Below are 112591 nucleotides of genomic sequence, written 5' to 3'. Positions count from 1 at the left end.
CGCCCGCGGCCACCGTCAGCTCCGCCCCGGTCCGCCGCGCCACCTCCCGCATCGCGGCGCTCTTCGTCAGCGGCTTCGGCACGGCGTAGAGCTTGCGTCCCTGGAGCGAGACCGTCCAGCCGCGGTTCTCCGCCCACACCGCGAGCCCTTTGACCCATTCCTCGGGCAGCAGCTCGCGCTCGACGACGAGATAGACGAAGAGGTCCTCGGCGACCCGGTGCTTGCGCACCCAGGACGGGTCGGCGGTGGCGGCCAGATGGTCCCTGACCTCGTCCAGCGGCGCGCACTCGTCCGCGAGCCGCGCGGTCACGGACGCGTACCAGTCGGGGTCGGAGACCCCGTCCACCAGCAGATGTCCGCCGTTCGCGCAGATCGCGTACGTGGGGGTGGGCCCCGGCAGATTGATCCGCTGGTACTGCTTGCGGGTCCGGGTCGTCGTCGGCACGAACACCGCCGCGTCGCCCAGCTCGGTGAGCAGGTGCGCCGACGTCTCGGTCAGGTACGACAGCGGCTTGCTCTCGTGCACCTCGACGGTGAGCAGCCGGGGCGCCCGCGCGTCCGGCATGGTCAGCGCGAGCGCGGCGGTCGAGTAGATGAGCGTACGGTCGAGGTCGCTCGCGACGAGCACACGGGGGCCGGGCATCAGACCGTCACCGCCTTGCCGTCGGCGCCGGTCGCGCCCCGGGTGTACTGGGGGTGGATCAGTCCCACGCAGGTGTACGGCAGCTCCGCCACCTCTTCCACCGGTACCCCTCTCTGTTCGGCGAGCAGGCGTACGTGGTCGAGGTCCGCGCCCGCCCCGGCCCGCGCGAGGATCTTCCACGGTACCCGGCGCAGCAGCACCCGGGTGGTCTCCCCGACACCGGGCTTGACCAGGTTGACGTCGTGGATCCCGTACTCCTCGCTGATCCGTTCCACGGCCGCCCAGCCCTCCCACGTGGGGGTGCGGTCGGCGGACAGCAGGTCCTTGGTGCGGGCGTCGACCGTGTCGGCGACGTCGGCGAAGCGGGCCGAGACGACGTCCAGGAACTCCACGGACACGTCGGCGCCGGCCAGCTCGCGGTAGAACTTGGCGCCGTGGAAGTCGTCCGGTCCGACGAGGTCCGCGCGCAGCACGGTCCGCGATATCAGCCCGGAGACGGTGGAGTTGAGGCAGGCCGAGGGGATGAGGAAGTCCTCGCGGGTGCCGTAGGTGCGGACGCAGGAGCCCGGGTCGGCGAGCACCGCGATCTCCGGGTCGAACCCGGTGATGCCCTCGGCCTTCTCGAACTCCTCGATCGCGGCGGCCAGTTCCCGGGTGATGGCGCCCTTGCCGGTCCAGCCGTCGACGAACACGACGTCCGCCGGGTCGTGGTGGGCGGCGAGCCAGCGCAGGGCGTTGGCGTCGATGCCGCGGCCCCGCACGATCGAGACGGCGTAGTGCGGCAGTTCGACGCCGTGCCGCTGCCGCGCCCACCGGCGCATCAGCACGCCCACGGGGGTTCCGGCGCGGGCGAGGGACACGAGGACGGGGCGCGGGGACCGCTCCGCGAGCACGGTCTCGGTCACCACCCCGACGGCCACCGCGATCCGTTCGGCCGAGGCGTCGAGGGCGCTGTGGAAGAGGGCCTGGTACTGCTCACTGGGCTGGTACTCGACCGGCAGCGACTCGGCGTAGTGCGCCCCGCCGCTCTGGATGGCCTCCTCGCGCTCCTCGGTCGGCGCCTCCAGGGTCACCTCGGAGAGGTCCTGCAGCAGCCACCCGACCTCCTCGGCCGCGTAGGAGGAGAAGGCGGGGCCGCGCAGGGGCTCGGGCAGCATGAAGGGCCTTTCGATGATGTCCCGGGTCGACTGCGTGTCCAACGACGGAACGGATGCCGACGGGACGGATGCCGACGGGAGGGATGCCGACGGGACGTAGGACGGTACGACCGCGAGGAGGACGGTCGGGGTGTGGGCGGCCAGGGTCGCCAGGAGGCCGTCGGGCGCGTGGAGCGCGGCCGTGTCGGCGGTGGAGTCCACGACGGCGATCACCGCGTCGAAGCCGCCGCCGGCCACGTTGTACGCGTACCGCTCCACCGGGCCGTCCGCGGGCGCGTCGTGGGCGGGGAAGACGATACGGCTGCGGATCGCGTAGCCGGGGTCGTCGACGGCCAGCACGGGCGACCTCGTCGTGGTGGAGAACCGTATCTCCACCCCGTCCGCCAGCCGCTCCAGCTCCGTCGCCAGCCGCAGCGGCGCGTACATCAGCTCCTCGAAGCCGAGCACGAGCACCCGCCCGGCGCCCTCGGGAAGGGCCCGGGCGAGCCGCGTGGCCATGCCCGGCAGCGCGGCCTCCAGCCGCTCCCGGTGCGCGGGGGCGAACCCGTGCCGCCCGCCGTCGGGCACCCCGTCGGGCCAGCCCAGCTCGACGCGGGCGATCCGCCCGGCGCACACCGGGGCCGCCGGCGCCCCCTCGTGCTCGGTGACCAGCGCCTGCCCCTTCTCCAGCACGCCCTCCGGGAGCCGCACGGTCCCCTTGGCGGTGGTGACCAGGTCGACGCGCGCCCCGATCTCCCGGGCGAACCCGGCGAGCCGCCCCTGGTCCTCGGCGGACCGCATGTCGACCAGGGCCACGACGACGTACCGCTCGCGCGGATACCGCTCGTGCAGCGCGCGGATGGTGTTGAGGACCGTGTTGCCGGTGGAGAACTCGTCGTCGACGAGGATCAGCGGGCCGCTCCCCGCCAGCAGCGCCGGGTCCTCCGGCAGCAGCAGGTGCGACGTCGCGTGGGAGTGGGACTCCTCGAAGCCGCCGGCCTGGGCGACACCGTCGACGGGGCGCCGGGTGGAGTGGAGGTAGGGGGCGTCGCCGAGCCCGTCCGCGACGGAGTGGCCGAGCCCGGTCGCGGTCTCGGCGTATCCGAGGACGACCGAGGCCCGTGCCCCGTCGGCCCCGAGCAGTTCCCGGACCCGGCGGCCGAGGGCGAACCCGTGCCCGTACACCACGGCCGGCGACCGCGGCACGTGCTTGCCGAGCACGTTCGACACCAGCAGATGCGCCCGCTTGGGGTTGCGCCGCAGCGCGAGCCCCAGCAGACCGCTCAGCTCCTCGTCGCCCACCAGCTCGACCCCGAGCCGTTCGGCGACCCAGGTCCCGGACCAGATCGTGTCGTTCACTGCGTTGTTCATCGATTCCTTCGTCGGTTACGACAGGGGCGGGCGGCCACGACGGGTGCCCTCGGCGCGGCGCCTCAGTCGGGCAGCCCCGCGGCCAGCAGGTCCACGAAGCCGATGTCCTCGTTGGCCACCCCGAAGACCTCGGCCCGCTGCAGAACCCTTTCAGCCCAGGCCCGGTGCGGCTTGACCTCGTTCATCTTGTTGCGGGAGGCGGAGCGCAGGACCCCGCCGCCGCCCCGCTCGGGGCGCAGGATGTCCTGGGCGTCGCCGAACTCCTCGTGGCTGACCACGGACAGCGCGTGCACGGGCAGCACATGCGAGGGGTGGATGCAGGTCTTGCCGAGCAGACCGTTGGCCTGGTCGAGCGAGATCTCGCGCAGCAGTCCGTCCAGGGCGTGCTCTATCAGTGTCTCGCGCAGCCGCCCGGCACGGTTCTCCAGGAACGGGCTGGTGCGCAGCTGGGGTTTGAACATGCGCTCCTGCACCCGGAAGTACTCCCACACCGGGCCGGTCACCGTGAACCCGGTGCCGTCCGCCCGTCCCAGCACGTTCACCACGTCCGCGATCACGGAGGCGACGATCTGGACGTCGTACGCGGTCATGTCCGGTGCCCGGCGCAGCGCGTACGAGGAGCAGAAGTCGGTGACGCCGAGGCGCAGGGCGAGGACGCGGTCGCGGTACTTGTCGACGGTGTGGGCGATGCCCTGGAGGGCTTCTACGCGCGTCTCCCGGTACATCAGCTCGGGGGATTCCAGCACGGGCATGGCGAACAGCCGCCGCCCGCCGGCGGCCTCGGCGGCGGTGAGCGCCTCCAGGAAGGCGATGCCGCGTTCCTCGGTGAACTTCGGGAGGACGAATCCGGACAGCAGGCGTACGTCCGGGCCGAGCCGCTCGACGAGGTCGGGTATCTGCTCGGGGAAACGGACCCGGATGAACAGCAGCGGCAGCTCGGTGTCCGGGCGGGCGGCGAGGTCGGCGAACTGGCGGACCAGGTTCTCCTCGGCGCCCGGGACCTCGGCGTCGTCGATGGAGTCCTCCAGGCACAGCACCATGGAGACCACACCGCGCCCGGCCTGCTTGACGATGTCGTCGGCCAGCCGCTCGCGGGTCGCCGGGCTGTAGAGCGTGGCGCCGAGGGCGGCGGCGAGCACACGGGCCGGGGAGTCCGCGGTGAAGACGCCCGGCTCGCGGAAGAAGAGACGCTGACGCTCCTCAGGGGCGATGTGCCCGAAGTGACGCATGGAAAATCCCCCGTGGCTGCTGGGCGGCCGGTCGTGAAGGTGGCCGGTAATAGTACGTACAAATGTGTGTCTTCAGTTCCCTGCGGGCGTGAAGTTCTGGTAACCCGGCCATGTCGGCCACTCGACGACCCGACCGGCGCTTCCTCGCCCCCGCGTTGTCGTGATCAGGACCGAGAGGGCAGGATGAACGGCATGACGCACGCGATGCTGAAGGGGTCGAACGTCCCGATCGAAGCCACGGCGGTCCGCGCCGTGCTGCGCTGGGCGCCCGGACAGGGTGCCCCGGAAGTCGACGCCTCGGCGCTGCTCCTCGGCCCCGACGGACGTGTACGGTCCGACGAGGACTTCGTGTTCTACAACCAGCCACGCCATCCCTCGGGCAAGGTGTGGCGGCTCGGCAAGAAGCGCGTCGCCGAGGGCCTCACGGACACCATCCAGACTGACCTGGCCGGTGTCGAGTCCGCCGTCGGCCAGATTCTCCTGGTCGCCTCCGCCGACGACGTCACCTTCGACCGCGTACGTTCCCTGCGCATCCTGCTGTACGACGCCACGGTCTCCGACGCGGAGCCGTTGGCGTACTTCGACATCAAGCCGGAGACCGGCGAGGAGACCGCCCTGATCTGCGGCGAGCTCTACCGCCGGGGCGGCGGCTGGAAGTTCCGCGCCCTCGGCGAGGGATACACCAACGGACTCCAGGGCCTCGCCACCGACTTCGGCATCTCGGTCGACGAGTCGGAGGCGGCGGCCGCCGCGGCGAACCAGGCGGCCACCACCCAGGCGCCGGCACCCGAGGTCTCGGCCCCGCTCCCCCCGGAGCAGCCGACCACCGGGGTCCCGTCCCAGCCCGCGTACGGCTATCCCCCGGCGGCGCCGACGCAGCCGCCCCAGCCCGGATACGGCTACCCGCACACCCAGCAGGCGCCCGCGACCGCCAACGCCGCGGCCTACGGCTACCCCCAGCCCACCGGCGCGGGCCTGGACCCCGACGTCCGGCTGCCTCCGCAGGGCCCGCAGTTCATCGGCAGGTGAGCGTCCGGGGGCCGGCGGAGGTCCGGCGCGCGGCGCGGGCCGGCGCGGGGGCGGCCGGGGCCCCGGTCAGCGCTCCGCCTTGGTCTTGAAGCCACGCCCCCACTGCAGGCCCCACCCGTACAGGCGGTCGAGTTCCGCCTGGAAGCCGTAGACGAACTTCACCTCGCGGCGCACGACGATCTCCCCCTTGACGTTCTCGATCATCACCACCGCGCACGAGCGGGCCTGCGGATGGCGCTCGTCGAGTCCGATCTCGATCCGGGGGCCGTTGCTCGGGTACAGCGTCACGACGGCGTGCGTACGGTCGAAGGCCGGCGTCTGGTCGTAGATGTAGACGAAGACCAGCATCCGCTTGAAGTCGTCCCGGTGGTCCAGGTTGATGTACATGGTCTCGCCGGACCCCGACCCGAACCGGTCGTCGCCGCTGAGGCGCATGTACGGCGGGTCGTTGATGTCCCCGAGGAAGCCGCCCAGCGGCTGCACGACCCCCTTGGTCCCGTCGGCCAGCTCGTACAGACAGCCCAGGTCGAGGTCGACGTTGACCATGCTCTGGCTGTGCGCCACCACCGCCTCCGGCTTGAGCGCCCGGAAGGGGTGCCGGAGCACGCTCTGCCGCTTGGGCCCGCCTATGTCGGAGGTCCGCATCCGCCAGGAGAGGTTGACGCGCAGATGGCCGGTGGCGGCGCCCTGCTTGCTGAGGGACACCTTCTGGTGCCGTTTGGTCAGCTCGATCGCGTTGGTCGCCGCGTTGCCCGCGTCGAACTCCGAGGCCCGCCCGCGCCAGAGGTTGTCCAGGAAACTCATGCCCGCCCCACAACTGCCGTGTCGTCGCGTCAACCACCGGCGGGGCGGTCGACGAGGACGAGTCCTCGTCGGCCGCCCCGCTCAGAGCGTTCCCTCACCTGGAGGGCAGTCACACTCCGGAACCGGTCACACCGGCCCCGGCTTCCGGCTTCCGGCTTCCGGGCCGCACCCGTCTCCGGGTCAGACGCCGGACGCCACCTCCTCCTTGGAGTCCTCAGCTTTTCCCTCCGCGGCCGCCAGCGCCTTGTTGCGGCGGACCGAGGACCAGAAGGACCAGCCGATCAGGACGACACCGATGAGGCCGGTGATGATCTCGTTGATCTCGTACTGGATGGTGACGAGCAGGATCACGGCGAGGGCGCCGATCGCGTAGTGCGCGCCGTGCTCCAGGTAGACGTAGTCGTCGAGGGTGCCCTGGCGGACCAGGTACACGGTGAGCGACCGGACGTACATCGCGCCGATGCCCAGACCGAGGGCCATCAGGACGATGTCGTTGGTGATCGCGAACGCGCCGATCACACCGTCGAAGGAGAAGGACGCGTCCAGGACCTCCAGGTAGAGGAACATGAAGAACGCGGCCTTGCCGGCGAGGGCGACGGCCGAACGCGGCTTGCCGGTGCGCTCCGCCTCCTCCTCCGCCTCGTGCTCGCGCTCCTCCTCTTCCTCCAGGCGGTTCTCGAAGAAGCTGGAGAGGCCGCCGACGATGAGATAGGTGATGAGGCCCGCGAGACCCGAGATCAGTACGGTCTGCGCCTTGTCGACATGGGTGCCGCCGTGCTGGTGGGCGTGCGTCGCGAAGGTCATCGAGGTGATCAGCAGGACGATCATCGCGATGCACGCGGAGAGCATGTCGATCTTGCCGAGCTTGGACAGCGGGCGCTCCAGCCAGCCCAGCCACTTGATGTCCCGGTCCTCGAAGATGAAGTCGAGGAAGATCATCAGCAGGAACATACCGCCGAAGGCCGCGATCGACGGGTGGGCGTCGGTCACGTACTGCTGGTACTGGTCCTTGTCGGTGAGCGCCAGGTCGACGGCCTCGATCGGCCCCAGCTTGGCGCTGATCGCGACGATCACGACGGGGAACACCAGGCGCATGCCGAAGACGGCGATGAGGATGCCGATGGTGAGGAAGATCTTCTGCCAGAAGGCATTCATCTTCTTCAGGATCCCGGCGTTGACGACCGCGTTGTCGAACGACAACGAGATCTCCAGGATGGACAGGATGGCGACGAGCCCGAGCGCGGTCCATCCGTCGTAGAGAACCGCTGCGACCAAGCCGAGCGCGGTGACCGCGAACGACCAGCCGAAGGTTTTCAGAACCACTGGCTACCCAATCGTGTGTGTACGGGGTTCCCCCGCGCCGCGCGCGGCTTTACCAAACATTGACTCCGAAGCCGAAGTCTAGTCGGGCACCCCTCGTTCCCCACCAGGCCCCAGGTTTTGCGCATATAGCGCTACGACACGTTGACGCCGAAGTCCAGGGCGATACCGCGCAGACCCGACGCGTACCCCTGTCCGACCGCGCGGAACTTCCATTCCCCGCCATAGCGGTAGACCTCGCCGAAGATCATGGCGGTCTCGGTGGAGGCGTCCTCCGAGAGGTCGTAGCGGGCCAGTTCCTGGCCGTCGAGCTGGTTCACGACGCGGATGAAGGCGTTGCTGACCTGTCCGAAGGACTGGCCGCGGTTGTCCGCGTCATGGATGGAGACCGGAAACACGATCTTGTCGACGGCGGCGGGCACCCGGGAGAGGTCGACGATGATCGACTCGTCGTCGCCGTCCCCCTCGCCGGTGAGGTTGTCACCGGTGTGCTCCACCGAGCCGTCGGGGCTCGTCAGGTTGTTGTAGAAGACGAACCACTCGTCCCCCAGCACCCGGCCCCCCTGGCACAGCAGCGCACTGGCGTCGAGATCGAAAGGGGCTCCGGTGGTGGTCCGGACGTCCCAGCCGAGCCCGACCATCACCTGAGTGAGGTTCGGCGCGGCCTTGGAGAGGGAGACATTGCCTCCCTTGGCGAGCGTGACGCCCATGGTGCTGGTCCTCCCCGATGTCGAGCTTCGCGATTGTTCAGTTGTGGTGGCAGGAGCGCGTCCGGCGCCGCGGTCGGTGACGACAGCGGCGCCGGACCCGTGAGCCGGGTGGTTCTTCCCCGGTGGCTCAGACGTTCACACCGAAGTCCTGGGCGATACCGCGCAGGCCCGAGGCGTACCCCTGGCCGATGGCGCGGAACTTCCACTCGGCGCCGTGCCGGTACAGCTCGCCGAAGACCATGGCGGTCTCCGTCGAGGCGTCCTCGGAGAGGTCGTACCGGGCGATCTCGGCGCCGCCGGCCTGGTTCACCACGCGGATGAAGGCGTTGCGCACCTGGCCGAAGGACTGCTGGCGGTTCTCGGCGTCGTAGATCGAGACCGGGAAGACGATCTTCTCGATCTCGGCGGGGACGCCCGCGAGGTTGACCTTGATCTGCTCGTCGTCGCCCTCGCCCTCACCGGTGAGGTTGTCACCGGTGTGCTCCACGGAGCCGTCGGGGCTCTTCAGGTTGTTGAAGAAGACGAAGTTGGCGTCGGTGCCGACCTTGCCCGAGGAGTCCAGCAGCAGCGCGCTGGCGTCCAGGTCGAAGTCGGTGCCGGTCGTGGTGCGGACGTCCCACCCCAGACCGACGATGACCGCGGTCAGGCCCGGGGCCTCCTTGGTCAGCGATACGTTGCCGCCCTTGCTGAGGCTGACTCCCACGAAGTCCTCCCATAGATGTCAGGGGCGGGGAGCCCCGTCGTGCGTTGGTATCGGATCAACGTGTCGATCCTAGTGAGGGGTTCCCGAGAACCGCAGGGCTTGGAGCCGAAGAATCACAGGGTGTCGAGCGCGGCGACGTACTCGTTCAGGTCACGGGCGTCCGGCAGGGCGTTGACGACCGTCCAGCGGACGACGCCCTCCTTGTCGATGATGAACGTCCCGCGCACCGCGCAGCCCTTGTCCGCGTCGAAGACGCCGTAGGCGCGGGAGACCTCGCCGTGCGGCCAGAAGTCCGACAGCAGCGGGTACTCCAGCCGCTCCTGGTCGGCGAAGACCCGCAGGGTGTGGATCGAGTCGTTCGACACGGCCAGCAGCTGGACGTCGTCGTTGACGAACTTCGGCAGGTTGTCCCGCAGCTCGCACAGCTCGCCCGTGCACACCCCGGTGAAGGCGAACGGGTAGAAGAGCAGCACCACGTTCTTCTCACCGCGGAAGTCCGAGAGCTTCACCGTGGCGCCGTGGTTGTCCTTGAGCTCGAAGTCGGGTGCCTTGTCGCCGACCTGGATCGCCATGATTTCCTGCGTCCCTTCGTAGGGCTGTTCGGGTGACCCAGCCTACGCAGGGGCCGTCCGGGGAAAACGGAGCGCCCCTGGACGGACCCCCCGAGGGGGCGCCCGTCCAGGGGCGCGGGGAACTGCGCGACCGGCCACGACGACGCCGGGGCCACCGCGACGCAGCACCCACCGAGTGCTCAGGCGAACGTCACTTCTTGCCGGACTTCGCCGCCTTCGGTGTCACCAGACGGCTTCCGCTCCAGTCCTTGCCGACGCTGACGCTCTTCGACGCGGACAAACCCGCTGTCGTCGCGGCTTCCGAGATGTCACTGGGCTCCACATAGCCGTCCCGCCCGGTCTTGGGCGTCAGCAGCAGGATCGAGCCACCCTCCTCGATGTACGTGGTGGCGTCCACCAGCACATCGGTCAGGTCGCCGTCGTCGTCACGGAACCACAGCACGACGGCATCGGCCACGTCGTCGTAGTCCTCGTCGACGAGATCGCTGCCGATGACTTCCTCGATGGACTCGCGGAGCTCCTGGTCGACATCGTCGTCGTAGCCGATCTCCTGGACCACCTGCTCGGGCTGGAACCCCAGCCTCGCGGCAGGGTTCGTCCGCTCCTCCGCGTGGTCCGCGGTCGCGCTCACGGGTTGCCTCCTGATCATGTTTCGGGTGGGGTCGCCCCCGGGGAATCAGCCACGCGCGTACGCGAAGCGTTGGCCGTAGTCCACACGGGCCGGACGGATCGCGCAAGTACCCAGCCTGCGAGACCGCCGAAACGGTGACGATCCGGGCCGTGTCACCGCAACTCCAGGCATCGATTCCCGATGCCTCGTGACGCACACCACACCATTGTGTCCGGTTTGCGCATTCGGCAACCGCCCGGGGGTACGAGAGTCGCATGCCCTTCCTACTGTGACAGAGGGAGTGACCAGCTTGGTTACCTCTCGGTAGAGATGACGTTTGCGCCCCCGAGGTACACGATGGGGGGCGGTGCAGGCACCCAGAAGAACCCATGAAGAGTGGCCCTCTGACAGCTAAGGAACAGCGTGGCTTCCGGATCCGATCGCAATCCGATCATCATTGGCGGCCTTCCGAGTCAGGTCCCTGACTTCGATCCCGAGGAGACCCAGGAGTGGCTCGACTCGCTCGACGCCGCCGTGGACCAGCGCGGGCGTGAGCGCGCGCGCTACCTGATGCTCCGGCTCATCGAGCGGGCCCGCGAGAAGCGCGTGGCCGTGCCGGAGATGCGCAGCACGGACTACGTCAACACCATCGCCACCAAGGACGAGCCGTTCTTCCCGGGCAACGAGGAGATCGAGCGGAAGATCCTCAACGCCACGCGGTGGAACGCCGCCGTGATGGTGTCCCGGGCCCAGCGCCCGGGCATCGGCGTGGGTGGCCACATCGCGACCTTCGCGTCGTCCGCCTCCCTGTACGACGTGGGCTTCAACCACTTCTTCCGGGGCAAGGAGGAGGGCGACGGCGGCGACCAGATCTTCTTCCAGGGGCACGCCTCCCCCGGCATCTACGCCCGCGCGTTCCTGCTGGACCGGCTCGGCGAGCAGCAGCTCGACGCGTTCCGCCAGGAGAAGTCGAAGGCGCCGTACGGACTGTCCAGCTATCCGCACCCGCGGCTGATGCCGGACTTCTGGGAGTTCCCGACCGTCTCCATGGGTCTCGGGCCGCTCGGCGCGATCTTCCAGGCGCGGATGAACCGCTACATGGAGGCGCGCGGCATCGCGGACACCTCCAAGTCGCATGTGTGGGCGTTCCTCGGCGACGGCGAGATGGACGAGCCGGAGTCCCTGGGCCAGCTCACGCTCGCCGCCCGTGAGGGCCTCGACAACCTGACCTTCGTCGTCAACTGCAACCTCCAGCGCCTCGACGGCCCGGTGCGCGGCAACGGCAAGGTCATCCAGGAGCTGGAGTCGGTCTTCCGGGGCGCCGGCTGGAACGTGATCAAGCTGGTGTGGGACCGCACCTGGGACCCGCTGCTCGCCCAGGACCGCGACGGTGTGCTCGTCAACAAGATGAACACCACCCCGGACGGCCAGTTCCAGACGTACGCGACCGAGACCGGCGCGTACATCCGGGACCACTTCTTCGGCGGCGACCACCGGCTGCGGGCCATGGTCGAGAACATGACCGACGACCAGATCCTGCACCTGGGGCGCGGCGGTCACGACCACCGCAAGATCTACGCCGCGTACAAGGCGGCCGTGGAGCACAAGGGCCAGCCGACGGTCATCCTGGCCAAGACGATCAAGGGCTGGACGCTGGGGCCGAACTTCGAGGGCCGCAACGCCACGCACCAGATGAAGAAGCTGACGGTCGCCGACCTCAAGGGCTTCCGCGACCGGCTGCACCTGCCGATCTCCGACAAGGAGCTGGAGAGCGGGCTTCCGCCGTACTACCACCCCGGGCGGAACTCCGAGGAGATCCAGTACATGCACGACCGCCGCAAGGGGCTCGGCGGTTACGTGCCCACGCGGGTCGTGCGGTCGAAGCCGCTGCCGCTGCCGGACGACAAGACGTACGCGAGTGTGAAGAAGGGCTCCGGCCAGCAGTCGATCGCCACCACCATGGCGTTCGTACGACTGCTGAAGGACCTCATGCGGGACAAGGAGATCGGCAAGCGGTTCGTACTGATCGCGCCCGACGAGTACCGCACCTTCGGTATGGACTCGTTCTTCCCGAGCGCGAAGATCTACAACCCGCTCGGGCAGCAGTACGAGGCGGTCGACCGTGATCTGCTGCTCGCGTACAAGGAGTCCCCGACGGGGCAGATGCTGCACGACGGCATCTCCGAGGCGGGCTGCACGGCGTCGCTGATCGCGGCCGGTTCGGCGTACGCCACGCACGGCGAGCCGCTGATCCCGGTCTACGTCTTCTACTCGATGTTCGGCTTCCAGCGCACCGGCGACCAGTTCTGGCAGATGTCCGACCAGCTGGCGCGCGGCTTCGTCCTCGGGGCGACCGCCGGCCGTACGACGCTGACCGGTGAGGGTCTGCAGCACGCGGACGGGCACTCGCAGCTGCTGGCGTCCACCAACCCCGGCTGTGTCGCCTACGACCCGGCGTTCGGCTACGAGATCGCGCACATCGTGAAGGACGGTCTGCGCCGGATGTACGGCGAGACCGCCGACGGCAGGCCCGGCGAGGACGTCTTCTACTACCTCACGGTCTACAACGAGCCGATCCAGCACCCGGCCGAGCCCGCCGACGTGGACGTGGACGGCATCATCAAGGGCGTCTACCGCTTCAAGGCGGGCGAGTCCGGTGCCGTCCCGGCGCAGATCATCGCCTCCGGTGTCGCAGTGCCGTGGGCGGTCGAGGCGCAGCGCATCCTCGCCGCGGAGTGGAACGTCAGGGCGGACGTCTGGTCGGCGACCTCCTGGAACGAGCTGCGCCGCGAGGCGATCGAGGTGGAGCGGCACAACCTGCTCCACCCCGAGGAGGAGCAGCAGGTCCCGTACGTGACGCGGAAACTGAGCGGCGCCGAGGGTCCGTTCGTGGCCGTCTCCGACTGGATGCGGTCGGTCCCGGACCAGATCGCGCGCTGGGTGCCGGGCACGTACCAGTCGCTCGGCGCGGACGGGTTCGGCTTCGCGGACACGCGGGGCGCGGCCCGGCGGTACTTCCACATCGACGCCCAGTCGATCGTGGTCGCGGTGCTGACCGAGCTGGCGCGTGAGGGCAAGGTCGACCGGTCGGTCCTCAAGCAGGCCATCGACCGCTACCAGCTGCTGGACGTCTCCGCGGCCGACCCCGGCGCCGCCGGCGGCGACGCGTAGCACGGGGCAGACCGTCAAGGGGTGGTGAACCTGCGGGTTCACCACCCCTTCACGTTTCCTACGATGCGCCCATGAAGGAGCGAGTCGCCTCGGCACAGATCCGGTGGGAACAGAAGACGCAGCGGCCGCTGTTCGGCCTGGCCGCGGTGTTCGCCGTCGCGTACGCCGTGCCGATCGTCCGGCCGGACGCGAGCGCGGACGTGAGGTGGTGGTGCGACGTCGCCGAGTGGGCCGTGTGGGGGGCCTTCGCGCTCGACTACGCGATACGGCTCGGCCTCGCCGAGCGGCGGTGGGAGTTCGTGCGGTCGCGCTGGCTGGACCTGTGCGCGGTACTGCTGCCGATGGTCCAGCCGCTGCGGCTGCTCCGGCTGGTGGCGACGCTGCTGCTGGTCGGCCAGCGGGCGCGGATGGCCTCGCAGATAAGGCTCACGACCTATGTCGGCGGGTCGGTGATCGGTCTGCTGATGTTCGGATCGCTGGCCGTGCTGTCCGTGGAGCGGGACTCGCCGGACGGGAACATCGACACGCTGGGCGACGCCGTGTGGTGGTCGTTCACGACGATGACGACCGTGGGGTACGGGGATCACGCACCGACGACCGGGCTGGGGCGGGTGCTGGCGGTCGGGCTGATGCTGTCGGGGATCGCACTGCTGGGTGTGGTCACCGCGAACATCGCCGCGTGGTTCATAGCGCGGTTCGAGAAGGACGACGCGGAGGAGCGGCGGCAGACCGCGGCGATAGCGGAGCTGACCGAGGAGGTGCGGTTGCTGCGGGCCGAGGTGATGGCGCTGCGGTCGGGGCGGACGGTGCCGGAGCAGCGGCGCTGAGCGGGGTGCGGGGGCCGCGCGCCGGGGGCCGTGGGGGTGCGCGAGAGACGCCGAGGGCCGTGAGGGTGCGTCGAGAGACGCCGAGGGCCGTGAGGGTGCGCGAGAGACGCCGAGGGCCGTGAGGGTGCGTCGAGAGACGCCGAGGGCGGTGGGGGTGCGTGTGCTTGGGCGGGTGCGGGTCGCGTCGTGGCCGGTCGCGCAGTTCCCCGCGCCCCTGGGTCTGCATCACCCGCGCCCACTGGAAAAGGGCCCTCGGCTGTCGTTGCCGAGGGCCCCTGCCCTTTCCCCCCACTCCTGCGGGCCGATCTAGAAGAGTCCGGCCCCCGGAGTGGCTGTGCCGGCCAGCCAGAGGATGGCCAGGAGTGTGTCTATGGCACCCAGGACCACCGCGATCAGGGCGGGGACGGGGCGGGCGCCGGACCAGCTGCGGTTCATCGCGAGCCAGCCGCAGACGATCGCGACAGGTCCCAGGATGATCCCCAGGACGAAGAATCCCGCGATCGCGCAGATGACTCCGATGATGCCGAGGGTCGCGCGATCCGGCCCGGTCCGTGACCACGTCCGGCCACGTGAGCGGGGGCTCCTGCGCGTACTGTGTCCGAAACCCGCCATCGTCAACAACTCCCTGAACTCTGCCGTCAGTTCGGGTACGAAGTGGCGGGTACCCCCCGATGGGGGTTGAAACCACGAAGAGTTGACGGACGTGGCCGGGCGCGCCGCCCCCCTCCGGCAGCGCGCCCCCGGCCCCCGGTCCTCCACCGTCGAACACCCATGCCGTGCGGAGGACTTGACTTACTGTGACCTGCGGCGCGCGCCGGGTGGAAGCGATCTTCAGCCTTGTCACCCTGATAGGCGAACGGGGGCGGAAACCCGCGCGTGAAGCTCCAGAGGGGTCAGATGTGCGCCGCCCCGGCGCCCGCCTCCGCGTTCTCACCCCGCTTGGTCAGGAACGCGACCAGCACGGCGACGGCGGCCACCCCGGCGGCGACGAGGGACGCCAGCGCCATGCCCGACATGAACGTGTCGTGCGCGACCGCGGCGATCTTGGCGGCGATCTCCGGCGGGGTTCCCGGCGCGACCGGGGGCACACCGACCTGGACGGCCTCGGACGCCTGGTCGAGCTGGGCGCCCTTGAGCGGCGGGAGACCGGCGTCGGCCCAGTTGCCCGGTAGGTCGCCGTCGACCTTGGAGGCCATCACGGCGCCCAGGACGGCCGTACCGAGGCTGCCGCCGATCTGCATCGCGGCCTGCTGGAGACCGCCGGCGACACCGGACAGCTCCAGGGGCGCGTTGCCGACGATGACCTCGGTGGCGCCGACCATCACCGGGGCGAGGCCGAGGCCGAGGAGCGCGAACCAGAGGGACATCACGGCGCTGCCGGTGTCGGTCTCCAGCGTCGACATGCCGTACATGGCGATCGCGGTGCAGGCCATGCCGCCGGCCAGCGGGATACGCGGTCCGGACTTGGTGATCAGCGCGCCGGCCAGGGGCGAGCCGACGATCATCATGCCGGTGAGCGGCAGGAGGTGCAGCCCGGCGTCGATGGGGCTCATGCCGTGCACGTTCTGGAGGTAGAACGTCACGAAGAACAGGCCGCCCATGAAGGCGATGGCCATCAGGACCATCAGGACCACACCCGCGGACAGCGGTACGGAACGGAAGAGCCCCAGCGGGATCAGGGGCTCCTTCACCCTCGTCTCCCAGAGGGCGAACAGGGCGAACAGGGCGAGGGACGCCGCGACGAACGTCCATGTCAGGGCGTCGCCCCAGCCCCACTCGGGAGCCTTGATGAGCGCCCAGACCAGGCAGAACATGGCTCCGGAGAGCAGGGCTATGCCGAGGACGTCGAAGGAGCGCGGGGCGTTCTCGGCGCGGTGGTCGAGCAGGATCCACACGCCGAGGGCGACGGCGAGGACGCCGACGGGGACGTTGATCCAGAACACCGACTGCCAGCTGACGTTCTCGACGAGGAAGCCGCCGAGGATCGGGCCTCCCGCGGTGGAGGCGCCGATCACCATGCCCCAGATGCCGATCGCCATGTTGAGCTTCTCGGCGGGGAAGGTGGCGCGGAGCAGACCGAGCGCGGCCGGCATGAGCAGCGCGCCGAACAGGCCCTGGAAGACCCGGAAGGTCACCACGAAGGCGACCGAGTTCGACAGGCCGATGGCACCGGAGGCGGCGGCGAAGCCGACGACACCGATGAGGAAGGTCTGGCGGTGGCCGAAGCGGTCGCCCAGCTTGCCCGCGGTGATGAGGGTGACCGCCAGCGCGAGGAAGTACGCGTTGGTGATCCACTGGACCTCGGCGAAGCTCGCCTTGAGGTCGTCCGCGATGGCCGGGTTGGCGATGGCGACGATGGTGCCGTCGAGGGCGACCATCATGACGCCCACGGCAACGGTGAGGAGGGTGAGCCACGGGTGGCCGCGCAGGCCCCGCCCCTGGCTCGGAGCCGGGCCCGACGGGGATGCTGGTGCCTGGTCCCCCGGTCCCGTCTTGTCGACAGCGGTCTGACTAGTCATGCGGGGGAGGCTAGTGACAGCCACTGACAGTTGACAAACGAGTTCACAAGTCGGTAACTGTCACGTCACTCGGAGCACGGACCGGGTGGAGAAGAGGGTTCATGGAGACGGCGGCGGAGGCGACGGCGGCGGAACGGCCGGGGCTGCGCGAGCGGAAGAAGCAGCGCACCCACGACGCGCTGCTGCGGGCCGCCCTCGAACTGTTCACGACCCAGGGGTACGAGGCGACGACGGTCGACCAGATCGCCGAGGCCGTGGACGTCTCGCAGCGCACCTTCTTCCGCTACTTCGCCGGCAAGGAGGAGGCCGCCCTCGCGGTCATCGACCTCAGCCAGGAGCACTTCGTCGCCGCGCTGCGGGCCCGGCCCGCGCACGAGGCTCCGCTGGAGGCCCTGCGCAACGCCGTCCTGGAGGGCTGGGACGCCATCGGCGAGGCCGTCGCCCAGATCGTCCCCGTCGACCTGTTCCTGCGCGGCTACGGGATGATCGAGTCGACGCCCGCGCTGCTCGCCGCGCACCTGCGCCGCTCGGACGCGGTGGCCCGGGAGCTCGAGGCGATCGTCGCCGAGCGCGAAGGGCTCGATGTGCGCACCGACCCCCGGCCCCGGGTGGCGGTGGCGGTCTTCGCCGGGGTCATGCGGGTCACCGAGCGGCTGTGGGCCATGGGCGGCGACCTCAGCATGGAGGCGATGCGGGAACTGACCGCCGCGCATCTGGACGCGGTACGACCCTCACTCGCCGAGAAGTGGCGCACCGGCTGAAACCCCCTCATAACACCACCAGCACGATGTTCTCTGCGCACCATGCGGAACAGGTGTGCTTGAAACGTGATTCCCCTCACTCGGTTAACGCGAGACCCTTCCGTTCTCTTAGTGTGTCCTTTCAGTGACTTCCTTGGACTCTTCTCCGCAACTGAACGTCTGGCGCGCCCTGCTGGCGCTGGCCGTGGTCTTCGTGATGCTGGCGACCACCGGCTGGACGGCGATCCGCAGCCACAGCGGGGAGTCGCCGCTCCAGGCGTCGCTCTCCGCGTGGCGGCACGGACACCTCGACGGGCGGGAACTGCCCGACCCGGCGTCGTCCCCCCACCGGCTGACCGCCTTCTTCTCCTCCCTCTCCGAACGGCAGGAGCGACGGCTCGTCCACCGCTATCCGCTCGCGGTCGGCAACATGAACGGCGCCCCCGTCGAACTGCGCTACCGCGCCAACCGCATCGCGCTCCGGCAGCAGAACGCGCGGGAGCGGGAGCGCACACGGGACGAGCGGCTCTCCCCGAGCGGGCAGTACCAGGCGCTCCGGCGCATGCACCGCTTCGCCAGGCTGGCCGAGGAGGACCGGCAGATCCTCGCCTTCGACCCCGACGGCACCGGCCGGGTCGCCGAGGTCTTCGGCGACCTCGACCGGGCGGAGCGCGTCTCCGTCGTCGTCCCCGGCGTCGACACCAACCTCCTCAACTTCCAGCGCACCAACCGCAGGTACTCGGCGCCCGTCGGCATGGCCGAGGCGCTGTACCGGGCGGAGCGCACCGCGAGCCCCCGGACGCGCACGGCCGTGATCGCCTGGGCCGACTACACCGCGCCCGACGGCCTCGGGCTCGACTCGGCCACCGCGCTGCGCGCCGAGCAGGGCGCGATCCGGTTGAACTCCCTGGTCAGGGCGCTGCCCGGCGGGTCCACCGTCGCTCTGGTGTGCCACAGCTACGGCTCGGTGGTGTGCGGAGTCGCCGCGCGCTCACTGCCGTCGCGGGTGACCGACATCGCGGTCGCCGGCAGCCCTGGCATGCGGGCCGAGAAGGTGTCCTCACTGCGCACCTCGGCCCGGGTGTGGGCCATGCGGGACGCCGACGACTGGGTCCAGGACGTGCCGTACCTGGAGGTCGGCGGGCTCGGCCACGGCACCGACCCGATGTCGGCGGAGTTCGGGGCGCGGCTGCTGTCGGCGTCCAACGCCCAGGGGCACAGCGGCTACTTCGAGCCCGGGACCGTGAGCCTGTACAACTTCGCGGAGATCGGGATCGGCGCCTACGACTTGGTGGAGTGCGCGCGGAAGAACGACGGGTGCCGGGCGGGTCTGCCGGACGCCTCCGCGGCCTGACGCGCGTAGAGGCCGCAAAAGTGCGGTTCGCCACGGGTCGGGACTTCATCGCCCCGCCCGCATACGATGAGCCGCATGGGTGACGTACTGGCCGGATTTCATGCCGCCTGGGAGTTCGAGTCCGACTCCGTGCTCATCCGCTTCGAACGGGGGATCCGCACGCCGAAGCTGTTCCAGGCGCTCGGTGAGCGACGCGTCCCCCTGGAGGCGATCGCGGGGGTGACGCTGACACCGGGGAAGCGGGGCACCGTCGTACTGCGTGCCGTGCCGCGGCCGGGCGCCGACCCGCTGATGGAGGCGGCGGCGGACCAGCTCAAGGAGGGCTCCGATCCGTACCGGCTGGTGCTGCCGGCCGAGCGGGAGACCCTCGCCGAGTACTACGCGGACGAGTTGCGGGCGCGGCTGACCGGGTCGGGGCCGGCGGAGCGGTTCCTGGTGGCCGCGCCCGAGGTGCCGCTGCAGTTCAAGGCGTACGACGGGAAGGCGTCGTTCGACGGGCGGTCGGTGTCGTTCCGGTGGTCCTGGACGGGTGCCTCGTCGGCGAAGTGGAAGGCCGGGGACCAGAGTTTCTCCCTGCGGGACCTGAGCGGGGTCGAGTGGCGGTCGCCTGAGGTCTTCGAGGGGTATCTGCGGTTGCTGCGCCGGGACGCCGCCGGGGAGCGTCCTCCCCAGCCGGATCATGATCCGGCCGCGGTCGTGTTCGGGCTCGGGTACGGGCCGGTGCACGAGTCGTTGCCGTTCGCGGCGGCGGTGCTGGCGGCCGTGCGGGGTGCCGGGCCCGTGGAGGCGCTGCCCGCGGGGGCGCCGCGCCGGGATCCGGCCGACATCGCCGACCGGATCCGGCACCTGGGCGAGCTGCATCGAGCGGGGCTGGTCACGGACGAGGAGTTCAGCGTGAAGAAGGCGGAACTCCTCGCGGAGCTCTGAGACCCTGGTTACTCCCGGCCCGCCGAGGTGAACCTCATGTCCGCGTAGCGGTCGCCCGCCACCTTGGCCGCTATCGGTTCCAGCAGCGCCACGTCCGCCTCGGTCAGGGTGAGCCCCGCCGCCGCGGCGTTCTCCTCCACCCTCGCCGGCCTGCGGGTGCCCGGGATCGGGATCACCGGGAGGTCGTGCACGGACGTCTGGTGGTGGACCCAGGCGAGGGCAACCTGGCCGAGGGAGGCGCCGTGGGCCTCGGCGACCTGGCGGACCGGGTCGAGCAGGGCCGCGTTGGCGGTGGCGTTGTCGCCGGTGAAGCGGGGCTGGTGGCGGCGGAAGTCGTCGGCGGTCAGCTCCTCGGCCCTGGCGAAGGAACCGGTGAGGAAGCCCCGGCCGAGCGGGGAGTACGCCACGAGGGCCACGTCGAGGTCGCGGGCCGCGGGGACCACGGTGTCCTCGATGTCGCGGCTGAAGAGCGACCACTCGGACTGGAGGGCGGCGATGGGGTGCACGGCGTGCGCGGCGCGGAGTTCGGCGGCCGTGACCTCGCTGAGCCCCAGGTGCTTCACCTTGCCCTCGCGGACCAGTTCGGCCATGACGCCGACGGTCTCCTCGATGGGGACGCTCACGTCCCGGCGGTGCATGTAGTAGAGGTCGATCACCTCGACGTCGAGCCGGCGCAGACTGCCCTCGACGGACTCGCGGATGTGCGGGGCGTCGTTGCGGATGATCCGCCTGGTCGGGTCGTCCGGGTGCACGGCGAGGCCGAACTTCGTGGCGATGACGACGTCGTCGCGGTGCGCCTTGAAGAACGGGGAGAGGAACCTCTCGTTCTCCCCCGCCCCGTAGGCGTGGGCCGTGTCGTAGAGGGTGACACCCAGCTCCAGCGCCCGCTCAAGGGTGGCCCGGGACTCCGCCGCGTCCGAGGGGCCGTAGGCGAAGCTCATGCCCATGCAGCCGAGGCCCTGTACGCCGACCTCGGGGCCGTTCGCTCCCAGTCGTGCCTTCGCGATCGTGCGGTTCGAGTCGTTCGAGCCGTTCACGCCGTTCGTCATGAGGCCCTCTCCGACGCCAGGGCCTGCCCGGCGTCCGCGTAGAAATTGATCTTCCGGTCGAGCACGGCCAGGGTGTCCTGGAGCTCGGCGATCCGGGACAGGACGTCGTCCCGGGTCGACTTGAGCAGGTCGAACCGCTCGGCGTAGGTGTGGTCGCCCTCGCGCACCAGCTCCGCGTACCGGACCATGTCGGCGACCGGCATGCCGGTGAGCCGGAGCTTGCCGACGAGGTCGAGCCAGTCGAGGTCCCGGTTGCGGTAGCGGCGCTGGCCGGTGTGCGAGCGGTCGATGTGCGGCATCAGGCCGATCCGCTCGTACCAGCGCAAAGTGTGCGCCGTCAGACCGGTGAGGGTGACGACCTCGCTGATCGTGTACTTGTCCTGCCCGTCCGGCCGCCGGGGTTGCCGGGGCGGACCTGCACAACTGTCGGTACTGGCAGCACTGGTGGCACTCGTGGTCTCCATCACCGTCATGCCCTCCACGCTAAAACCCTGGAGTGCGCTCCAAGCAAGCGAATACGGTGAGAAAACATGAGGACGTGACATGAGCCCGCTGGCTAGCGTGCGGGGCATGGGTCTCGTACGACGTGCCACGGACGGGGACGCGGCGGAAGTGCTCCGGCTGCGTCAGGTGATGATCGACTCCTTGGCCGGGACGCCCGGCGCCACGGACTGGCACGCCGCGTCACTGCCCTCACTGACCGCCGAACTCGCCCGCCCCGACGGCCGGTTCGCCGCGTTCGTCGTCGACTTCCCCGGACGGGCGGGCACGTTGGCCGCGCTGGTCGCCGGGGCGCTGGAGTACCGGATCGGGCGGGCCGGCAATCCGCACGGACTGATCGGGTACGTCTTCAGCGTCGCCACCGACCCGGACGCCCGCCGCCGGGGGTACGCCCGCGCGTGCATGGAGGAGCTGCTGGACTGGTTCCGGGAACGGGGCGCCGGGTATGTCATGCTCACCGCGTCGCCGGACGCCGAGCCGCTCTACGCGTCGATGGGGTTCACCCGGGACACGGACCCCTCGATGCGTCTGCTCCTCGGGCCCGCATAGGCTCATCCGCATGTCCTTGCAGAGCCTCGCCCAGATCGAGAACTGGCCGGTCCCCACGGCCGCCGCGGCCGTCGTCCGGGCGGACGGCACCGTCCTCGGGTCGCACGGCCCCACCGGACACCGTTTCCCCCTGGCCTCGGTCACCAAGCCGCTCGCCGCGTACGCGGTGCTCGTCGCGTACGAGGAGGGGGCGATCGAGCTGGACGAACCGGCCGGGCCCGCGGGGGCGACCGTACGGCATCTGCTGGCGCACACCTCGGGGCTGGCCTTCGACGAGCACCGGGCGATGTCGGCGCCCGGTGAGCGGCGCCTGTACTCCAACGCCGGGTTCGAGGTGCTCGGGGACCATGTGGCGAAGGCGACGGACATCCCGTTCGCCGAGTACCTCCGGCAGGCGGTGCTCGCGCCGCTGGGGATGACCGCGACCACCCTCGACGGGTCACCGGCCAAGGACGGCGTGTCCACCGTCGACGACCTCGTCCGGTTCGCCGCCGAGGTGCAGGCGCCCCGGCTGCTCGACCCGCGCACGGTCGCCGAGGCGATGACCGTGCAGTACCCCGGCACGAAGGGCGTGCTGCCGGGCTACGGACACCAGAACCCCAACGACTGGGGCCTCGGCTTCGAGATCCGGGACTCCAAGTCCCCGCACTGGACCGGGACGGCGTCGTCGCCCGGCACCTTCGGCCACTTCGGTCAGTCGGGCACGTTCCTGTGGATCGACCCGGCGGCGGGCCTGGCCTGCGTCGCCCTGACGGACCGGGCGTTCGGCCCGTGGGCGATCGAGGCGTGGACACCGTTCACGGACGCGGTACTCACGGAGTCGCGGGGCTGAGGTATGCCCCGGCACCGGCGGGACGATTGCGTGATTCACACCACCGAGGCGCGACGCTTCGCTTACGCTCGATCACGCAACGAGACGAACGCCGCGAGGCGTTGGAGGCCGGAGGCACCGTAGTGGCCAACATCCAATCGCTCGATCCCAGCGCTTCCCCACTCGACTACTACGGCTGGGAGCTCCGCCGGCAGCGCGAGGCACACGGCCTCAGGCAAAGCCAGCTCGGCGACATCATCTTCTGCACGGGCTCGCTGATCGGACAGATCGAAACCACGAAGAAGGTGCCCACCCGCGAATTCTCCGAGCGGGTGGACGCGGCACTCGGCACGGACGGCGTCTTCTCCCGGCTCATCGGCCTCGTGCTGCGCAGCCAACTGCCCAGCTGGTTCCAGCCGTACGCGGAGATGGAGGCGAAGGCCACCTACATCTCCACGTACCAGGCGCAGGTGGTGTACGGCCTGTTGCAGACGGAGGAGTACGCGCGGGCGGTACTGGCCACCGGCATGCCGGACGACCTGGACAGCCTGGTCGCGGCCCGGATGGAGCGCCAGCGCATCCTGGAGAGGGAGCAGCCGCCGCTGGCCTGGGCGATCCTCGACGAGGCGGTGCTGCACCGGCCCATCGGTGGCCGCGAGGTCATGCGGGGGCAACTGGCCCGGCTGTTGGAGTTCACCGGGCACCGGTGGATGCGGGTGCAGGTGTTGCCGAACGTGGCGGGTGAACACGCGAGTCTGGACGGGGCGTTCAACCTCCTCCGTTTCGAGGACGACCCGGACATCATCTACACGGAGGACCTCATCTCCGGCCATATGACAGCCGACCCGGCCGCCATCAGGGAGGCCGCACGCCGTTACGCTCATCTCCAGGCCGCCGCTCTGTCCGTTGAGGCTTCGGCGGCGTTGATCACCCGTGTGATGGAGGAGCGTTATGGAGCACAGCCCCGACCTGACGAAAGCACGGTGGCGTAAGTCCAGCTTCAGCGGAAGCACCGGCGGCGACTGCGTCGAGGTGGCCGACGGCTTCCCCGGCGCGGTCCCCGTGCGCGACAGCAAGAACGCCGGTGGCTCCGTCCTGCTCGTCGGCCCGGACGCCTGGCGGACCTTCGTGGACGCGCTGCGCCGGTAGAGCGCACCGGACACGGTGCTCGCCGGGACGCACGATAACTGCGCCCTCCGAGAAGGCTGTTGATCCACTCGGATAACCTCCCCATGCACACACGCCACAGCAGACGCGGAACCTCGGGGGAGACGATGGGCGAGGTACGAGTGGGCGGGCAGTTCCGTCCCCTGGACGACAGCGATCCGAAAACCGTGGCGGGTTACCGGCTCGCCGCCCGCCTCGGCTCGGGCGGCATGGGCACGGTCTATCTGTCGTACACACCCGGCGGGCACCCCATCGCCCTCAAGACGATCCGGCGGGAACTGAGCGAGGATCCCGAATTCCGCCGCCGGTTCCGGCAGGAGGTGCAGGCCGCCCAGCGGGTGCAGGGCCTGTACACCGCTCCGGTCATCGACTACGACACCGAGGGCGACCGGCCGTGGCTGGCCACCGCCTATGTGCCCGGTCCGTCGCTGCACTCCGCCGTCGCCGAGCACGGCGCGCTGCCGGTCACCTCCGTCCTGCTGCTGCTCGCCGGGGTCGCGGAAGCGCTGAAGGTCATCCACACGGCCGGCATCGTCCACCGCGACCTCAAGCCCACCAACGTGCTGCTCACCTCCGACGGCCCCCGGGTCATCGACTTCGGCATCGCGCGTGCCGCCGACGCCACCGCCCTCACCGGCACGGGCGTGTCCATCGGCACCCCGGCGTTCATGTCCCCCGAGCAGGCGGCCGGCAAGCCCATCACGCCCGCGTCGGACGTGTTCGCGCTGGGCCAGGTGGCGGCGTACGCGGGGCGGGGCAGCGGCGCGTACGGCGACGGGCCCTCGCACGCCGTGCTGTACCGCATCGTCCACGAGGCGCCGGACCTCTCCGGACTCCCCGGCGAACTCGGCTTCGTCGAGCGCTGCCTGGCGAAGAACCCCGAGGACCGGCCCTCGCCGGAAGAGGTCATCGCGTTGTGCCAGAAGGCCTCGCCCGAACCGTTGGTCCAGTCCGGCACCTGGCTGCCGGAGGCGATCGACGCCGACATCACGCGCCGGGTCTCGGCGTCGGCGGAGTTGCTGGCGGCGGGGACCACGGCAGCGGAGCCACCGACCCGCGTGCTCCCGCCGGCTCCGCCCACAGCCCCGGTGACCCAGCAGGACGTCGGGGCCGCCGACCGGGCCGCGCCGCCGGTGCACGCGGCGCCGACCATGTACGCCGGGCGTGCCGCCCCGGCGACCCCGCCCGCGCCCCAGCCCATCGCCTATGTCGCGCAGCCGGTGCCGAACCCCATGCCGACACACCGGACGCCGTATCCGCAACAGCCGCAGATGTGGCACCCGCAGCCCCCGCCGCGCCCCCTTCCCCTTCCGCCGCCCAGGAACAGCGTCGGCAAGTGGCTCGCCATCGGCGTCGCGACCCTGTCCGTCCTGATGTGGCTCGGTGGCTGCGCGGCGTTCATCCAGTCGTTCGACGGCTCGTCGGACGACTCCGCGAGCGGCTCCGGAAACACCAGCGCCAAGCCGCTGCCCGACCCGAAGCCGCTTACGTACAAGGGTGTCGACATCCCCAAAGGCTATTTCGTCCGCTTCTCCGACTCGCCTCTCAACCCGTTGGACGGTTCCGGCGACGCGTGGGCGAATGACGCCAGCGACATCTTCTACGACGACAAGTGGTACGTGTCCGAAGACGAGTCAGCAGTCCTGGGTAGTAGTGGTGAGAAGATCGTCCTGCTGAACAATGCGCAACAGGGCTCGCTCAAGACCTGCCGCAACGAGACGAGGTATGCCAAGAACGTCTCACTCTCACAGATCACCGAGGGTTCCCAGATGTGCGTGCACTCCCGTTCAGGGCATATCGCCCTGATTACGTTCAAAGGCCTGGCGCCGGAGTCCGACCCCAGCGACTACGTCACGCTGAACATCACGCTGTGGCGCAACGCAGAGGAACCGAGCAGCGACAGCTGACCGCTTTCATTCCGCCAGTTCCCACACGAGCACCTCGACGGTGGCAGTGACGGCGACCAGCTCCAGCCCCTTCTCGTCCTCCGCCCGTACCGAGTCGCCGGGCCCCAGTTCATGCGGCCCGAGGCGGACCGCGCCGCGGATGACGTGGACATATGTGCGAGGCGCGTCCGGTACGGCGGTGCGCTCGCCCGGTTCGGTCAGGCGCCGTACGTGGAGCATGGCGGCGGCCTCCGGGACGGCGTACGGGGTGGAGTCGGCGATGCCGCGGACGATCTCGTAGGCGGGGTCGCCGCCGGGGTCGAGCGGGGCCAGCCACATCTGCACGAAGGTCACGGGGCCGGTGCCGTCGTTGCGTTCCACGTGGCGTACGCCGCCCGCCGAGCTGAGGCGCTGGACGTCGCCGGGGCGCACCACCGTCTCGTGGCCGGTGGTGTCGCGGTGGGTCAGCTCGCCCTCGACGACCCAGGTGACGATCTCGGTGTGGCTGTGCGGGTGCTCGTCGAACCCGGCGCCCGGCGCGAGCCGCTCCTCGTTGCACGCGATGACCGCCCCGAACCGGAGATTGTCCGGGTCGTAGTGCGCCCCGAACGAGAACGCGTGGAAGGAGGAGATACCCGCCGAGGGGTCTCCGCCCGGGTAGCGCTCGTCGGCGCGCCTTACGTCCATCACGCCCCCACGGTAGCCCCGGCCGGCGGCGCGGGGGCCCCAGGGCGCGGCCCCCGCTGACGCGCACCCCCAGCTCACGCACCCTACGACGCAAGCGGGCGCGGCGATAAGGCACTCTTGGTCCCGTGCCCGAACCAGAAGCCAGGAAGTCCGAGACCGCACCGTACGTCCACGCGCACTCCGCGACGTTGAAGCGGCTGGAGAAGTCGTCCGGAAGCCTCGCCGCGCAGGCCATCGCTCGGATGGACGAGACGCTGCCCTGGTACCGGGCGATGCCGCCCGAGAACCGGTCGTGGATCGGGCTGGTCGCCCAGGCGGGTATCGCGGCGTTCACGGAATGGTTCCGGCACCCGGACGCCCCCCAGGCGATCTCGACGGACGTGTTCGGGACCGCGCCGCGCGAGCTGACCCGGGCCATCACGCTCCGTCAGACCGTCGAGATGGTGCGGACGACCATCGAGGTCATGGAGTCCGCGATCGACGAGGTCGCGGCCCCCGGCGACGAGAGCGTGCTGCGCGAGGCGCTGCTCGTGTACGCGCGGGAGATCGCCTTCGCCACCGCCCAGGTGTACGCGCAGGCCGCCGAGGCCCGGGGCGCGTGGGACGCCCGCCTGGAGTCCCTGGTCGTGAACGCGGTGCTCAGCGGCGAGGCCGACGAGGGCGCGGTGAGCCGGGCCGCCGCCCTCGGCTGGAACTCGCCGGAGCATGTGTGCGTGGTCCTCGGCACGGCCCCCGACGGCGACAGCGAGCTGACCGTGGAGGCCATCCGCCGGGCGGCCCGGCACGCCAAGCTCCAGGTGCTGACGGGTGTGCTCGGCGACCGGCTCGTGGTGATCGCCGGCGGCAGCAACGACCCCTTGCAGGTGGCGAGGTCGCTGATCGGCCCGTACGCGGCGGGCCCGGTCGTGGCGGGGCCGATCGTGCCCGACCTGCTGGCCGCGACGCGGTCCGCGCAGGCGGCGGCCGCGGGGCTCAAGGCATGCTCCGCCTGGCAGGACGCGCCCCGGCCCGTGCTGGCGGACGATCTGCTGCCGGAGCGCGCGATCGCGGGCGACCCCAGTGCGCGCGAGCAGTTGGTGGAGGAGATCTACAGACCGCTGGAGGAGGCCGGCTCCGCGCTCCTGGAGACACTCAGCGTCTATCTCGAACAGGCGTCCAGTTTGGAGGGTGCGGCGCGGATGCTGTTCGTCCATCCCAACACCGTGCGCTACCGGCTTCGACGTGTGACTGACGTCACCGGCTGGTCGCCCTCCGATGTACGCTCTGCGTTCACGTTGCGGATCGCGTTGATCCTGGGGCGTCTGGTCGATGGGGATCACCAGCTCTAGGGTTTTGTCGAAGGGCTACAAAAGGCCCTGCTGTTCTTCGTCCCTGTCCTCACGGGCGGCCTCGGCCGTCCCCAAGAGAGAGTGTGAGAGTGCTCGTACTCGTCGCTCCCGGCCAGGGCGCCCAGACGCCCGGCTTCCTGAACCCCTGGCTCGAACTCCCCGGTGCCGCCGACCGCCTCGCCGCGTGGTCGGACGCCATCGGGCTCGACCTCGCCCACTACGGGACGCAGGCCGACGCCGACGACATCCGGGACACCGCCGTCGCCCAGCCGCTGCTGGTCGCCGCCGGACTGCTGTCCGCCGCCGCCCTCGGGGACGTCTCCCCCGGCGCGGTCGCGGGCCACAGCGTCGGTGAGATCACCGCCGCCGCCTTCGCCGGTGTCCTCGACGACACGGCCGCGCTGACCCTCGTGCGCAAGCGGGGTCTGGCGATGGCCGAGGCCGCCGCGATCACCGAGACCGGGATGTCCGCGCTGCTCGGCGGCGACCCCGAGACGACCGTGCCGCACCTGGAGAAGCTGGGGCTGACCCCGGCCAACATGAACGGCGCGGGCCAGATCGTGGCCGCGGGCACCCTGGAGCAGCTGGCCGCCCTGGCGGAGGACAAGCCCGAGGGCGTCCGCAAGGTCGTGGCGCTCAAGGTCGCCGGCGCCTTCCACACGCACCACATGGCCCCGGCCGTGGACACCCTGGCCAAGGCCGCCGAGGCCCTGACGCCCGGGGACCCGACCGTCACGTACGTCTCCAACAAGGACGGCCGGGCCGTCGCGACGGGCGCCGAGGTGCTCTCGCGGCTGGTCGGCCAGGTCGCCAACCCGGTCCGCTGGGACCTGTGCATGGAGACCTTCAAGGAGCTGGGCGTGACCGGTCTGATCGAGGTCTGCCCCGGCGGTACGCTCACCGGTCTCGCCAAGCGCGCGCTGCCCGGCGTGAAGACGGTGGCCCTGAAGACCCCCGACGACCTCGACGCCGCTCGTGAGCTCATCGCCGAGACATCGACACCTGCCGCTGACGCGGCGGGCGCCTGAGACCTTAGGAGCCAGACAGCAATGTCGAAGATCAGGCCGAGCAAGGGCGCCCCGTACGCACGCATCCTCGGCGTCGGCGGCTACCGCCCGGTCCGTGTGGTGCCCAACGACGTGATCCTGGAGCGGATCGACTCCTCCGACGAGTGGATCCGCTCCCGCTCCGGCATCGAGACCCGGCACTGGGCGAACGACGAGGAGACCGTCGCCGCCATGTCGATCGAGGCGTCCGGCAAGGCCATCGCGGACGCCGGCATCACCGCCGAGCAGATCGGCGCCGTGGTCGTCTCCACCGTCTCGCACTTCAGCCAGACCCCGGCCGTCGCCACGGAGATCGCCGACAAGCTCGGCACGGCGAAGGCCGCCGCCTTCGACATCTCCGCGGGCTGCGCGGGCTTCGGCTACGGCCTGACCCTCGCCAAGGGCATGGTCGTCGAGGGCTCCGCGGAGTACGTCCTCGTCATCGGCGTGGAGCGGCTGTCGGACCTCACCGACCTGGAGGACCGGGCCACCGCGTTCCTCTTCGGTGACGGCGCCGGCGCGGTCGTCGTCGGCCCCTCCCAGGAGCCGCACATCGGCCCCACGGTCTGGGGCTCCGAGGGCGACAAGGCCGGAACGATCAAGCAGACGGTGCCGTGGAACGAGTACCGGATCGGCGACGTCGCCCAGCTCCCGGTGGACAGCGAGGGCAACGTCAAGTTCCCCGCGATCACCCAGGAGGGCCAGGCGGTGTTCCGCTGGGCCGTGTTCGAGATGGCGAAGGTCGCCCAGCAGGCGCTGGACGCGGCCGGGATCAGCCCGGACGACCTGGACGTCTTCATCCCCCACCAGGCCAACGAGCGGATCATCGACTCGATGGTGAAGACACTCAAGCTGCCGGAGCACGTCACGGTCGCCCGTGATGTGCGCACCACCGGCAACACCTCGGCCGCCTCGATCCCGCTCGCGATGGAGCGGCTCCTGGCGACCGGAGAGGCGAAGAGCGGCGACACCGCGCTCGTCATCGGCTTCGGGGCGGGTCTCGTGTACGCAGCGACGGTCGTTACCCTCCCCTAGGCAACCGTTCCGGATCTTGCGATCCGGTGCGGTACAGCAACACCTGCCGCTGACGCGGCGGACGCCAACCCTCTGGATATCTACGAAGGAGCGCCTGACATGGCCGCCACTCAGGAAGAGATCGTCGCCGGTCTCGCCGACATCGTGAACGAGATCGCCGGCATCCCGGTCGAGGACGTCCAGCTGGACAAGTCCTTCACCGACGACCTGGACGTCGACTCCCTGTCCATGGTCGAGGTCGTCGTCGCCGCCGAAGAGCGCTTCGACGTCAAGATCCCGGACGACGACGTCAAGAACCTCAAGACCGTCGGCGACGCGACCGACTACATCCTCAAGCACCAGGCCTGATCCGCCGGGATCGGGCCGGTCGCTCCGGCCGCCCGATCCCCGGAACCAGTCCGACTGCCCCGCCACCCGGCGGTGGCGCCGCTGAATCCTCGTAACCGTTGGAGAACATTCCCGTGAATTCGACCAATCGCACCGTGGTCGTCACCGGTATCGGCGCAACCACACCGCTGGGTGGCGACGCGACTTCCACCTGGGAGGGACTGATCGCCGGCAGGTCCGGCGTCCGTCCCCTGGAGCAGGACTGGGCCGCCGAGCAGGCGGTCCGCATCGCGGCACAGATCGCCGTCGAGCCGATCGAGGTCATCCCCCGGCCGCAGGCCCGCAAGCTGGACCGCTCGGCGCAGTTCGCGCTGATCGCGGCCAAGGAGGCGTGGGCCGACGCCGGTTACACCGAGACCTCCACCGACGACGGCACCGTCGACGCCGACCGGGTCGGCGCGGTCATCGCCTCCGGCATCGGCGGCGTGACGACGCTGCTCGACCAGTACGACGTGCTGAAGGACAAGGGCGTACGCCGCGTCTCCCCGCACACCGTGCCCATGCTGATGCCCAACGGCCCGTCCGCCAACGTCGGTCTGTACGTGGGTGCCCGTGCCGGTGTGCACACCCCCGTCTCCGCCTGCGCGTCGGGCGCCGAGGCCATCGGCTACGCCATCGAGATGATCCGTACCGGCCGTGCCGACGTCGTGGTCGCCGGCGGTACCGAGGCGGCGATCCACCCGCTGCCCATCGCCGCGTTCGGCAACATGATGGCGATGTCCAAGAACAACGAGAACCCCGAGGCCGCGTCGCGTCCGTACGACACCGCCCGGGACGGCTTCGTCCTCGGTGAGGGCGCCGGCGTCGTGGTCCTGGAGTCCGCGGAGCACGCCGCCGCGCGCGGGGCCCGGGTCTACGCGGAGGCGGTCGGGCAGGGCATCTCCGCCGACGGCCACGACATCGTGCAGCCCGAGCCGGAGGGCCGGGGCATCGCCCACGCCCTGCAGAACCTGCTGGACCGCACCGACCTGGACCCGGCGGAGATCGTGCACGTCAACGCGCACGCCACGTCGACGCCGGCCGGTGACATCGCCGAGCTGAAGGCGCTGCGCAAGGTGTTCGGCGACCACGCCGACCACATGGCCGTCTCCGGTACGAAGTCCATGACCGGGCATCTGCTGGGCGGCGCCGGTGGTGTGGAGACCGTCGCGACGGTCCTCGCGCTGTACCACCGGGTGGCTCCGCCGACGATCAACGTCGACGACCTGGACCCGGAGGCCGAGGCCAACGCGGACGTGGTGCGCGGTGAGGCCCGCAAGCTGCCCGTGGAGGGCCGGATCGCCGCGCTGAACGACTCGTTCGGCTTCGGTGGCCACAACGTGGTGCTGGCGTTCAGGACGATCTGACACCCTCGTCAACGGCGAATGGCCCGGACTCTGCGAAGAGTTCGGGCCATTCGGCGTCAGTGGCCGCGTCTCGGCGTCTAGACGACCTGGTGGAGCCAGCGGACCGGGGCGCCCTCGCCCGCGTAGCGGAACGGTTCCAGCTCGTCGTCCCAGGGCTTGCCGAGGAGCCTGGCGATCTCCGCCTCCAGGTCCGTCTCGCCGTGCTGGGATCTCGTCAGGGCCGCGCGCAGGCGGTCCTCCGGGATGAGGATGTCGCCGTGGATGCCGGTGACGGCGTGGAAGATGCCCAGGTCGGGGGTGCAGCTGTAGCGCTCGCCCTCGGCGGTGGGGCAGGGCTCGGCGGTGACCTCGAAGCGGAGCAGGTGCCAGCCGCGCAGCGCGGAGGCGAGTTGGGAGGCGGTGCCGGCCCGGCCCTGCCAGGAGAACTCCGAGCGCCAGGTGCCCGGCGCGGCCGGCTGGCGGATCCAGTCGAGGTTCACCCGGGTGCCCAGGACGCCCGCGACGGCCCACTCGACGTGCGGGCACAGCGCGCGCGGCGCGGAGTGCACGTACAGAACTCCACGTGTCGTCACCGGGGCCTCCACAGAGCGGGACGTCTTGCAGTTTGACGGAACGGCGGTGGCGGAGCGGCCACGGGCCGAGGCTACCGTGCGCCGGGGCGGGGAGTGTGACGTACCGTCGGAGCCGGCGCCGGGAAGCGGCGCGGTTTCACCCGGCGGGACGCGTGTCCGACCCTTCGGCTGGGCCGTTGGGGGGTGGGCCCCCGTAAGACTCCAGCCATCTGAGGGGACGTCCGGAATGGCTGGATCAGTTGCGTCGTCCGTCACATCCGCCACGGCCGCCCTCCGTGTCGGGAACCCCGGCGCGTTGTCATGGGTGGGAACTTGCATGGGGATGACCGAAGAGGGGACCAGGGGATGCGGAAGCGACGCCACCGTTCGAGGGCGGTGTCCGGTGCCGTGCTGGCGGCCGCGCTGCTGGCGGTGACCGGCTGCGACGCCACCGGTGGCAGCTCCCCCGGCCCCGAGGGCACCGGCGCGAAGGCCCGGCCCTCCGCGTCGCCGACCCCCGCGTGGGACAGCACCCCTCGGTCGCTGGTGGCCGTCGGGGACTCCATCACCCGTGGCTTCGACGCGTGCAAGGTGCTGTCGGACTGCCCCGAGGTGTCCTGGGCGACCGGCAGCGACGCCTCGGTGGACAGTCTCGCCGTACGGCTGCTCGGCCGGACCGGAGCGGCCGAGCACAGCTGGAACTACGCGGTCACCGGGGCCCGCATGGCCGACCTGCCGAGCCAGGTGGCGCGGGCGGTGACCCGGAAGCCGGAGCTGGTCACGGTCATGATCGGCGCGAACGACGCGTGCCGGGCGACCGCCGACGAGATGACGCCGGTCGAGGACTTCCGCGCGGACTTCGAGGACGCGATGGCCACGCTGCGCGACAGCCTGCCGAAGGCGCAGGTGTTCGTGGCGAGCGTGCCCGATCTGAAGCGGCTGTGGTCCGAGGGCCGGACGAACCCGCTCGGCAAACAGGTCTGGAAGCTCGGCATCTGCCCGTCCATGCTGGCCGACCCCGATGTCCTCACCACGGCGGCGTCCGAGCGGCGGGAGGCCGTGCAGAACCGCGTGGAGGCGTACAACGGCGTGCTGCGGGAGGTGTGCGCCGACGACCGTTACTGCCGGTACGACGGGGACGCGGTCTTCGACTACCGCTTCGGACAGGCCCAGCTCAGCCAGTGGGACTGGTTCCACCCCAGTGTCGACGGCCAGGCACGGCTGGCGGAGATCGCCTACCGGATCGTCAGTGCGAAAGAGCGGTGACCTAGGGTTCCGCTCATGGGTGAACTTTTCGGCACACTTTCCGACGGCACGCCGGTGCACCGCTGGACGCTGGAGCGGGGCGGCATCCGGGTGCGGGTCCTGACGTACGGCGGTGTCGTGCAGTCCGTGGAGGTCCCGGACCGGGACGGGCGGGCGGCGGACGTGGTGCTGGGGTTCGCGGACCTCGACGGGTACCTGCGGAACCAGGGGCCCTTCTTCGGGGCGCTGATCGGGCGGTACGCCAACCGGATCGCCCGGGGACGGTTCGTGCTGGACGGCCGGGAGTACCGGCTGGCGCGCAACAACGAGCCGAACTCCCTGCACGGCGGCCCCCTCGGCTTCGACAAGCGCGTGTGGGACGCGGAGGCGGTCGCGGGCGGGGTGCGGCTGTCGCGGGTCAGCCCGGACGGGGAGGAGGGCTTCCCGGGGCGGCTGGAGGTGTCCGTCACGTACACACTGGAGGACGACGGCGACGGCGGTGGCGCGCTGCGGATCGCCTACGAGGCGGTGACCGACGCGCCGACCGTCGTGAACCTCACCAACCACTCGTACTGGAACCTGGCCGGCGCGGCCTCCGGGAACGCGGGCGGGCACGAGCTGCGGATCGACGCGGGCCGGGTGACGCCGGTGGACGCGGACCTGATACCGGCCGGTGAGCCGGCCGACGTGGCGGGGACGCGGTTCGACTTCCGGGCGGCCCGGACGGTGGGCGCCGGGTACGACCACAACTTCGTGCTGGACAAGGGGGTCACCGCGACGGCGGAGGCGGTGGCGGAGCTGTGCGATCCGGGGTCGGGGCGGGTGCTGACCGTGGCGACGACCGAGCCGGGGATGCAGCTCTACACGGCGGACCATCTTCAGGGGCCGTTCGGGCCCGGTAACGGGATCGCCCTGGAGACACAGCACTTCCCCGACTCGCCGAACCGGCCGCGGTTCCCGAGTACGGAACTGCGGCCGGGTGACGTCTACCGCTCGGAGACGGTCTACGGGTTCGGGGTGCGCGCGTAAGAGCTCCGGGTGACGCCTCGATCCTCGCGCCGACGCGGTGGTCCCCGATCGAGCGGGCCAGGCTGCGGTACCAGGGGCTGCGGGACCCGGGCGGCGTCGACATGCCGGGCGCGTTCCGCGACTTCCTGACCCTGCTCGGGGAGACCGGGGAGAACGGGGAGCACAGGGCGGGCGGGGAGGAGCGGAGGGCCGAGAACCGGTCGGCCCGTACGGCACGCGGCATGGCGTGCGTCCCTTCCGTCACGCGATACTGCCGCGGTCCGGGCCACACCCCCCCGCGGCGCGCTCGCGCCGCAGCTACGGAAGGACGCGAACTCCCTTGCATTCCACAGGACTTCTTTCGACGGGACTCGGTTTCAGGTCGGGGCGGCGCGGCAGGGCCGGTGCGCGGGGAGCGGTGGGGCTGGTGGCCCTGCTCGCGGGGCTCGGCCTTCCCGGCTCCGCCTCGGCCTCGGCTCCCGACCCGGTTCCGGCGGCGCTCACCGTCGAGGAGCAGCGGCTCAACCGCGCGGTGCCCCAGGAGATTCTGCGGCGGTCCGGATTCGACGGTGTGGCAGCCGAGCTGGAGAGGGACCTGGCGGGGGCACGGTCGTACGCGCAGGCCGAGCGGATCGTCGTACGGCACGGGTCGCGGCTGTGGACACGGGCGGTGGACCGGGCGCAGGGGCGGGGGCCGGCGGGCGGCGACCTCAGCCGGGACGACGACCGGCCGCTGTACTGGGCCCGGTTGGGGATGACACGGGAAGTGCGGGAGTGGGCACCGGCGTTCGGGCTGAGCGAGGCCCGACGGGCCTCGCTGCTGGGGCGGCTGGAGCAGGCATCGCGGGGCCAGGACGCGATCAGTTATCCCCGCTCCCCGGACGGGAAGGCGCCGAAGCGGATCCTCGTCACCGGGTTCGATCCGTTCACGCTGGACCGGGACATCCGGATCTCCAACCCCTCCGGGGCGACGGCTCTCGCGCTCGACGGCACGGTGATCCGGACCGCCGACGGCCCGGCGCGCATCGAGACCGCCGTCTTCCCCGTCCGTTGGCAGGACTTCGCCGAGGGGACGGTGGAGCGCGCCCTGCGGCGGCAGTTGCCCCGGGTGGACCTCTTCGCCACCGTCAGCCAGGGCCGGGTCGGGCGTTTCGACGTCGAGCGGACCAACGGGGCCTGGCGGGGCGGCTTCCCGGACAACGACAACGTCGCGCGCACCGGGACCATCCCGGTGACAGACCCCGCCACCCAGCCGCAGTGGACGTCGACGACCCTGCCGTACGCGGACATCGTCGCCGCGAGCACGGGGCGTTTCCCGGTGTACGACAACACGAGCGTGACGGAGATACCGGCGGGCGGCACGACGGCGGTCGTACGGCCGCAGGGGCCGACCGCGGGCTCGACCGCCAGGGCCGGGGGCGGCGGTGACTACCTCTCCAACGAGATCGCCTACCGGGCGACGCTGCTGCGGGACCGGTTGGGCCTGCGCGACTCGCTGCCGGGCGGGCATGTGCACACGCCGGTGCTGCAGTTCGGGACGGGGAACACCGATCCGGCGACCGGGGCGGTCACCGACCCCGTGTTCGTGCGGAACCGGCTGGACATCATCGCGCAGGTACGGGCCATCGTGGGGGTGGCCGCGGACGCGTCGTGAACCGCGCCGGCGGTCACCGCGCCCGGGGCTTGGTCCAGGGGTCCGCCGACCGGGGCCGGGGCGCCTGGCCGCCGCCGGGGCCGCCGGCGCTCCGGCCGTCGTTGTCGTCGTGGTCGCCGTCGCCGTCGGTCGTCTCCTCGCCCAGGAGGTCGCGGGCCATCAGGGTCGCGCCCGCGACCGCGCCCGGCATGAGGAAGACGGCGACGAACGGGACGAGGAAGGCGAGGGCGAGCGGGGTGCCGAAGCCCCAGACCAGGGTCCTGCGGGAGCGGAGCAGCCGGAGGCGGTCGCGGACCTCGACACGGCGGCGCTGGAGGGCGACGGCCGTCAGCTCCTCGGTGAGGAAGAAGCCGGTCACGAACACACCGATGACGGGGACGACCGTCTGCCCGATGAACGGGACGAAGCCCAGGGCGAAGAGCAGGACGCCCCACAGGGCCGCCCTGACGACGATGCGGAGGCTGTCCCGGGCCGAGATCCACAGTTCCCGCCAGAACGGCAGGCCGGACTCCGGCGCGGTGCCGTCGGGCGAGACGTCCCGGTCGACCTTCTCGGAGAGGTTCTCGTAGAAGGGCTGGCCGATGAGGAGGGTCATGGCCGTGAACGTCACGACGGAGAGGAGGAGCGCGAGCGCGAGCAGGACGGCGGTGAGGAGGCCGCGGAAGAGGCCGGACCAGGGGCTGGACCAGTCGTCGGCGAACGGGGTGGCCCAGGCGACGAAGTCCGGGCCCCACACGGCAAGTGCGGTGAGGGCGGCCAGGTAGAGGACCAGGGTGATCAGGCCGGGGATCAGTCCGAAGCCGTACTGCCTGCCGTGCCGGGCCACCCACTTCTGGCCCTGGACGAGATACTGGAAACCCACCCCTAGATCGCGCATGGGGGCACTTTATCCATGGGGTGGGCGGGGTCGGCCAGGGGGCTGCGGCCCTTCAGGGTCCGAAGGGGCTCTTCGCCGCGAAGGGACCCTCCTCCGCGAAGGCACGGGCGGCGAAGCGGTGGGCGATGAGCTCCTGGGTGCGGGCGTCCGGGTGGAGGTCGTCGGGCAGGGGGTGGGCCTCGGTGTCGGTCTCGCCGTAGAGGTCCCGGCCGTCCAGGTGGTGGAGGTGCGGGTCGCTCTTCGCCCGGTCGGCGACCAGGCGGGCGAGTTCGGCCCGGATCACCTGGAGGTTCAGCTTGCCCAGGGGCACTTCCCCGGGGTCGCCCAAGGCGCGGAAGCGTAGGTGGCCCTCGCCGATGCCGGTGAAGTCGGGGGCGCAGGGGCCGGGGGTCGTCTCGTGGATGGGGCACAGGATGGGCGAGACGACGAGGAGGGGCGTCGTGGGGTGGCCGTCGCGGATGGTGTCGAGGAAGCCGTGGACGGCGGGGGCGAAGGCCCGCAGGCGCATGAGGTCGTGGTTGACGATGTTGATGCCGATCTTGAGGCTGATCAGGTCGGCGGGGGTGTCACGGATGGTGCGGGCGGTGAACGGGTCCAGCAGGGCGCCGCCGCTGAAGCCCAGGTTGAGGAGTTCGACATCGCCGAGGGCGGCGGCGAGCGCGGGCCAGATGCCGGTGGGGCCGGTGGCGTCGGAGCCGTGGCTGATCGAGCTGCCGTGGTGCAGCCAGGTCCGGCGGCCGGGGTCCGGGGCGGGTTCCACGGGGGCGTCGGTGCGCAGCGCGACGAGTTCGGTGGTCTCGTTGTGCGGGAGCCAGATCTCGACGGTCTTGTCGGTGTCGGGGAGGTCCGTGAAGCGGACGGTGCCCGGGGCGCCCGGTTCGCTCTCGGTGGTGCCGGCCGTCATGTCGATGGTGAACGTGTGGCCCGAGGTGACGCTCCCCCGGTCCGTCAGGACACCGTCGACCAGCAGCTCGTAGACGCCGTCCGGGCGGGGCGGGGCCCCGACGTAGTTCCGTTTGGTGGGCAGGGTGTCGAGCTCGACGGTGGTCGCGCGGGTGCGGAACGCCAGGCGCACACCGGAGGGCTGGGCCTCCGCCATGGCCAGTTGGGGGTCGGCGCACTGGGCGCGGGCTTGGGCGGGGAGCCGGTGCGGGAGCACGCCGTGCTCGGTGCGCTCCAGGTCGAGGGCGCCGCGCAGGAGATCGGCCGTGAGGGGGGTGCTGATCCAGTGGTCGTCGGGGTGCATGCCTCACCTGGGGTCGAGGGGCGGAACCTGGGGGTCAAGGGGCGGAGGGCGCGGGCCAGTTGCGCAGCAGGGCGTCGAGGGCGTCCAGCAGCCGGGTCCAGGTCTCCTCGGAGTCGGGCAGGCTGTGGCTGAACCCGCCGCTGAGTTCGAGGCTGACGTAGCCGTGGAAGAAGCTGCCGAGCAGCCGGACGGCGTGGGTCTGGTCCGGTTCCTCCAGGTCGTAGCCGCGCAGGATGGCCCGGGTCATCCGGGCGTGCCGGACGCCCGCGCTCGCGGCGGCCGTCTCGGGGTCGAGCCGCATCCGGGCGGCGGCGGCGCGACCGGGGTGTTCTCGGGCGTAGTCGCGGTACACGTTCGCCATGGCGGCCAGCGCGTCCTTCCCGGCCCGTCCGGCGAGCGCGGCGGCGCCCCGGTCGGCGAGTTCCTCCAGGGCGAGCAGGGCGATACGGGTCCGCAGGTCATGGGAGTTGCGCACGTGCGAGTACAGGCTGGCCACCTTGACGTCGAACCGCCGGGCCAGCGCCGAGACGGTCACCTCGTCGAAGCCGACCTCGTCGGCCAGCTCCGCGCCCGCCCGGACGAGGCGTTCCGGGGTGAGCCCCACGCGCGCCATGTCCTTCCTTCCGTTCACTGTGATCGATTATGGATTTGCCTAAAGGTATTAGGCAAGCAGGCATGACCCCTAGGCGGGGTCTCCGGATGGGGCTTCCAGCAGGCCGCGGAGGAGGTCGGTGACGGCGCCGGCATGGTCGTTGAGGAAGAAGTGACCGCCCTCGAACACCTGGGTGCGGAAGTCCCCGGAGGTCTGCTCGCCCCAGGCCCGGACCTCCTCCACGGTGGCCGCCGGGTCCCGGTCGCCGACCAGGGCGATCACGGGGCAGGTCAGGGGGCGGCCGGGGGTGTCCTCGTAGGAGGCGAGGGCCCGGTAGTCGCCGCGGAGCGCCGGGAGGACCAGTTCCAGTAGTTCGGCGTCGTCGAGGACCATGGCGTCCGTGCCGCCCAACGCCTTGATCCTCCGGACCAGTTCGGCGTCTGTCGTGGGCCAGTCGCGGTCGCGGCCGCGGGCTGCGGACGGTCCCCGGCGGGCCGACACGACGAGCAGGCTCGGCTCGCCGCCGGGCCGCCGGGCGAGCCGTACGGCCACCTCATAGGCCAGGGAGGCCCCCATGCTGTGCCCGAGCAGCGCCCGGGGCCGGTCGCCGGGCGGGCCCAGCGCCTCGGCGATCAGGTCGGCCAGCAGGTGCAGATCCTCGACGGGGGCCTCGCGCAGCCGGTCGAGCCGTCCGGGGTACTGCACGGCCACCACGTCCACGGCCGGGGCGAGGGCGACGGCCAGGGGCCGCCAGTAGGCGGCGGAGCCACCCGCGTGCGGGAAACAGACCAGTTCGCACCGCGCGCCGGTGACAGCGCCGGGGCCGGAGCCCGTGCCCTTTGCGGTGACCGTGACGTTTGCGGCGACCGCGCCCTTGCCGGTGACCGTGCCCGGGCCGGTCGGTGCGTTTCCCGCCTGCGGGAAACGGCGGAGCCAGAGGTCTTCCGGGCGGCTCACCACGGCCCGTGCTCCGTCCGCCCGGCCAACGACCGTGTCACGGCGTCCACTTCGCGGTGCGTCCGCGTCTCACCAGACATCCAGGTACCTCTCGAACGGTTTCGTGCGTCGTGCGGCACCCGCATCGTCGCATCCCCGTCCCGCACCCCTAACACGCCCACGCCACCCGCCTGTTGGAGACGTCCGTGACGTGGGGGCCCTCTTGTTGCGCGCGAGTCGAACAGGTAGACCACCTGTGGTCGCCACCCGCTCACCGGCCGTCAAGGATCCCCCACTCCAGGAGGTAGTGTGCGTCCACCCCGACCCGGTCCGAGATCCACGCTGTCCAGTGCCGCCGCCGTCGCCGTCACCGCCGGCGCGCTGCTCATCGCCCCGCATCCCGCGGGCGCCGACCCCCGGCCGACCGTGCGGGAGGGCGCCCCGCTCCCGAGGGGCGCGGCCGACGCCCCCGCGAGCGCGGCCCGACGGGCCCTCACCGCACCCGAGACCGACCTGGCCGACGACGCGGGCAGCGCCGTCCGCGGCTACCCCCGCGAGCAGGTCCTCGCCCCGGACCCGGAGAACCCCGCCGACAAATCCATCAAGCTGGGCCTCACCCCGTACCACGCCATCGCCCCCAAGCTGAACGCCCTGCAGGCGCTCGGCGACCGGGTGAGCGTGGAGATCGCGGGGCGCTCGGCCGGCGGCCACCGCCTCTACCTGGTCACCGTGACCGCCCCGGAGACCGCCCGGCAGGCCCGCGCCCAGGCCAGGATGCGGGAACTCATCGAGAACGCCCCGCGGTCGGCGGCGAAGGACCGGACGCTCAAGAGGACGTACAAGACGCCCGTCTTCTTCAACAGCAACATCCACGGCAACGAGTGGGAGGGCACCGACGCGGCGCTGCGGCTCATCGAGCGGCTCGCGACGGCGAAGGACACGCGGACGAAGGACCTGCTGGCCCACAGCAGGCTGTACTTCAACATCACGGCGAACCCGGACGGCCGGATCGCCGGCACCCGGACCAACGCGAGCGGCTTCGACATGAACCGCGACTTCGTGACCGCCTCGCAGCCCGAGGTGCGCGCGATGCGCCGCATCCAGATCGACAAGCAGCCGGCCGTCATGCTCGACCTGCACGGCTACGTCAACGGCACCCTCATCGAGCCGACCACTCCCCCGCACGGCGAGAACTACGAGTACGACCTCTTCCTGAAGAACACCTACGCCAACGCCCTGCGCATGGAGGCCGCCGTCAACGGCCTCGGCTACACCCACGACAAGGACGGCGTGGACCCCGCCCAGATCCCCTTCCGCGACGCGGAGGAGGGCTGGGACGACTGGCCGCCGGTCTTCACCCCGCAGTACGCGGCCTTCCACGGGACGGTCGCCGCGCACACCGTGGAGATCCCGCTCCAGGTCAACAACGCGGCGTACGAGTCGCTGCCGGTCGCCGAGCTGCGCCGCCGGTCCGCGATCAACGTGGACGTGGCGGGCGCGGCCATGGAGGCCACCCTCGGCTTCGTGCGGGAGAAGCGGTCCTCGCTCCTCGCCGACCAGATCGAGGTGTTCCGCCGCGGTGCCGCGGGCGCCGCCCAGGTGCCGGTCTCCGCGCAGACCGTCCCCGGTGTGCCCGGCATCGGCCCGGAGGACGTGTACACGGCCGACTTCCCCCGCGCGTACGTCGTTCCGGCGGGTCGCACCCAGCGCTCCGCGACGGCCGCCGCGCGCCTCGTCGACCATCTGATCGCCAACGACATACGCGTCACCCGTGCCAGGGCCGGCTTCCGGCTCGGCGGACGGACGTACCCGAAGGGGTCCTACGTCGTCGACATGCGCCAGGCCAAGCGCGGTCTCGCGAACGCGCTGCTGGCGGACGGGCGGGACATCAGCGACAAGGTGTCGGTGATGTACGACATCTCCGGCTGGAGTCTCGGCAGGCTGTGGGGCGCGACCGTCGTGGCGGCGGAGAGCGGCCGGGTGTCGGCGCTGCCCGTGCGCCCGGTGCGGTCCGCGGCCCCCGTCGGCCGGGTGGCCCCGCGCGGGACGCTCCGTCTGCGTCTCGACTCCCCGCAGGAAATCGCCGCCCTCAACTCCCTGCTGAGGGACGGCGTGCGGGTGCGGCAGGCGGCCGACGGCAGTGCCCTCGTGCCGTCCTCGGCCCGCCGGAAGGCAACGGCGCTCGCCCGGTCGTACGACGTGGTGTTCGAGGCGACCAGGGCGACCGGCGGCACTCCGCTCCGCCCGGTCCGGGTGGCCGCGGCCGTCTCAGCGGGCGAGCTGTTCGCGCTGCGGGAGATGGGCTTCGACGTGGTCCCGGTGTCGACGGCGGTCCTCAACGCCGGCTTCGACTGGTCGCGGGCCGATGTGCTGTTCGTGTCGTCGGGCCTCTCCTACGGCGGGCTGAACGCGTCCGCGCGCACCGCGCTGACCGGGTTCCTCACCCGCCACGGCCTCGTCGGCGGCGGCACGGCCGGTGCCGCGCTGAGCGAGGCCACCGGGCTGCTGGAGGTCACGGCCGTCGAGGGCAACGGGGACGCCAACGGTGTGGTGCGCGTGGACAACGCGGGCGGACCGGTGACGGGCGGCGCGCCCGGCCACACCTTCGTCTACACGCCCGTATGGTTCACGGGCCTCGGCCCCGACGTCACCGTCGAGCAGTCGTACGCCGGCGGCGACCCGCTGGTGTCCGGGCACTGGCGGCCGCAGGGCGACGGGGCCGGCGGGCCGGCAGCGGCGGCGGGGCAGGCGTCCGTGATCCGCGGCCCGCACGCGGTCCTCTTCGGCACCGAGCCGCTCTTCCGCGCCCACCCGAAGGGGGAATTCGCGCAGGTGGGGCGGGCGTTGCTGACGGTGTCCTGACCGGGAGCGCCGCACCACGACGGAGTCCGCACCCCACGTCCAGGGGTGCGGACTCCGTCGTGTGCAACGAACGCGACCGGGGCGCGTCACGGGGCCCGCTCCCGGTTTCGGGACTCGCCGTGCTCGCGGAGTTCCCGCGGTGTACAGCCTTCACCCGCGGTGGTCCGTCTCCCGTTGCGTCACACACGTTCCGCACAGGAGGCACAGTGCCCCGCCGCACTCTCACCGCCGCTATCGCCGTCACCGCGCTCGCGGCCCCCTTCGCGCTCTTCGCCACCTCCAGTACGGCGTCGGCCGCGCCCGTGCCGCCTCGCACGCCGATGACCGACTTCAACCACGACGGACACCCCGACCTCGCGGTCGCGGCGCCCTTCGGCACCGTCGACGGTGTGGAGAAGGCGGGTTACGTCTCGGTCGTGTACGGCACGGCCTCCGGGCCCGGAACGGCTCGCCACCAGATGATCAGCCGGGCCACTCCCGGCGTCCCCGGCGACCTCCAGGGCACCTTCGCCTTCGGTGTCCAGACGCTCCCCGGTGACCTCGACGGCGACTCGTACACCGACCTGCTCGTGACGAGCGGCGGCGACGGCGGCGAGCCGACCGTGCTCTGGGGCTCCAAGGACGGCCTCACCGGCCAGAACACCGTTCTGCCGTACCAGTACTCCGAGTTCGCCCTCGGTGACTTCAACGGCGACGGCGAGCGCGACCTCGTCGTGAACTCCGACCCGAGCGACGACCCGGACGTCTCCGGGATGACGATCCACTACGGCCCGTTCACCCGCGACGGCAGGACGCGCACCCAGGACAGCATCACCACGGATGACGGTCCCTCCGGTCTGCGCTCCTTCGTCACCGGTGACCTCACGGGCGACGGTGTCGACGACATCGTCACCACGCACGGCTTCGAGGAGATGCAGCACGAGGCCCGCTTCTGGAAGGGGTCGAGGACCGGCGTCGGCCACACCTCCAAGGCCCTCGGCACGGCGTACAGCGGCACCGTCGGCGATGTCGACGGCGACGGCTACGGCGACCTGATCACCCGCGACATCGGCTCCGTCACCGAGGTCATCGACTCCGCCCCGGGGAGCATCACCATCCAGTACGGCGGCTCCACCGGGCCGAGCGACACGCGCAAGAAGGTCATCACCCAGGCCACCGCGGGGGTGCCCGGGGCGAGTGAGGCGGACGACGCCTTCGGCGCGTCCCTCAGCGCCGGTGACGTGAACGGCGACGGCAAGGCGGAGGTCGCGGTCGGCGTTCCCGGCGAGAGCCTCGGCGCCTCCACCGGGACCGGCGCGGTGATCCTGCTCAAGGGCGCGTCCAAGGCCGCCGGCGGCATGACCGGCAAGGGCGCGATCGCCTACAACCAGTCCACCGCCGGCGTGCCGGGCGTCTCCGAGTCGGGCGACGACTTCGGCCGCCGGGTGAGCCTCTCCGACCTGAACAAGGACGGCAGGGCGGACCTGACCGCGACGGCCCCCGGCGAGGACGGTGCCTTCGCCGACTCGGGCGCCCTGTGGAACCTCTACGGCTCCGCGAGCGGCCTGACCACGACGGGCGCCGGCACGCTCAGCCCCGTGAAACTCGGCGCCCCCGAGAAGGACGCCGAGTTCGGCCACACGCTCGGCGGCTGACCGGTCGTCCGGCGCCAGGGCGAGACAGACCGCTGTCCTGCCCGGCTCGTCCGTGCGGAGCGGAACGGAGCGTCGGTGGGATCGCGACGCCGAGATCAGAGCTTGACGATCATCTTGCCCGTGTTGTCGCCCCGCAGGACGCCCAGGAACGCCTCCAGGTTGTTCTCGATGCCCTCGACGACGGTCTCGCGGTACTTGAGGGCGCCCGAGGCGACCCAGGGGCCGACCTCCTGGACGAACTGCGGCTGGAGGTCGTAGTGGTCGCCGACGAGGAAGCCCTGGATGCGGCCGCGGGTCTGGATGAGGCGGGCGAGGTTCTTCGGGCCGGGGGCGGGCTCGGTGTTGTTGTAGACGGAGATCATGCCGCAGACGGCGATCCGGCCGTCGCGGTTGAGCTGCCCGATGGCGGCCTCCAGGTGGTCGCCGCCCACGTTGTCGAAGTACACGTCGACCCCGTCGGGCGCGGCCTCGCGCAGCTGCTCGGCGACGGGGCCGCTCTTGTAGTTGAAGGCCGCGTCGAAGCCGTACTCCTCGACGAGGAGCTTGACCTTCTCGTCGGAGCCGGCCGAGCCGATGACGCGGGAGGCGCCCTTGAGCTTGGCGATCTGGCCGACCTGGCTGCCGACGGCACCGGCGGCGCCGGAGACGAAGACGGAGTCGCCCTCCTTGAAGGAGGCGGTGCGCAGGAGGCCGGCGTAGGCGGTGAGGCCGGTCATGCCGAGGACACCGAGATAGGTGGACAGGGGCGCGGCGTCGGCGTCGACCTTGACGGCCTGCTTGGCGTCGAAGGTGGCGTACTCGCGCCAGCCGCCGAAGTGCAGCACGTGGTCGCCGACGGCGATGCCGTCCGCGGCGGAGGCGACGACCTCGCCGACGGCGCCGCCCTGCATGGCCTTGCCCAGCTCGAAGGGGGCGACGTACGACTTGGCGGCGCTCATGCGGCCGCGCATGTACGGGTCCACGGAGAGGAACTTGTTCCTCACCAGGACCTCACCGGCGGCGGGCTGCCGGATCTCCGCCTCGACCAGGGCGAAGTCCTCGGACTTCGGCCAGCCGACGGGGCGGCTGAGCAGGTGCCATTCGCGGCTGGTGGCGGGGAGGGCGGAGGTGTCGGACATGGGGGGCCTTCCTACGGGTGTGTGCTCGTACGGTTCGTTCGTCGTACACGCCGTGTACATACCGTGCGGTTACTTCAGTACCTGAAACAACCATGCTCCTGAATATTTCATGCTGTCAAGTAAAGGGGTAACCTGGAGAGCATGGCCACACAGAGGACGACCCCGCGCGCCGACCCGCTGACCCTCGAGGTCGTCGAACTCATCGGCACCGTCGTGGCCCGCTACCACGCGGAGTACGAGGACGCCGCCGCCGAGCACGCCCTCACCGGAGCGCAGGCCCGCCTCCTCGGCCTCCTTTCCCTCGAACCGCTCCCCATGCGTCAGCTCGCCCACAAGCTGCGCTGCGAGCCGTCGAACGTGACGGGCATAGTCGACCGGCTGGAGGCGCGGGGTCTGGTCGAGCGGCGCCCCGACCCCAAGGACCGCCGGGTGAAGCTGGCCGCGGCGACGGCGGAGGGCCGCCAGGTCGCCCGCGGTCTGCGCGAGTCCCTGCACTTCGCCCGCGAGCCCCTGTCGGCCCTGTCCACCGAGGAGCGGGAGTCCCTGCGGGACCTGCTGCGCCGCATGCTGGAGGCGTGACAGGCCCATGGACGCACGAAGCGGTCCGGCACACGGGAGCGTGTGCCGGACCGCTTCGTCTTGCGTGCGCCTGACCTGTGGTCAGGTCTTCTTGCGTGCCGTCATCGCGCGCTGGATCAGGATGAACGCGCACAGCAGGACACCCGTGGCGATCTTCGTCCACCAGGAGCTGAGGGTGCCCTCGAACTGAATGATGCTCTTGATGAGGCCCAGCACGAGGACGCCGAACAGCGTGCCGATGACGTAGCCGGATCCGCCGGTCAGCAGGATTCCGCCGATGACGGTCGCGGCGATCGCGTCGAGTTCCATACCGATGGCGTGCAGCGGGTCACCGGACTGGATGTACAGCATGAACAGCAGGCCGGCCAGGGCCGAGCAGAAGCCGCTCACCGTGTACACGGCGATCTTGGTGCGGCCCTTCGGGAGACCCATCAGCATGGCCGACTGCTCGTTGCCGCCGATGGCGTACACGCGGCGTCCGAAGGTCGTGTAGTGCAGCACGTAGAACGCGACGCCGATGATCACCAGGGCCGCGATCGCGCCGATCGACAGCTCCCCCAGGCCGAGCGACACCCGCGTCTGGGCCAGGGTGCTCACCGAGGCGTCGCTGATCGAGATCGCCTCCTCGGTGATGACCAGGCACAGTCCGCGGAAGAGGAAGAGCCCGGCGAGGGTCACGATGAAGGGCTGGATCTCGAAGTTCTCGATCACGTAGCCCATCAGGAAGCCGCCGAACGCTCCGACGCCCAGGGCCAGGAGGACGGCGAGCACCAGCGGCACCCCCTGGCGCTCCACCATCCAGGCCGTGAACATCGTCGTGAAGGCGATGACGGAGCCCACGGACAGGTCGATGCCGCCGGACAGGATGACGAAGGTCGCGCCGACGGCGGCCACCAGCAGATAGCCGTTGTCGATGAACAGGTTCAGGAAGACCTGCGGTTCGCCGAAGCCGTAGTTCTGGTAGCGGCTCAGGCCCGCGATGTACATCGCGAGGAACAGCGTGGCGGTCACCAGGACCGGCAGCCGGCGGTCGCCCAGCAGCGTGGCGAGCTTGGACGGCGGCGTCGTACGGCTGTCCGGCGCCGTCGGGGTCTGGGTGGTCGCGCTCATCACGACACCTCCATCTTGGGGGCGGCCTCGGCGGTCGTGACGGTCTTCGCCGGCCCGGCGGCGGCACTGCCGCCGCTCGCCGCACCGGACTTGGGCCCGAACTTGGCGCCGAAGACCTTCGCGCGGAACTTCGGGGACTGGAGCAGGCAGACGATGATGACGACCACGGCCTTGAAGACCAGGTTCATCTGGGCCGGGACGCCGATCGTGTAGATCGTGGTCGTCAGGGTCTGGATGATCAGCGCGCCGATCACCGTTCCGCCGATGGAGAACCGGCCACCCAGCAGCGACGTGCCGCCGATGACGACCGCGAGGATGGCGTCCAGCTCGATCCACAGACCGGCGTTGTTGCCGTCCGCGGCCGAGGTGTTGGAGCTGATCATCAGACCGGCGATGCCCGCGCACAGGGCGCAGAACATGTACACCATGATCTTGATGCGCATGGACCTGATGCCGACCAGGCGGCTGGCCTCGGCGTTGCCGCCGACCGACTCGACGAGCAGGCCGAGCGCCGTACGGCGGGTCAGGGCGACGGTGACGGCCACGACGGCGGCGACGATGAAGATGGAGAAGGGCAGGGTCAGCCAGTAGCCGCCGCCGATGAGCTTGTACGGCTCGCTGTTGATGGTGATGATCTGGCCGTCGGTGATCAGCTGGGCGACACCGCGTCCGGCGACCATGATGATCAGCGTGGCGATGATGGGCTGGATGCCCATACGGGCGACCAGGAAGCCGTTCCACAGACCGCAGACCACCGCCGCGACGAGGCCGACGCCCATGGCCAGGAACACCGCCGACAGCGCGTTCTGGTCTGCTTGGTCGCTGATGTAAGAGCAGGTCAGGGCGCCGGTGATGGCGACGACCGCGCCCACGGAGAGGTCGATGCCGCCGGTGGCGATCACCAGGGTCATACCGACCGCCACCAGGATCAGTGGCGAGCCGAACAGCACGATCGAGACGAGGCTGCCGTAGAGGTGGCCTTCCGTCATCTTGATCGAGAAGAAGTCGGGGGTGAAGGGGACGTTGACGAGCAGCAGGGCCACCAGGAAAGCGACCGGCCAGAACAGCTGGTGCTGCGTCAGCGCCCGCCAGCGGGGCGTCGTGGCTGCGGATGGGGTGCTCACTGGTGTTCTCCGCTCGCGATGGTCTCCAGGATCTTGCTGGTGGTGATCTCCGGCCCGTTGGTCAGGCGCGCCACCAGCTTGCGGTCGCGCAGCACGCCGATGGTGTGGCTGAGGCGGAGGACCTCTTCCAGCTCGGCCGCGATGTAGAGCACGGACATGCCGTCCTCGGAGAGGGACACCACGAGCTTCTGGATCTCCGCCTTGGCACCGATGTCGATGCCGCGCGTGGGCTCGTCGAGGATCAGCAGCCTGGGCTGGGTGATCAGCCAGCGGGCCAGCAGCACCTTCTGCTGGTTGCCGCCGCTGAGCAGGCCGACGCGGGCCTCCGGGTTGGCGGGGCGGATGTCGAGGGCCTTGATGTACTTGGCCACGAGTTCGTCGCGCTGGGCGGCCGGGATGGGCCGGGTCCAGCCGCGGGCCGCCTGGAGGGCGAGGATGATGTTCTCCCGCACCGTCAGGTCCGGTACCAGGCCCTCGGCCTTGCGGTTCTCCGAGCAGAACGCGACCCCGGCGCCGATGGCGTCGTTGGGGGCGTTCATCGGGACCTGCTTGTCACCCACGGTGACCTTGCCGCTGTCGGGCTGGTCGGCGCCGAACAGCAGCCGGGCCAGTTCGGTGCGGCCGGAGCCGAGCAGTCCGGCGAGGCCGACGACCTCGCCCTTCTTGATCTCCAGGTCGAACGGGGCGATACCACCGGTGCGGCCGAGTCCCTCGGCGTGCAGCAGGGTCTCGCCGACATCCGCGCGCAGCTGGTGCTCGTGCAGCTCCTCCAGCTTGTCCAGCTCCTTGCCGATCATGAGCTGGATGAGTCCGACCTGGTCGAGGTCGCTCACCATGTGCTCGCCGACGAGGGTGCCGTTGCGCAGGATGGTCATGCGGTCGCAGATCTCGTAGATCTGGTCGAGGAAGTGGGAGACGAACAGGATCGCCACGCCCTCGTCCTTCAACCGCCGCATGAGGCGGAAGAGTTCGAGGACCTCGTCGCGGTCGAGGCTGGACGTGGGCTCGTCGAGGACGAGCACCTTGGTGCCCTGGCCCTCACCGTCGCCGCTGCTCACCGACCGTACGATCGCGACCAGTTGCTGCACCGCCAGGGGGTAGGCGGACAGCGGCGCGCTGACGTCGATGTCGAGGCCGAGCCGGTCGACCAGCTCCGCGGCCTCCTTGCGCATCCGCTTCCACTGGATGCGGCCGAAGCGGGTGGGCTCCCGGCCGATGAAGATGTTCTCCGCCACCGACAGGTTGGGGCAGAGGTTGACCTCCTGGTAGACCGTGTTGATCCCGCCCTGCTGCGCCTGGAGGGGGCTGGCGAACCGTACGGACTTCCCGTCGAGGGTGATCGTGCCGCCGTCCAGCGAGTAGACCCCGGTCAGGACTTTGATCAGGGTGGACTTGCCGGCGCCGTTCTCGCCCATCAGCGCGTGGATCTCACCGGGGAAGAGCCGGAAGTCGACGCCCGACAGAGCCCTTACCCCCGGAAACTCCTTGACTATGCCCGTCATCTCCAGGACGGGCCGTGGCTCTGCCATGGCAGCGCTCCTCTTGGATTTCAAATCAGGCCCGCAGGGAGCCCCGGGACCGAGGGGATCGGTCGGCCGGAGGCTCCCTGCCGGAAGGTGCGGGTCAGTACTTGCGGGTGGGGAGGGCTTCCTTGGCCTGGTCCTGCATGAAGTCGCTCTCCTTGGTCTTGATCCGGCGCTCGACCGAGCCGCCTTCGTGGACCGTCTTGACGATGTCCATCAGCTGGGGGCCGAGCAGCGGGTTGCACTCGACGATGGCGTTGATCTTGCCCTCGGACATCGCGACGAAGCCGTCCTTCACGCCGTCGACCGTGACGATCAGGATGTCCTTGCCGGGCTTCTTGCCGGCCGCCTCGATGGCCTGGATGGCACCGAGACCCATGTCGTCGTTGTGCGCGAACAGCACGTCGATGTCCGGGTTGGACTGCAGGAAGGCCGCCATGACCTGCTTGCCGCCGGCACGGGTGAAGTCGCCGGTCTGGCTGACGACGATCTCCCAGTCGTCCTTGTGCTCGGCGTCCATGACCTCCTTGAAGCCCTTGGCGCGCTCGATCGCGGGGTCGGAGGCGGGCGTGCCCTCGAGCTGCGCGATCTTCACCTTCCCCTTGTGTCCGGCCTTCTCCAGGACCTTCTCCAGCATCTTGGCCGCGCGCCGGCCCTCGTCCGTGAAGTCGGAGCCCACCAGGGTCACGAACAGGGACTCGTCCTTGGTCTTCACGCCGCGGTCGGTGAGGATGACCGGGATCTTCGCGGCCTTGGCCTCCTGGAGCACCGCGTCCCAGCCGGTGACCTTCGCCGGCGAGAAGGCGATGACGTCCACCTTCTGCGCGATGTAGCCGCGGATCGCGGAGATCTGGTTCTCCTGCTTCTGCTGCGCGTCGGAGAACTTCAGGTTGATGCCCGCCTCGGAGGCCGCCGACTTGATCGACTCGGTGTTGGCGGTGCGCCAGCCGCTCTCGGACCCGACCTGGGCGAAGCCGAGGGTGATCTTCTTGCCGCCGCCGGAGCCACCGGAACCACCGGAGCCGCTGGAGCCGCCGTCGTCCTTGGCGCAGGCCGCCAGGCCCGTCGCTGCCGCCACGCCGACCGCCGCGGTGAGGAAGTTCCTTCTGTTGAGCATGTGTCTTCTCCTTTGAAGAGCCGGTCCGGGTGGACCTGCTGGTACTGGGTGGACCGGCCACATGACGTCCAGCCTGTCGATCATCGTTCGAAATGTCGGCCGTACTGAGGGGTCCTGAGGGATGTTCAGTTCGAGGTGGGGGGCGCCGGGTCAGCTGGGGGCGGTCCCGGACGGTGAGGCGTACGGGTAGGTGCTGGCCCGTACGACGAGTTGGGGTTCGATGGCGATGCGGGTCGGACCCGCGGGAGCCCGGCCCTCGATCAGGTCCAGGAGCAAGGTGATGCTCCGTTGGCCCACCGCGGAGAAGTCCTGTCGGACCGTGGTGAGCGGCGGTGCGAAGAACTCCGACTCCGGGATGTCGTCGTAGCCGACCACCGCGACGTCCTGGGGAGTGCGTACCCCTGCTTCACGCAGGGCCCGCAACACACCCAGTGCCATCTGGTCGTTGGCCACGAAGACGGCGGTCAGACCGCGTCCCACCCAGCCGGCGAGTTCCTGGCCCGCACGGTAACCCGAGAGCGGGCTCCAGTCACCCCTCAGAGGCATCGGCGGTTCCACGCCGGCCTCTTCGAGGGTCTCCCGCCAGCCGGCGACCCGGTCCGCGGCCTCCTGCCAGTCCTCGGGTCCGGCGAGGTGCCAGACCGTGCGGTGGCCGGCGGCCAGCAGATGACCGGTGGCGAGCCGGGCACCGAGGTACTGGTCGACGTTGGCGCTGGGGACCGAGGAGGCGGACCCCGTGCCGACGGCCACCACCGGGAAGGGGTGGCGGAGTTCGGCGAGGGCCTCGACCGCCGACCGCTGCGGGGCGATGGCGATCACACCCTCCACCCCGCCGTCGCTGAGGTGGTCCAGAGCCTCGGAGAGCGTCTCCACAGTGAGCTTGCGCACACTGACCGTCGAGACCAGGTACCCCTCGGCCCGGGCCGCCTCCTCCAGCGCGAACAGGGTGCTGGCCGGTCCGTAGAGCGTGGTGTTGGAAGCCACCACGCCCAGGGTCCGGGTGCGCCGGGTGGCCAGCGCCCTCGCCGAGGAGTTGCGACGGTAGCCCATCTCCTCGATCGCGCGCTGCACCCTGGCTCGGGTCTCGTCCCGCACGTTGGGGTGGTCCCCCAGGACCCGGGAGACGGTCTGGTGGGACACCCCCGCGAGGCGGGCGACGTCCGCCATGGTGGGCGGCCGGAGCGGTGAGTGTGTCACGGCCGCACCTCCTTGGCGGTCGTCTGCCGATAAGACCTGTGCTGCGGGTAAGACCTGCGCTGCGGGCGGAGCGCTCCGCGTTGCCGGCTTCACGCCGGGGTTCCGGACGTTCCCAGGGCACCGGTGGGGAAAGGGGGTTGACGCACTGCTGGCACGACGCTCGTACCTCCTCGGGTGCCGTCGGGAACCGACTGGTGAATGCGGAGGTCATTGTGAGCGCTAACAATTCCCGCGGGTCAAGGGGGCTGCGGCAGGGAAGTCGTCACGGTTGAGTAACGCGGGGTCCCGTCGGGGCCGCCGGGGACCCCCTCCGGGGCGCACGTTACGTCCACGAAAAAGCCCCAGGTCCTGCGGTGTTGACATCCCCGGCCCCCCGTTTCCCGCCCCCTCGATCCGCGCCGCGGACCCTCGCTGTGGACGATCACCACGAAGGTGTTCGCGGCGCACATCGGCGCGACCACGAGGGCCGCGGGGGAGCGTCACCAGGTGCCTCCGAGGGCCGCCGAGAGGAACGCCATCCGGCACGCGCCGGGCACCCGTGGGCGGCCCCGGCGCCACCCGGTCACCCGGTACCGGCAACCCGGCAAGCCAGCAGCCCCGCCGTCGCGCCCCGCCCCGCAGGAATCCCCGCTCTCCGGGCAACGCACCGCAAGAAAACCCGTCTTCACCTACGGGCTCGCGAGAATCACCGCTCTCCGCATGCCGCCCCACAGGCAGCCCACGCCCCCACGGCCGCCCCCCGGTGAAGGCTTCCCGCCGCCCCCGGTGAAGGGTTCCTCGGGGTTACGAGCACCACCACAGGATGCGGGTGCAGGTTTCCGAGGGGGAGGGGGTTGGGGTGGGTTTGTCCGTGTCGGGGGGCGGGTTGGGAGTGTCGGGCTTCTCGGGGGCCGCCGTCTCGGCGGGGGGTGCCGCGCTCGGGCGGACCGAGGCGTTCGAGGCGGAACGGTCCTTGGGTCCGTCCTCGCCCTCGACCCCCTCGCCGTCCTCGGACTTCCCGGACTTCGAGGCGGAGGGCGAGGGGGACTCCTTCGGCGACTTTCCGTCCGCGCCGTTCGCGCCGTCCGCCCCCTCCGCCGCGTCGCCGCCGCCCTGGGCGCCGTCCGCCGAGTCGGCCGGCGACGGCGTGACCGCGTCGTCCACGGACGCCGCGTTGGGGAGCGACGGCGGCGCCTCCATGCCGAGTTCGGCGAGGCTCAGCCCGCCCGCGGCGAGCACCAGCCCGGCCCCCACCAGCACCACCCGCTTGCGCCGCCGGCGGTGCGCGGCCGCCCGCCGGTCCCGTCGGCCCGCGCGGTCGCCGCGCCCGCCGCCGGACCGGGAGCGGGCGGTCGCGCGGTCCTCGGCGTCCGCTTCGGCGTCGCCCTCGGACGTTTCGTCGCGTTCGTCCGCGGCGATGTCGTCCGGTTCGGGCGACATGTCCGCGTACGCCCGGCCCGATTCGGCCGGTGCGCCGCACCCGGGACAGGCCAGGGCGCCGTTGAGGTGCCGTTGGCACGGGTGGCAGTAGTCCATGACGCCGGAAGATTATTTGGCGCGCCGGTGACCTTGACAGACGCCCCTGTGAAGGTTCTGTAGGAACCTCGTGTACTGGCGGGTCAGGATGGCTTAATGCCTGATCATCGCCCACCTTCGGGACCTTCGCGACAGACCGTTGTGCGTTCGACCCATTGACACTCCGACCGGGTCGTCCTTACTGTCGCGCCAGCATTTCGAACGAGCTTCGAAATTTCGAACAGACCGATAAAGGACAGGGAGCACCGTGCGCATCACGGGAATCAGCACACACGTGGTCGGAACGCCGTGGCGGAACCTGACCTACGTCCAGGTGCACACCGACGAGGGGCTCACCGGAGTCGGCGAGACCCGCATGCTGGGCCACACCGACGCCCTGCTCGGCTACCTGCGTGAGGCAGAGGTCAACCACATTCTCGGGTCCGACCCGTTCGCTGTCGAGGATCTCGTCAAGCGAATGAAGTACGGCGACTACGGCCGGGCCGGCGAGATCGTGATGTCCGGCATCGCCGTCATCGAGATGGCCTGCTGGGACATCAAGGGCAAGGCCCTCGGCGTCCCGGTGTGGCAGCTGCTCGGCGGCAAGGTCACCGACAAGGTCAAGGCGTACGCCAACGGTTGGTACACCACGGAGCGCACGCCCGAGGCGTACCACAAGGCCGCGAAGGGAGTCATGGAGCGCGGCTACCGGGCGCTCAAGATCGACCCCTTCGGCACCGGCCACTTCGAGCTGGACCACGAGCAGAGCCTGTACGCCGTCTCGCTGATCGAGGCTGTCCGGGACGCCATCGGGCCGGACGCCGAGCTGATGCTGGAGATGCACGGCCGGTTCTCCCCGTCCACCGCGGTCCGACTGGCCAAGGAACTGGCCCCCTTCAAGCCCGCGTGGCTGGAGGAGCCGGTGCCGCCGGAGAACTTGAAGGCGCTGGAGAAGGTCGCCGCCAAGGTGGACATGCCGATCGCCACGGGCGAGCGCATCCACGACCGGATCGAGTTCCGGGAGCTCTTCGAGAGCCAGGCCGTCGACATCATCCAGCCGGACCTCGGCCACATCGGCGGCATCTGGGAGACCCGCAAGCTGGCCGCGACCGCCGAGACCCACTACATGCTGGTCGCGCCGCACAACGTGGGCGGCCCGGTGCTGACCGCCGCCTCGCTCCAGGTCGGCTTCACCGCGCCGAACTTCAAGATCCTGGAGCACTTCAACGACTTCGCGGACGCGGACATCAAGAAGGTCATCAAGGGCGCCCCGCAGGTCGACCCCGAGACGGGCTGCTTCCACCTCTCCAACGAACCGGGCCTGGGCGTCGAACTGGACGTGGACGCGGCGGCGGAGTTCCCGCAGCAGCAGGCCCGGTTCGACCTGTGGGCCGAGGGCTGGGAGCAGCGCAAGCCCAAGGGGACCCAGTGACCACCTCGCCCGACGCGGCCACCGCTGTCGTCATCGAGGCTCCGGGCGAGCACCGGCTCGTCCCGCACGAGCCCCGGCAGCCCGCGGCGGGCGAGGCACTGGTCCGTGTCCACGCCTCCGGGATCTGCGGCAGCGACCGCGAGGTGTACCAGGGCAACAGGCCCGAGGGGTACGTCCGTTACCCCCTCGTCCCGGGTCATGAGTGGTCCGGGACGGTGGTCTCCGTCGGCGACGGTGTGCCTTCGAGTCTCGTAGGCCGCAAGGTCGTCGGCGAGGGCTTCCGTAACTGCCAGGTGTGCGACCGCTGCCACTCGGGCGAGACCACGCTGTGTTCGGCGGGGTACGAGGAGACCGGCTTCACCCAGCCGGGCGCCATGGCCACCACGCTGACGCTCCCCGCCCGCTTGCTGCACGTTCTCCCGGACGACTGCGATCTGACGGCGGCTGCGCTGCTGGAGCCGGCGGCGTGCATCGCGGCGGCCGCGCTCAAGGCCAACGCGGTCCCCGGGGAGCGGGTGGCCGTCGTGGGCACCGGCACCCTCGGAATGTTCGCCATTCAGTTCTTGAAGGCGGCCTCGCCGGCGGAGCTGCTCGTCGTGGGCACCCGCCCGGACCGTGCGGAACTGGCCAGGCGGTTCGGCGCCTCGGACTTCCGCACGAAGAGCGAGGAGCTGCCCGGCGACTTCGACGTCGTCATCGAGACCGCCGGTTCCGCGGACGCGGCGGTCACCGCCGCCGCCCTGCTGCGGCGCGGCGGGCGGCTGGTCCTGACGGGCATCCCGGCCGCGGGCGCGGACGGACTCGACCCGACAGACCTCGTCGTACGGCAACTGGAGGTGCACACCGTGTTCGGGGCACCGCCGGACGCCTGGGCGCACACGGTGCGGGTCTTCGGAGCCGGGCTCCTCGATCCGCTGCCGCTCGTCACGCACGAACTGCCGCTGCGCGAGTTCCCGGAGGCCATCGAGTTGGTGGGGTCCGGCGACCCGAAGGTCGGAAAGGTCCTCCTGCGGCCGTGACACACCCCTGAGTCGTACGCCGGTACGGATGTACCTGACTACTCCGTACCGGCGTACCCCCAAGATCTCTGTGCGAAGAGCCGCGAACTCCGTCCGAAATATCGAACATGAAGGACAGCTTGTGACCGACACCAACGCTCCGGCGCCCCGCCGGCCCGGCGAGCAGGCGCTCGCCGCACTCGGCCTGGACGCACCCGCTCTCGACCCCGCCGACGCCTCCCCGCACTCCTTCCCGGGCGGCGGCCGCTGGCGCACCGAGGTGCCCTCCGTGGAGGGCCCGGAGGCACTCGGCGTGGTCCTCAAGGAGGCCTCGCGGCTCGACGTGCCGATCCACCGGATCAGCCAGGGCAGCGGTGTCTGGATGCTCACCGACGCCGAGATCACCGAGATGGTGGAGGCGACGGCCGAGCGGGACATCGAGCTCTGCCTGTTCACGGGCCCGCGTGGCACGTGGGACATCGGCGGCTCCACCCGTACCGACTCCAAGGGCGGCGGGCTGCGCGCCCGGGGCCACGACGCGGTCGCCGGCTGTGTCGAGGACGCCGTGCGCGCGACCGAGCTGGGCGTGAAGTGCCTGCTCGTCGCCGACGAGGGTGTGCTCTGGACGCTGCACCGCGCCCGTGAGGCGGGCATCCTGCCGGCCGACACCACCTTCAAGGTCTCGGCGCTCATCGGCCCGGTGAACCCGACCGCGTACGCCGTGTACGAGAACCTCGGCGGCGACTCGATCAATGTGCCGAGCGATCTGACGCTGGATCACCTCACCGAGATCCGACGGGTGTCGGCCGCTCCGATGGACATGTACATCGAGGCGCCCGACGACCTCGGCGGCTACGTGCGGATGTACGAGGTCGCCGAGCTGATCCGGCGCGGCGCGCCGATCTACCTGAAGTTCGGCCTGTCGAAGGCGCCCGGGATCTACCCCTACGGGCACCACATGCGCGACCTGACGCTGTCCACCGCCAAGGAGCGGGTGCGGCGCGGTCGGCTCGCTCTGGATCTTCTGGCGCGGCACGGGGCGGACGGCGACATGGCGCCGCTCGGCACGCGCCTGCCGGGAGACCTGAAGCGATTTAGTAATCCCGCATAACGAACTGGCTAACTGTCTTCACAGAAGAAGACGCAGTCACACACAATCCCCCACATCTTCTTCTGGCGTCCTCTCGGCTCCTCCCTCGCTCGCGAAAGCGCCGTCCTCATCGCCAGAACGTTCCAGGCACCGAAAAACATCAAGGATGATGATCATGCGCACTCGTCGAGCCGCTCTCGCCGCGATAGCCTCCGCCGCCTCCCTCGCCCTGACCCTGTCCGCCTGTGGCCAGAGCAGTGAGGGCGGCAGCAAGGAGGAGGGTGGCAGCACCAAGGGCGCCACCATCGGCATCGCGATGCCGACCAAGTCCTCCGAGCGCTGGATCGCCGACGGCAACAACGTCGTCGCCAACCTGGAGAAGATGGGCTACAAGACCAAGCTGGTCTACGGCGAGGACGACCCCGACCAGCAGGTCGGCCAGATCGAGAACCTGATCACCCAGGGTGTGAAGGCCCTCATCGTGGCCGCCATCGACAACAAGTCGATGAACAACGTGCTCCAGCAGGCCAAGGACGCGAACATCCCGGTCATCTCCTACGACCGCCTGATCCTCGGCACGCCGAACGTCGACTACTACGCCTCCTTCGACAACGAGAAGGTCGGCGAGCTCCAGGGCGACTACATCGTCAGCAAGCTGGGTCTGAAGGACGGCTCCAAGAAGGGCCCGTTCAACGTCGAGCTGTTCGCCGGCTCCAACGACGACAACAACACCCGCTACTTCTTCCAGGGCGCCATGAACGTCCTGCAGCCCTACATCGACAAGAAGCAGCTCGTCGTCAAGTCCGGACAGACCAAGCTCACCCAGGTCACCACCCTGCGCTGGGACGGCGGCACCGCCCAGAAGCGCATGGACGACATCCTGACGTCCACGTACAAGAGCGCCCGGGTCGACGCGGTCCTCTCCCCCTACGACGGCATCTCCATCGGCATCCTCTCGGCGCTGAAGTCGGACGACTACGGCTCCAAGAGCAAGCCGCTGCCGATCGTCACCGGCCAGGACGCCGAGGTCGCCTCGGTGAAGTCGATCATCGCCGACGAGCAGTCGATGACCGTCTACAAGGACACCCGCGAGCTGGCCAAGGTCGCCTCGAACATGGTCGACGCGCTGCTGAACAAGAAGAAGCCCGAGGTCAACGACACCAAGACCTACGACAACGGGTCCAAGGTCGTCCCGGCGTACCTGCTGGAGCCGGTCAGCGTGGACAAGGCCAACTACAAGGAGACCGTCGTCGACTCCGGCTACATCAAGGAGAGCGACCTCAAGTAATCCGGCGGAACCCGAACCACTGATTGGAAGGCACGACCATGGCGGGACCCGTCCTGGAAATGCGCTCGATCGTCAAGACCTTTCCCGGCGTCAAAGCGCTGTCGGACGTCACCCTGACCGTCCAGCAGGGCGAGGTCCATGCCATCTGCGGCGAGAACGGCGCCGGCAAGTCGACCCTCATGAAGGTCCTCTCCGGCGTCCACCCGCACGGCAGCTACGAGGGGGACATCCTCTTCGAGGGCGAGACCTGCGAGTTCAAGGACATCAGGGCCAGCGAGCAGCGCGGCATCGTGATCATTCACCAGGAGCTGGCCCTGGTGCCCTACCTCTCCATCGCGGAGAACATCTTCCTCGGCAACGAACACGCCTCGCGCGGGTTCATCAGCTGGACCGCGACGCTGAAGCACGCGACGGAGCTGCTGCGCCGTGTCGGCCTCGACGAGCACCCGGACACCCGGGTCGCCGACATCGGGGTGGGCAAGCAGCAGCTCGTCGAGATCGCCAAGGCGCTGTCGAAGGAGGTGAAGCTTCTCATCCTGGACGAGCCGACCGCCGCCCTGAACGACGAGGACAGCGGCAAGCTCCTGGATCTGATCCTGGAGCTGAAGAAGCAGGGCATCACCTCGATCATCATCTCGCACAAGCTGAACGAGATCCGCAAGGTCGCGGACTCGGTGACGATCATCCGGGACGGGCAGACCATCGAGACCCTCGATGTGAAGTCACCGGAGACCACCGAGGACCGGATCATCAGCGGGATGGTCGGCCGGGACCTGGAGCACCGCTTCCCGGAGCGCACGCCGCACGAGCCCGAGGAGGGCGCGGCCCCCGCGCTGGAGATCCGCAACTGGACCGTCCACCATCCGATCGACCAGCAGCGCAAGGTGGTCGACGACGTGTCGCTCCAGGTGCGGCGCGGCGAGATCGTCGGTATCGCCGGGCTCATGGGCGCCGGCCGCACCGAACTCGCGATGAGCGTCTTCGGCCGGACGTACGGCCGGTACGCGGGCGGCACGGTCCTCAAGGACGGCCGGGAGATCCGGACGAAGACCGTCCCCGAGGCCGTGAAGAACGGCATCGCCTACGTCACCGAGGACCGCAAGCACTACGGCCTCAACCTCATCGACACCATCAACCGGAACATCTCGCTCAGCGCGCTGGGCAAGGTCGCCAAGGGCGGTGTGGTCGACGAGCACGGGGAGCGGCAGGTCGCCGAGGGCTTCCGCAAGTCCATGAACATCAAGGCGCCGACCGTCTTCGAGCCGGTGGGCAAGCTGTCCGGCGGCAACCAGCAGAAGGTCGTCCTCAGCAAGTGGATCTTCGCGGGGCCGGATGTGCTGATCCTTGACGAGCCGACGCGCGGTATCGACGTCGGCGCCAAGTACGAGATCTACACGGTCATCGACAAACTGGCCGCCGAGGGCAAAGCGGTCGTCTTCATCTCCTCCGAGCTGCCGGAACTGCTCGGGATGTGCGACCGCATCTACACCATGGCCGCAGGGCGGCTGACAGGTGAGTTCCCGCGTGCGGAGGCCACGCAGGAGTCGCTGATGCGTCAGATGACTAAGGACAAAGAGGTAACCCGATGAGCACGGAAGTGACCGCCAAGAGCCCGGCCCCCGCGCCGCCCGGCAAGACCGGGGCGGCGGCGGGCGGGGGTCTGCTCCAGCTGATGCTGGACGGCATGCGCCGCAACATGCGCCAGTACGGCATGCTGATCGCCCTCGGCCTGATCGTGGCGCTGTTCGCGGTGTGGACCGAGGGTGACCTGCTGCTGCCGCGCAACGTCTCGAACCTGGTGCTGCAGAACAGCTACATCCTGATCCTCGCGATCGGCATGATGCTGGTCATCATCTCCGGGCACATCGATCTCTCCGTGGGTTCGCTGACCGCGTTCGTCGGGTCGATCGCCGCCGTGTTCATGGTCAACAACGACATACCGTGGCCGCTGGCGGTGGTGCTGTGTCTGGCCGTGGGCGCCGTCGCGGGTGCCGCGCAAGGGTTCTTCATCGCGTATCTCGGGATACCGTCGTTCATCGTGACCCTGGCGGGCATGCTCGTCTTCCGTGGTCTCACCGAGATCTTCCTGGAGGGCCAGACCCTCGGCCCGTTCCCCGAGGGCCTGCAGAAGGTCGCCAACGGCTTCCTCCCGGAGGTCGGCCCGGAGACGAACTACCACAACCTGACGCTGCTGATGGGCTTCGCCGTCATCGCGTTCGTGGTGATCCAGGAGTTCCGGGACCGGCGCCGGCAGCAGGAGTTCGCGCTCGACGTGCCGCCGATGAACCTGTTCGTCCTCAAGCTCGTCGCGATCGCCGCCGCCCTGCTCGTCGTCACCATGCTGCTCGCCAGCTACAAGGGCGCCCCGATCGTGCTGCTGATCCTCGGCGTGCTGGTCGTCGGCTTCGGCTACGTGATGCGCAACGCGATCATCGGCCGCCACATCTACGCCATCGGCGGCAACCTGCCCGCGGCGAAGCTGTCCGGTGTGAAGGACAAGAAGGTCGTCTTCCTGATCTTCCTCAACATGGGCATGCTGGCGGCCCTCGCGGGTCTGGTCTTCGCCGCCCGCTTCAACGCCGCCTCGCCGAAGGCGGGCCTCAACTTCGAGCTGGAGGCGATCGCGGCCTCGTTCATCGGCGGCGCGTCGATGAGCGGCGGTGTCGGCACCGTCCTCGGCGCGATCATCGGTGGCGTCGTCCTCGGTGTGCTCAACAACGGCATGAACCTGGTCGGCATCGGCACCGACTGGCAGCAGGTCATCAAGGGCATGGTGCTGCTGGCGGCGGTCGGGTTCGACGTGTGGAACAAGCGCAAGGGCGGTTCCTGACGGAACCCGCAAGGGGGGCCTCGCCTGCGGGCGGGGCCCCCCTTTCCCATGAGAGGAGCATCCGGTGCAGGAGAAGCATCCGGTGAAGGACGTCTTCGGCAAGCTCGCCGACGGCACCGAGATCCACCGCTGGTCACTGGAGAACGGCGGCACCCGGCTGCGGGTCCTGTCCTACGGCGGGATCGTGCAGTCCCTGGAGGTCCCGGACCGCGAGGGCCGGCACGCGAACGTCTCCCTCGGCTTCGACACCCTTGAGGAGTACGTCGCCGACTCCCCCTACTTCGGCGCCCTGATCGGCCGGTTCGGCAACCGCGTCGGCGGGGGCCGGTTCACCCTCGACGGCACGGCGTACGAGCTGTCCGTGAACGACGGTGACAACAGCCTGCACGGCGGTGCCGGCGGCTTCGACAAGTCGGTGTGGGACGTCGAACCCTTCGTTCAAGGCTCGAACGTGGGTCTGCGTCTCTCCCTGACCAGCCCCGACGGTGAGATGGGCTACCCCGGCACCCTGCGGACCGCGGTCACCTACACCCTCACCGACGGGGGCGACTGGCGTATCGACTACGAGGCCACCACCGACCGGCCGACCGTCGTCAACCTCACCAGCCATGTCTACTGGAACCTCGCGGGCGAGGGCAGCGGCTCCGCCCACGACCACGAGCTGGAGATCGCCGCCTCCCGCTACACGCCCGTCGACGCCGGCCTCATCCCCACCGGTGAGCCGGCCGAGGTGGCGGGCACGCCGTTCGACTTCCGCCGCGCCAAGCAGATCGGCGCGGACGTCCGCACGCGGGACCAGCAGCTTCTGTACGCCAAGGGGTTCGACCACAACTGGGTCCTGGACAAGGGGAGGACGGCCGAGCCGGAGTGGGCGGCGACGCTGCGCGACCCGTCCTCCGGCCGGACGCTGACGCTCTCCACCACCGAGCCGGGGCTCCAGTTCTACTCCGGGAACTTCCTCGACGGCACGCTCGCCGGACCGTCGGGGCGGATCTACCGGCAGGGCGACGCCGTGTGCCTGGAGACCCAGCACTTCCCGGACTCGCCGAACAAGCCGTCGTACCCGTCGACGGTGCTCCGGCCGGGGCAGACGTACCGCTCGACGACGGTCCACTCGTTCGGGGCGTGAACACGGCGGCACACAGAACATTCACGCTTTCCGGCCAACTTCACAGTGGTTGAACGGCGTCACTCCGCTCTCCGTATGTAGGGGCGGCCCGCGCTCCCCCGCGCGGGCCGCCCTTAGTCGTCGGACCCGGTCGTGCCCCACGGGTCCGCCCCCTACGGAGGTTCCATGGCCGACAACGTCACCTCGTTGTTCCGCAGCACGACGGCGCACAGCCCTTCGATGGCGGCGCTGACGCGTGAGGGCGGCGAGGGGGTCGGCCCGGTGGACTTCTGCATACCGTGCAACCCCTACTTCCCCACCCCGGCGATGTTCGACGAGATGGCGGGCAAGCTGCGGGACATCATCACGTACTACCCGAGCAGCGCCGACACCATCACCGCCGAGCTGTGCAATCTGCTCCAACTGCCGCCGCAGTGCGTGGCGATGGGCAACGGCTCGACCGAACTCATCACCTGGATCGACCATCTGCTGGTCAGGGAGTCCCTCGCCGTCCCCGTCCCCACCTTCGGCCGCTGGACCGACCAGCCGATGGAGACCGGCAAGCGCGTCGACATGTTCCCGCTCCAGGAGTCCAGCGGTTTCGCCCTGGACCTCGCGCAGTACGCCGAGTTCATCCGGGCGCGCGGCACGAGGGTCGCCGTCGTCTGCAACCCGAACAACCCCGACGGCGGCTTCCTGCACCGGCACGCGCTGGTGCAGTTCATGGACGCGATGGCCGACCTGGACCTGATCGTCATCGACGAGTCGTTCCTGGAGTTCGCCGACGCCGAGTCCGAGCCGAGCACCGTCCAGGACGCGGTGATGCGGCCCAACGTGGTCGTGCTGCGCTCGCTCGGCAAGAACTTCGGGCTGCACGGCATCCGCTTCGGCTATCTGGTCGCCAACCCGGCACTCGCCGGGAAGGTCCGCTCGATGCTGCCGAAGTGGAACCTCAACTCCTTCGCGGAGCACGTGGTGTTCATGCTGAAGAACCACGGCCCCGAGTACATGGAGAGCCTGCACCAGGTGCGGCGCGACCGCCTGGACATGGCCCGTCAGCTCTCCGCCCTCCCCGGTCTGACGGTGTACCCGTCGCAGGGGAACTTCCTCTTCGTGCGCCTGCCCGTGGGCGCCGAGGGCACCGTGGTCCGCGACCGGCTGCTCACCGAGCACCGGATCCTGGTCCGCGAGTGCGGCAACAAGGTCGGCTCGTCCAGTCGCTTCCTGCGACTCGTGGTCCGGCCCCAGGTGGATGTGCGTCGCCTGGTGTCCGGCCTGGAGTCGGTTCTCTACGGGTCCAGGAGGGGAGCCGCCGTACCCGAGTTGGGCACCGGGACCAGCTACAGCTCGGGTACGGCGGCCGTGGACCGGTTGATGAGCGAGACCAACGGCGCCGGCATGGCGGGCCTCGCCGCGCAGGCCACCGGCCCCGTGGGCATGCCGGGCATGTCCCCGATGCCGACCCCGGCCCCAATGCCGGCCCCGGTCCCGATGCCGGCCCCGGCCGCCGCCCAGATGCCGACGCCGGTCCCCGCGCCGGCGCCCGCTCCCGCGCCGGCGCCGGCGCCCATGCCGACCCCGATGCCGGCCCCCGTTCCGGCCGCCGCCGCGCCCATGCCCCAGGGGCCGTCGATCCCCTCCATGCCCAACGTGGCCTCCATGCCGGGCCTCCCGGGCATGGCGCCCGCCCCCGCCACCGGGCTGGAGCCGGTCGCCCAGACAGGCATGCCCGGCATGGCCACCGCGGCCGCCAACCGCCGCGCGATGGGTGCCGCCCAGGGCCTCACCGCCGCCCAAGTACGTGGCCGTACGGCCCCCGAGGAGCAGCCGGAGCCGCTGGGCTGGCCGGCGGCGGGGGCGGTCTACAACCAGGTGGGCTGACCCGCCACCCGTGAACCCCATGGGGCGACGCCCCCGGCAGACCCTCGTGGCCTGTCGGGGGCGTCGCCCTGTGTGTCGGTTGTCGCCCTGTGTCTCAGTCGGCGCCCTGTGTCTCAGTTCTGGTGGACCCTGTCGCGGCCCGGGCCGCCGGAGAGGGTGTCCCTGCCGGCGCCCCCGTACAGCGTGTCGTCGCCGCTGTTGCCGTACAGCCTGTCGTCGCCCTGGTCGCCGTACAGCCGGTCGTGGCCCTTGCCGCCGTGGAGGACGTCGTCGCCGGCCCTGCCGCGCAGGACGTCGTTCCCGGAGTCGCCGAACAGGGTGTTCCGGTCGAGGTCCTCGCTCGGCGCGCCGGTGAGGGTGTCGTCGTCGGCCCCGCCGTGGCACTCGTACGCGCACCCGGTGAGGACGTCGTCGCCCCGCCCGCCGAACGACCCGAGGCCCCACACTCCCCCGCCGCCGTGGATGCGGTCGTCGCCGTTCTCCCCGTGCAGCACGACCGAGCCGTTGCCGCGCAGGACGTCCTTGCCGTTCCCGCCGAAGACCGAGGCGTACGCGGAGTTGTCGGCGGCGATCGTGACGGTGTCGTCGCCGTCGCCCACGCCGACGTCGTAGATGTCGGAGTCGTCGGACCCCATCGGGACGGGCACCGCGCACTCGGCGACGGTACGGTCCCCCGGCTTCGGGTACGCGCACTCGCGGGCGCCGAGGGTGATCTCGTACCGGTCGTCGAAGGTCAGCACGTAGTCCGCCTCCCATTCCGACCGCGGCACGATCCGCGCGGACACGGTCAGCCGATTGGCCTGCCCGGGCGCCGCCTTGAACCACAGCTCCCCCTTGTCGTGGACCAGCGAGGCGGCCGGCTTCGGGGCGGCGTGGGCGGCGGGCGCGGCGAGCAGGGCGCCGCCGAGGGTGAGGGCGAGGGCGAGAGCCGTGGAGACGGCGACGGTCCTTGCGGGCGCGGGCGCGGGCGCGGGTGCGGGCGCGGGTGCGGGTGCGGGCGCGGGTGCGGGTGCGGGTGCGGGTTTGAGTTTGGGCGCGGGCGCGGGCGCGGATGTGGGCGAGGTGCTGCGGTGCGCGAACATGCGGAGTACCCCCCGGGCGGGATGAGCGAGGTCGTGCTGCGGTCGATCGGTACGACCGCGGACCGATGGCGCGGGTTGTGCGCGAAAGCCCGGCCCGGCGGGTCCCGGACGGGGTTTCATCCCCGAGCCCCTCCCGGGCGTCCGGGAGTTCACCGCGCGTTCAGGTCAGGCGGACCGCCAGGGTCACCTCGGTGCCCGCTCGCGTCGTGTCGGTGGTGACCGTCAGGCGGTCGGTGACCAGATGGGCCAGCCAGAGGCCGCGGCCCCGGCAGCCCTCGGTGAGGCCGGGGAGGAGTTCGGGGATGGCCGGGACGAAGCCGGGGCCGTCGTCGGTGATCCGGCACTCCAGCTCGCCCGGGAGCCGGCGCAGCTCCAGCCGGCCGCGGCCCCCGGCGTGCTCCACGGCGTTGGCGGCGATCTCGCTGACGGCGAGGGTGAACTCGCCGAGCCGTACGCCGCCGAGGCCCGCGGCGGCCGCCGTGTCCTCGACCAGGGCCCGCACCTGGGGCAGGTTCTCCCCGGTGAAGTGCCGTTTCAGCAAGAGTGCTTCCCGGCGGTGCGGCGGGCCGGCGGAGGGGCCGCCCGGACTGCTCATCGCGCCGGTCGCTCTGGTCGCTCTGGTCGCGCCGCTTGTCTTCCCGCCCGGCATCGCGGCCGCCTCCTCTCGATGGGGGTCGAAGGGCCCGGGCACGGGGCGCTGGGCGTCAAAGGCGAACTGCCGCACGCCGCCCACGCTAACCGTGCTCGCCCGATGAGTACCCAGGAGATCGAGAGGGCATTGTGCCTGGTCGGAACCGTACGAATACGACCGAAGCGTGATCGTTTCCGCTCGACCTCGGCTGATCGGTTTCCGTCCGCCGATCAGGGCGGCGGAGGAGCCGGGCCGGGAGGCCAGGCCGGGCCGGGAGGCGGGGCGAGGGGCCGGGCCGGGGAGCGGGGCGGGGCGGGGCGGGGCCGTGGCCTACTCGGCGGTCTTGGTGACCGTCGCTATCGACTCCAGTACCGTCCGCGGGTTGCCGTTCGCCTTCACCGCCCCGCCGATCCGCTGGCGGATGGCCGCCGCCACCTTGGACCAGTTGGTCTCGGCGACGGGGTAGAGCCGCAGGTTCTGCAGGGTGTCCAGGCCGCTCCACAGGGCCTTGTGGCGCTTGTCCGCGCGCATCGCGTCGGCGGCGGTCGTGGTGACGGGCAGCAGCTCGTACTCGGCTGCCTGCTCGGTCACGTACTTGTCGCCGTAGAGGAAGTCGAGGAACTGCCCCATCGCCTCGCGGTGGTCGTCGTTCTTGAAGGCGACGATCCAGTCCGCGGTGCCCATGGCCGGCGTGGCCCTGCCGTCGCGGCTAGGGAGCGGGACCGACCCGTAGGGCACGGAGTCGGAGGAGTCCTCGATCTGGCGGATCAGCGACAGCGGGCCGTTGACCATGGCCGCGTCGCCGCGCAGGAATGCCTGGACGGCGTCGTCGCGGTTCAGCTCCCCGGGCGCGACCGGGCCGGTGAGACCCTCGCCGACCAGTTCGTCCTTGAGCCAGGTCAGGGTCCGCACATTGGCCGGGGAGGCGATGTCGTAGCTGTTGGAGTCGTCGGTGTAGCCGCCGTCGCCGGCCAGCAGCCACATCAGCGTCTCGGCCTCGGCCTCCTCCGGGCCGAGCGGCACGGCGATCGGGTACTCCACGCCCTGGGCCTTGAGCGCGCGCGCCGCCGTCAGCAGGCCGTCCCAGCTCTTCGGGGGCTCCAGGCCCGCCCGGGCGAACAGGTCCTTGTTGTAGTAGAGCAGCCGGGTGCTCGCGGTGAACGGCAGCCCGTACTGGACCCGGTCCATCTCGCCGGCGTCCGTGAGGCTCGGTACGAAGGATGCCTGCACCGGCACCGACAGCACTTCGTCGGCGCTGTAGAGCAGGCCCTGGGCGGCGTACTGCGAGTAGCCGTCGGTCTGCACGATGTCGGGTGCCTCGCCCCGCTCGACCAGTTCGGCGACCTTCTCGTCGACCTCGTCCGGGTCGTACACCTCGACGTTCACGTCGATGTCGGGATGCTCGGCGTTGAAGGCGAGGACGAGCCGGTCCCAGTAGCCCTCGGAGTTCTTGTGCACGTTGTCGCCGTAGTTGGTCGCGACGACGGTGAGGGAGACCCGACCGGAATCGGCGTCCGCGTCCCCGCCGCAGCCGGACAGCCCGGCCGAGAGCGTCAGCACGGCCGTGGCCGCCACGATCATCCGGGCCTTGTGGCGCACGGTTCCCCCACTTCCAGCACTTCCGGCACTTCCGGCACTTCTCGCGGTTCCAGCACGCGGGACGCGTCTGTACGTATATACGGACCTCGCCCGCACGTGCTCACGTTCGGGCTTGATCGTATGGTGCGTGCCGGCGCCGCACGGGCCGGGGGCGTTGCGTTTTGATTCCAAGGCTGTGACGCGCGGGCCCCTGGCGATCCGGCGGGGCGAGCCGTTCGCCGACGTCGACACGCCGGTTACGGGTTCTCCCAGGCCGCCGGTTCCGCGGCCAGGGACGTCACCGGGGCGGGCAGGGTGCCGGTGGCGAGGTCGGCGATCGTGACGCCTTCCAGGATGCGGCGGACGTTGGCGCGCAGGGCGATCCACAGGGGCAGCAGCGGCTCGGCCGAGCCGGTGTAGGTGAGGCCGGTGGGTCGCTCGCCGCGTACGGACACGATCGGTCCGTCCACCGCGCGGATGACATCGGCGACGGTGATCGCGGCCGGGTCCCGGGCGAGCCGGTAGCCGCCGCTGCCGCCGCGGCGGCTCGTCACGAGCCCGCCGCGGCGCAGGTCGCCGAGGATGCCTTCGAGGAACTTGTGCGGGATCTCCTGCACGGTCGCGATGACCTCGGCCTTCACCGGGTCGTCGTCCCGCCGTACGGCGAGCTCCAGTACCGCGCGTACGGCGTAGTCCGCCCGTGCAGAGATCCTCATGGCCACATTGTCGGCCACGCGGAGCACGCCGGGGGACCCGCCTCGACGCCCGCCGGAAGCCTCCGCGAGCCCTCTGGGTGCTCCCGGCGCTCAGCCGAGGCGGATCATGTTCCAGGACAGCGGTTCGAGGGCGGTCCGGAGGACGCCGCCCTCGATGGTCGTCCCCCCGCCCGTGTGCGGAACGACCCGCTCGGGGTCCGTGAGCGTGTTCCGGGCGTCGGGGTCGGCGTCCGCCAGCACGCTGTGCTCCACCACCCGCGTCAGGTCCAGCCCGTTCAGCGCCACCTCCAGCGGCAGCGCCTCCGTACGGCTGCGGTTGACCGCGAACACGGTCACCGACCCGTCCTCGGCCCGCACCGCCGTCGCGTGCAGCAGGTCCGCCTCCCCGTACTTCTTCGTCTCGTACGTCGGCGAGTCCACCCGTACGTCGAGGACCCGGCCGCGGCCGTACTGCGCGGCCTGGGCGAACGGGAAGAAGGTCGTCTGCCGCCAGGCGGGCCCGCCGGGCTCGGTCATGATCGGGGCGATCACGTTGACGAGCTGGGCGAGGCAGGCGACAGTGACGCGGTCGGCGTGCCGGAGCAGCGCGATCAGGAGGGAGCCGAAGACGACGGCGTCCAGGACGCTGTAGTTGTCCTCCAGGAGGCGGGGCGCCTCCGCCCAGTCCCGGGTCTCGGAGTTCTCGATCTCGTGCCACTTCGAGATGTACCAGACGTTCCACTCGTCGAAGGAGAGGTCGATCCTCTTCTTCGACTTGAGCTTCGCGCCCACGTGGTCGGCGGTGGCGATCACGTTCTCGATGAAGGACTCCATGTCCACGGCGGAGGCCAGGAAGGAGTCGACGTCGCCGTCCTCGGGCTGGTAGTAGGCGTGCAGGGAGATGTAGTCGACGAGGTCGTACGTCTCCTCCAGGACCGTCGCCTCCCACTCGGCGAAGGTCGGCATGGACTGGCTGGAGGAGCCGCAGGCCACGAGTTCGACGCCCGGGTCGATCTGGCGCATCGCGCGGGCGGTCTCGGCGGCGATCCGGCCGTACTCGGTGGCGGTCTTGTGGCCGGTCTGCCAGGGGCCGTCCATCTCGTTGCCGAGGCACCAGAGCCTGATGCCGAAGGGGTCCTTGTCGCCGTGCGAGACGCGGAGGTCCGACAGGGCGGTGCCGGCGGGGTGGTTGGCGTACTCCTGGAGTTCGAGGGCCTCGGCGACGCCCCGGGTGCCGAGGTTGAGGGCCATCATGGGCTCGGCCTGCGGGCCGACCTTCTTCAGGAAGGCGATGTACTCGGAGAGGCCGAAGCGGTTGGTCTCCGTGGAGCGCCAGGCGAGGTCGAGGCGGCGGGGGCGGTCCTCGACCGGGCCGACGGAGTCCTCCCACTTGTAGCCCGAGACGAAGTTGCCGCCGGGGTAGCGGATCGTGGTGACGCCCAGCTCGCGGACCAGCTCCAGGACGTCGGTACGCAGGCCCGCCTCGTCCGCCGCCGGGTGGTCCGGCTCGAAGATCCCGGTGTACACGCAGCGGCCGAGGTGCTCGACGAAGGAACCGAAGAGCCGGGGACTGACCTCGCCGATCTGGAAGGCGGGGTCGAGGGTGAAGCGGGCTGTGCGGGCCATGGACGTCCTTCACGTTCGACATGACGAATGCTGATCGTTGATCCGAACGGGACGTTATGTTCGGCGATGGGCAGAGTCAATGGGGGGTCCACGCGGCGGGCGGGCGGGAGTGCGGGAGTGCGGGCGGGGAGCACACTCGCCCGCACGCCCGTTGCCTGCACGCCCGTAGCCCGTCGTCCGTCGCCCGCACGCCCGTCGTCCCTCGAACGATCGTTGGGCCGTTTTCAACGATCGTTGGATTTCCGTGGTGTTCGCCCCATCGGGCACGTAGGGTCTGGCCGTGCCCGACCTCCCCGTACCGCTGCCCCGGACCCTCGCCCGCCTCGACGCCCTGGCCGCCCGGACCGGCACCGATCGGGGGCGGTTCCTCGATGTGCCCGCCCTCTCGGAGCGCACCGCGCTCGGCGAGGACGTGGTGCGGACCCTGATCGACGGGGGCGAACCACCGGGCGACCGGATCGACGACCGGGTGCGCGGACGGGTGCGGGCGCTGCACACCGCGCACCTCGCGCGCAGCGGCAAACGCACCGTCGACGTGTGCAAGGAGGTCGCCGAGCGGCTGTCGATCAGCCCGGAGTGGGCCCGGCAGCTGCTGCTCGGCAAGAAGATGCCGAACGTCCCGGACCTCACCGAACTGGCCGCGTTCTTCGGGGTCGAGGAGGGCGTCCGGTTCTTCACCGACCCGGCCGCCGCCGTCCTGGACCGGGAACTGCGCCGGGTGCTGGAGGGCATGGAGGGCACCGAGGGCCTGGAGGGGGGCGGGGACGAGGGGCCGCTCGTCGAGTTCTCCACCCGGCACGGAGTCGTCACCCTCGCGCTGCGCGGCGGGCGGATGACTCTGACCCGCCGCAAGCAGGAGGCCCTCGCGGTGATGCTCGAAGGGTTGCTCGGCGTCGACGAGGAGGAGCCCGGCACATGAGCCGTCGTGAACCGGGCGGCGCACGGCCGCGCGGGTCGACCGGGGCCGCCCCCGCGCCGACGGGCGTCCTCGGCCGGGTGCGGGCCGCCTTGCTGCCCGCCCGGCCCGCCGCCGAGCGGCGCAGGCTGACCGCCGGGCTCGCCAAGGCCGTCCGGGCGCGGCTGGACGGCCCGGTGGGCGTACGGGAGCTGGGGGCGGCGCTGTGCGCGGAGATGAGCGCGCGGCGCGGCGGGCGGCCGGTGGAGCTGCGGTTCGAGCGGTTCCCGGACGAGATCGAGGTGACGGGACTGTGGATGGAGTTCCCCGACTTCGACCTGGTGATCGTCGAGGAGCGGGCCGCCCCGGTGCAGCAACTGGTGATCCTGGGACATGAGTTGTGGCATCTGTATGTGGGGCACAGCCATCACCGGGTGCCGGGCACGGACGCCGCCGCGCCCTCGCCGCCCGCTGGAAGGGGCGGACCGGACGGGCCGGGCGGACCGGGGGGACCCGGCGGACCGGGCGGACCGGGGGGACCCGGCGGACCGGGCGGGCCGGGGGGACCCGGTGGGTCGGGCTGGCTCGGGTCCGCCCTCACGGTCGCCGCCCGCAACGGCTCCCACGCCTCGGCCGAGCAGGAGGCCGAGGACTTCGGCCACCGGCTCGCCACCGTTCTCCGCCCCTGGGTGGACACCGGGCAGGACGACCCCGTCGGTCCCGCTCCCGGCCGCCCGCGGCAGGGCGGCCCGGCTCCCGGCGCCCCCTCCCCCGACGGGCCGGCCGGCCGGGCGGACGCGGACCCGGTGCGGCAGGCCATCCAGGCGTCCCTCGGCTATCGCGGGCGGCGCGGATGAGGGGGGCCGCCGTGGCCGCGACGACGACCGGCGCCATGAGCCCCGCCGACTTCTTCGGCGGGCTGTACATCTCGTTCTGGATCCCCACGGCCGTCCTGACCGCCGCGCTGGTGATCAAGCTGCCCAGCATCGTGAAGCTGTGGAAGGACCCGCTGCTGCGGGCGGTCGGCGGGCTGCTGCTGCTCGCGTGCAGCGTGTTCCTGTTCGCGGTGCCGTCGGTCATCGCCTGGACCAACCGGGTCGTGGGCGTGCCGAACATCGCCGCGCCCTGGGTGTACTCCCTGATCACCGCGTACTGCGCGGCCTGTCTGCTGCTGATCGTCACCTGGCGCCACGGCCCGCCCGACCGCTCCGCGACCACCCGCCGCGCCACGCGCTGGGTCGTCACCGTGTACGCGGCGGTGATCGTCGTCCTGTGGGTGCTGTTCGCGCTGGCGGACGTCCCCCGGGAACGGCTGCGCGACCTCGACACGTACTACGCCACCACGCCCTTCATGCGCGAGGAAATCCTCCTCTATCTCGCCGCGCACACCGCGGCCTGTCTGATCACCTGCCATCTGATCCGCAGCTGGGTCCGCACCGCCGGCCTGGACCTGTGGCTGCGCGGCGGTCTGAAGGCGCTCGGGATCGGCTACGCGCTCAACCTGGTGTACGACGCCTCGAAGCTCACGGCGCTGGTCGCCCGCTGGACGGGGCACGACCTGGACTGGCTGAGCACCCATGTGGCGCCGCCGGTGGTGGCCGTGGCGGCGATCTTCATCGCGGTCGGCTTCATCCTGCCGCACGGCGGCCAGTATCTGCACGAGCGCTGGCGGGTGCGGGTGGGCCACTGGCGGCTGCGGCCGCTGTACCTGCTGACGCGGACCGTCAACGACTCCGGTGTGCCCTTCGCGCTGCGCGCCACGGCGGAGCTGCGCCTCACCCGCCGCGAGACCTTCATCCGCGACGCCCTGCTCCAGCTCGCCCGCCACGTCGACGACGATCTGCGCCGCCGCGCCTACGCCGGGGCCCTCGCCCTCGGCCACGCTCCGGGCCGGGCGCGGGCGCTGGCCGCCGCGGTGACGATCCAGCAGGCGGTGGCCGCGCGGAAGGCGTCGCCCGATCCCGGGCCGCCGGCGGTGTCCCTGGCCTCCGGGCCGCTGATCTTCCCCGGTATCACGGCCGCCCCGGACCACCCGGTCTACCCCGAGTTCACCGTCTCCTCCGACCTCACCGAGCTCCTCCAGGACATCGACGCGGTCTCCTGGGCGCTGCGCCGCCCCGCGGAGCTCGACGCGGTCCGCACCCTCGCGACCCGCCCGGCCGGCGCGACCGGCCCCACCGCCCCCGCGGACCCGACCGGCCCGACCGGCCCCGCGGCCTCCGCCGCGGAGAACAGCGTGTCCGCGCACGAGTGACGGCCCGCCGGCCCACCGGGGTACAGGTGGGTCGGCGGGCCGTCGGCGAAGTCGGTCGCCGGGGCGCTCAGCCCGCGAAGGCGGGTTGAGCGAGGCCCTTGCCCGCGCCCGGCACCACCAGCAGCGAACCCGACAGCGGATGCGGGTTGTCGGTGCCGACGCGGGCCGTGGTGATGTACAGGTCGGTCAGGTCGGCGCCGCCGAACGCGCAGGCCGTGGGCCGGGGCGTGGGCAGGTGCACGACCCGGTCCAGTTCGCCGGACGGGGTGTAGCGGCGGACGGCGCCGCCCTCCCACAGGGCGACCCAGACACAGCCCTCGGCGTCGACGGTGAGACCGTCGGGGAAGCCGTCGCCCTCCTCGATGGTGACGAACGGCCGCCGGTCGACGGGAAGCCGGACGCCGTCGGTCTCCACGTAGTCGAAGACGTCGATGCGCCGGGTCGGCGAGTCGATGTAGTACATCAGCCGCCCGTCCGGGCTCCAGCCGATGCCGTTGCTGACGGCGACGTCGTCGAGGACGGGCTGCGCGAGGCCGTCGGCGGTGAACCGGGCGAGGGTGCCGCCGCCCGGGGCCTCGTCGTAGCGCATGGTGCCGGCGAAGAGGGAGCCGTCGGGGGCCACCGCGGCGTCGTTGGCGCGGCGGTCGGGGACCGGCTCGTGGTGCAGCCAGCGGAAGCCGCCGTCGGTGTCGCGCAGCCCTACGCCGTCCCGCAGGTTCAGGACGAGGCCGCCGCCGGCGCGGGGCTTGGCCGCGCCGACGTGCTGCTCGGTGACCAGGATGGTGCGGCGCCCGGAGACCGGGTCGAAGGTGTAGACCCGGGAGCGGAGGATGTCGATCCAGATCAGCCGCTGGGCGTCGGCGTCCCAGGTGGGACCCTCGCCGAGGGTGGCGTACTCGCGTACGGCGATGTCGTACGTGCTCATGCCACGCTCCGGTACCCGAGGCGCTCGGACAGATCCGCGGCGCCCTTGGCGGCCAGCTGCTCCAGCTCGCCGCGGCGGTCCTCGCTCCAGCGGATCATGGGAACCGAGATGGAGATCGCGGCGACGACCTTGCCGGTGCGGTCGCGGACCGGGGCGGCCACGCAGGAGACGTCCGGGTTGGACTCGCGGTTCTCCACGGCGAGACCCCGCTCACGGATCCGGGCCAGGGTCTCGCGCAGCGCGGCCGGGTCGGTGATGCTGTTGGGCGTCATGGCGACCAGGTCGGCGTCGTCCGGGATCCGGGCGTTCAGCTCGGCCTCGGGAAGGGAGGCGAGGAGCATCTTGCCGACGGAGGTGCAGTGCGCCGGGAGGCGGCGGCCCGCGGCCGAGACCATCCGGACGGCGTGCGTGGAGTCGACCTTGGCGATGTAGATGACGTCCGTGTACTCCAGGATCGCCACGTGCACCGTCTCGTCGCAGGTCTCGGCGACGGAACGGGCGACCTGCTGGCCCTCGGCGGCCAGGTCCAGCTGCTCGGCGTAACGGCTGCCGAGCTGGTACGGACGGACCCCGAGGCGGTAGCGTCCGGGCTGGCCCTGGACGGACACGATGTAGCCACGGGCGGCGAGCGTGGTCACCAGCTCGTGCACGGTGGTGCGCGGCAGCTGGAGCTTGCGCACGATGTCGGGGGCGGAGAGTGTTCCGTCCCCGTCCAGGAAGAGCTCCAATATGTCGAGCGCCCGGGTCACGGCAGGTACTAGGCGTCCCACGGTCGGCCCCCTCCCTTGTCTCTTCGTTCTCTGTAGCGGCTGTGTTCGAAATTTCAACAGTCGATCGGCATGACGAACACAGGCTAATCAACGCCGTGCGGGCGGGCAATGGCCGAGAACACCCGGCGTTTCCCGGGATGTACGGCAGGGCAGGGCCTTTCCACACGAAGGGGACAGGCAGGGACGCCCTGGCGCGGGTCATCCGCAGCCGGGCGGGGCCGTCGGCCACAGCCGGGCCGGGCCCTCGGCCACAGCCGGGCGGGGCCGGCCGCAGTCGGGCAGGGCCCTCGGCCACAGCCGGGCGGGGTCGGCCACAGCCGGGCGGGGGTCTCAGCGTCTGGCGCGCTCCGTCAGCGTCGGCCGCGCGGGTCGCCCAGCTCACCCCGGAGCCGTTGCGCCCTGAGGACCAGCTCCAGTTCGAAGCGGCGGTCGGGGTCGTCGATCTCGTCGCCCCACAGTTCCCGGATCTGGCGGAGGCGGTAGCGGACGGTCTGGGGGTGGACGCCGAGCCGGGTGGCGACCTCGGGGGCGCCGCCCCGGGTCTCCAGCCAGGCCAGGAGGGTCTCGGCGAGGCGGCGCCCGTGGGTGGGGCCGCAGTGGGCGAGGGGCGCCAGGCACCGTAACGCCAGGTCGTCGATGAGTTCCTCCGGCTGGAGGAGGACCAGGGCCTCGGTGTGCTCGGTGCAGTGCAGCACCTCCCCGGCGGGCAGCAGCCGCCGTTCCATGAGGCGCACCGCGGCCTCCGCCCAGCGCAGTGACTTCGCCGCCTCCGCGAGCGGCACCGGCGGCCCGATCGCGCCGGACCATCCGGTGAGGGCCCGGTGGAGGAGTTCGGGGCGCCCGGCGGCGTCCGGTTCGGGCACGACCATGCGGGGCTGCTCGTACTCCATGTCGAGCAGGACGCCCTGGCCCACGGCCGGGGCCATGGCCTCGCGGGCGGGCCGCAGCAGGACGCCGACGGCGACCTTCTCGGGCAGGGGCCAGCCGATCCGGGCGGCGCGTTCGGTGAGCGCGTCCGCGGGGTCGCCCCGGTGGTGCTCGACGAGGAGCAGCTCCATGAGGCGCCGCTGGAGCCTGAGCCGTTCGCCGGCCTGCCGGGCCGCCGCCTCCGCGTAGCCGCGCACCGACTGGTCCACCAGCCCGTCGAGGTACTCGTATCCGGCGTCGACCAGCTCGTACATCGCGGGCGGCGGGATCTCCACGCGCTGGCCGATCTCGGCGAAGCGGCGCCAGGCGAGGCGCACGCCGAGGCGGTAGATCGCCTGGAGGGAGTCCAGGCTGCGGCCGTGCAGACCCTCGCCCCGGCCGAACTCCTGGAACACGCCGGGAGGCACCCGCGGGCGGCCCTCCGCCGTCTGGAGGTGCTGGACGAAGACCTCGATGGCGCGGCGGATGCCGATGAGCGCCATCGGCTCGCCGGAGTCGTCGAGGACGACCGGCAGATGGGGGTACTCGCGGCGGATCTCGCCCAGGATCTCCTCGGCGAGGGCGGGCGCCTCGGCCATGGCGATCGCGGCGAACTCCCGCACCTGGTCACGAGGTACGTCGTGCCAGGCGGAGCGGACTGAGACGGTTCCCGGGCGCCCGGTCACGCCTCAGCGCTCCTGACCGGCGTTCTCGTAGGTGATGAGCGGGGTGTTCGGCTGGTCCGGGGTCGCCTCCAGCAGCGCGACGACGCCGAACGCGGCGCCCACGGCGAGCGCGGCGGCGGCCACCATGGTGAGCGCGGCGGCCAGCGCGCGGCGCGGAAGTCCCGCCGTCCACCCGGAGGGCGGGCCCGGCGGCGTCTGGTGCGTGGTCTCGGCGTGCGGCATCGCAGGGTCAGCCTCTCGGTCGAAAGGTCGGCCCCACCCAGGGCACCCCGCACCCCGGGACCTCCTGACGGCCCCGGACCTCGCCCACCTCGCCGGGGCGTGCTGACGGCCCCTCGGCCGGTCGTCCGTGGCGGACGACGGCTCCGGCCCAGTGTCAGCAATGCATTGACACTGCGTCAAGACTCCGCCTACGGTTCCCGGCCCATACGTCACGCGCACCTTCCCCCTTGGCGTCGCCCCTTCCGAGACGCCTAGGGGTGTTCTGGAAGTCACGCACCGGACACCGCGGGCACCGCACTGGACTTCCAGAACACCCCCTGCCCGAGTCGCACCTTCCAACGCCCCTGGAGTGCCCGGATGCGCCGTACCGCCTCACCCCTGTCCCTGGTCCTGCTGGGCCTCGGCACCTTTTTGCTGGTCCTCGCGCCCCTGCTGGCCTGGTACGTGGAACCACGGGCCGCGGTGAACCCGATCGACATCGACACGACCGCCGTCTACACCGGCACGGGCAGCGTCTTCGACGTGGAGCAGGTGCGGACCGTGCCGGACCAGAAGATCACCGTGACCCAGCGGGTACGGGGCAATGTGGCCGAAAGCGAACGCAGCGGGGCGGCCGTGTGGGACGTGATCACCAGCGTCGACACGGACAGGTCGCTGCCGGCCGCCGACCCGCACGACGCGCTGGACTTCACCCCGCACCGCTGGGTCAGCGACCGCAGGACCAACCGGCCGGTGCACTGCTGCCAGGAGAAGCCGTACATCGAGGGCGAGGCGTACCTGAAGTTCCCCTTCGACGTCCAGGAGCGCTCCTACCGCTGGTGGGACAACACGCTCGGCGCGACGGTCACACTCCGCTACGAGGGCCGCAAGAAGATCCGGGGCTACGAGGGGCTGCGCTTCACGGCGAAGGTTCCGGCCACCCGGACCGGCACGCGGATGGTCCCCGGCGCCCTCGTCGGCGAGCCGGCCCGGCCGCAGGTGCCGGCCGAGGAGTGGTACGCCAACCACGGGCTCGAACTCGTCGTCGACCAGGCCACCGGCCGTGTCCTGTACGCGCGGACCGGGCCGCGCCGGACCCTGCGGGCGCCGGGCGGGACGGAGGACGCGGTGGTGCTGCTCGACAGCCGGAAGCTGGCGTTCACCGCGAAGACGCAGGAGTTCGCGGTCGAGCAGGCGGAGCGGGACAGCGGACTACTGCGTCTGGTGGGGCGGACGCTGCCGGTCGGTGCCGGTGTGGTGGGGTTCGTCCTCGCCGTGACGGGGGCCGTTTTGGTCATGCGCGGCAGGCGGCGTCCCGATACGTCCGAGTCGCCCCAGGATCCGATCACGATGTGACAGGGCGTCAGTTCAATAAACCCCGGAAATTGTCACGCCGGTGAGTAGCAGCTTCGAAACTCTCGGCGAAAACTATCCACCCCACCCGAGCACAGCACACCCGTACCCCGTTTCCGACCTCGCTCCCGCCCAGCACGACCGGACCCCTCCCCGACCCGGACCGTCCCCCCACATCCCCACGCACCCCCACCCCCACCCCCACCCCCACCCCCACCCCCCACCGGAACAACCCTCGCAGCGAACCTCCTCCTCCCCCGCTGAGTTCCGCACCCCGAGACGAGTTGGAGCACCCATGCCCCAGCACGTGCCGTTCTCGCTGGTCGACGCGTTCCCGCGCGGCGTCCGGCACGCCCCGGCGGGCGCCCCACCGCCACGCCGGATCGTTTTCCTCGCCCGCCGTGACCTCGGTAATCCGGCGGCGGGGGGCTCCGAGCTCCTCGTCCACCGGCTCGCCGAGGGCCTGACCGGACTCGGCCACCAGGTCACCCTGCTCTGCGGGGGGCCGGCGGCCCTGCGCGACTACCGGGTCGTGTCCGCCGGTGGCGACCTGAGCCATCACTTCCGGGCCAGACGCACCCTCGCCCGCCAGGTCGGGGACTGCGACCTGCTCGTCGAGGTGTGCAACGGCATGCCGTACCTGACGCCGCTGTGGCACCGCGGGCCGACACTGTGCCTGGTCAACCATGTGCACACCGATGTGTGGCAGATGCGGTTCGGCGGGGCGCTGGCGCCCGTGGCCCGGCTCGGCAGAAGCCTCGAACACTGGGCGCTGACCGGCGCGCAGCGCGGCAACCTGGTGGTCGCCGTCTCCTCGTCCACGGCGACGGCGCTGCGCGCGATCGGTGTGGACGGCGAACGGATCCGGGTCGTCCACAACGGCGTCGAGGAACCGGGGCCGCGCGCCGAACGGTCGCCCGAGCCGCTGTTCGTGGCCGTCGGACGGCTGGTCGAGTACAAGCGGATCGATCTGCTGCTGCGGCTGTGGGAGCGGGTCAGGCCGGTCACCGGCGGGCGTCTGGTCATCGTCGGCGACGGGCCGGAGCGGCAGCGGCTGGAGGCGATGGCCGGGCCGGGCGTCGAGTTCGCCGGGCATGTCCCCGAGGCCGAGAAGCACCGGCTGCTGTGCGCGGCCTGGCTGCTGCTGCACCCGTCCGCCATGGAGGGGTGGGGGCTCGTCGTCACCGAGGCCGCGGTGCGGCAGACGCCGTCGGTCGCCTTCGACGTGCCGGGGCTGCGGGACTCCGTCGTGGACGGGGAGACCGGGGTGCTGGCCCGGGGCGAGTCGTCGTTCGCCGCGGCCTGGTGCGCGCTCGCGCTGTCGGCGGACCGGCGTTCGCGGATGGGGAAGGCGGCGCGGGAGCGGGCGGCGCACTACCGGTGGGGGCACACGGTGCGGCAGTTCCGGGCGGTGGCCGCGGAGGCGGTGCGGGGTTGGGGCTCTTGAACGCGCGACCCGGTGCCCTGAAGGATCCGTCCCTGCGGCGGTCCCTCGCCCTCTTCCGGGCCTTCATGCGGGAGCAGGACGACCCCGCGTCCTGCTACGCGCTGCTCGCCCGGGACGCCGTCGACCAGGTCGAGGCGTACGGCGGGGAGGTGGCGGGCCGGACCGTCGTCGACGTCGGCGGGGGCAGCGGGTACTTCACCGAGGAGTTCCGGCGGCGCGGTGCCCACGCCTACCTCTTCGAGCCGGACCCCGCCGAGCTGGGCGCCAAGCCGCCCGACGGGGCCGTGGTCGCCGACGGGTACCTGCTGCCCCTGGCCGACGGGGTCGCGGACGTCACGTTCTCCTCCAACGTGCTGGAGCACGTGGCCGATCCGCCGACGTTCCTCAGCGAGCTGGTGCGGGTGACCCGGCCCGACGGGCTGATCTATGTGTCGTTCACCAACTGGCTGTCCCCGTGGGGCGGTCACGAGTGGGCGCCCTGGCACTACCTGGGGGCGGAGCGGGCGCGGGCCCGCTATCGGCGCCGTACCGGGAAGGACGCCAAGCACACGCTCGGCGAGAACCTCTTCGCCGTGCACATCGGACGCACCCTGCGGCAGGTGCGCGCGCGGGACGACGTGACGGTCGTGTCGGCGCGCTCCCGCTACTGGCCGTTCCTCGCGGAGACCGTCGTGAAGGCGCCGGGGCTGCGCGAGTTCGCCACCTGGAACCTCCTTCTCATCCTCCGGCGGTGTCCACCATGACGAGCACGGTCCAGGCTCCACCTCCCGCGCCGGTGCGGCCGGCGGGCACGACGGGGCGGCCTCCCGAGGGGCGTCGGTCGCGCCGCTGGCTCCTGGGGTTCTGGGCCGTGGTGTTCGTCCTGCTGGTCCTCGCGCGGCCGGGGCGGCAGACCTTCGACACCAAGCTCGGGGTGACCACCGACCCCTGGCAGTTCCTGTCCGACCTGGGGCAGCTGTGGCACGACAGGGGCGGGTTCGGCGGGATCCAGGACCAGTACGTCGGCTACGTGTGGCCGATGCTGCCCTACTACGGGGTCAGTGATCTGGTCGGGCTGCCCGTGTGGCTCGCGGAGCGGCTGTGGATGTCGCTGATCGTGTCGGTGGCCTTCTGGGGCGCGCTGCGGCTGGCCGAGCGGCTGAGGATCGGGAGCCCGGCGTCGAGGCTGGTGGCGGCCGCCGCGTACGCGCTGTGGCCGGTGTTCACCACCGTCGTCGGGTCGACGTCGGCGGCGGCGCTGCCGGGGGCGTTCCTGCCGTGGGTGCTGCTGCCGCTGACCGACGAGAAGTACAGCGCGCGGGTGGCCGCGCTGCGGTCGGCGCTGTTCATCCCCTTCATGGGCGGGGTCAACGCCGCCTCCACCCTCGCCTCGCTGCTGCCCGTGGGCCTGTACCTGCTCAGCCGGCCGCCGGGGCCGCGGCGACGGAGACTGATCGTCTGGTGGGTGCCGGGGGTGGTCCTGGCGACCCTGTGGTGGGTGGTCCCGCTGCTGCTCCTCGGCTTCTACGGGGAGAACTTCCTGCCCTATGTGGAGACCTCGCAGACCACGACGGCCACCATGTCCGCCACCGAGGCGCTCAGGGGCGCCGGGAACTGGGTGGGCTATCTGCACTTCGGTGAGGCGTGGCTGCCGGCCGGCTGGTCCGTGGCCGCGTCCGTGCTGGTGATCCTGTCGTCGGCGCTCGCGGCGGGGCTGGGCCTGGCCGGGCTGGCCCGGCGGGACATGCCCGAGCGGCGGTGGTTGGTGCTGACCGTGCTGACGGTCGCGCTGGTCACCCTCGCCGGGTACGCGGGGTCGTTCGGGGCGCCCTTCCACGGGGTGGTCCAGGACCTGCTGAACGGGGCCCTCGTGCCCTTCCGGAACATCTACAAGTTCCAGACGGGCCTGGCGCTCGCCCTGGTCCTCGGGCTGGCCCATCTCGTGGGCGTGGCCGCGCGGGAGCGGGGGGCCCGGCGGGTGCGGGGGCGCCGGTTCGCGCCGCTGGTCGCGGCCGTGGTCGTACTGCCGGGGCTGCTGTGGCCGTACCTCAACGGGTCGGTGCTGCAACCCGGTTCGTTCCAGGAGCTGCCCAAGTACTGGCGGGCCACGGCCGACTGGCTGGAGAAGTACTCGCCGGACTCCCGGGCCCTGGTCGTACCCGCCACCGCGCACGGCATCCACACCTGGGGCTCCACCATCGACCAGCCGCTGGACGTGCTCGCCGGGTCCCGCTGGGCGCAGCGGGACTACGTCCCCTTCGGCACGCCCGGCAACCGGCGCGCGATGGACGCCGTCGAGCAGGCGCTGCTCACGGGCGCCGAAGTGCCGGGTCTGGCCGACTACTTGAGCCGGGCGGGCCTGTACTACGTCGTCGTCCGCAACGACCTGGACCCCGACCAGATCGGCTCCGTGCCCACCGCCACCGTGAAGCGGACGCTGGAGCAGTCCGGGTACGAGCGGGTGAAGGGGCTGGGGCCGGTGATGACCGGCGGGGTGATCGCCGAGAACACCCCGTTGCAGGTGGAGGGGTTGTACGCGCGGCAGCGGGCCGTGGAGATCTACCGGCCCGCCGAGGACGTGCCCCGCCCCGGGCAGGCCGGGCTGAAGGCGATCGCGGACACCGCCGTCGTGTCCGGCGGCCCGGAGTCGCTGCTGCCGCTGGCCGCCGACCCGTCGACGCGGGACCGCGCGGCCGTGCTGACCGGTGACAACCATCCCGGTCTCGGCACCCCGGCCGTGCAGGTGGTCGGCGACGGGATGCGGCGCGCGGACACCCGCTTCGGCCTGGTCAACGCCAACACGTCGTACACCTACACGGCGGACGAACGGAACCCGAGCGGGAGCGTGCAGGACGCGGGCGGGAAACCGCGGCAGATCCTCCCCCTGAAGGGACTCGCCCATCAGACGGTGGCACAGCTGCGCGGCGCGAAGTCCGTCACCGCGTCGACGTCCGGCAACTGGCTGTTCCACCTGCCCCGGTTCGACCCGGTGAACGCCTTCGACGGCGACCCGGCGACGGCCTGGGCGGAGGGTGCGGCCGGCTCGGCGAACGGACAGTGGCTGCGGATCGACTTCGACGGCCCCCGGGACATCCCGTCGACGTTCGAGGTCACCCCGCTGCCCCAGAACGGGGTGCGGTCGGCGCCCACCCGGATCAAGGTGGAGACCGAGCGCGGCTCGCGGTCCACGAACCTCCAGGCCGACGGCTCCACCCAGACCGTCGACGCCCGCCCGGGTGAGACGAAGTGGCTGAAGGTCACGATCCTGGACTCGGCGCGCCGGCACGCCGGGCTGGTCGGCGCGGGCTTCTCCGAGATCGACCTCCCCGGCGTCCGGGTCACCCGTACCCTGCGGCTGCCCACGGACGCCCAGGGCCCCGACAGCACGGGCGCCCCCGCCGAGGTGGTCTCGCTGCGCCGCCCCGCCGACCCCACCGGGCTCTCCCCCACGGGCACCGAACCGGGGCTGCACCGCGTCTTCGGCACGACCACGGCCGGGACGTACCAGGTGAGGGCGAGCGCCGTGCCCGTGCCGGGCGAGGAGCTGGACAAGCTGCTGTACGAAGTGGCCCCGGAGCAGGACAACCGGATCACGGCGACCGCCGACTCCACCGCCTCCCTCGGGGCCGGGCTGTCGCCGCGCAATCTGACCGACGGGGACCTGACCACCGCGTGGATCGCGGGCGACGACCCCACGATCCATCTGCGCTGGGAGGGCAAGCAGCCCATCGGCTCGCTGGTGCTGGCCCCGGCGGGCGGCCTGTCGACCCGGGCGACCGAGGTCGCGATCAGCTCGCCGGACGGCGCGGTGATCGCGGGTGTCGACAAGAACGGCTGGGTCCGCTTCGAGCCCATCACCACCGACCGCCTCGACATCACCGTCACCGGGACGGCCCGGCTGACGGTCCACAACCCCGTCGCCGACGACGATCTGCGCCTCCCGGTCGGCCTGACCGAGGCGTACGTCCCCGCGCTCGACCCGTACCGCACCCCGCAGCCCGCCCCGACCCGCGACGTCGACCTGCCGTGCGGCGAGGGCCCGGTCGTGGAGATCGACGGCAAGCGGTACGAGACCAGCGCGAAGGGGACCGTACGGGACCTCACCGAGCGCCGCCCGGTCGAGCTGACCCTGTGCCAGAACGACCGGGCCGACCCGGCGTTGGAGCTGGGTCCCGACGAGCGCCACACCGTCGACTCCGACGACTCGGGCGCCCTCGCCGTCACCGAGGTCACGCTCACCCGGGGCACGGTCACCGCCCCCGCCGCCACCGGACGCGACCTGCGCGTACGGGACTGGCTGGGCGACCGCCGCGAGGTGACCGTCGGCGACGGCGCGGCCTCCTACCTCACCACGTACGAGAACCACAACGACGGCTGGAAGGCCACCCTGAACGGCCGCGAGCTGACACCGGTGCGGCTCGACGGCTGGCAGCAGGGCTGGCGGATCCCCGGCGGGGCGGGCGGCGCGGTCACGCTGTCGTACGAGCCGTCCGTGACGTACGAGGCCGGGCTGATCGGCGCCGGGGTGGCTCTCGCGGCCCTCGTCGGGCTGGCCCTGTGGCGGCGCCGGGAGCCCAACCCGGACGCGCCGCAGCCGGCACCGCCGGGTCCCGGGCTGTGGCTCGGGCTGGTCGCCCTCACCCTCGTCGGCTTCGTGATCGCGGGCTTCCTCGCGCTCCTCGTCCCGCTGCTGGCACTGCTCGCCCGGAAGCGGCACGCCCTGCTGGTGCCGATCGCCTTCCTCGCGCTCGCCGGGGCCGGGATCGCGGCGGCGACCGGGGCGGGCGAACCGGTTGCGGCGGACCGGGGCGCCTTCGGGCCCGTCGCCCAACTGCTCGCCCTGCTGGGGCTGTTCGCGGCGCTGGTGAGCGTGGGGAGCCGGGGGGAGCCGTCCCCGGACCGGCCCGGCTCCACCCGGGAGTTCCAGGTGCCGCCGGGTGCGGAGGAGCCGACGGAGCGGTTGCCGCGGCGGGCCCGGACCACCGGCCCTGCCGCCGGCCAGACGATCTCCGCGCGCGGCCCCGGGGTGCCGTACCAGGAACCGGACACACCGACCCGCCGCATCCCCCTCACCAAACCGGAGCGGGGGGCCGCCGAACCGAGGGACGGCGGGGGCGGTACGGGCGGCTCCGGGGGCTCCAGGGGCTCCAGGGGTGTGGACGCCTCGCGGGCCGTGGACGACCTTGACGGTGTCGCGGGAAGGGGTGAGCGGACATGACCGCGCTGGACCGTCCGGCCCGTGACGACGCCGACGGGGGCCCCGTCCGCATCCCGTTCCCGGTCGTCGACGAGGTCTCCCGCCACTGCCTCCAGGAGGAGGAACCCGAGACCGTCCACATCGAGGTCCACCTCCCCGGCCGCCTCGACCCCGGCCGCCTGCGCACGGCGTTCACCGAGGCCCTCCACCGGCACCCCCGCATCCTGATGCGCGAGGCCCCGGCGCACTGGTACAGCCGCCGCTACGAGTGGGAGCTGACGCGGGAGCCGGACGTGGAGGTGGTGACCTTCCCGCCACCGGGCCCGGAGGCCCTGCGCGACGCCCGCACGAGGTCCCTCACCCAGGCCCCGCCCCTGTCCCTCTCGCCACCGATCCGCCTGGAGGTGATCACGGCACCCGCCGGCGCGGTCTCCCCCACCCCCGCGCGTCCGGACCGCGAGGGCACCGTCCTCTGCCTCACCGTCAACCACACCGCTCTGGACGGCCCCGCCTGCCTCCGCGTCCTCGCCACCGCGGCGGAGCTGTACGGCGGTGAGGACAACGCGCCCACCGCGCCCCCCGTCCGCCCCGCCACCCCCGCCCTGACCCCCGCCGATCTGGAGACCCCCGCCAACTGGGCCCCGCCCGCGCGCGTCGCACCCGGCACGCCCGAAGCCTCCCCGGGCAACGGTCTGCTCGTCACCGAGCTGCCCGTCCCGCGCCGCCCCAGGTCGGCCCCGTACACCGTGAACGACCAGCTGATGGTCACCACGGCCCTGATGCTCGCCCACTGGAACCGGGAACACGGCGCCCCTGCACGCCCCTTCCGCATCACCATGCCCGTCGACGACCGGCCCCGGGACACCGGCATGCCCATCGGCAACGGCACCCGCCTCGTGGAAGTCCCCTTCTCCCCCGAGGACCTGGACCAGAGCCGCACCCCTGCCGCCGTCCTCCTGCGCCGCACGGCCGACCGCACGCGGGCCCTGAAGTCGCTCGCCCGGCCCCAACTGGGGCACGGCGCCGCACTGCTGACCGCCCCGGTGGTCCCCGTCTCCTGGCGCGCCGCCCTCACCCGGGGCCTGCGGCGGGTGGCCGCGCCGTGGACGTCGACCACCCTGCTCAGCAACATCGGCCGCATCCCCTACCCCCTGGACTTCGGCGAGGGGGCCGGCCGCGCCCACGCGGTGTGGTTCTCGGCGCCCGCCCGTGTGCCCCGCGGCCTCACCGTCACGACCGCCTCCACGGCCGGCCGCCTCCACCTGGCGCTGCGCTGGTCGCGCACCCTGCTCGGCCACGGCGACGGCACCCACCTCCGCGACCTCTTCGAGCGCTATCTGCACGCGACGGAAGAGGACACCCGCTGATGTCCACGAACCCGAGGACGTCCCCCGCGCGCCGCCCCGGTCTGCGGGACTTCTACGAGGACCCGGACGTCCCCGTCGCCTCGGGCGGCCCCCGCAGCCTCCGGCAGGCCCGCATGCTGGCCGACGCGCTCGGTCCGGCCGCCGCCCACGGGGCCCGCACCATCCTCGACATCGGCTGCGGCGACGGCACCGCCGCCGCCACCGCCGCGCCCCTGCTGTCCGGCCACCGCCTCATCGGCGTCGACTGGTCGCAGGACGCCCTCCGCCGCGCGCGCACCCGGCTGCCGTACGCCGTCCGCGGCGAACTCACCGACGGCGGGCTGCCGTTCCGGTCCGAGTCCGCGGACGCCGTGCTGTTCAGCGAGGTGATCGAGCACCTGGTCGACCCGGACGCGGCGCTCGACGAGATCCGCCGTGTGCTGCGCCCCGGCGGCCATCTGATGCTCTCCACCCCGAACCTCGCCGCCTGGTACAACCGGGCCCTGCTGCTCGCGGGCGTCCAGCCGGTGTTCTCCGAGGTCAGCCTGCGCGGGATCCACGGCCGCCCGGGCACCGAGGTGGTCGGCCATCTGCGGCTCTACACGGCCCGCGCGCTCCGGGAGTTCGTGGCCGCCTCCGGCTTCGACGTCGTACGGCTGCGGGGCGCCCCCTTCCACGGCGTACCGCGTCCGATGCGCCCGCTGGACCGGTTGGTGTGCGCGGCCCCGTCGGCCGCGTCGATCCTGCTCCTGCACGCGCGCAAGCCGTCGGCCCGGGGGGCCTGACCATGTGGTGGGGAGTGGCCGCGGCCCTGCTGGCCAACGCGCTGTACAGCACCGGGTTCGTGCTGGAGAAGCGGGCGCTCGGCGCACTGCCCCAGGTGTCGGTGCGGCAGCCGTTGAAACTGCTGCGGCTGGTCCTCGGCAGCCCCTTGTGGATCGGGGGGTCGCTGTCGCTGGCCGCCGGGTTCGCGGCGCAGCTCGCCGTGTACCGGACGCTGCCGATCGCCGCCGCCCAGGGCATCTTCGTCTCCGGGCTCGTGCTGCTGGTGCTGCTGTCGGCGCGGCTGCTCGGGGAGGAGACGACGGGCCGCGAGCGGTACGCGCTGGGTGCCATCCTCGCCGCGCTGCTGATGGTGGTGCTGTCGCTGGACGCGGGCACCGACACGGTCAGCCGCGACGCGCCGTACGCGCTGGTCCTGACCATCTGCCTGCCGTCGCTGGCGCTGGGTGTGTGGCTGTACCGGTCCGCTGAGCGGCGCGCCCGGCACCGGCACCGGCTGCCGACCACGGGCGTGGAGTACGGCGTGGCCGTGGGCCTGCTGTACGGCGTCAGCTCCCTCGCCATCAAGGGCGTGTCGAGCCGGCTGGCCGCCGACGGGATCGGGGACGCGGTGGTCGGGGTGCTGCGCTCCCCGTACCCCTACCTCCTGCTGTTCACCGGCGCGTTCGGCCTGGTCATGTCGCAGGCGGCGCTCCAGCGCTGCCGGGCGTCGCTGATCGTCCCGGTGTGCACGACGGTGACCTGCCTGTTCACGGCCGTGCTCGGCACGCTGTCGTTCGGCGAGTCGCTGCCGGACGATCCGTTGCGGCTGGCGCTGCGGCTGTCCGGCACGGTGCTGGCGGTCGGTGTCCTGCTGAGCATGCCCAAGCACGACGCGCCGCCGTCGGCGCCCCGACCATCCTCCCCCGCCAAGGAGTTGACACCGCCATGAATCCCGACGACCCGTTGCTGCGGATCCTGGCGTGCCCGCTCGACAAGGGCCCGCTGCATCTGGTGGCACCCGAGGAGGGCCCGGACGAGGCCACGCGGGCACCGGAGTCGCTCTACAACCCGCGGCTGCACCGCCGTTACCCGATCGTCGACGGCGTCCCGCAACTGCTGCCGTCCTCGGGTGAGCAGGTCACGGAGGACGAACACGAGGCACTGCTGAGGAGGATGTCCTCATGACCACGCTCGCCGCCCGGCTCGCCCAGCTGCTGCCCGACCGGGCGGTCGCCGCGACCGCCCGGTTCGTCTACCCCCGGTTCGAGCCCGAGCTGACCCGGCTCGACGAGCTGTGCCCGCCCGGCTGCGGTACGGCCGTCGACGTCGGCGGCTGGTACGGCCCGTGGACGCACCGGCTCGCGAGACGGGCCGCCCGGGTGGTGACCGTCGAGCCGGTGCCCCGGCTGGCCCGGCTGCTCGTCGCGGGCGCCCCCGGCAACGTCCGGGTCGTGCGGGCCGCCGCCTCCGACCGGCCGGGCACCGCCCGGCTGTGGCTGCCGCCCGGCGACGACGGCGGGCGGGGCGTGTCGTCCCTGGTCCGCCGGGACATCCACGCCCGTGCCCTCGACGTCCCGTGCGTCACCCTCGACGGGCTCGGGCTGAGCGAGGTCGGCTTCGTCAAGATCGACGTGGACGGCAACGAACTCGCCGTGCTGCGGGGCGCCTCCGGGATCCTCACCCGTGACCGGCCGGCGCTCTTCATCGAGCTGGAGTCCCGTATCCAGCCGATCGCCCCGGTCGTCGACCACCTCACCGGCCTCGGCTACACCGGCTGGGTGCGGCCCGCCGCAACCTGGCACCGGCTGAACCCGGCCGTGCTGGAGGCCCACCAGGCGCGGACGTCGTACGTCGCGTCCCACGGTCTGCTGCGCCGCGTCCTGCCGTTCGGGGGGCCGCGCTACGTCAACTCGGTGCTGTTCCTCCCGGACGGGCGCCGCCCGGGTGAGCGGGCCGTGCGGGAGCATGGCTCCCATGCCCTCCGCGAAGCGCCCCGGTAGCCCCTCGGGCCCGTTCACCCCGCTCGACTTCCAGCTCGTCCTGCTGCGCCGGATGGCGGACCACAATCCCGGGCTCGTCGAGGAGGCCCGGCGGGAGCTGGGGGTGTCGATCGCGGAGATGCGCGAGGCGAACAAGCGGTGGCAGGCGATGGTCCGCTCGCCCCGGGCGCGGGGCGCCGCCGCCCGGTACCGGTCCGTCCTGGGCACGCCGGAGTCCGTGGTCCCGCGCCGCATCGGCGACCTGGACTGCGAGGCCCGGCTGTGGCCGGTGCCGCTGTGGGCGGACCTCCGGTTCGAGGTGCTGGTCGGGCCGGACGGGGCGGTGTGGAACGAGTGGCTCGTGCGGGCGCCGGGTGCCACCGGCCCCGAACCGGCCACGCTGGAGGACCTCACGCCGTGGTCGTGCACGGTCGACGAGGTGGCCCGCGCGTTCGCCCCCGTCCGTCCGCTGGAGGGCTCGGCGCCGACCCGGTGGGGGCTGGCGTTCGTCGCGCCGGACGCGCGGGGGACGCGACAGGAGGTCGTCGCCGAGTTCACCTGGGGGTTGTTGCAGCGCGTGAATGCCGGGCAGGGCGCTGCCGCCGGTTCGGGCCGGACGTGACCGGTCATCCTTGTCCCTCATTCGCTCCCCGCCGGACCCAAGTCGGCCAGTCGCGATCATCTCCTCAACGGCGGCCCGGGAGGGCTTAACCTCCGCGCAGAGTCCCGTACCGCCAGGGAGGCGCCCCCATGTCGTCCGAACGTTCCCCGGAGCGTCGCATCGTGTCCGTCGACGGGCTGCGGCTGGGGGATCACGCGTGCATGGGGACGGCGGACGTGGCCGGGGAGTCGCCGTGGAAGGTGTTCACGGCGTACACGCGGACCAGTCTGGCGCGCCGGGAGAAGGTGCTGCTGGTGATGGACCCGGACGACCTGACGGACGACGAGGTGGTCACGCTGCTCGACGGGGGCGACGGCCGGGCGGTGGCGGCGCGGGACAGCGGCCAGCTGGTGCTGCGGCGGAACACGGAGATGTACGTCCCCGACGGCCGCTTCGACAAGGAGCGCACGATCGACGCGTACCGCGCCGAGGTCGACCGGGCCTACGCGGAGGGCTGGTCGGGGCTGCGGGTCACCGCCGACATGAGCTGGGCGCCCCGGGTCCGTCTCGGCCCGGAGCGGCTGCTGGACTACGAGGCGTCGGTGGCGCCGCTGTTCGCGGACCCGTTGTTCACCGCGATCTGCTGGTACGACCGGCGGCGGTTCGGGGACGACCTGACGGCCCGGGTCGCGGAGGTGCACCCGGTGCGGGTCAGGGAGCCGGCCGACGCGCCGCCGGTCACCGGCGCCCCGCAGGACGGCCGGGCCGCCGGTACCGCGGAGCCGGGCACGCGCCCGGAGTTCATGGAGGCCCTGCGGGAGGCGCTGGACCACCGGGACGACTCGGCACCCGGTCACTTCGTCCTCGATCTGCGGGACCTGTGCTTCATGGAGGCGCACTGCGCGTGGCAGCTGATCAGTCTCGCCGCGTCCCTGCCGCCCGGCAGCGATGTGACCGTGCGCTGCGGGGAGCTGCTCGCGCTGGTGCTGGAGCAGCTGGGCGCGGCGGAGGTGCCGCAACTGGTGGTAAGGGTGGAGGGCGAGGAGGAGGAAGAGGCGGCCGGGTGAGCCTTCCGCCAGCCCCTGTGGGACCCTCAGGGCCCCTTCAAACCTTTCCAGGACCCGCAGGCCCCTTCAGGACCACGACCGCGCGCTGAACCAGGCCGCCACCTGGCTGCGGTTGCGGAAGCCCAGCTTGACCAGGATCCGTTCGACATGGCCCTCGGCGGTGCGGCGGGCGATGACGAGGTGGTCGGCGATCTGCTTGTTGGTGCGGCCCTGGGCGACGAGGGCCGCGACCTGGAGTTCCCGCCGGGTGAGCGGCACGGGAGCGGCGGGGGCCGCGGTGGTCGCGGCGGTGTCGGGGGCGCGGCTGCCGGCCGGGGTCCGGGCGTCGCGTAAGCCCGGGGCGGGCCCCTCGTCCGCGGCGGGACCGGGGCCCGAGCGCACGGTCGGGGCGGGGCGGCCTCCGCGTGCGGGGCGGCCCGCGCGCACGGCCGGGGCGGGATCCTCACGCACGCTCGCTGTGTTCGTCCCCTCCGCCGCCTCGTCGAGGGCGTAGGCGACGCTCTCCTCCGGGGACAGCGCGGCGCCGCGCCGGCGGGAGCGTTCGTAGGCGTGGTCGCCGAGGGTCTCACGGGCGTGGTGTTCGGCGGCGCCCAGGCGGCCGGGCCGCTGGGCGGCCGTGGGGTCGCCGCCGATGGCGTGCCAGATGCGGTCGACGGCGCCGTGCAGCACGGCGGCCCGCTCGGCCCGCCCCGCCAGGGCCTCGGCGGCGGCGAGCAGGTCGAGGGTCCGGGCGAGGCTCTGGTGCTGGCGCCGGGTGTACGGCAGCCGCAGGCAGGCGCGCGCCTGCCCGGCGGCCCGCTCCGGTTCCCCGGCCGACCAGTGGGCGAGGGCGAGGGTGCGCAACGCCCAGGAGCGGGCCCACTGTTCGCCGTGCGCCTCGCACAGGGCGACGGCCTCGGCGCACAGCGGGATCGCCGCGGCGGCGCGGCCCCGGCTGACCAGGGTGCAGGCCAGCTCGATCCGGGTGAGGACGACGAAGGAGGCGCTGGAGGTCCGGGCCCGGCCGGGGCCGAGGGTGACGGGCGGCGGCGCGGGGACCGGGAGTTCGGTGTCGTCGGCGGGCGCGGGCCGGGCGGGGCCGGGGCCGGCCAGGACGGCGGCCGAGCGGCTGTGGACCAGTGAGGTGAGGGCGCCCGCCCACAGGGCGCGGGTCAGGGCCTCGTCGGGCCGGGCCCCGGCCAGCAGCGCGCCGTCCATCCAGTGCCGGCCCTCACCCCAGCTGCCGTACGCGACCCAGTGGAACCACAGGGTGGAGGCGAGCCGCAGCCCGTGCTGCGCCTCGCCGGGGGTGGTGAGGCAGAAGTCCAGCGCGGCCCGGAAGTCGTCCTGGTCGATGCGGAGGCGTTCGGTGATGCCGGCCTGGTCGGGGCCGAACCAGGCCCGCTCGTACGCGGCGCCCAGCCGGGCGAAGTGGTCGCGGTGCCGCCGCCGGGTGGCGACCGTCTCGCCCAGGTCGTTGAGCTTCTCCAGGCCGTAGTCGCGCAGGGAGACCAGCAGCCGGTAGCGCACCCGGCCGTCGTGCTCCTCACGGACGAGCACGGACTTGTCGACGAGTCCGGCGACCGCGTCGAGCACGTCGGCCCCGCTGGTTCCGCCTCCGCCGCAGACGGCCTCGGCGGCGGCCAGGTCGAAGCCGCCGACGAACACCGACAGCCGCGCCCACACCACCTGTTCCGCGGGCGTGCACAGCTCGTGGCTCCAGTCGACGGCGGAGCGCAGCGTGCGGTGGCGGGGCGCGGAGGTGGGGCTGCCGCAGGTGAGCAACTGGTAGCGGTCGTCGAGGCGTTCGACGAGCTGGTCCACCCCGAGGGCGCGGACCCGGACGGCCGCGAGTTCGATGGCGAGCGGCAGTCCGTCGAGGCGCCGGCAGAGACGGGCCACGGCCCGCAGGTTGGCCGTGCCGACGGTGAAGCCGGGGACCACGGCCGCCGCACGGTCCGCGAACAGCCGCAGCGCCGGGAACGTCTCGACCGCCTCCGGGGTCAGCTCGTCCCCCGACGGCGCGGGCAGCGGCGGCACCTCGAAGAGCCGCTCCCCGGCGACCCCGAGCCGGTGCCTGCTGGTGGCGAGGATCCGTACGCCCTCGGTGGCCGCCAGCACGGTCCCGACGAGAGTGGCGCAACTGCGCGGCAGGTGCTCGCAGTTGTCGAGCACGATCAGGGCCCGCCGGTCGCGCAGATACTCGACGAGGACGTCCAGCGGCGGCCGTACGGTCTCGCTGCGCACTCCGAGGGCGTCGTTCACCGCGTGCGGGACGAACGCCTCGTCCCGCAGCGCGGCCAGCGACACGAGCCACACGCCGTCGGGGAAGGCTCGCGCGACCTGTTCCGCGACATGTCCGGCGAGCCGGGTCTTGCCCACCCCGCCGGGCCCCGTCAGCGTCAGCAGTCTCCCCGCCGACAGCAGCCTCCTGACTTCCGCCGCCTCCTCCCGCCGCCCCACGAAGCTCGTCAGCTCCGCCGGGAAGCCGGAGGTGCGCCGCGACTCCGTTCCGCCCACGACCCCGGTCACGCCCTCACTTGTGGTTCCCGTACAGGCTGTTGTAACCGCGAAGACCAGCCGCCGGGCACGGGCGAGCCACCGTGGAGCGGGATTTGCCGCCGGTTCGGGTGAGCGGCCTTGGGGTGAGGGGCTTTCGGGTGAGGGGCTTTCGGGTGAGCGGCCTGAGCTCTTCGGAGGGGCCGGTGCTCGACGGCGTTATCGCGCCGCGGCCGCCAGCACCGCCTCGACGACCCGCGCCACCGACTCCGGGTGCAGCCACAGGAACAGGTTCGGCTCGACGAGTTCCAGCTCCATGACGCACGGCCGCCCGTCCTCACCGGTGACGAGGTCCACGCGCGCGTACAGCAGCTCCGGTCGCCCCGGCACCGCCGCCAAGGCCCGCTCGGCGACGGAGAGTTCGTCCGTCGTCGGGGTCCAGCGCTCCAGATCGGGGTGGGCCACCTTGTCCGCGTCGTACGCCGTGTCCGGCGACAGCACCGCGCCCTTGCGGCTGGCGTGCAGCAGCCGGCCGCCGAAGAACTGCAGCGCCCGCTCCCCCTCGGTGTCGATGCTGGTCACGAACGGCTGCACCATCGCGGTGAGCCCCTCGGCGTGCATCCGCTCGACATGCCGTACGGCGGTCTTACGCTGCTCCGCCCCGGCCCCGTAGCGGGCGGCGAACCGGGCCCCGGCCCCGGAGGTCGGCTTCACGACGTACTCGTGCGCGTCCGGCAGGTCCACGGGGGCGCCCGGCGCGAGATAGGCGGTCGGGACGACGGGCACCCCGGCGTGCGCGAGGTCGCCGAGGTACCGCTTGTCGGTGTTCCAGCGCACGACGTCGGCCGGGTTGGCGAGCCGGGTGACCCTGCCGCACTTCTCCACCCAGGCGGCGAACTCGGCCGCCCGCCAGCTGTAGTCCCAGGTGGACCGGATGACGACGAGGTCGTGGGCCGACCAGTCCGCGTCGGGGTCGTCCCAGTGCAGGGCCTCCGCCTCGGCCCCGGCGTCCCGCAGCGCGCCCACCAGCACCGGCAGATCGCGGTCGGCACTGGTCCGCGCGCCGGGGTCGTAGGTGGCGAGGGCGATACGGGGGGCGGCGGTGCGGGCCACGGGGACTCCGTTCTCGTACGGGGCTCGGCCATCCGTCCCGGCGCGGACGGCTGCTCGGGCATCCGGTCTCCGGCGCAGGCTAACAACCGGGGCTACCGGGCCGGAGCCGCCGGCCCGGCCACCGTCACGGCACGGGGGGCCCGGTGATGGGCCGCCCCTTCGCGTCGTGGGGCCAGACGTTGGGGACGCAGCCCTTCATGCCCTTGATCTGCTGCATCATCGCGGGGGCGGGCTTGCCCCGGCCGGGGCAGCCGACGTGGCCGTGGCCGAGGAAGTGGCCGACCTCGTGGTTGATGATGAGGGCGCGGTAGGCGGTGACGTCGTCGGCGTAGACGGGGGTGGCCAGTTCCCACCGTTTGAGGTTGACCATGACGTTGTCCTCGACGTTGCAGTTGACCTCGCCGCGGGTGTCGAGGCCGTACGCGCCGCAGATGTCGTCGACGGTACCCGGGGTGGCGACCTTCACGACGAAGTCGGTGGCGCCGCCGGACACCCGCTGGAACGCGGAGTCGCCGTCCGCGGTCCAACCGCGCGGGTCGGCCAGGATGCGCTCCACCTCCTCGGCGACGTCGGCGGCGGACAGGGACAGCCCCTTCTCGACCTCGACGCGGTAGCGCAGGACCTTGCCGTCGCCCACCTCGGGGCCGCTGCCGGGGGCCTTGGTGAAGGTGCCGGGCCCGGACTCGGGGAGGGCGCGCCCGGACGGCGAGGGCGAGGCCGAGCGTCCGCCGGAACCGCCGGAGGAATGGCCGGTCGAGCCACCGGAGGAACCGGAGCCACCGCCGGTCGACCCGTCACTGCCCCCGTCGCTCGACCCGCCGGTCGAGCCGTCGGCCGAATCGCCGGTCGAGCGGCTCGGGGACGTACTGGGCGCGAGGACCGACCCGCGCTCGCCATCGGCCCCGGCACCCCCGCCCGGCGTACGCCGGGACCGTTCCGGCTCGGGCTCGGCGGAGACGGCGGACCGGGCCCCGGCGGACTCGTCCCGGTCGGCGGGCGCCCAGCCCACGGCCGCGAACCCGGCGGCACCGAGGACGGTGAGCGCCCCCAGCCCGCCCCACAGCCGCCCACGCCCCGGCCGCCCCTTCCGCCGGCGGCCCCTGTCCCCACGGGCCTCGCCCAGGCGGGCGGGAGCCTTGCGGCGACGCCCGCCGCCCTTGGCCCGGCGACCGGTGGGCTCCGCGGAACCGCTGCGGCGACGACGGTCAGGGGGAGGCGTTGCTCTGCGCTCGGTCATGTTCCTTCAGAGTGTGATCAGGTTGTGATCGGATGAGGCCCGATCGATCACGAAACGATAACGGATGATCGGCCCGACGCCGAACCGGCGCTTGACCTTCACCTTCGGTGAAGCCCCAGCATCGAAAGCGGAACGAGGAACAGCCGGGACAAGGCGAACCGGCGCGCGCAAAGGGGGAGTTGTGGTCGAATCCGGAGCCATGCTGACGATCGGCGCGTTCGCGAAGGCGTGCCGGCTGTCGCCCAAGGCGCTGCGGCTCTACGACGAGTTGGACCTCCTGCGCCCCGCCCGGGTCGACCCGGACACCGGCTACCGCTACTACGCCGCACGGCAGTTGGAGCAGGCCCGACTGGTGGCGTGGCTGCGCCGCCTGGGCATGCCGCTCGCCCGTATCCGTACGGTGTGCGCGCTGCCGCCGGGCCCCGCCGCCCGGGAGATCCGGGCGTACTGGGCCGGCGTCGAGGCCGACACGGCCGCCCGGCGCGAGCTGGCGGCGTTCCTCGTGGACCACCTCACCGACACCCCGGGGAAGGACACCACCGTGCTGGAACTCCGTTACGCCGCTCTCTCCGACACCGGACGCGTGCGCGCCGCCAACCAGGACACCGTGTACGCCGGCGCCCGCCTCCTCGCCGTGGCCGACGGCTTCGGCCCCGGCGGGGCGCCCGTGAGCACGGCCGCCGTGGAGGCGCTGAAGCCCCTGGAGCGCGAGCCCTTCCCGGCGGGCGACGTGCTGAACGTGCTGGAGGACGCGGTACGGGACGCCACGGACGCCGTACGGGAGAGCGCCGCGACCGAGGACGACGGCACCACCCTGACCGCGCTGCTCTGGACCGGCTCCCGGCTCGCCCTCGTCCACATCGGTGACTCGCGCGCGTATCTGCTCCGCGGCGGCGAACTGTTCCGGATCACCCATGACCACACCGTGGTCCAGTCCCTGGTCGACGAGGGCCGGCTGACCCCCGAGGAGGCGGCGACCCATCCGCAACCGGCTCTGCTGCTGCGGGCGTTGACCGCCCGCGAGGAGGGCTCAGCCCCGGATGTGCGCCTCCGGGACGCCCACCCCGGCGACCGCTACCTCCTCTGCTCCGACGGCCTCTCCACGGTCGTCGCCGACCTGGACATCCGACGGATCCTGACCGCGTCCGGGACCCCCGCGGCAGCCGTGGACACCCTCGTCGCCGAGGCGAACGGGGCGGGCGGCCCGGACAACGTCAGCTGCGTGGTGGCCGACGTGGTGGAGGGGTAGCGACGGACGGACACGGGGAGGTGGCGGTGGTGCCGGTGGTGCCGGTGGTGGAGCGGGGGTGGTACTGGTCGTGCCGGGATTCGGGTAGGTCCCCAGCGACCACCCAGCCCACCGACCACCCCGCTCGCCGACCGCCCCACCAGCCCCGTCCGCGCCGACCAAGGAGTGCACCGCGTGTCCCCCCTCTTCCCGGCCCTCACCGGCACCGCCCCGCTCGACCGTCCCGCCCTGCGCTTCGGTGACCGTGCCCTCACCTACGCCGGTCTCGCCGCCGCGGCCGGCGCCCTGGTCCCCCGGCTGCGCGACGCGGGCCGTGTGGCCGTGTGGGCGACCCCGACGCTGGAGACGGCGGTCGGTGTCGTCGCCGCGCTGCTCGCCGGGGCCCCCGCCGTACCGCTCAACCCGAAGTCGGGCGACGGCGAACTGGGCCACATCGTGAAGGACAGTGCCCCCACCCTGGTCCTGACGGCACCGGGCACGGAACTGCCGGCCGCGCTCGGCGGCCTGGACCGCGTGGACGTCGATGTCGCGGCGGTCCCCGACGGCCCGGCCCCGTACGCCGTCGAGGACGTCCCGGACGGCGCCCCCGCCCTGGTCGTCTACACCTCCGGCACCACCGGCCCGCCCAAGGGCGCCGTCATCCCCCGCCGCGCCGTCGCCGCCACCCTGGACGCCCTGGCCGACGCCTGGCGGTGGACCGGCGACGACGTACTCGTCCACGCCCTGCCCCTGTTCCATGTGCACGGCCTGATCCTCGGTGTCCTGGGCCCGCTGCGCCGCGGCGGCTCGGTCCGCCACCTGGGCCGGTTCGACACCGGGGGCGTGGCCCGCGAGCTGAACTCCGGCGCGACCATGCTGTTCGGGGTCCCGACGATGTACCACCGCGTCGCCGAGGCCCTGCCCACCGATCCGGAACTGGCCGAGGCCCTGGCCCGCGCGCGTCTCCTCGTCTCCGGCTCGGCCGCGCTGCCCGTGCACGACCACGAACGGATCGCGGCGGCGACCGGGCGCCGGGTGATCGAGCGGTACGGCATGACGGAGACCCTCATGAACACCAGCGTCCGCGCCGACGGCGAACCCCGCGCCGGCACGGTCGGAGTCCCGCTGCCCGGCGTGGAGTTGCGGCTGGTGGAGGAGGACGGCACCCCGCTCACCGCGTACGACGGCGAGTCGGTCGGCGAGATCCAGGTGCGGGGCCCGAACCTCTTCACCGAGTATCTGAACCGGCCCGACGCGACCGCCGCCGCGTTCACCGCGGACGGCTGGTTCCGCACCGGGGACATGGCGGTCCGCGACCCCGACGGCTACGTCCGCATCGTCGGCCGCAAGGCCACCGACCTCATCAAAAGCGGCGGCTACAAGATCGGCGCCGGCGAGATCGAGAACGCGCTCCTCGAACACCCGGCGGTGAAGGAGGCCGCGGTCACCGGCGAGCCCGACCCCGATTTGGGTGAACGCGTGGTCGCCTGGATCGTGCCCGCGGACCCCGCCGCCCGCCCCGCGCCGGACGAGCTGGCCGCCCACGTGGCCGCCCGGCTCGCCCCGCACAAGCGGCCCCGGACCGTCCACTACCTCGGTTCCCTCCCCCGCAACGACATGGGGAAGATCATGAAGCGGGCGCTGAAGACGGATGACTGACCGCCGCTTCCCGGCCCGCGAGGCCATCGCCTTCCTCACCGACGACTTCACCCGCCTCCCCGCCCCGTCGAAGGAGTACGCCCCCGACGGCCCCCTCGCCTGGCGGGGCTACGACACGGCCCGCGCCCGCGCCGCCGAACGCACCGGCGAGGAGGAGTCGGTGGTGTGCGGCGTGGCGACGATCGGCGCCCGGCCGGCCCCGCGGCAGCCGGACGCCACCGCCGGTCCGCTCCGGGCCGTCCTCATCGCCTTCGAGTTCGGCTTCCTCGGCGGTTCCCTCGGCGAGCGCACCGGGGACCGGCTGGAGTCGGCGTACGCCTACGCCCGTGAGCACCGTCTGCCGGTCGTCTCGCTGGTGGCGACCGGCGGCAGCCGTATGCAGGAGGGCATGCGCGCGCTCACCCAACTCCAGCGGGTGGCCCGCCAGTCGGCCCTCACCCGCGAGGCGGGCCTCCCCCAGATCGCCGTGCTCCGCGACCCCACGACGGGCGGCGGCTGGGCCACCCTGGGCGCCGGCGCCGATGTGATCCTCGCCCTCCCCGCCGCCCAGATCGGCTTCGCCGGCTCCCGGGTCCGCCCGCCCGACGCGGACCCCGCCGCCTACACGGCCGAGGCCCAGCTGGCGGCGGGCGCGGTCGACGCGATCGTGCGCCCCGAGGACCTACGGGACACCCTGGCCCGCTGGCTCCGCCTCCTGACCGGCCCGTCGGCATCCCCGGCCCCGCCCCCGGCCGCTCTGCCGACGCCGCCCCCGGCCCCGTCGGCGGCCACGCTCCACCGCCTCCCCGCCACCGGCTGGGAGGCGGTGGAGCGCGCCCGCTCGCCCCGCCGCCCCCGCGCCGACGCCTATCTGGACGCCTACTTCACGCACCGCACGGCCGTCAGCGGCGACCGCGCGGGCGGCACCGACCCCGGCATGCTGTGCGGGTTCGGCGAGCACGAGGGGCGGACGATCGCCTACGCGGCCCAGCGCGGCACGGCCACCCGTCCGGCGGGCTACCGCACCGCCGCCCGACTGATCCGTCTGGCCGACCGGCTCGGCATCCCCGTGCTGACCCTGGTCGACACCCCCGGCGCCGCGAACGACGCCGAGGCGGAACGCCAGGGCGCCGGCGCCGCCATCGCCGACCTGTTCGCCGCCGTCGCCACCGCCCGCACCCCGATCACCACCCTCGTCGTCGGCGAGGGCGGCTCGGGCGGTGCCCTGGCCCTCGCCGCGCCCGGCAACACCTGGGCCACCCCCGACAGCTACTTCTCGGTGATCGCTCCCGAACTCGCCGCGGCGATCCTGAAGCGCCCGGAGAGCCAGATCAGAGCCACGGCCGACGAACTCCGCGTCCGCCCACAGGACTTGGTGGACCTGGGCGTGGTCCGAGGCCTCACGGCCCCGGCGGCCGACGGGTAGCCGGCGGGTGACTGGCCGGGCGACGGGCGGGGGGCTGGTGGGGCGACGTGTGGGGGGCTGGTGGGACGACGGCGGGTGACCGGTGGGACGACGGGCGGGCGACCAGCGGGCGGCGGGCGGGCGACCGGCCGGGCGACAGGCGGGCGACCAGCGGGTGACCGGCGGGACGACCGGGCGGGCGACCGGCGGGTGACTGGCCAGGCGACGGGCGGGCGAGCGGCGGGTGTCTGGCCGGGCGACGGGCGGGCGACCGGCCGGGCGAGCGGCGGGACGACCGGCTGGTGACCGGGCGGGCGACCGGCCGGGCGAGCGGCGGGTGACTGGCCGGGCGACGGGCGGGAGACCGGCGGGACGACCGGAGGGCGACCGGGCGAGCGACCAGCCGGACAACCGGAGGGCGACCAGCCGGGTGACCAGCCGGACAACCGGCGGGTGACCAGCCGGGCGACCAGCCGGACAACCGGCGGGTGACCAGCCGGACGACGGGCGGGCGACCAGCCGGACGACCGGCGGGTGACCAGCCGGACGACGGGCGGGCGACCAGCCGGACGACCGGCGGGCGACCAGCCGGACGACCGGAGGGCGACCGGGCGGGCGACCAGCGGGACGACCGGCGGGCGACCAGCGGGGCGACGGCGGGGCGACGGGCGGGCGACGGGCGGGTGGGCCGAGATGACCGGGTGTCGCGGAAACCACCCGTCCAGCCGCACCCCGCCCGGCCCACCCCAGCGGGCAGCCGGTCCCCCGCCCGCGCACGATGCAAGGGAACCAGGGAACCGCCGCCCGGCGGCCCGCACGGCCCGTGCTCTCGGGAGGATCCGCCGCCATGACGACCATGACCGCCAGTCTGGAGCAGCTGCGCCGCTGCCATTTCGCCGTCGATCTGGGGGCGGCGCGGACCCGCGTCTATGTGAAGGGCGCGGGCCTGGTCGTGGACCAGCCGAGCGTGGCCGCCGTGAACACGAGGACGGGCGCGCTGATCGCGGTCGGCGAGTTCGCGGAGAAGATGACGGGCCGTACGCCCGACTACATCCGCGTGGCCCGGCCCGTCTCCGGCGGCACGGTGGTGGACATCGACATGGCCCAGCGCATGCTGCGCCAGTTGCTCGGCGACAAGGTCCGCCGCACGCTGCGCCGCAAGCCCGTCCTCCGGGCGGCCGCCTGCACCCCGCACGACGCGGACCCCCTCGCCCAGCGCGCCACGATCGAGACGCTGGTGGGTCTGGGCGCCCGCCGGGTGGAGCTGGTGGACACACTGATCGCGGCGGCGGTCGGCTGCGGTCTGCCCGTGGAGCAGCCCGAGGCGACCATGATCATGGTGTGCGGCGCGGCGGCCACCCAGCTCGCGGTGCTGTCGCTGGGGTCGGTGGTCAACGCGGTGCGCATCCCGGTGGGCGGCGAGGCCATCGACCACGCGATCGTGCAGCACCTGCGGCTGCGGCACGAGCTGACCCTGCCCAGCCAGTCGGTACGGCCGCTCCAGCTGGCCCTGTCCGGCAACGGCCTCACCCCCCACGGCCCCGCCTCCACCGAGATCCACGGCCTGGACGTGGCGACCGGTCTGGCCCGTTCCGTCCAGGTGGACACGGCGGCCGTGCGCGACGCCATCCAGACCCCGCTGACGGCCGTCGTCGACGGCATCGGCAAGGTGCTGCGCGACTGCCCGCCCGACCTGGTGGCCGACCTCGCCGACCGCGGCATCATGATGGTCGGTGGCAGCGCCCTGCTCCCCGGCTTCGACCAGATGCTCCGCCACGCGACGGGCATGCCGGTGGCCATCGCCGAGCGACCGGACGTCTGCGCGGCCCTCGGCGTCGGCGCGATGCTGGAAGGCCGCCTGGAACCCATCTCCCTGGACCCGGTCAGCGACTGAGCGGCTGAGCACCACGCCACCCCTGGCGCCCCTGTCGCCCCTCGTCGCCCCTCGTCGCCCCCGCACGGGCCTCCCCGGATGCGGCGGTGGCAGCATGCGGAGCACGCGGGGGCGGTCGGCAGCGGGCCGGTCTCCCGGTTGTCGCCTCTGTGAGCCTGTGGCGCCCCGCCGAACACCCGTACGTGTCGTTCTCGCTCAAGTCCCCTGCCGCTACCGTTACTTGGATGACCGCGGCCACGGAGGTGAGCGCACGGATGCCAGGGCCCGTGACCCGGATCGGTATCACCGGACACCGGCAGATCCCGGACGCGGCCCTGTCCGCCGTGCGGTCCGGCATCCGGTCGGAGCTACGGAACCGTGCGGCGGCCCGGGCCCTCAGCAGCCTCGCCGCCGGAGCCGATCAGCTGTTCGCGCAGATCGCCCTGGACTGCGGTGTCCCGCTGACCGCCGTGATCCCCGGCATGGACTACGAGACCCACCTCGGCGGCGACGAGGTGCGGGCGGCGTACCGCCGGCTCCTCAAGTGCTGCTCGGAGCGCGTGGAGCTGCCGTACGAACGCACCCACGACGAGGCGTACTACGCGGCCGGGCGCTACATCGTCGACCACGCGGACCGCATGGTCGCCGTCTGGGACGGCGCCCCGGCCCGCGGTCTGGGCGGCACGGCCGACATCGTCGCCTACGCGCGGCGGACGGGCGTGCCGGTGACGGTGCTCTGGAGCCCCGGCGTGCGCCGCCCCTGACGCACCGCCCCGGGGGCCGGTGCCTCGTCAGGAGCCGAGCCGTACGAGCCAGTCCGTGTGCTGGGGCGAGACCAGTCGTTCGGCCTCGGCGACCGCGTCGGCCCAGCCGTCCTCGGTGACCGTGGTGCCCATGGCGACGCGGTGGGTGTCGAGGTCCTGTTCGACCAGCTTGTGGGCGTAGGTCAGCGGGCGGTGCCGGCGGACCTCCTGCCAGGCCACTCCCGCGGCGGCGGCGGCACTGAGCACGCCGGTGGGGTCCCAGCGGCTGCCGATCACCCCGAGGGCGCGCAGCCCGGCGGTGACGAGGGCCAGGGCGGTCAGTGTGGTGGTGACGCCCGACCAGCGCACGGACGCCTGGTGCGCCTGGCCGGCCTTGCCGCCGTACCAGGCCAGCTGCTCCAGTACGCGGTCCCGGAGGTAGATGTCCCGCCGCGCGGCGAACGGCTTGGCGCGCACGGCCCGCATCCTCGGGGTGATCTGCCCGAGTCCGAGTTCGGCGGGGTTCTCCCGGGGGTCCTCCCACCCGACCTTCCGCAGCTCGCTCAGCCGTTCCTCCAGCCGTTCCGCGAACATCGCCTCGGGGTTGACTAGCCGTGAGGGGAAGGGACCGCCGTGCACCATGTACTGCCAGGCCAGCGATTTGATCACCTCGGCGGCGGCCCGGTGCGCCTGCCAGTGCGCCCGGGCCCGCCGCCGGGTGGCGTGGATCCCGAGCCCGATGGTCGCGGCGTACAGCACGGCGGCGACCGCCGACGGTATCCGGCTCCCCACCCGCTCCGCGAGCGAGGCGGTCGCGGTGGCGAGCAGCAGCGTGAACAACTGCCTCCGTACGATCCGGAACGACTCACCCTGATGGACCAGCGCGAGCCGGTCGCACACATGGAACAACGGGGGTAAGTCACGATCACTCACCGTGGTGCTCGGGCCGGGCGCGGCAGCCATGGGGACCTCACACGGAAGCAGGGAGCCAACGGGACGGTCATGCTCTCGTCAATCATGGAATTGCGCCAGCCCGCCACCTCGGCATACCGCATGGTCGGCCACCTCGGCATACCGCTTAGCGCGCCCGATGGCAGAGTCCCTTTCAGGCTTCACCTCCTCCGTCCGACGTACTCGGACCGGGGCCCAATTTCCTTATGCATCAAGGAGGTTGGGCCCCGCCGCGGTTTCGGCGCCGGTTGGCCCGAGGGCGTACACTGCGGGAAGTGAGCGACCCCGCGAACCAGCACGCGATCCAGCAACTGGTACTCAGGATCCACAGTCGATGCGATCTGGCGTGCGACCACTGCTATGTGTATGAGGCCGCCGACCGGAGCCGGCGTTCACGCCCCGCGGTGATCTCCGACGAAACGCTCCATCAGGTCGCCCTGCGTCTCCCCGAGTACGTGACGGCGAGAGAACTGGAAAGAGTCTCCGTCATTCTCCACGGCGGTGAACCACTTCTGGTCGGACCCGCCCGGCTCAGAATCTGCGCGGAACGCACCCGCGCCCTGACCCCGCTGCTGACAGCGTACGAGGCGCTGGACATCCACGAGCCCTCCCAGCACCAGGGCGGCAGGACACCCCTCTTCTTCACGACCGTCACCCCCCTCGCCCCCGGCGCCGGACTGCGGCTCGGCACGCACGCGTTCGGCGCCCTGGGGGTGGCCGCCCACGTCGAGCCGGAGGAGTTCGTCCGTGAAATGCCCCCTCCTCGACGAGGCCGACGCGCGTCTGGCGCGGGCGTCCGCCACCCCGGCCGGCGCCCCGGAGTCGCTGCGCCGGGCCCGCCGCGCCCTGGACAGGTTCGGCTTGGAGGCCGCCGGCCAACTCATCTTGAGCGGTGCCCACTTGGTCGACGAGTCGCGCAGGGAGCTGGCGGTGGCGCATGAGTGACATCGAGGAACTTCCCCAGGCGTTGCGTGAGCTGGGGGTCCGGCCCGGAGGCGTGCTGATGCTGCACGCGTCGCTCGGCGGCACCGGCTGGAGCCCCACCGGGGTGCGGGACGCCGTACGGGCGGTGCTCGGCCCCGACGGCACTCTGGTCGTGCCCGCCTTCACCCCCGAGAACTCCGATACCTCGCCCGCTTACCACCGCCTCACCGAAGGGCTGACCGAGAGGGAGAGAGCCGAGTTCCGGGCGGCGATGCCGCCGTTCGAGCCGAACGCCACGCCCTGCCCGGCCATGGGCGCCCTGGCCGAGTGCGTACGGACCACACCGGGCGCGGTCCGCAGCGCCCATCCGCAGACCTCCTTCGCCGCTCTCGGCGCGCGGGCCGAGGAACTGCTCGCCGGCCACGACCCGCACTGCCACCTGGGAGAACGGTCACCGCTGGCCGCGCTGTACGCCGCCGACGCCCAGGTCCTGCTGCTGCGCGTCGGCTTCGAGGTGTGCACGGCGTTCCACCTCGCCGAGTACCGGATGACCCCGCCGCCCCCGACACGGACCTACCGGTGCGTGGTGGAGGACAAGGGGAACTGGATCGAGTACGAGGATCTCTCCCTGTACGACGGGGACTTCGGGGCCATCGGGGCGCTCCTGCCCCAGGACGTGGTCACGAGCCGGGAATTCGCGGGGAGACCGGCGTTTCTGGTCGCGATACGCGATGCTGTCGACACGGGCCTGCGCCTGCTGTCGGGATATCGCTCCTGATGACGTGAAACGCACCATCGCACAGCGCTTCCCAGCAAGAGTTGAGTCAACGTCAGCAACGGCCTTGACTTCACAACACCCGCACGTCAGATTCGAGGCTCCGCACCACACCCGGGACTCGGCGCCCCGCCGTCCCGGGGGAACGGCACGGCACTCCCACACCCTGCCCAGGCTGGAGCGACCCGCATGTCCAAGAGCGCGGACCCCCACAGAGGTACGACCGCACCGGCCGCCACACCCTCGCGGCGGCGGGTGCTCGGTGCCGCCGCCGGTGCCGGGGCCGTGGTGGCGGCCGGGGGGCTCGGTGGCACGGCCGTCGCGGCGGACACGGCCGCCGCCCCTCCCCTGCTCGGTACCTACGACGTCGTCGTCATCGGCTCCGGCGCCGCCGGGATGACCGCCGCGCTGACGGCGGCCGGGAAGGGGCTGAGCTGTGTCGTCGTGGAGAAGGCGCCGACTTTCGGAGGGTCGGCGGCGCGTTCCGGCGCGGGGATCTGGCTGCCCAACAACAGCGTCATCAAGGCCGCCGGTGTGCCCGACACCCCGGCGAAGGCCGCGCAGTACCTCGCGGCCGTGGTCGGCGACGACGTCCCGGCCGACCGGCAGAAGGCGTTCCTGGACCACGGCCCCGCCATGCTCTCCTTCGTCATGGCGCACAGCCCGCTCAGGTTCCGCTGGATGGAGGGGTACAGCGACTACTACCCGGAGCTGCCGGGCGGTCTGCCCAACGGCCGCTCCATCGAGCCCGACCAGTTCGACGGGAACGTGCTGGGCGCCGAACTCGCCCGGCTGAACCCGCCGTACCTGGCCACACCGCCCGGCATGGTTGTCTTCAGCGCCGACTACAAGTGGCTCGCCCTGACCGCCGTGAGCGCCAAGGGGGTGGCCGTCGCCACCGAGTGCCTCGCGCGGGGCACCAAGGCCGCGCTGCTCGGGCAGAAGCCGCTCACCATGGGCCAGGCCCTGGCGGGCGGACTGCGCGCCGGGCTCCTGTCCGCCGGTGTCCCGGTGTGGCTCGACACCCCGCTGACGGACCTGCACGTCGAGAACGGGGCGGTCACCGGGGCCGTCGTCACCCGCGACGGCTCCCCCGGGCTGCTGCGCGCCCGGCGCGGCGTCATCGTCGGCTCGGGCGGCTTCGAGCACAACGCCGCCATGCGCGAGCGGTACCAGGAGCAGCCCGTGGCCCACTGGTCCGTGGGCGCCAAGGAGAACACCGGCGACGGCATCCGCGCCGGACAGCGCGCGGGCGCCGACGTGGCGCTGATGGACGACGCCTGGTGGGGGCCGGCCATCGCGACACCGGGGCAGCCCTGGTTCTGCCTCGCCGAACGCACGCTCCCCGGGGGCCTGCTGGTCAACGCGGCGGGCGCCCGGTTCGTCAACGAGGCCGGGCCGTACAGCGATGTCGTCCACACGATGTACGAGCGCGACACCCCGGCCGCCCGGCACATCCCGGCCTGGCTGATCGTCGACCAGAACTACCGCAACCGGTACCTGTTCAAGGACATCGCGCCGACGTTCCCGTTCCCCGCCGAGTGGTACGACGCCGGGGCCGTCCACAAGGCGTGGTCGCTGGACGCGCTGGCCTCCGCGATCGGTGTCCCCGGCGCCGCGCTGCGCGCCACCGTCGACCGCTTCAACTCCCTGGCCCGGCAGGGCGACGACGCCGACTTCGGGCGCGGCGACAGCGCCTACGACCACTACTACACGGACCCGTCCGTGCAGCCCAACTCCTGTCTGGCGCCGCTGTGGCTGCCGCCGTACTACGCCCTGCGCATCGTCCCCGGCGACCTCGGCACCAAGGGCGGGCTCCTCACCGACGCCCGCGCCCGGGTGCTGCGCCCCGACGGCACGGTGATCCGCGGCCTGTACGCGGCGGGCAACGCCAGCGCCGCGGTGATGGGCCGCAGTTACGCGGGCGCGGGCTCGACGATCGGCCCGGCGATGACGTTCGGGTACGTGGCGGCGCTGGATCTCGCGGGCGCCCTGTGAGCCAGGCTGCCGGGCCGCTCCTCGGACGGGGCTACCCGGCCAGCCGCAGGTCGATCCACCAGGCCGGGTCGCCGTCGAGTCGGTAGCGCTCGGTCTCGACGAAGCCGTGCTTCTCGGCGAAGCGGAGGCCGTCCTCGTTGGACTCCAGGACACAGGTCTCGATGACCCGGGCCCCCAGCTCGCGTGCCTTCCGGAGGGCGCGTTCGTACAGGTGCCCGCCGAGCCCGCGGCCCCGGTGCTCGGCGAGCACCCGGGCGATGACCACGGCCGTGGCGTCGGCCCCGGCGGGCGGGCGGACCGTGGAGTTGCCGACCAGCACACCGCCCACGTAGGCCAGTTCGAGGTGGTTGCGGGCGGCGCGGTCGCGGACGTCGGCCAGGGAGAGCAGGTGGGCGGGGATGATCGTGTTGTGGACGTACCGCCAGGCTTCGAGCTGCTCGTCGTCTGCGGCACCGTCCACGCGCTGGATGTCGAGGGCGGTCACCGGGTCAGCCTAGACAGGCCGCCCCGGCCCGCGCCTCCGATATGTCACCGGCCGTTCTCGTCGTGGCGGTTCTCGTCGCGGCCGTTCTCGTCATGGCGGTTCTCGTCGCGGCCGTCGTCGTCGCGGCCGTCCTCGCCCGTGTCGTCGACGAGCGCGTACGCCCGTACCGGGAAGGTGCCCATGCCCTCGACGGCCGGGGGCGCGGCGTGGAAGCGGAAGCCCTGCGGAGGGAGCCGGTCCAGGCCGCGCAGGTGTTCCACGACGGGGATACCGGCGGCGAGCAGCCCGGTGTGGGCGGGGCGGGTGCCGTCGTCGGTGTCGTCGATGTTGAGGGAGTCGATGCCGACCAGGGCCGCCCGCCGCTCGACCAGCCAGTCCACCGCGTCCGCCGTGAGGAAGGGGTGGCCGTGGCCGTACCGCTCGGTGCCGAAGTGCCGGTCCCAGCCGGTGTGGATCAGCACCGCCCGCCCCGTGACGTCGTACGGCAGCAGCGCGGCCCGGTCCACGGCCCGGCGTCCGGCGTCGTGGACGCGGACGACGACGCCGTCGAGGTCGGCGAACGAGCCGATCGGCAGCCCGGCGAGGTCGTGCCCGCCGCTGAACCGGTGGAAGGGGCTGTCCAGGTAGGTGCCGGTGTTGGAGACCATCGCGATCCGGCCGATGGCGAACTCGGTGCCGGGCGCGTAGTGGTCGCGGGAGGCGTCCCGGGTGAGGTGCTCGCCGATCTCGGGGCCGGGCAGTCCGGGGTACGTGGTCATCCCGTGCCGGATCGTGTGGCTGAGGTCGACGATCCGGCGGCCGTCGGTGCCGTGTCCGCCGCCGCCCGCCCCGCGCACGGTCCGTCGGCCCTCGCCGACCGTGCCGCGCGAGCCCTTGTGCGGCTCCCGCACCGCCTCCCGGCCGCTGACGCTCACCTTGTCGACCATGAGCAGCCCGAGGTGCCGGACGAACAGCTGGGCCAGCTCCTCGTCATCGATCTCCGGACCCGGCACGTCCAGCATGAAGCCCTGCGTCCGCAGTCCGCCGCCGTTGCCGAAGGTCACCTCGGCGTCGAACCGGACCCGCCACTGCTCGTCGTTCTCGCTCATGGCCCGATCCTCCCTGCAGTCACACTTCACCACAAGCAAGGATTACTGAAGCGGAGCTACAGTGCCGCTTATGGATCTGGACCCCCGCCGACTGCGCGTCCTGCGCGCCGTGGCGCTGCGCGGCGGTGTGGTGGACGCGGCGAAGGTGCTGCATCTGACGCCGTCGGCCGTCTCGCAGCACCTCGCGCGGCTGGAACGGGAGGTGGGCCGCCCGCTCGTGGACCGCTCCCGCCGCCGGGCCGGACTGACCCCGGCCGGGCGGCTGCTGGCGGCGCGCGCCGAGCGCATCGAGCAGGAGCTGGCCGAGGCGCGCCGCGAACTCGCCGAACTGACCGGCCGGGCGACCGGCCCGGTGGCGGTCGCCGCGTTCTCCTCGGCGGTCTGCCACCTCCTCGTCCCGGCGCTCGCCGCCCTCGCCGGGACCCACCCCGGTCTGGAGCCCCGCGTCATCGAGGCGGAGGGCCCCGAGGCGCTGCGGGAGTTGCGGACCGGCGGACTGGACGTGCTGGTCGTCGAGTACGACGGCGCGGATCCGGACCCCGACGTGCAGTGGCCCGACCTGGCGTCCACGCCCGTCGCGGACGACGCCTACCGGGTGATCACCCCGGCGGACTGGTCGCCGCCGCCCCGCTCGGTGCGCGATCTCGCCGAGCGCCCGTGGGTGGCGGCCCCGTCCGACACGGCGTGCGGCCGGGCGCTGGAACGGCTCTCCGCGGAGTACGGTTTCGCCGCGCGGCGCGCCCATGTGGGCCGGGAGTTCCCGACGGTCCTCGCGCTGGTGCGGGCGGGCCTCGGAGCGGCGGTCGTGCCCACGCTGGCCCTGGCCGACGCCACCCCGGAGACGGTCGCGCTGCCCTCGGCCCCCGTGGCGGGTCACCGCCGGATCGCCGCGGTCCACCGGGCGTCCCGCTCGGGCCCCGAGCCCCTGGTCTCAGCGGTGACGGACGCCCTTCGGGAGGCGGCGGTGGACCTGGGGCTGACGCCCACGTCGGCGGGTTGACCGGCCCGGCCCCGGTCGACCCGCTCGAACGGCGGTGACCGCACGGCCCGCACGGGCCCCGGGTGGAGTCAGGGCGTCCTGATGATCGTGTGGATCGCCTGGACGAACGGGTCGGGGCCGGCCTCGTCGCCCATGGCCAGGCGCAGGGTGTAGCCGGTGAGGAGGGCCAGGAGGACGTCGGCCGTTCCCGTGGCGTCCTGGTCGCCGGGGAGGCCGCGCACGCCGCGTTCGACGCGGATGAGGTCGGTGGCCTTGGCGTGCGCGGTGGCCAGGTGGCGGCGGACGCGTTCGGCCACGTGGGGGGAGACTGCCGCCTCGCCCCAGATCTGCGCCATGAGCCTCGCGTGCTGCCGCCCGTCGCCGGTGCCGTGGACGCGTTCCGGCGACGTCGACAGGCTCGACGAGGTGACGTCGTCCAGGGCCGTGTGGATCGCGTCCTCGCACACGGCCTGGATCAGGTCGTCCTTGCTCGGGAAGTAGTGGTAGAGCGCGCCGGCGGACAGTCCGGAGCGCGCGACGACGTCACCGGTGGAGGACTGGGCGAATCCCTTCTCCGCGAACACCGCCCGGGCGGCGTCCAGGATCTGCCGACGGCGGGCGTCCCGGTGGGCCTGGGTGACCTTCGGCATGGGCGGACGGCCTCTCGTCGTGTCGGGGCGGTGGTGGAAGGGGCGGTGTCAGCCGACGGGCGCGGCCGTCTTGTCGGGGGCCGGCGCGGCGGCGGGGGCGTCCTCGTCGGCGTGTTCCATCCGGTCGAGGCGCAGGGCGCGGTGCAGCGCCCGCAGGGGGCGCGGGGCCCACCAGTTGGCGGCGCCGAGGAGGGCCATCAGGGAGGGGACGAGGAAGGCGCGTACCACCGTCGCGTCGATGAGGACGGCGAACGCGGCGCCCAGACCCAGTTCCTGGATGAACACCAGCCGCGACATCGCCAGCGCGCCCACCGGGATGCAGAACAACACCGCGGCCGAGGTGACGATCCCGCCGGTGCGGGACAGGCCCTGGGCGACCGCCTCGCGGTTGTCCAGGCCCTGGGCCCTGGCCTCCTTGATACGGCTCAGCAGGAAGACGTTGTAGTCCGTGGACAGGCCGAACGCGAGCGCGAAGACCAGGACGGGTGTGGTGGCCTCCAGCCCGGTCTGCGGGGCGAAGCCGAGGTTGCCGTCCTGGAACACCCACACCAGGAAACCGAAGGCGGCGCCGGTGGACAGCAGGTTCATCACCAGGGCTTTCAGCGGCAGCACCACCGAGCCGGAGAAGGCAAAGAGCAGCAGCAGGGTGACGACGACCAGGATGCCGCCGGCCGGCGGCAGGGCGTCGGCGATGCTCTCACGCTGCGCCAGGAAGTCGGCGGTCCGGCCGGTGTAGCGGGCGGGGTACGGGGCGGCCAGGTCCCGCACGGCCTCGACGGCGTCCTTGGACGAGTCGGCCAGCGGGTCCTCGGCGAGGACGGCGTCGATCTCCCAGTACCGGTCGCCGAGTTCGACGGGGGTGCCCACCGACTTCACGCCGGGAACGGCGCCGATCCGCTCGGTGTAGTCGGCGAGCCGGGACGGGTCCGGGGCGCCGTCGGTCTCCAGCACGATCTGCAGGGGCGAGGTGGCCCTGGCGTCGTAGTCCTCGTCGAGGACGGCGGCCACCCGGCCCGCGCTGGTCTCCTCGGGCAGGAGGGTCGGGTCCACGCCGGTGAAGCGCACGCCGAGCAGCGGCGAGGCGATCAGCAGCAGCACGGCCGTGGCGGCGAGCGCGAAAAGGGCGGGGCGGCGCATCACGGTCTGCGCGACGCGGTACCAGCGTCCCTCGGTGGCGCGGGCGGCACCGGCGGTGCGCTGCCAGCGGCGCGGGGCCAGGGAGTTGACCCGCTTGCCCAGCAGGGCGAGCAGCGGGGGCAGGCCGAGGAGGGCGAACAGGGCGGCGGACACCACGGTGATGACGCCGGCCAGTCCCATGGAGCGCAGGTAGGGCTGCGGGAACGCGATCAGCGCGGCGAGGGCCGCGGCCACGGTGAGGGCGCTGAACAGCACGGTGCGGCCGGCGGTGGCGACAGTCCGCAGGACGGCCTCGGCGCCCGGCCCGTGCTCGGCGAGTTCCTCGCGGTAGCGGGAGACGAGCAGCAGTCCGAAGTCGATGGACAGGCCGAGGCCGAGCGCGAAGGCGAGGCTCGTCGCGCCGGTGGAGACGTTCATGAACTCGGTGGCGACGCGCAGGCCCGCCATGGTGAGCAGCAGGGAGACGATGCCGCCCAGCAGGGGGACGAGCGCGGCGACCAGGCCGCGGAAGACCAGGAAGAGCACCACCAGGATCACGGGGGTGGCGAGGAGTTCGGCCTGTGCCAGGTCCGTTCCCGACACCTCGGCCACCTGGACGTGGCCGGGTGTGGCGCCGCCGAGCCAGGTGCGGCCGCGCAGGGCGGGATCGTCGTCGATGGCCTTCTGGAGCCGCTCCACCGCCTGGGCGCTCTCCTGGTCCGTCATGGAGCCGGTGGCGCCGACGACCACGGTGCTGCGTCCGTCGCGGGCGATGAGCGCGGCCCCGTCGGGGGAGGTGTAGTCGACGACCTGCTCGACCTCGGGGCGGGACCGCAGGAGCTCCGCGGCGGCCGTGACGGCCTTCGGCGGGGCGGTGTCCTTGTCGAGCCGCTCATCGGTGCGGACCAGCAGCAGATGGCCCTGCTGGGGGTCGATGCCGGTGGCCCGTTCGATGATCTCGCGGGCCGCGACGTTGCCGCCGCCCGGATCGTCGTAGTCGGACAGGCCGTTGGAGAGCTTCTCCTCCACGGTGCCGCCGTACACGGTGGCCAGGGCGGTGACCAGGAGGGTCAGCAGGAGCACGACGATCCGCCGGCGGTGCAGGGCCGAGCCCAGAGCCGAGAACATGGGTTTTCCTTCCTTCGCGCCCGTGGGGGGCGGGACGCGTACGCCAAGCGTCGGGCAGGGCGCTGGATTCTCACTGAAGCGTCCGGAGGGGACCCTGCTGACCGGCGCTAAGGTCGCGCTAGAGCGGTGGGGCCGAGGACCGCGCCGGTGGGGGCCCGGCCGGTAGCGTCGTCCTCCCGGGGCCCTCCACGGCTCCTCCGTGAGGTGCCCGCCGCCCCTCCCCCGCTCCTCCTCTTCGTCCGCGTCCCGCACAGGGCCGCTCCGTCGCGCCCGCGGTCGCGCCGTCCGTCCCGGAAGGAATGTCATGCGCCGTATCTCGTCCGCCGTGCACATCCACAGCACCGTCGACCGGGTGTGGTCGGTGCTCACCGACTTCGAGCGGTTCCACGAGTGGAACCCCTTCCTCGTGGAGGCCGCCGGCCGGGCCGAGCCGGGCGCCCGGCTCACCCTGCGCTTCCGACTGCCCGGCAGCGGGAAGGAGATGGTGTTCCGGCCGACCGTGCTGGAGAGCGAGCCGGGGCGGCTGCTGCGCTGGCGCGGCCGGCTGGGTGTGCCCGGTGTCTTCGACGGGGTGCACAGCTTCGAGCTGATCCCGCGCGACGGCGGCACCCATGTGGTGCAGACGGAGCGGTTCAGCGGGCTGCTGGTGCCGTTCGCGGACTCGATCATCACCCCGTCCGAGCAGGGCTTCCGCCACCTCACCGACGCGTTGAAGACCAGGGTGGAGTCGTCCGGCGTCCGGGGCGTGTCCGGGTAGGCCCTGTCGTCACATTCCCGCCGTCGCCCGGAGGGCGGCCCCGCGGCGTCAGGTGCGTGCTCTCGGCGTGCCGGGCCCTGACCCGTGTACTG

Annotated in this window: 97 protein-coding genes and 1 pseudogene (1 of these 98 cut by a window edge); 55 read left to right on the top strand and 43 right to left on the bottom strand. The window is 72.1% G+C overall.

From position 1 onward, the window contains the following. The 3 genes from ACZ4Z2_RS14260 to ACZ4Z2_RS14250 all read right to left on the bottom strand — a co-directional run. Positions 1 to 643, bottom strand: the 5' portion of a protein-coding gene (locus ACZ4Z2_RS14260; protein WP_468075670.1) for an HAD family hydrolase. 176 nt of this gene lie to the left of the window's left edge; 643 of the gene's 819 nt are visible here — the first part of the coding sequence; it begins with the start codon at positions 641 to 643; its stop codon lies off the left edge, out of view. After that, on the bottom strand, positions 643 to 3150 hold the full coding sequence (locus ACZ4Z2_RS14255; protein ID WP_468075668.1) for a phosphoribosyltransferase: 2508 nt from the start codon (positions 3148 to 3150) through the stop codon (positions 643 to 645). The genes ACZ4Z2_RS14260 and ACZ4Z2_RS14255 overlap by 1 nt, the downstream gene beginning before the upstream one ends. Before the next feature lie 62 nt (positions 3151 to 3212). Continuing rightward, the gene (locus ACZ4Z2_RS14250) at positions 3213 to 4379 is read right to left on the bottom strand and encodes an HpcH/HpaI aldolase/citrate lyase family protein (RefSeq protein WP_468075666.1); all 1167 of its coding nucleotides are present in this window, start codon (positions 4377 to 4379) and stop codon (positions 3213 to 3215) included. 192 nt (positions 4380 to 4571) lie between these two features. Here ACZ4Z2_RS14250 and ACZ4Z2_RS14245 point away from each other — a divergent pair, with 192 nt between their 5' ends. Beyond that, positions 4572 to 5408, top strand: a complete 837-nt coding sequence (locus tag ACZ4Z2_RS14245) for a TerD family protein (protein ID WP_468075664.1) — start codon at positions 4572 to 4574, stop codon at positions 5406 to 5408. A 66-nt stretch (positions 5409 to 5474) separates the two neighbouring features. Here the strand turns inward: ACZ4Z2_RS14245 and ACZ4Z2_RS14240 are convergent, their stop codons facing one another. From ACZ4Z2_RS14240 to ACZ4Z2_RS14215, 6 genes are all read right to left on the bottom strand, one after another. After that, positions 5475 to 6212 (bottom strand): TerD family protein, encoded by a 738-nt coding sequence (locus tag ACZ4Z2_RS14240; protein WP_468075662.1) that lies wholly within the window; start codon positions 6210 to 6212, stop codon positions 5475 to 5477. Between the two features lie 180 nt (positions 6213 to 6392). Then, positions 6393 to 7535: a DUF475 domain-containing protein gene (locus ACZ4Z2_RS14235; protein WP_468075660.1), complete on the bottom strand. Its 1143-nt coding sequence runs from the start codon at positions 7533 to 7535 to the stop codon at positions 6393 to 6395. Between the two features lie 131 nt (positions 7536 to 7666). Then, on the bottom strand, positions 7667 to 8242 hold the full coding sequence (locus ACZ4Z2_RS14230; protein ID WP_468075658.1) for a TerD family protein: 576 nt from the start codon (positions 8240 to 8242) through the stop codon (positions 7667 to 7669). 127 nt (positions 8243 to 8369) lie between these two features. Then, on the bottom strand, positions 8370 to 8945 hold the full coding sequence (locus ACZ4Z2_RS14225; protein WP_468075656.1) for a TerD family protein: 576 nt from the start codon (positions 8943 to 8945) through the stop codon (positions 8370 to 8372). Positions 8946 to 9058: 113 nt separating this feature from the next. Continuing rightward, positions 9059 to 9517: a peroxiredoxin gene (locus tag ACZ4Z2_RS14220; RefSeq protein ID WP_468075654.1), complete on the bottom strand. Its 459-nt coding sequence runs from the start codon at positions 9515 to 9517 to the stop codon at positions 9059 to 9061. A 190-nt stretch (positions 9518 to 9707) separates the two neighbouring features. Further along, positions 9708 to 10148, bottom strand: coding sequence for a DUF3052 domain-containing protein (locus tag ACZ4Z2_RS14215; protein WP_055520217.1), 441 nt, complete (start codon positions 10146 to 10148; stop codon positions 9708 to 9710). Between the two features lie 402 nt (positions 10149 to 10550). Here ACZ4Z2_RS14215 and aceE point away from each other — a divergent pair, with 402 nt between their 5' ends. Together aceE and ACZ4Z2_RS14205 are read left to right on the top strand one after the other, a co-directional pair. Then, complete coding sequence (aceE, locus tag ACZ4Z2_RS14210; protein WP_468075652.1) at positions 10551 to 13298, top strand: pyruvate dehydrogenase (acetyl-transferring), homodimeric type; 2748 nt, start codon at positions 10551 to 10553, stop codon at positions 13296 to 13298. Between the two features lie 71 nt (positions 13299 to 13369). Next, positions 13370 to 14125 carry a potassium channel family protein gene (locus ACZ4Z2_RS14205; protein ID WP_468075650.1) on the top strand — a complete coding sequence of 252 codons (756 nt, stop codon included), beginning with the start codon at positions 13370 to 13372 and terminating at the stop codon, positions 14123 to 14125. A 306-nt stretch (positions 14126 to 14431) separates the two neighbouring features. Here the strand turns inward: ACZ4Z2_RS14205 and ACZ4Z2_RS14200 are convergent, their stop codons facing one another. Then, a complete protein-coding gene (locus tag ACZ4Z2_RS14200; protein ID WP_468075648.1) occupies positions 14432 to 14737 on the bottom strand; it encodes a small hydrophobic protein in 306 nt (101 codons plus the stop codon). Positions 14738 to 15018: 281 nt separating this feature from the next. After that, a complete protein-coding gene (locus ACZ4Z2_RS14195; protein WP_468075646.1) occupies positions 15019 to 16644 on the bottom strand; it encodes an MFS transporter in 1626 nt (541 codons plus the stop codon). Between the two features lie 101 nt (positions 16645 to 16745). Here ACZ4Z2_RS14195 and ACZ4Z2_RS14190 point away from each other — a divergent pair, with 101 nt between their 5' ends. The 3 genes from ACZ4Z2_RS14190 to ACZ4Z2_RS14180 all read left to right on the top strand — a co-directional run bounded on the left by ACZ4Z2_RS14190 (position 16746) and on the right by ACZ4Z2_RS14180 (position 19665). Continuing rightward, positions 16746 to 17405: a TetR family transcriptional regulator gene (locus ACZ4Z2_RS14190; protein WP_468075644.1), complete on the top strand. Its 660-nt coding sequence runs from the start codon at positions 16746 to 16748 to the stop codon at positions 17403 to 17405. A gap of 124 nt (positions 17406 to 17529) precedes the next feature. Beyond that, positions 17530 to 18738: an alpha/beta hydrolase gene (locus ACZ4Z2_RS14185; RefSeq protein WP_468075642.1), complete on the top strand. Its 1209-nt coding sequence runs from the start codon at positions 17530 to 17532 to the stop codon at positions 18736 to 18738. Between the two features lie 75 nt (positions 18739 to 18813). Next, positions 18814 to 19665 (top strand): DUF4429 domain-containing protein, encoded by an 852-nt coding sequence (locus tag ACZ4Z2_RS14180; protein WP_468075641.1) that lies wholly within the window; start codon positions 18814 to 18816, stop codon positions 19663 to 19665. An 8-nt stretch (positions 19666 to 19673) separates the two neighbouring features. On the opposite strand, the gene ACZ4Z2_RS14175 is transcribed toward ACZ4Z2_RS14180, so the two are convergent. Together ACZ4Z2_RS14175 and ACZ4Z2_RS14170 are read right to left on the bottom strand one after the other, a co-directional pair. Further along, positions 19674 to 20714, bottom strand: a complete 1041-nt coding sequence (locus tag ACZ4Z2_RS14175) for an aldo/keto reductase (protein WP_468075640.1) — start codon at positions 20712 to 20714, stop codon at positions 19674 to 19676. Next, positions 20711 to 21187 carry a MerR family transcriptional regulator gene (locus ACZ4Z2_RS14170; RefSeq protein WP_468075638.1) on the bottom strand — a complete coding sequence of 159 codons (477 nt, stop codon included), beginning with the start codon at positions 21185 to 21187 and terminating at the stop codon, positions 20711 to 20713. Before ACZ4Z2_RS14170 ends, ACZ4Z2_RS14175 begins: the two co-directional genes overlap by 4 nt. Positions 21188 to 21284: 97 nt before the next feature. Here ACZ4Z2_RS14170 and ACZ4Z2_RS14165 point away from each other — a divergent pair, with 97 nt between their 5' ends. The 5 genes from ACZ4Z2_RS14165 (at position 21285) to ACZ4Z2_RS14145 (ending at position 25649) form a co-directional block, all read left to right on the top strand. Then, complete coding sequence (locus ACZ4Z2_RS14165; RefSeq protein WP_468075970.1) at positions 21285 to 21764, top strand: GNAT family N-acetyltransferase; 480 nt, start codon at positions 21285 to 21287, stop codon at positions 21762 to 21764. Positions 21765 to 21774: 10 nt separating this feature from the next. Continuing rightward, the gene (locus tag ACZ4Z2_RS14160; RefSeq protein ID WP_468075636.1) at positions 21775 to 22596 is read left to right on the top strand and encodes a serine hydrolase domain-containing protein; all 822 of its coding nucleotides are present in this window, start codon (positions 21775 to 21777) and stop codon (positions 22594 to 22596) included. A 122-nt stretch (positions 22597 to 22718) separates the two neighbouring features. Beyond that, entirely contained in the window at positions 22719 to 23567 is an 849-nt protein-coding gene (locus ACZ4Z2_RS14155) for a helix-turn-helix domain-containing protein (RefSeq protein ID WP_468075634.1), read from the top strand. Further along, the gene (locus ACZ4Z2_RS14150) at positions 23527 to 23724 is read left to right on the top strand and encodes a DUF397 domain-containing protein (RefSeq protein ID WP_468075632.1); all 198 of its coding nucleotides are present in this window, start codon (positions 23527 to 23529) and stop codon (positions 23722 to 23724) included. The genes ACZ4Z2_RS14155 and ACZ4Z2_RS14150 overlap by 41 nt, the downstream gene beginning before the upstream one ends. A gap of 125 nt (positions 23725 to 23849) precedes the next feature. Further along, the gene (locus tag ACZ4Z2_RS14145; RefSeq protein WP_468075968.1) at positions 23850 to 25649 is read left to right on the top strand and encodes a serine/threonine-protein kinase; all 1800 of its coding nucleotides are present in this window, start codon (positions 23850 to 23852) and stop codon (positions 25647 to 25649) included. A gap of 6 nt (positions 25650 to 25655) precedes the next feature. Here ACZ4Z2_RS14145 and ACZ4Z2_RS14140 read toward each other — a convergent pair whose 3' ends face one another. Continuing rightward, positions 25656 to 26315, bottom strand: coding sequence for a pirin family protein (locus tag ACZ4Z2_RS14140; RefSeq protein ID WP_468075966.1), 660 nt, complete (start codon positions 26313 to 26315; stop codon positions 25656 to 25658). Between the two features lie 125 nt (positions 26316 to 26440). Here ACZ4Z2_RS14140 and fasR point away from each other — a divergent pair, with 125 nt between their 5' ends. From fasR to ACZ4Z2_RS14115, 5 genes are all read left to right on the top strand, one after another. After that, the gene (gene fasR / locus ACZ4Z2_RS14135) at positions 26441 to 27643 is read left to right on the top strand and encodes a fatty acid biosynthesis transcriptional regulator FasR (protein ID WP_468075630.1); all 1203 of its coding nucleotides are present in this window, start codon (positions 26441 to 26443) and stop codon (positions 27641 to 27643) included. Between the two features lie 89 nt (positions 27644 to 27732). Continuing rightward, entirely contained in the window at positions 27733 to 28671 is a 939-nt protein-coding gene (locus ACZ4Z2_RS14130; protein WP_468075628.1) for an ACP S-malonyltransferase, read from the top strand. A 21-nt stretch (positions 28672 to 28692) separates the two neighbouring features. Further along, on the top strand, positions 28693 to 29724 hold the full coding sequence (locus ACZ4Z2_RS14125) for a beta-ketoacyl-ACP synthase 3 (protein ID WP_468075626.1): 1032 nt from the start codon (positions 28693 to 28695) through the stop codon (positions 29722 to 29724). A 99-nt stretch (positions 29725 to 29823) separates the two neighbouring features. Next, positions 29824 to 30072 (top strand): acyl carrier protein, encoded by a 249-nt coding sequence (locus tag ACZ4Z2_RS14120; protein WP_007381745.1) that lies wholly within the window; start codon positions 29824 to 29826, stop codon positions 30070 to 30072. A 113-nt stretch (positions 30073 to 30185) separates the two neighbouring features. Beyond that, entirely contained in the window at positions 30186 to 31457 is a 1272-nt protein-coding gene (locus ACZ4Z2_RS14115; protein WP_468075624.1) for a beta-ketoacyl-[acyl-carrier-protein] synthase family protein, read from the top strand. 77 nt (positions 31458 to 31534) lie between these two features. Here ACZ4Z2_RS14115 and ACZ4Z2_RS14110 read toward each other — a convergent pair whose 3' ends face one another. Then, positions 31535 to 32029, bottom strand: coding sequence for a DUF3145 domain-containing protein (locus tag ACZ4Z2_RS14110; RefSeq protein ID WP_468075622.1), 495 nt, complete (start codon positions 32027 to 32029; stop codon positions 31535 to 31537). Between the two features lie 345 nt (positions 32030 to 32374). On the opposite strand from ACZ4Z2_RS14110, the gene ACZ4Z2_RS14105 reads away from it, so the two are divergent. From ACZ4Z2_RS14105 to ACZ4Z2_RS14095, 3 genes are all read left to right on the top strand, one after another. Further along, on the top strand, positions 32375 to 33274 hold the full coding sequence (locus tag ACZ4Z2_RS14105; protein WP_468075620.1) for an SGNH/GDSL hydrolase family protein: 900 nt from the start codon (positions 32375 to 32377) through the stop codon (positions 33272 to 33274). 15 nt (positions 33275 to 33289) lie between these two features. Beyond that, positions 33290 to 34282 (top strand): aldose epimerase family protein, encoded by a 993-nt coding sequence (locus ACZ4Z2_RS14100; protein WP_468075618.1) that lies wholly within the window; start codon positions 33290 to 33292, stop codon positions 34280 to 34282. Positions 34283 to 34679: 397 nt separating this feature from the next. After that, entirely contained in the window at positions 34680 to 35915 is a 1236-nt protein-coding gene (locus ACZ4Z2_RS14095; RefSeq protein WP_468075616.1) for a pyroglutamyl-peptidase I, read from the top strand. Between the two features lie 13 nt (positions 35916 to 35928). Here the strand turns inward: ACZ4Z2_RS14095 and ACZ4Z2_RS14090 are convergent, their stop codons facing one another. The 4 genes from ACZ4Z2_RS14090 to ACZ4Z2_RS14075 all read right to left on the bottom strand — a co-directional run bounded on the left by ACZ4Z2_RS14090 (position 35929) and on the right by ACZ4Z2_RS14075 (position 39587). Then, positions 35929 to 36792 carry an EI24 domain-containing protein gene (locus ACZ4Z2_RS14090; protein ID WP_468075614.1) on the bottom strand — a complete coding sequence of 288 codons (864 nt, stop codon included), beginning with the start codon at positions 36790 to 36792 and terminating at the stop codon, positions 35929 to 35931. Between the two features lie 52 nt (positions 36793 to 36844). After that, positions 36845 to 38038, bottom strand: coding sequence for an SGNH/GDSL hydrolase family protein (locus ACZ4Z2_RS14085; RefSeq protein ID WP_468075612.1), 1194 nt, complete (start codon positions 38036 to 38038; stop codon positions 36845 to 36847). Positions 38039 to 38072: 34 nt separating this feature from the next. Further along, positions 38073 to 38651, bottom strand: coding sequence for a TetR/AcrR family transcriptional regulator (locus ACZ4Z2_RS14080; protein WP_468075964.1), 579 nt, complete (start codon positions 38649 to 38651; stop codon positions 38073 to 38075). A 69-nt stretch (positions 38652 to 38720) separates the two neighbouring features. Continuing rightward, positions 38721 to 39587 carry a thioesterase II family protein gene (locus ACZ4Z2_RS14075; protein WP_468075610.1) on the bottom strand — a complete coding sequence of 289 codons (867 nt, stop codon included), beginning with the start codon at positions 39585 to 39587 and terminating at the stop codon, positions 38721 to 38723. Between the two features lie 288 nt (positions 39588 to 39875). Between ACZ4Z2_RS14075 and ACZ4Z2_RS14070 the strand changes: the two genes are divergently transcribed. Both ACZ4Z2_RS14070 and ACZ4Z2_RS14065 read left to right on the top strand, forming a co-directional pair. Next, complete coding sequence (locus ACZ4Z2_RS14070; RefSeq protein WP_468075608.1) at positions 39876 to 42428, top strand: M14 family zinc carboxypeptidase; 2553 nt, start codon at positions 39876 to 39878, stop codon at positions 42426 to 42428. A 206-nt stretch (positions 42429 to 42634) separates the two neighbouring features. Next, the gene (locus tag ACZ4Z2_RS14065; RefSeq protein WP_468075606.1) at positions 42635 to 44062 is read left to right on the top strand and encodes an FG-GAP-like repeat-containing protein; all 1428 of its coding nucleotides are present in this window, start codon (positions 42635 to 42637) and stop codon (positions 44060 to 44062) included. A gap of 95 nt (positions 44063 to 44157) precedes the next feature. Here ACZ4Z2_RS14065 and ACZ4Z2_RS14060 read toward each other — a convergent pair whose 3' ends face one another. Continuing rightward, a complete protein-coding gene (locus ACZ4Z2_RS14060; protein ID WP_468075604.1) occupies positions 44158 to 45180 on the bottom strand; it encodes an NADP-dependent oxidoreductase in 1023 nt (340 codons plus the stop codon). Positions 45181 to 45321: 141 nt separating this feature from the next. Here ACZ4Z2_RS14060 and ACZ4Z2_RS14055 point away from each other — a divergent pair, with 141 nt between their 5' ends. After that, positions 45322 to 45759, top strand: a complete 438-nt coding sequence (locus tag ACZ4Z2_RS14055) for a MarR family winged helix-turn-helix transcriptional regulator (protein WP_468075603.1) — start codon at positions 45322 to 45324, stop codon at positions 45757 to 45759. Between the two features lie 81 nt (positions 45760 to 45840). Here the strand turns inward: ACZ4Z2_RS14055 and yjfF are convergent, their stop codons facing one another. The 6 genes from yjfF to ACZ4Z2_RS14025 all read right to left on the bottom strand — a co-directional run bounded on the left by yjfF (position 45841) and on the right by ACZ4Z2_RS14025 (position 53345). Continuing rightward, the gene (gene yjfF / locus ACZ4Z2_RS14050) at positions 45841 to 46869 is read right to left on the bottom strand and encodes a galactofuranose ABC transporter, permease protein YjfF (RefSeq protein ID WP_468075601.1); all 1029 of its coding nucleotides are present in this window, start codon (positions 46867 to 46869) and stop codon (positions 45841 to 45843) included. Further along, a complete protein-coding gene (locus ACZ4Z2_RS14045) occupies positions 46869 to 47993 on the bottom strand; it encodes an ABC transporter permease (protein ID WP_468075599.1) in 1125 nt (374 codons plus the stop codon). Before ACZ4Z2_RS14045 ends, yjfF begins: the two co-directional genes overlap by 1 nt. Continuing rightward, positions 47990 to 49522 carry a sugar ABC transporter ATP-binding protein gene (locus tag ACZ4Z2_RS14040; protein WP_468075598.1) on the bottom strand — a complete coding sequence of 511 codons (1533 nt, stop codon included), beginning with the start codon at positions 49520 to 49522 and terminating at the stop codon, positions 47990 to 47992. The genes ACZ4Z2_RS14045 and ACZ4Z2_RS14040 overlap by 4 nt, the downstream gene beginning before the upstream one ends. A gap of 94 nt (positions 49523 to 49616) precedes the next feature. Then, complete coding sequence (locus ACZ4Z2_RS14035; RefSeq protein WP_468075596.1) at positions 49617 to 50633, bottom strand: ABC transporter substrate-binding protein; 1017 nt, start codon at positions 50631 to 50633, stop codon at positions 49617 to 49619. Between the two features lie 150 nt (positions 50634 to 50783). Next, positions 50784 to 51830 carry a LacI family DNA-binding transcriptional regulator gene (locus ACZ4Z2_RS14030; protein ID WP_468075595.1) on the bottom strand — a complete coding sequence of 349 codons (1047 nt, stop codon included), beginning with the start codon at positions 51828 to 51830 and terminating at the stop codon, positions 50784 to 50786. A gap of 783 nt (positions 51831 to 52613) precedes the next feature. Then, positions 52614 to 53345 (bottom strand): SCO2400 family protein, encoded by a 732-nt coding sequence (locus ACZ4Z2_RS14025; protein ID WP_468075593.1) that lies wholly within the window; start codon positions 53343 to 53345, stop codon positions 52614 to 52616. Positions 53346 to 53592: 247 nt separating this feature from the next. Here ACZ4Z2_RS14025 and ACZ4Z2_RS14020 point away from each other — a divergent pair, with 247 nt between their 5' ends. The 8 genes from ACZ4Z2_RS14020 (at position 53593) to ACZ4Z2_RS13985 (ending at position 63951) form a co-directional block, all read left to right on the top strand. Further along, on the top strand, positions 53593 to 54756 hold the full coding sequence (locus ACZ4Z2_RS14020; protein WP_468075592.1) for a mandelate racemase/muconate lactonizing enzyme family protein: 1164 nt from the start codon (positions 53593 to 53595) through the stop codon (positions 54754 to 54756). Continuing rightward, a complete protein-coding gene (locus tag ACZ4Z2_RS14015; RefSeq protein ID WP_468075590.1) occupies positions 54753 to 55775 on the top strand; it encodes a zinc-dependent alcohol dehydrogenase in 1023 nt (340 codons plus the stop codon). The genes ACZ4Z2_RS14020 and ACZ4Z2_RS14015 overlap by 4 nt, the downstream gene beginning before the upstream one ends. A gap of 121 nt (positions 55776 to 55896) precedes the next feature. Next, the gene (locus ACZ4Z2_RS14010; protein WP_468075588.1) at positions 55897 to 56865 is read left to right on the top strand and encodes a hypothetical protein; all 969 of its coding nucleotides are present in this window, start codon (positions 55897 to 55899) and stop codon (positions 56863 to 56865) included. Positions 56866 to 57019: 154 nt separating this feature from the next. Further along, positions 57020 to 58132 carry a multiple monosaccharide ABC transporter substrate-binding protein gene (gene chvE / locus ACZ4Z2_RS14005; protein ID WP_468075586.1) on the top strand — a complete coding sequence of 371 codons (1113 nt, stop codon included), beginning with the start codon at positions 57020 to 57022 and terminating at the stop codon, positions 58130 to 58132. Positions 58133 to 58170: 38 nt separating this feature from the next. Beyond that, positions 58171 to 59721 (top strand): multiple monosaccharide ABC transporter ATP-binding protein, encoded by a 1551-nt coding sequence (mmsA, locus tag ACZ4Z2_RS14000; protein WP_468075584.1) that lies wholly within the window; start codon positions 58171 to 58173, stop codon positions 59719 to 59721. Then, on the top strand, positions 59718 to 60962 hold the full coding sequence (gene mmsB / locus ACZ4Z2_RS13995) for a multiple monosaccharide ABC transporter permease (protein WP_468075582.1): 1245 nt from the start codon (positions 59718 to 59720) through the stop codon (positions 60960 to 60962). The genes mmsA and mmsB overlap by 4 nt, the downstream gene beginning before the upstream one ends. 64 nt (positions 60963 to 61026) lie before the next feature. Next, positions 61027 to 62091 carry an aldose epimerase family protein gene (locus ACZ4Z2_RS13990; RefSeq protein ID WP_468075581.1) on the top strand — a complete coding sequence of 355 codons (1065 nt, stop codon included), beginning with the start codon at positions 61027 to 61029 and terminating at the stop codon, positions 62089 to 62091. A gap of 165 nt (positions 62092 to 62256) precedes the next feature. Further along, positions 62257 to 63951, top strand: a complete 1695-nt coding sequence (locus ACZ4Z2_RS13985) for a pyridoxal phosphate-dependent aminotransferase (protein WP_468075579.1) — start codon at positions 62257 to 62259, stop codon at positions 63949 to 63951. Positions 63952 to 64064: 113 nt separating this feature from the next. Here the strand turns inward: ACZ4Z2_RS13985 and ACZ4Z2_RS13980 are convergent, their stop codons facing one another. From ACZ4Z2_RS13980 to arfA, 5 genes are all read right to left on the bottom strand, one after another. Then, on the bottom strand, positions 64065 to 65033 hold the full coding sequence (locus tag ACZ4Z2_RS13980) for a calcium-binding protein (RefSeq protein ID WP_468075577.1): 969 nt from the start codon (positions 65031 to 65033) through the stop codon (positions 64065 to 64067). Between the two features lie 160 nt (positions 65034 to 65193). Continuing rightward, positions 65194 to 65682 (bottom strand): ATP-binding protein, encoded by a 489-nt coding sequence (locus tag ACZ4Z2_RS13975; protein WP_468075962.1) that lies wholly within the window; start codon positions 65680 to 65682, stop codon positions 65194 to 65196. A gap of 312 nt (positions 65683 to 65994) precedes the next feature. Continuing rightward, on the bottom strand, positions 65995 to 67263 hold the full coding sequence (locus ACZ4Z2_RS13970) for an ABC transporter substrate-binding protein (protein ID WP_468075575.1): 1269 nt from the start codon (positions 67261 to 67263) through the stop codon (positions 65995 to 65997). A 236-nt stretch (positions 67264 to 67499) separates the two neighbouring features. Beyond that, a complete protein-coding gene (locus tag ACZ4Z2_RS13965) occupies positions 67500 to 67958 on the bottom strand; it encodes an RrF2 family transcriptional regulator (RefSeq protein WP_468075573.1) in 459 nt (152 codons plus the stop codon). Positions 67959 to 68048: 90 nt separating this feature from the next. After that, positions 68049 to 69563 carry an arabinosylfuranosidase ArfA gene (gene arfA / locus ACZ4Z2_RS13960; RefSeq protein WP_468075571.1) on the bottom strand — a complete coding sequence of 505 codons (1515 nt, stop codon included), beginning with the start codon at positions 69561 to 69563 and terminating at the stop codon, positions 68049 to 68051. Positions 69564 to 69843: 280 nt separating this feature from the next. Here arfA and ACZ4Z2_RS13955 point away from each other — a divergent pair, with 280 nt between their 5' ends. The 3 genes from ACZ4Z2_RS13955 to ACZ4Z2_RS13945 are packed head-to-tail and all read left to right on the top strand — an operon-like array spanning position 69844 to position 72712. Continuing rightward, positions 69844 to 70482, top strand: a complete 639-nt coding sequence (locus tag ACZ4Z2_RS13955; RefSeq protein ID WP_468075570.1) for a transcriptional regulator — start codon at positions 69844 to 69846, stop codon at positions 70480 to 70482. Next, the gene (locus tag ACZ4Z2_RS13950) at positions 70479 to 71315 is read left to right on the top strand and encodes a toxin-antitoxin system, toxin component (RefSeq protein WP_468075568.1); all 837 of its coding nucleotides are present in this window, start codon (positions 70479 to 70481) and stop codon (positions 71313 to 71315) included. The genes ACZ4Z2_RS13955 and ACZ4Z2_RS13950 overlap by 4 nt, the downstream gene beginning before the upstream one ends. Further along, positions 71312 to 72712: an MAB_1171c family putative transporter gene (locus ACZ4Z2_RS13945; RefSeq protein ID WP_468075566.1), complete on the top strand. Its 1401-nt coding sequence runs from the start codon at positions 71312 to 71314 to the stop codon at positions 72710 to 72712. The genes ACZ4Z2_RS13950 and ACZ4Z2_RS13945 overlap by 4 nt, the downstream gene beginning before the upstream one ends. Positions 72713 to 72779: 67 nt before the next feature. Here the strand turns inward: ACZ4Z2_RS13945 and ACZ4Z2_RS13940 are convergent, their stop codons facing one another. From ACZ4Z2_RS13940 to ACZ4Z2_RS13925, 4 genes are all read right to left on the bottom strand, one after another. Then, entirely contained in the window at positions 72780 to 73637 is an 858-nt protein-coding gene (locus ACZ4Z2_RS13940; protein ID WP_468075564.1) for an SMP-30/gluconolactonase/LRE family protein, read from the bottom strand. Continuing rightward, positions 73634 to 74407 carry an IclR family transcriptional regulator gene (locus ACZ4Z2_RS13935; protein WP_468075562.1) on the bottom strand — a complete coding sequence of 258 codons (774 nt, stop codon included), beginning with the start codon at positions 74405 to 74407 and terminating at the stop codon, positions 73634 to 73636. Before ACZ4Z2_RS13935 ends, ACZ4Z2_RS13940 begins: the two co-directional genes overlap by 4 nt. A gap of 350 nt (positions 74408 to 74757) precedes the next feature. Beyond that, positions 74758 to 75999: a PucR-like N-terminal domain-containing protein gene (locus ACZ4Z2_RS13930; RefSeq protein ID WP_468075560.1), complete on the bottom strand. Its 1242-nt coding sequence runs from the start codon at positions 75997 to 75999 to the stop codon at positions 74758 to 74760. Between the two features lie 3 nt (positions 76000 to 76002). Next, a complete protein-coding gene (locus ACZ4Z2_RS13925) occupies positions 76003 to 76221 on the bottom strand; it encodes a hypothetical protein (RefSeq protein ID WP_468075988.1) in 219 nt (72 codons plus the stop codon). A gap of 357 nt (positions 76222 to 76578) precedes the next feature. Here ACZ4Z2_RS13925 and pgfA point away from each other — a divergent pair, with 357 nt between their 5' ends. The 11 genes from pgfA to ACZ4Z2_RS13870 all read left to right on the top strand — a co-directional run bounded on the left by pgfA (position 76579) and on the right by ACZ4Z2_RS13870 (position 89934). Continuing rightward, the gene (gene pgfA, locus ACZ4Z2_RS13920) at positions 76579 to 77556 is read left to right on the top strand and encodes a cell envelope lipid trafficking protein PgfA (RefSeq protein WP_468075558.1); all 978 of its coding nucleotides are present in this window, start codon (positions 76579 to 76581) and stop codon (positions 77554 to 77556) included. Between the two features lie 292 nt (positions 77557 to 77848). Beyond that, complete coding sequence (locus ACZ4Z2_RS13915) at positions 77849 to 79000, top strand: glycosyltransferase family 4 protein (protein ID WP_468075556.1); 1152 nt, start codon at positions 77849 to 77851, stop codon at positions 78998 to 79000. A 65-nt stretch (positions 79001 to 79065) separates the two neighbouring features. Then, entirely contained in the window at positions 79066 to 79743 is a 678-nt protein-coding gene (locus tag ACZ4Z2_RS13910; RefSeq protein WP_468075960.1) for a class I SAM-dependent methyltransferase, read from the top strand. Then, entirely contained in the window at positions 79740 to 84197 is a 4458-nt protein-coding gene (locus ACZ4Z2_RS13905; protein WP_468075958.1) for an alpha-(1->3)-arabinofuranosyltransferase domain-containing protein, read from the top strand. Before ACZ4Z2_RS13910 ends, ACZ4Z2_RS13905 begins: the two co-directional genes overlap by 4 nt. Further along, complete coding sequence (locus tag ACZ4Z2_RS13900) at positions 84194 to 85543, top strand: condensation protein (protein ID WP_468075554.1); 1350 nt, start codon at positions 84194 to 84196, stop codon at positions 85541 to 85543. The genes ACZ4Z2_RS13905 and ACZ4Z2_RS13900 overlap by 4 nt, the downstream gene beginning before the upstream one ends. Beyond that, positions 85543 to 86307 (top strand): class I SAM-dependent methyltransferase, encoded by a 765-nt coding sequence (locus ACZ4Z2_RS13895; protein ID WP_468075552.1) that lies wholly within the window; start codon positions 85543 to 85545, stop codon positions 86305 to 86307. Before ACZ4Z2_RS13900 ends, ACZ4Z2_RS13895 begins: the two co-directional genes overlap by 1 nt. A 2-nt stretch (positions 86308 to 86309) precedes the next feature. Beyond that, a complete protein-coding gene (locus tag ACZ4Z2_RS13890) occupies positions 86310 to 87236 on the top strand; it encodes a hypothetical protein (protein ID WP_468075550.1) in 927 nt (308 codons plus the stop codon). Further along, entirely contained in the window at positions 87233 to 87472 is a 240-nt protein-coding gene (locus ACZ4Z2_RS13885; RefSeq protein WP_468075548.1) for a Trm112 family protein, read from the top strand. The genes ACZ4Z2_RS13890 and ACZ4Z2_RS13885 overlap by 4 nt, the downstream gene beginning before the upstream one ends. After that, entirely contained in the window at positions 87469 to 88287 is an 819-nt protein-coding gene (locus ACZ4Z2_RS13880; protein WP_468075546.1) for an FkbM family methyltransferase, read from the top strand. Before ACZ4Z2_RS13885 ends, ACZ4Z2_RS13880 begins: the two co-directional genes overlap by 4 nt. Next, positions 88262 to 88888, top strand: a complete 627-nt coding sequence (locus ACZ4Z2_RS13875; protein WP_468075544.1) for a hypothetical protein — start codon at positions 88262 to 88264, stop codon at positions 88886 to 88888. Before ACZ4Z2_RS13880 ends, ACZ4Z2_RS13875 begins: the two co-directional genes overlap by 26 nt. A 128-nt stretch (positions 88889 to 89016) precedes the next feature. Further along, a complete protein-coding gene (locus tag ACZ4Z2_RS13870) occupies positions 89017 to 89934 on the top strand; it encodes an MEDS domain-containing protein (protein WP_468075542.1) in 918 nt (305 codons plus the stop codon). Positions 89935 to 90000: 66 nt separating this feature from the next. Here the strand turns inward: ACZ4Z2_RS13870 and ACZ4Z2_RS13865 are convergent, their stop codons facing one another. From ACZ4Z2_RS13865 to ACZ4Z2_RS13855, 3 genes are all read right to left on the bottom strand, one after another. After that, the gene (locus ACZ4Z2_RS13865; RefSeq protein ID WP_468075540.1) at positions 90001 to 92445 is read right to left on the bottom strand and encodes an ATP-binding protein; all 2445 of its coding nucleotides are present in this window, start codon (positions 92443 to 92445) and stop codon (positions 90001 to 90003) included. A gap of 186 nt (positions 92446 to 92631) precedes the next feature. Beyond that, positions 92632 to 93525, bottom strand: coding sequence for an ATP-grasp domain-containing protein (locus ACZ4Z2_RS13860; RefSeq protein ID WP_468075538.1), 894 nt, complete (start codon positions 93523 to 93525; stop codon positions 92632 to 92634). 124 nt (positions 93526 to 93649) lie between these two features. After that, entirely contained in the window at positions 93650 to 94762 is a 1113-nt protein-coding gene (locus ACZ4Z2_RS13855; protein WP_468075536.1) for a DUF3152 domain-containing protein, read from the bottom strand. A gap of 199 nt (positions 94763 to 94961) precedes the next feature. Between ACZ4Z2_RS13855 and ACZ4Z2_RS13850 the strand changes: the two genes are divergently transcribed. From ACZ4Z2_RS13850 to ACZ4Z2_RS13830, 5 genes are all read left to right on the top strand, one after another. After that, complete coding sequence (locus tag ACZ4Z2_RS13850; RefSeq protein ID WP_468075956.1) at positions 94962 to 96011, top strand: MerR family transcriptional regulator; 1050 nt, start codon at positions 94962 to 94964, stop codon at positions 96009 to 96011. A gap of 174 nt (positions 96012 to 96185) precedes the next feature. Beyond that, a complete protein-coding gene (locus ACZ4Z2_RS13845) occupies positions 96186 to 97649 on the top strand; it encodes an acyl-CoA synthetase (RefSeq protein WP_468075534.1) in 1464 nt (487 codons plus the stop codon). Continuing rightward, positions 97642 to 99054: a carboxyl transferase domain-containing protein gene (locus ACZ4Z2_RS13840; protein ID WP_468075532.1), complete on the top strand. Its 1413-nt coding sequence runs from the start codon at positions 97642 to 97644 to the stop codon at positions 99052 to 99054. The genes ACZ4Z2_RS13845 and ACZ4Z2_RS13840 overlap by 8 nt, the downstream gene beginning before the upstream one ends. An 835-nt stretch (positions 99055 to 99889) precedes the next feature. Next, positions 99890 to 100927, top strand: coding sequence for a rod shape-determining protein (locus ACZ4Z2_RS13835; protein ID WP_468075954.1), 1038 nt, complete (start codon positions 99890 to 99892; stop codon positions 100925 to 100927). A gap of 224 nt (positions 100928 to 101151) precedes the next feature. Next, positions 101152 to 101670 carry a hypothetical protein gene (locus tag ACZ4Z2_RS13830; protein WP_468075530.1) on the top strand — a complete coding sequence of 173 codons (519 nt, stop codon included), beginning with the start codon at positions 101152 to 101154 and terminating at the stop codon, positions 101668 to 101670. A 27-nt stretch (positions 101671 to 101697) separates the two neighbouring features. On the opposite strand, the gene ACZ4Z2_RS13825 is transcribed toward ACZ4Z2_RS13830, so the two are convergent. Beyond that, complete coding sequence (locus ACZ4Z2_RS13825) at positions 101698 to 102612, bottom strand: DUF4231 domain-containing protein (protein WP_468075528.1); 915 nt, start codon at positions 102610 to 102612, stop codon at positions 101698 to 101700. Between the two features lie 263 nt (positions 102613 to 102875). Between ACZ4Z2_RS13825 and ACZ4Z2_RS13820 the strand changes: the two are divergent. From ACZ4Z2_RS13820 to kstD, 4 genes and pseudogenes are all read left to right on the top strand, one after another. Beyond that, positions 102876 to 103172, top strand: a pseudogene (locus ACZ4Z2_RS13820) (radical SAM/SPASM protein FxsBH, inactivated beta-hydroxylase extension form); the annotation flags it as partial. Positions 103173 to 103347: 175 nt separating this feature from the next. After that, the gene (locus ACZ4Z2_RS13815) at positions 103348 to 103545 is read left to right on the top strand and encodes a hypothetical protein (RefSeq protein WP_468075986.1); all 198 of its coding nucleotides are present in this window, start codon (positions 103348 to 103350) and stop codon (positions 103543 to 103545) included. Then, positions 103538 to 104302 (top strand): AAC(3) family N-acetyltransferase, encoded by a 765-nt coding sequence (locus ACZ4Z2_RS13810; protein ID WP_468075526.1) that lies wholly within the window; start codon positions 103538 to 103540, stop codon positions 104300 to 104302. Before ACZ4Z2_RS13815 ends, ACZ4Z2_RS13810 begins: the two co-directional genes overlap by 8 nt. 186 nt (positions 104303 to 104488) lie before the next feature. After that, the gene (gene kstD / locus ACZ4Z2_RS13805) at positions 104489 to 106297 is read left to right on the top strand and encodes a 3-oxosteroid 1-dehydrogenase (protein ID WP_468075524.1); all 1809 of its coding nucleotides are present in this window, start codon (positions 104489 to 104491) and stop codon (positions 106295 to 106297) included. Positions 106298 to 106328: 31 nt separating this feature from the next. Here the strand turns inward: kstD and ACZ4Z2_RS13800 are convergent, their stop codons facing one another. Then, positions 106329 to 106781: a GNAT family N-acetyltransferase gene (locus tag ACZ4Z2_RS13800; RefSeq protein ID WP_468075522.1), complete on the bottom strand. Its 453-nt coding sequence runs from the start codon at positions 106779 to 106781 to the stop codon at positions 106329 to 106331. A 44-nt stretch (positions 106782 to 106825) separates the two neighbouring features. Beyond that, positions 106826 to 107869 carry a cyclase family protein gene (locus ACZ4Z2_RS13795; RefSeq protein WP_468075520.1) on the bottom strand — a complete coding sequence of 348 codons (1044 nt, stop codon included), beginning with the start codon at positions 107867 to 107869 and terminating at the stop codon, positions 106826 to 106828. Between the two features lie 70 nt (positions 107870 to 107939). On the opposite strand from ACZ4Z2_RS13795, the gene ACZ4Z2_RS13790 reads away from it, so the two are divergent. Beyond that, entirely contained in the window at positions 107940 to 108869 is a 930-nt protein-coding gene (locus ACZ4Z2_RS13790) for a LysR family transcriptional regulator (RefSeq protein ID WP_468075518.1), read from the top strand. 68 nt (positions 108870 to 108937) lie between these two features. Here the strand turns inward: ACZ4Z2_RS13790 and ACZ4Z2_RS13785 are convergent, their stop codons facing one another. Together ACZ4Z2_RS13785 and ACZ4Z2_RS13780 are read right to left on the bottom strand one after the other, a co-directional pair. Next, on the bottom strand, positions 108938 to 109498 hold the full coding sequence (locus ACZ4Z2_RS13785; RefSeq protein ID WP_468075516.1) for a TetR/AcrR family transcriptional regulator: 561 nt from the start codon (positions 109496 to 109498) through the stop codon (positions 108938 to 108940). Between the two features lie 48 nt (positions 109499 to 109546). After that, a complete protein-coding gene (locus tag ACZ4Z2_RS13780) occupies positions 109547 to 111742 on the bottom strand; it encodes an MMPL family transporter (protein WP_468075514.1) in 2196 nt (731 codons plus the stop codon). Between the two features lie 304 nt (positions 111743 to 112046). On the opposite strand from ACZ4Z2_RS13780, the gene ACZ4Z2_RS13775 reads away from it, so the two are divergent. Continuing rightward, a complete protein-coding gene (locus ACZ4Z2_RS13775) occupies positions 112047 to 112499 on the top strand; it encodes an SRPBCC family protein (RefSeq protein WP_468075512.1) in 453 nt (150 codons plus the stop codon). Positions 112500 to 112591: the final 92 nt, after the last annotated feature.

Source organism: Streptomyces sp. NPDC030183 (assembly GCF_055573455.1).
Note: the sequence above shows the minus strand (reverse complement) of the source record. Positions and strands in the feature narration are given on the sequence as shown.

What these genes read in the sequence shown, in the direction of transcription:
- ACZ4Z2_RS14255 (WP_468075668.1), bottom strand. Translation starts at nt 3,150, where the DNA reads ATGAACAACGCAGTGAACGACACGATCTGGTCCGGGACCTGGGTCGCC.
- ACZ4Z2_RS14250 (WP_468075666.1), bottom strand. Translation starts at nt 4,379, where the DNA reads ATGCGTCACTTCGGGCACATCGCCCCTGAGGAGCGTCAGCGTCTCTTC.
- ACZ4Z2_RS14245 (WP_468075664.1), top strand. Translation starts at nt 4,572, where the DNA reads ATGACGCACGCGATGCTGAAGGGGTCGAACGTCCCGATCGAAGCCACG.
- ACZ4Z2_RS14240 (WP_468075662.1), bottom strand. Translation starts at nt 6,212, where the DNA reads ATGAGTTTCCTGGACAACCTCTGGCGCGGGCGGGCCTCGGAGTTCGAC.
- ACZ4Z2_RS14230 (WP_468075658.1), bottom strand. Translation starts at nt 8,242, where the DNA reads ATGGGCGTCACGCTCGCCAAGGGAGGCAATGTCTCCCTCTCCAAGGCC.
- ACZ4Z2_RS14220 (WP_468075654.1), bottom strand. Translation starts at nt 9,517, where the DNA reads ATGGCGATCCAGGTCGGCGACAAGGCACCCGACTTCGAGCTCAAGGAC.
- ACZ4Z2_RS14205 (WP_468075650.1), top strand. Translation starts at nt 13,370, where the DNA reads ATGAAGGAGCGAGTCGCCTCGGCACAGATCCGGTGGGAACAGAAGACG.
- ACZ4Z2_RS14200 (WP_468075648.1), bottom strand. Translation starts at nt 14,737, where the DNA reads ATGGCGGGTTTCGGACACAGTACGCGCAGGAGCCCCCGCTCACGTGGC.
- ACZ4Z2_RS14195 (WP_468075646.1), bottom strand. Translation starts at nt 16,644, where the DNA reads ATGACTAGTCAGACCGCTGTCGACAAGACGGGACCGGGGGACCAGGCA.
- ACZ4Z2_RS14190 (WP_468075644.1), top strand. Translation starts at nt 16,746, where the DNA reads ATGGAGACGGCGGCGGAGGCGACGGCGGCGGAACGGCCGGGGCTGCGC.
- ACZ4Z2_RS14180 (WP_468075641.1), top strand. Translation starts at nt 18,814, where the DNA reads ATGGGTGACGTACTGGCCGGATTTCATGCCGCCTGGGAGTTCGAGTCC.
- ACZ4Z2_RS14175 (WP_468075640.1), bottom strand. Translation starts at nt 20,714, where the DNA reads ATGACGAACGGCGTGAACGGCTCGAACGACTCGAACCGCACGATCGCG.
- ACZ4Z2_RS14170 (WP_468075638.1), bottom strand. Translation starts at nt 21,187, where the DNA reads ATGACGGTGATGGAGACCACGAGTGCCACCAGTGCTGCCAGTACCGAC.
- ACZ4Z2_RS14165 (WP_468075970.1), top strand. Translation starts at nt 21,285, where the DNA reads ATGGGTCTCGTACGACGTGCCACGGACGGGGACGCGGCGGAAGTGCTC.
- ACZ4Z2_RS14160 (WP_468075636.1), top strand. Translation starts at nt 21,775, where the DNA reads ATGTCCTTGCAGAGCCTCGCCCAGATCGAGAACTGGCCGGTCCCCACG.
- ACZ4Z2_RS14150 (WP_468075632.1), top strand. Translation starts at nt 23,527, where the DNA reads ATGGAGCACAGCCCCGACCTGACGAAAGCACGGTGGCGTAAGTCCAGC.
- ACZ4Z2_RS14145 (WP_468075968.1), top strand. Translation starts at nt 23,850, where the DNA reads ATGGGCGAGGTACGAGTGGGCGGGCAGTTCCGTCCCCTGGACGACAGC.
- ACZ4Z2_RS14140 (WP_468075966.1), bottom strand. Translation starts at nt 26,315, where the DNA reads ATGGACGTAAGGCGCGCCGACGAGCGCTACCCGGGCGGAGACCCCTCG.
- ACZ4Z2_RS14125 (WP_468075626.1), top strand. Translation starts at nt 28,693, where the DNA reads ATGTCGAAGATCAGGCCGAGCAAGGGCGCCCCGTACGCACGCATCCTC.
- ACZ4Z2_RS14120 (WP_007381745.1), top strand. Translation starts at nt 29,824, where the DNA reads ATGGCCGCCACTCAGGAAGAGATCGTCGCCGGTCTCGCCGACATCGTG.
- ACZ4Z2_RS14105 (WP_468075620.1), top strand. Translation starts at nt 32,375, where the DNA reads ATGCGGAAGCGACGCCACCGTTCGAGGGCGGTGTCCGGTGCCGTGCTG.
- ACZ4Z2_RS14100 (WP_468075618.1), top strand. Translation starts at nt 33,290, where the DNA reads ATGGGTGAACTTTTCGGCACACTTTCCGACGGCACGCCGGTGCACCGC.
- ACZ4Z2_RS14090 (WP_468075614.1), bottom strand. Translation starts at nt 36,792, where the DNA reads ATGCGCGATCTAGGGGTGGGTTTCCAGTATCTCGTCCAGGGCCAGAAG.
- ACZ4Z2_RS14085 (WP_468075612.1), bottom strand. Translation starts at nt 38,038, where the DNA reads ATGCACCCCGACGACCACTGGATCAGCACCCCCCTCACGGCCGATCTC.
- ACZ4Z2_RS14080 (WP_468075964.1), bottom strand. Translation starts at nt 38,651, where the DNA reads ATGGCGCGCGTGGGGCTCACCCCGGAACGCCTCGTCCGGGCGGGCGCG.
- ACZ4Z2_RS14060 (WP_468075604.1), bottom strand. Translation starts at nt 45,180, where the DNA reads ATGTCCGACACCTCCGCCCTCCCCGCCACCAGCCGCGAATGGCACCTG.
- ACZ4Z2_RS14055 (WP_468075603.1), top strand. Translation starts at nt 45,322, where the DNA reads ATGGCCACACAGAGGACGACCCCGCGCGCCGACCCGCTGACCCTCGAG.
- yjfF (WP_468075601.1), bottom strand. Translation starts at nt 46,869, where the DNA reads ATGAGCGCGACCACCCAGACCCCGACGGCGCCGGACAGCCGTACGACG.
- ACZ4Z2_RS14040 (WP_468075598.1), bottom strand. Translation starts at nt 49,522, where the DNA reads ATGGCAGAGCCACGGCCCGTCCTGGAGATGACGGGCATAGTCAAGGAG.
- ACZ4Z2_RS14035 (WP_468075596.1), bottom strand. Translation starts at nt 50,633, where the DNA reads ATGCTCAACAGAAGGAACTTCCTCACCGCGGCGGTCGGCGTGGCGGCA.
- ACZ4Z2_RS14025 (WP_468075593.1), bottom strand. Translation starts at nt 53,345, where the DNA reads ATGGACTACTGCCACCCGTGCCAACGGCACCTCAACGGCGCCCTGGCC.
- chvE (WP_468075586.1), top strand. Translation starts at nt 57,020, where the DNA reads ATGCGCACTCGTCGAGCCGCTCTCGCCGCGATAGCCTCCGCCGCCTCC.
- mmsA (WP_468075584.1), top strand. Translation starts at nt 58,171, where the DNA reads ATGGCGGGACCCGTCCTGGAAATGCGCTCGATCGTCAAGACCTTTCCC.
- mmsB (WP_468075582.1), top strand. Translation starts at nt 59,718, where the DNA reads ATGAGCACGGAAGTGACCGCCAAGAGCCCGGCCCCCGCGCCGCCCGGC.
- ACZ4Z2_RS13985 (WP_468075579.1), top strand. Translation starts at nt 62,257, where the DNA reads ATGGCCGACAACGTCACCTCGTTGTTCCGCAGCACGACGGCGCACAGC.
- ACZ4Z2_RS13980 (WP_468075577.1), bottom strand. Translation starts at nt 65,033, where the DNA reads ATGTTCGCGCACCGCAGCACCTCGCCCACATCCGCGCCCGCGCCCGCG.
- ACZ4Z2_RS13975 (WP_468075962.1), bottom strand. Translation starts at nt 65,682, where the DNA reads ATGCCGGGCGGGAAGACAAGCGGCGCGACCAGAGCGACCAGAGCGACC.
- ACZ4Z2_RS13965 (WP_468075573.1), bottom strand. Translation starts at nt 67,958, where the DNA reads ATGAGGATCTCTGCACGGGCGGACTACGCCGTACGCGCGGTACTGGAG.
- arfA (WP_468075571.1), bottom strand. Translation starts at nt 69,563, where the DNA reads ATGGCCCGCACAGCCCGCTTCACCCTCGACCCCGCCTTCCAGATCGGC.
- ACZ4Z2_RS13950 (WP_468075568.1), top strand. Translation starts at nt 70,479, where the DNA reads ATGAGCCGTCGTGAACCGGGCGGCGCACGGCCGCGCGGGTCGACCGGG.
- ACZ4Z2_RS13945 (WP_468075566.1), top strand. Translation starts at nt 71,312, where the DNA reads ATGAGGGGGGCCGCCGTGGCCGCGACGACGACCGGCGCCATGAGCCCC.
- ACZ4Z2_RS13940 (WP_468075564.1), bottom strand. Translation starts at nt 73,637, where the DNA reads ATGAGCACGTACGACATCGCCGTACGCGAGTACGCCACCCTCGGCGAG.
- ACZ4Z2_RS13925 (WP_468075988.1), bottom strand. Translation starts at nt 76,221, where the DNA reads ATGCCGCACGCCGAGACCACGCACCAGACGCCGCCGGGCCCGCCCTCC.
- pgfA (WP_468075558.1), top strand. Translation starts at nt 76,579, where the DNA reads ATGCGCCGTACCGCCTCACCCCTGTCCCTGGTCCTGCTGGGCCTCGGC.
- ACZ4Z2_RS13915 (WP_468075556.1), top strand. Translation starts at nt 77,849, where the DNA reads ATGCCCCAGCACGTGCCGTTCTCGCTGGTCGACGCGTTCCCGCGCGGC.
- ACZ4Z2_RS13910 (WP_468075960.1), top strand. Translation starts at nt 79,066, where the DNA reads ATGCGGGAGCAGGACGACCCCGCGTCCTGCTACGCGCTGCTCGCCCGG.
- ACZ4Z2_RS13905 (WP_468075958.1), top strand. Translation starts at nt 79,740, where the DNA reads ATGACGAGCACGGTCCAGGCTCCACCTCCCGCGCCGGTGCGGCCGGCG.
- ACZ4Z2_RS13900 (WP_468075554.1), top strand. Translation starts at nt 84,194, where the DNA reads ATGACCGCGCTGGACCGTCCGGCCCGTGACGACGCCGACGGGGGCCCC.
- ACZ4Z2_RS13895 (WP_468075552.1), top strand. Translation starts at nt 85,543, where the DNA reads ATGTCCACGAACCCGAGGACGTCCCCCGCGCGCCGCCCCGGTCTGCGG.
- ACZ4Z2_RS13890 (WP_468075550.1), top strand. Translation starts at nt 86,310, where the DNA reads ATGTGGTGGGGAGTGGCCGCGGCCCTGCTGGCCAACGCGCTGTACAGC.
- ACZ4Z2_RS13885 (WP_468075548.1), top strand. Translation starts at nt 87,233, where the DNA reads ATGAATCCCGACGACCCGTTGCTGCGGATCCTGGCGTGCCCGCTCGAC.
- ACZ4Z2_RS13880 (WP_468075546.1), top strand. Translation starts at nt 87,469, where the DNA reads ATGACCACGCTCGCCGCCCGGCTCGCCCAGCTGCTGCCCGACCGGGCG.
- ACZ4Z2_RS13875 (WP_468075544.1), top strand. Translation starts at nt 88,262, where the DNA reads ATGCCCTCCGCGAAGCGCCCCGGTAGCCCCTCGGGCCCGTTCACCCCG.
- ACZ4Z2_RS13870 (WP_468075542.1), top strand. Translation starts at nt 89,017, where the DNA reads ATGTCGTCCGAACGTTCCCCGGAGCGTCGCATCGTGTCCGTCGACGGG.
- ACZ4Z2_RS13855 (WP_468075536.1), bottom strand. Translation starts at nt 94,762, where the DNA reads ATGACCGAGCGCAGAGCAACGCCTCCCCCTGACCGTCGTCGCCGCAGC.
- ACZ4Z2_RS13850 (WP_468075956.1), top strand. Translation starts at nt 94,962, where the DNA reads ATGCTGACGATCGGCGCGTTCGCGAAGGCGTGCCGGCTGTCGCCCAAG.
- ACZ4Z2_RS13840 (WP_468075532.1), top strand. Translation starts at nt 97,642, where the DNA reads ATGACTGACCGCCGCTTCCCGGCCCGCGAGGCCATCGCCTTCCTCACC.
- ACZ4Z2_RS13835 (WP_468075954.1), top strand. Translation starts at nt 99,890, where the DNA reads ATGACCGCCAGTCTGGAGCAGCTGCGCCGCTGCCATTTCGCCGTCGAT.
- ACZ4Z2_RS13830 (WP_468075530.1), top strand. Translation starts at nt 101,152, where the DNA reads ATGACCGCGGCCACGGAGGTGAGCGCACGGATGCCAGGGCCCGTGACC.
- ACZ4Z2_RS13825 (WP_468075528.1), bottom strand. Translation starts at nt 102,612, where the DNA reads ATGGCTGCCGCGCCCGGCCCGAGCACCACGGTGAGTGATCGTGACTTA.
- ACZ4Z2_RS13810 (WP_468075526.1), top strand. Translation starts at nt 103,538, where the DNA reads ATGAGTGACATCGAGGAACTTCCCCAGGCGTTGCGTGAGCTGGGGGTC.
- kstD (WP_468075524.1), top strand. Translation starts at nt 104,489, where the DNA reads ATGTCCAAGAGCGCGGACCCCCACAGAGGTACGACCGCACCGGCCGCC.
- ACZ4Z2_RS13795 (WP_468075520.1), bottom strand. Translation starts at nt 107,869, where the DNA reads ATGAGCGAGAACGACGAGCAGTGGCGGGTCCGGTTCGACGCCGAGGTG.
- ACZ4Z2_RS13790 (WP_468075518.1), top strand. Translation starts at nt 107,940, where the DNA reads ATGGATCTGGACCCCCGCCGACTGCGCGTCCTGCGCGCCGTGGCGCTG.
- ACZ4Z2_RS13785 (WP_468075516.1), bottom strand. Translation starts at nt 109,498, where the DNA reads ATGCCGAAGGTCACCCAGGCCCACCGGGACGCCCGCCGTCGGCAGATC.
- ACZ4Z2_RS13780 (WP_468075514.1), bottom strand. Translation starts at nt 111,742, where the DNA reads ATGTTCTCGGCTCTGGGCTCGGCCCTGCACCGCCGGCGGATCGTCGTG.
- ACZ4Z2_RS13775 (WP_468075512.1), top strand. Translation starts at nt 112,047, where the DNA reads ATGCGCCGTATCTCGTCCGCCGTGCACATCCACAGCACCGTCGACCGG.